This window comes from Pseudomonas sp. H1_G08 (genome assembly GCF_054681355.1).
Genome location: NZ_CP162822.1, coordinates 3999426 through 4111710 on the forward strand (window position 1 = coordinate 3999426; position 112285 = coordinate 4111710).

General features: G+C 60.7%; 110 protein-coding genes and 1 pseudogene (1 of these 111 running past the window's edge). 45 read left to right on the forward strand and 66 right to left on the reverse strand.

Annotated elements, in window-relative coordinates; translation table 11 throughout:
• The 13 genes and pseudogenes from AB4N85_RS18150 to AB4N85_RS18210 all read right to left on the reverse strand — a co-directional run.
• On the reverse strand, positions 1-525 hold the 5' portion of the coding sequence (locus tag AB4N85_RS18150; protein ID WP_252868343.1) for a S66 peptidase family protein. The gene continues 423 nt to the left of window position 1, outside the view; the window shows 525 of its 948 coding nt (coding positions 1-525); its start codon is at positions 523-525; the stop codon falls past the left edge of the window.
• 132 nt (positions 526-657) lie between these two features.
• Positions 658-1656, reverse strand: a complete 999-nt coding sequence (lipA, locus tag AB4N85_RS18155; RefSeq protein ID WP_160768663.1) for a lipoyl synthase — start codon at positions 1654-1656, stop codon at positions 658-660.
• Between the two features lie 25 nt (positions 1657-1681).
• On the reverse strand, positions 1682-2329 hold the full coding sequence (lipB, locus tag AB4N85_RS18160) for a lipoyl(octanoyl) transferase LipB (protein ID WP_076564273.1): 648 nt from the start codon (positions 2327-2329) through the stop codon (positions 1682-1684).
• Positions 2329-2604 carry a DUF493 domain-containing protein gene (locus AB4N85_RS18165; RefSeq protein WP_024014446.1) on the reverse strand — a complete coding sequence of 92 codons (276 nt, stop codon included), beginning with the start codon at positions 2602-2604 and terminating at the stop codon, positions 2329-2331. Before AB4N85_RS18165 ends, lipB begins: the two co-directional genes overlap by 1 nt.
• An 86-nt stretch (positions 2605-2690) precedes the next feature.
• Positions 2691-3848 (reverse strand): D-alanyl-D-alanine carboxypeptidase family protein, encoded by a 1158-nt coding sequence (locus AB4N85_RS18170; protein ID WP_016773028.1) that lies wholly within the window; start codon positions 3846-3848, stop codon positions 2691-2693.
• Positions 3849-4035: 187 nt separating this feature from the next.
• Positions 4036-5045, reverse strand: a pseudogene (locus AB4N85_RS18175) (septal ring lytic transglycosylase RlpA family protein).
• The gene (gene mltB, locus AB4N85_RS18180) at positions 5045-6055 is read right to left on the reverse strand and encodes a lytic murein transglycosylase B (protein ID WP_150638407.1); all 1011 of its coding nucleotides are present in this window, start codon (positions 6053-6055) and stop codon (positions 5045-5047) included. Before mltB ends, AB4N85_RS18175 begins: the two are co-directional and overlap by 1 nt.
• A gap of 17 nt (positions 6056-6072) precedes the next feature.
• Positions 6073-7176 carry a rod shape-determining protein RodA gene (gene rodA, locus AB4N85_RS18185; RefSeq protein ID WP_050977864.1) on the reverse strand — a complete coding sequence of 368 codons (1104 nt, stop codon included), beginning with the start codon at positions 7174-7176 and terminating at the stop codon, positions 6073-6075.
• A 31-nt stretch (positions 7177-7207) separates the two neighbouring features.
• Entirely contained in the window at positions 7208-9103 is a 1896-nt protein-coding gene (gene mrdA, locus AB4N85_RS18190) for a penicillin-binding protein 2 (protein ID WP_041477721.1), read from the reverse strand.
• A 10-nt stretch (positions 9104-9113) separates the two neighbouring features.
• On the reverse strand, positions 9114-9581 hold the full coding sequence (gene rlmH, locus AB4N85_RS18195) for a 23S rRNA (pseudouridine(1915)-N(3))-methyltransferase RlmH (RefSeq protein WP_011063671.1): 468 nt from the start codon (positions 9579-9581) through the stop codon (positions 9114-9116).
• A 9-nt stretch (positions 9582-9590) separates the two neighbouring features.
• On the reverse strand, positions 9591-10085 hold the full coding sequence (gene rsfS / locus AB4N85_RS18200) for a ribosome silencing factor (RefSeq protein ID WP_016773024.1): 495 nt from the start codon (positions 10083-10085) through the stop codon (positions 9591-9593).
• Between the two features lie 72 nt (positions 10086-10157).
• On the reverse strand, positions 10158-10880 hold the full coding sequence (gene nadD / locus AB4N85_RS18205) for a nicotinate-nucleotide adenylyltransferase (protein WP_024014451.1): 723 nt from the start codon (positions 10878-10880) through the stop codon (positions 10158-10160).
• Positions 10849-12120 carry a glutamate-5-semialdehyde dehydrogenase gene (locus AB4N85_RS18210; protein ID WP_056790655.1) on the reverse strand — a complete coding sequence of 424 codons (1272 nt, stop codon included), beginning with the start codon at positions 12118-12120 and terminating at the stop codon, positions 10849-10851. The genes nadD and AB4N85_RS18210 overlap by 32 nt, the downstream gene beginning before the upstream one ends.
• Before the next feature lie 177 nt (positions 12121-12297).
• On the opposite strand from AB4N85_RS18210, the gene AB4N85_RS18215 reads away from it, so the two are divergent.
• From AB4N85_RS18215 to AB4N85_RS18230, 4 genes are all read left to right on the forward strand, one after another.
• A complete protein-coding gene (locus tag AB4N85_RS18215) occupies positions 12298-13023 on the forward strand; it encodes a DNA-3-methyladenine glycosylase (protein WP_076564277.1) in 726 nt (241 codons plus the stop codon).
• Positions 13024-13175: 152 nt separating this feature from the next.
• A complete protein-coding gene (locus AB4N85_RS18220) occupies positions 13176-14492 on the forward strand; it encodes a bifunctional DedA family/phosphatase PAP2 family protein (RefSeq protein WP_041477718.1) in 1317 nt (438 codons plus the stop codon).
• Between the two features lie 321 nt (positions 14493-14813).
• Positions 14814-16766 (forward strand): hypothetical protein, encoded by a 1953-nt coding sequence (locus AB4N85_RS18225; RefSeq protein ID WP_460065346.1) that lies wholly within the window; start codon positions 14814-14816, stop codon positions 16764-16766.
• Between the two features lie 69 nt (positions 16767-16835).
• Positions 16836-20306, forward strand: a complete 3471-nt coding sequence (locus tag AB4N85_RS18230) for a calcium-binding protein (RefSeq protein ID WP_460065349.1) — start codon at positions 16836-16838, stop codon at positions 20304-20306.
• An 87-nt stretch (positions 20307-20393) separates the two neighbouring features.
• Here the strand turns inward: AB4N85_RS18230 and AB4N85_RS18235 are convergent, their stop codons facing one another.
• Genes AB4N85_RS18235 through AB4N85_RS18245 form a run of 3 tightly spaced genes read right to left on the reverse strand, consistent with a single transcriptional unit; the run spans position 20394 to position 22073 of the window.
• Entirely contained in the window at positions 20394-20984 is a 591-nt protein-coding gene (locus tag AB4N85_RS18235; RefSeq protein WP_056790666.1) for an LON peptidase substrate-binding domain-containing protein, read from the reverse strand.
• A gap of 10 nt (positions 20985-20994) precedes the next feature.
• On the reverse strand, positions 20995-21711 hold the full coding sequence (locus AB4N85_RS18240) for an LrgB family protein (protein WP_016773013.1): 717 nt from the start codon (positions 21709-21711) through the stop codon (positions 20995-20997).
• A complete protein-coding gene (locus AB4N85_RS18245; RefSeq protein WP_016773012.1) occupies positions 21711-22073 on the reverse strand; it encodes a CidA/LrgA family protein in 363 nt (120 codons plus the stop codon). Before AB4N85_RS18245 ends, AB4N85_RS18240 begins: the two co-directional genes overlap by 1 nt.
• Before the next feature lie 193 nt (positions 22074-22266).
• Between AB4N85_RS18245 and AB4N85_RS18250 the strand changes: the two genes are divergently transcribed.
• The 3 genes from AB4N85_RS18250 to AB4N85_RS18260 all read left to right on the forward strand — a co-directional run bounded on the left by AB4N85_RS18250 (position 22267) and on the right by AB4N85_RS18260 (position 25221).
• The gene (locus AB4N85_RS18250) at positions 22267-22722 is read left to right on the forward strand and encodes a MaoC family dehydratase (protein ID WP_016773011.1); all 456 of its coding nucleotides are present in this window, start codon (positions 22267-22269) and stop codon (positions 22720-22722) included.
• Positions 22723-22824: 102 nt separating this feature from the next.
• The gene (locus tag AB4N85_RS18255; RefSeq protein WP_460065354.1) at positions 22825-24552 is read left to right on the forward strand and encodes a C13 family peptidase; all 1728 of its coding nucleotides are present in this window, start codon (positions 22825-22827) and stop codon (positions 24550-24552) included.
• Between the two features lie 27 nt (positions 24553-24579).
• A complete protein-coding gene (locus AB4N85_RS18260; RefSeq protein WP_016773010.1) occupies positions 24580-25221 on the forward strand; it encodes an oxidoreductase in 642 nt (213 codons plus the stop codon).
• Between the two features lie 130 nt (positions 25222-25351).
• Here the strand turns inward: AB4N85_RS18260 and AB4N85_RS18265 are convergent, their stop codons facing one another.
• From AB4N85_RS18265 to AB4N85_RS18280, 4 genes are all read right to left on the reverse strand, one after another.
• Complete coding sequence (locus AB4N85_RS18265) at positions 25352-25636, reverse strand: YceK/YidQ family lipoprotein (RefSeq protein ID WP_095181909.1); 285 nt, start codon at positions 25634-25636, stop codon at positions 25352-25354.
• Positions 25629-26276, reverse strand: coding sequence for a flavin prenyltransferase UbiX (gene ubiX, locus AB4N85_RS18270; protein WP_150638397.1), 648 nt, complete (start codon positions 26274-26276; stop codon positions 25629-25631). Before ubiX ends, AB4N85_RS18265 begins: the two co-directional genes overlap by 8 nt.
• Positions 26273-27622 carry a UDP-N-acetylmuramate:L-alanyl-gamma-D-glutamyl-meso-diaminopimelate ligase gene (mpl, locus tag AB4N85_RS18275; protein WP_016773007.1) on the reverse strand — a complete coding sequence of 450 codons (1350 nt, stop codon included), beginning with the start codon at positions 27620-27622 and terminating at the stop codon, positions 26273-26275. The genes ubiX and mpl overlap by 4 nt, the downstream gene beginning before the upstream one ends.
• Positions 27623-27888: 266 nt before the next feature.
• Positions 27889-29802: a sigma-54-dependent Fis family transcriptional regulator gene (locus tag AB4N85_RS18280; protein ID WP_460065359.1), complete on the reverse strand. Its 1914-nt coding sequence runs from the start codon at positions 29800-29802 to the stop codon at positions 27889-27891.
• A gap of 302 nt (positions 29803-30104) precedes the next feature.
• Between AB4N85_RS18280 and exaC the strand changes: the two genes are divergently transcribed.
• The 10 genes from exaC (at position 30105) to AB4N85_RS18330 (ending at position 40094) form a co-directional block, all read left to right on the forward strand.
• Positions 30105-31625, forward strand: coding sequence for an acetaldehyde dehydrogenase ExaC (exaC, locus tag AB4N85_RS18285; protein ID WP_024014465.1), 1521 nt, complete (start codon positions 30105-30107; stop codon positions 31623-31625).
• Positions 31626-31797: 172 nt separating this feature from the next.
• Positions 31798-33249 carry an ethanolamine permease gene (gene eat / locus AB4N85_RS18290; protein ID WP_460065362.1) on the forward strand — a complete coding sequence of 484 codons (1452 nt, stop codon included), beginning with the start codon at positions 31798-31800 and terminating at the stop codon, positions 33247-33249.
• A gap of 52 nt (positions 33250-33301) precedes the next feature.
• Complete coding sequence (locus tag AB4N85_RS18295; RefSeq protein ID WP_024014467.1) at positions 33302-34696, forward strand: ethanolamine ammonia-lyase subunit EutB; 1395 nt, start codon at positions 33302-33304, stop codon at positions 34694-34696.
• A 5-nt stretch (positions 34697-34701) separates the two neighbouring features.
• A complete protein-coding gene (gene eutC, locus AB4N85_RS18300; protein ID WP_252886858.1) occupies positions 34702-35526 on the forward strand; it encodes an ethanolamine ammonia-lyase subunit EutC in 825 nt (274 codons plus the stop codon).
• 115 nt (positions 35527-35641) lie between these two features.
• Positions 35642-36103 (forward strand): GNAT family N-acetyltransferase, encoded by a 462-nt coding sequence (locus AB4N85_RS18305; RefSeq protein ID WP_016773002.1) that lies wholly within the window; start codon positions 35642-35644, stop codon positions 36101-36103.
• A gap of 228 nt (positions 36104-36331) precedes the next feature.
• Positions 36332-36982: a DedA family protein gene (locus AB4N85_RS18310; RefSeq protein WP_095181915.1), complete on the forward strand. Its 651-nt coding sequence runs from the start codon at positions 36332-36334 to the stop codon at positions 36980-36982.
• A gap of 4 nt (positions 36983-36986) precedes the next feature.
• The gene (locus tag AB4N85_RS18315; protein WP_252886859.1) at positions 36987-37799 is read left to right on the forward strand and encodes a M90 family metallopeptidase; all 813 of its coding nucleotides are present in this window, start codon (positions 36987-36989) and stop codon (positions 37797-37799) included.
• A 112-nt stretch (positions 37800-37911) separates the two neighbouring features.
• Positions 37912-38439: an inorganic diphosphatase gene (ppa, locus tag AB4N85_RS18320; RefSeq protein ID WP_003205933.1), complete on the forward strand. Its 528-nt coding sequence runs from the start codon at positions 37912-37914 to the stop codon at positions 38437-38439.
• Positions 38440-38758: 319 nt separating this feature from the next.
• Positions 38759-39505: a S24 family peptidase gene (locus tag AB4N85_RS18325; protein ID WP_041477707.1), complete on the forward strand. Its 747-nt coding sequence runs from the start codon at positions 38759-38761 to the stop codon at positions 39503-39505.
• Between the two features lie 418 nt (positions 39506-39923).
• Positions 39924-40094, forward strand: a complete 171-nt coding sequence (locus tag AB4N85_RS18330; protein ID WP_016772997.1) for a hypothetical protein — start codon at positions 39924-39926, stop codon at positions 40092-40094.
• 62 nt (positions 40095-40156) lie between these two features.
• Here the strand turns inward: AB4N85_RS18330 and AB4N85_RS18335 are convergent, their stop codons facing one another.
• Genes AB4N85_RS18335 through AB4N85_RS18360 form a run of 6 tightly spaced genes read right to left on the reverse strand, consistent with a single transcriptional unit; the run spans position 40157 to position 50339 of the window.
• The gene (locus tag AB4N85_RS18335; RefSeq protein ID WP_460065371.1) at positions 40157-40969 is read right to left on the reverse strand and encodes a YfaP family protein; all 813 of its coding nucleotides are present in this window, start codon (positions 40967-40969) and stop codon (positions 40157-40159) included.
• A gap of 3 nt (positions 40970-40972) precedes the next feature.
• Positions 40973-42592, reverse strand: coding sequence for a DUF2300 domain-containing protein (locus AB4N85_RS18340; protein ID WP_460065374.1), 1620 nt, complete (start codon positions 42590-42592; stop codon positions 40973-40975).
• 1 nt (position 42593) lies between these two features.
• Positions 42594-47168 carry an alpha-2-macroglobulin family protein gene (locus AB4N85_RS18345; RefSeq protein ID WP_460065377.1) on the reverse strand — a complete coding sequence of 1525 codons (4575 nt, stop codon included), beginning with the start codon at positions 47166-47168 and terminating at the stop codon, positions 42594-42596.
• Complete coding sequence (locus AB4N85_RS18350) at positions 47165-47815, reverse strand: DUF1175 domain-containing protein (RefSeq protein WP_095181920.1); 651 nt, start codon at positions 47813-47815, stop codon at positions 47165-47167. Before AB4N85_RS18350 ends, AB4N85_RS18345 begins: the two co-directional genes overlap by 4 nt.
• Positions 47800-49512, reverse strand: coding sequence for a DUF2138 domain-containing protein (locus tag AB4N85_RS18355; RefSeq protein WP_460065380.1), 1713 nt, complete (start codon positions 49510-49512; stop codon positions 47800-47802). The genes AB4N85_RS18350 and AB4N85_RS18355 overlap by 16 nt, the downstream gene beginning before the upstream one ends.
• Positions 49513-49547: 35 nt before the next feature.
• Complete coding sequence (locus AB4N85_RS18360; protein WP_252878968.1) at positions 49548-50339, reverse strand: YfaP family protein; 792 nt, start codon at positions 50337-50339, stop codon at positions 49548-49550.
• Between the two features lie 498 nt (positions 50340-50837).
• Between AB4N85_RS18360 and AB4N85_RS18365 the strand changes: the two genes are divergently transcribed.
• From AB4N85_RS18365 to AB4N85_RS18380, 4 genes are all read left to right on the forward strand, one after another.
• Positions 50838-51080, forward strand: coding sequence for an exodeoxyribonuclease VII small subunit (locus AB4N85_RS18365; RefSeq protein WP_016772991.1), 243 nt, complete (start codon positions 50838-50840; stop codon positions 51078-51080).
• Positions 51077-51964, forward strand: a complete 888-nt coding sequence (ispA, locus tag AB4N85_RS18370; protein WP_150742327.1) for a (2E,6E)-farnesyl diphosphate synthase — start codon at positions 51077-51079, stop codon at positions 51962-51964. Before AB4N85_RS18365 ends, ispA begins: the two co-directional genes overlap by 4 nt.
• A gap of 91 nt (positions 51965-52055) precedes the next feature.
• Positions 52056-53954 (forward strand): 1-deoxy-D-xylulose-5-phosphate synthase, encoded by a 1899-nt coding sequence (gene dxs, locus AB4N85_RS18375; RefSeq protein WP_460065385.1) that lies wholly within the window; start codon positions 52056-52058, stop codon positions 53952-53954.
• Between the two features lie 140 nt (positions 53955-54094).
• Entirely contained in the window at positions 54095-55978 is a 1884-nt protein-coding gene (locus AB4N85_RS18380) for a TonB-dependent receptor domain-containing protein (protein WP_460065388.1), read from the forward strand.
• A 136-nt stretch (positions 55979-56114) separates the two neighbouring features.
• Here AB4N85_RS18380 and AB4N85_RS18385 read toward each other — a convergent pair whose 3' ends face one another.
• The 12 genes from AB4N85_RS18385 to nrdR form a co-directional block, all read right to left on the reverse strand.
• On the reverse strand, positions 56115-56915 hold the full coding sequence (locus AB4N85_RS18385) for a cobalamin-binding protein (protein ID WP_460065390.1): 801 nt from the start codon (positions 56913-56915) through the stop codon (positions 56115-56117).
• Positions 56915-57334, reverse strand: a complete 420-nt coding sequence (locus AB4N85_RS18390) for a hypothetical protein (RefSeq protein ID WP_041477693.1) — start codon at positions 57332-57334, stop codon at positions 56915-56917. Before AB4N85_RS18390 ends, AB4N85_RS18385 begins: the two co-directional genes overlap by 1 nt.
• Positions 57331-57948, reverse strand: a complete 618-nt coding sequence (gene ribA, locus AB4N85_RS18395) for a GTP cyclohydrolase II (protein ID WP_041477692.1) — start codon at positions 57946-57948, stop codon at positions 57331-57333. The genes AB4N85_RS18390 and ribA overlap by 4 nt, the downstream gene beginning before the upstream one ends.
• Positions 57949-58192: 244 nt before the next feature.
• Complete coding sequence (locus AB4N85_RS18400) at positions 58193-58930, reverse strand: substrate-binding periplasmic protein (protein ID WP_353188145.1); 738 nt, start codon at positions 58928-58930, stop codon at positions 58193-58195.
• Between the two features lie 25 nt (positions 58931-58955).
• A complete protein-coding gene (locus AB4N85_RS18405) occupies positions 58956-59459 on the reverse strand; it encodes a phosphatidylglycerophosphatase A family protein (RefSeq protein ID WP_039761886.1) in 504 nt (167 codons plus the stop codon).
• Positions 59456-60421 carry a thiamine-phosphate kinase gene (thiL, locus tag AB4N85_RS18410; protein ID WP_256810207.1) on the reverse strand — a complete coding sequence of 322 codons (966 nt, stop codon included), beginning with the start codon at positions 60419-60421 and terminating at the stop codon, positions 59456-59458. The genes AB4N85_RS18405 and thiL overlap by 4 nt, the downstream gene beginning before the upstream one ends.
• Positions 60422-60448: 27 nt before the next feature.
• On the reverse strand, positions 60449-60949 hold the full coding sequence (gene nusB, locus AB4N85_RS18415) for a transcription antitermination factor NusB (protein ID WP_024014489.1): 501 nt from the start codon (positions 60947-60949) through the stop codon (positions 60449-60451).
• Positions 60946-61422: a 6,7-dimethyl-8-ribityllumazine synthase gene (ribH, locus tag AB4N85_RS18420; RefSeq protein ID WP_003228649.1), complete on the reverse strand. Its 477-nt coding sequence runs from the start codon at positions 61420-61422 to the stop codon at positions 60946-60948. Before ribH ends, nusB begins: the two co-directional genes overlap by 4 nt.
• Before the next feature lie 90 nt (positions 61423-61512).
• Complete coding sequence (gene ribBA / locus AB4N85_RS18425) at positions 61513-62604, reverse strand: bifunctional 3,4-dihydroxy-2-butanone-4-phosphate synthase/GTP cyclohydrolase II (RefSeq protein WP_039761895.1); 1092 nt, start codon at positions 62602-62604, stop codon at positions 61513-61515.
• 21 nt (positions 62605-62625) lie between these two features.
• Positions 62626-63288: a riboflavin synthase gene (locus AB4N85_RS18430; protein ID WP_016772981.1), complete on the reverse strand. Its 663-nt coding sequence runs from the start codon at positions 63286-63288 to the stop codon at positions 62626-62628.
• Between the two features lie 47 nt (positions 63289-63335).
• On the reverse strand, positions 63336-64469 hold the full coding sequence (gene ribD, locus AB4N85_RS18435) for a bifunctional diaminohydroxyphosphoribosylaminopyrimidine deaminase/5-amino-6-(5-phosphoribosylamino)uracil reductase RibD (protein WP_460065398.1): 1134 nt from the start codon (positions 64467-64469) through the stop codon (positions 63336-63338).
• Positions 64466-64930, reverse strand: coding sequence for a transcriptional regulator NrdR (nrdR, locus tag AB4N85_RS18440; protein ID WP_007910946.1), 465 nt, complete (start codon positions 64928-64930; stop codon positions 64466-64468). Before nrdR ends, ribD begins: the two co-directional genes overlap by 4 nt.
• Before the next feature lie 128 nt (positions 64931-65058).
• Here nrdR and AB4N85_RS18445 point away from each other — a divergent pair, with 128 nt between their 5' ends.
• From AB4N85_RS18445 to trxA, 3 genes are all read left to right on the forward strand, one after another.
• Positions 65059-65523, forward strand: coding sequence for a YbaY family lipoprotein (locus AB4N85_RS18445; RefSeq protein WP_024014493.1), 465 nt, complete (start codon positions 65059-65061; stop codon positions 65521-65523).
• The gene (locus AB4N85_RS18450; RefSeq protein ID WP_460065402.1) at positions 65520-66173 is read left to right on the forward strand and encodes a class I SAM-dependent methyltransferase; all 654 of its coding nucleotides are present in this window, start codon (positions 65520-65522) and stop codon (positions 66171-66173) included. The genes AB4N85_RS18445 and AB4N85_RS18450 overlap by 4 nt, the downstream gene beginning before the upstream one ends.
• A 182-nt stretch (positions 66174-66355) precedes the next feature.
• Positions 66356-67228: a thioredoxin gene (gene trxA / locus AB4N85_RS18455; RefSeq protein WP_056790736.1), complete on the forward strand. Its 873-nt coding sequence runs from the start codon at positions 66356-66358 to the stop codon at positions 67226-67228.
• Positions 67229-67232: 4 nt separating this feature from the next.
• On the opposite strand, the gene AB4N85_RS18460 is transcribed toward trxA, so the two are convergent.
• A complete protein-coding gene (locus tag AB4N85_RS18460; RefSeq protein WP_056790738.1) occupies positions 67233-67592 on the reverse strand; it encodes a hypothetical protein in 360 nt (119 codons plus the stop codon).
• A 135-nt stretch (positions 67593-67727) separates the two neighbouring features.
• Between AB4N85_RS18460 and AB4N85_RS18465 the strand changes: the two genes are divergently transcribed.
• From AB4N85_RS18465 to AB4N85_RS18500, 8 genes are all read left to right on the forward strand, one after another.
• Positions 67728-68309 carry a PAAR domain-containing protein gene (locus AB4N85_RS18465; protein ID WP_225930982.1) on the forward strand — a complete coding sequence of 194 codons (582 nt, stop codon included), beginning with the start codon at positions 67728-67730 and terminating at the stop codon, positions 68307-68309.
• Entirely contained in the window at positions 68306-69253 is a 948-nt protein-coding gene (locus AB4N85_RS18470; RefSeq protein WP_056790741.1) for a CHAP domain-containing protein, read from the forward strand. The genes AB4N85_RS18465 and AB4N85_RS18470 overlap by 4 nt, the downstream gene beginning before the upstream one ends.
• Complete coding sequence (locus AB4N85_RS18475; protein WP_024014498.1) at positions 69250-69816, forward strand: hypothetical protein; 567 nt, start codon at positions 69250-69252, stop codon at positions 69814-69816. The genes AB4N85_RS18470 and AB4N85_RS18475 overlap by 4 nt, the downstream gene beginning before the upstream one ends.
• A gap of 155 nt (positions 69817-69971) precedes the next feature.
• On the forward strand, positions 69972-70565 hold the full coding sequence (locus AB4N85_RS18480) for a DUF2796 domain-containing protein (protein WP_041477685.1): 594 nt from the start codon (positions 69972-69974) through the stop codon (positions 70563-70565).
• 139 nt (positions 70566-70704) lie between these two features.
• Positions 70705-71415, forward strand: coding sequence for an ABC transporter ATP-binding protein (locus tag AB4N85_RS18485; protein ID WP_076567723.1), 711 nt, complete (start codon positions 70705-70707; stop codon positions 71413-71415).
• A 1-nt stretch (position 71416) separates the two neighbouring features.
• Positions 71417-72682, forward strand: a complete 1266-nt coding sequence (locus tag AB4N85_RS18490) for an ABC transporter permease (RefSeq protein WP_252868364.1) — start codon at positions 71417-71419, stop codon at positions 72680-72682.
• Between the two features lie 11 nt (positions 72683-72693).
• A complete protein-coding gene (locus AB4N85_RS18495) occupies positions 72694-73212 on the forward strand; it encodes a DUF3299 domain-containing protein (protein WP_024014502.1) in 519 nt (172 codons plus the stop codon).
• Between the two features lie 246 nt (positions 73213-73458).
• Positions 73459-74157: an OmpW/AlkL family protein gene (locus tag AB4N85_RS18500; protein WP_042610632.1), complete on the forward strand. Its 699-nt coding sequence runs from the start codon at positions 73459-73461 to the stop codon at positions 74155-74157.
• Positions 74158-74514: 357 nt separating this feature from the next.
• On the opposite strand, the gene AB4N85_RS18505 is transcribed toward AB4N85_RS18500, so the two are convergent.
• Both AB4N85_RS18505 and AB4N85_RS18510 read right to left on the reverse strand, forming a co-directional pair.
• Entirely contained in the window at positions 74515-75447 is a 933-nt protein-coding gene (locus tag AB4N85_RS18505; protein ID WP_406227612.1) for an NAD-dependent epimerase/dehydratase family protein, read from the reverse strand.
• Positions 75440-76324: a sugar nucleotide-binding protein gene (locus tag AB4N85_RS18510; RefSeq protein WP_056790755.1), complete on the reverse strand. Its 885-nt coding sequence runs from the start codon at positions 76322-76324 to the stop codon at positions 75440-75442. The genes AB4N85_RS18505 and AB4N85_RS18510 overlap by 8 nt, the downstream gene beginning before the upstream one ends.
• A gap of 276 nt (positions 76325-76600) precedes the next feature.
• Between AB4N85_RS18510 and AB4N85_RS18515 the strand changes: the two genes are divergently transcribed.
• Positions 76601-80887 carry a DEAD/DEAH box helicase gene (locus AB4N85_RS18515; protein ID WP_460065410.1) on the forward strand — a complete coding sequence of 1429 codons (4287 nt, stop codon included), beginning with the start codon at positions 76601-76603 and terminating at the stop codon, positions 80885-80887.
• A gap of 116 nt (positions 80888-81003) precedes the next feature.
• On the opposite strand, the gene AB4N85_RS18520 is transcribed toward AB4N85_RS18515, so the two are convergent.
• Complete coding sequence (locus AB4N85_RS18520; RefSeq protein ID WP_460065413.1) at positions 81004-83106, reverse strand: mechanosensitive ion channel domain-containing protein; 2103 nt, start codon at positions 83104-83106, stop codon at positions 81004-81006.
• A gap of 386 nt (positions 83107-83492) precedes the next feature.
• On the opposite strand from AB4N85_RS18520, the gene AB4N85_RS18525 reads away from it, so the two are divergent.
• From AB4N85_RS18525 to AB4N85_RS18540, 4 genes are read left to right on the forward strand one after another with little or no spacing between them, the layout of a single operon-like run.
• The gene (locus AB4N85_RS18525; protein ID WP_056790764.1) at positions 83493-84419 is read left to right on the forward strand and encodes a DUF72 domain-containing protein; all 927 of its coding nucleotides are present in this window, start codon (positions 83493-83495) and stop codon (positions 84417-84419) included.
• Complete coding sequence (locus AB4N85_RS18530) at positions 84416-85213, forward strand: endonuclease/exonuclease/phosphatase family protein (protein WP_056790768.1); 798 nt, start codon at positions 84416-84418, stop codon at positions 85211-85213. Before AB4N85_RS18525 ends, AB4N85_RS18530 begins: the two co-directional genes overlap by 4 nt.
• Positions 85210-86484, forward strand: coding sequence for a cardiolipin synthase ClsB (gene clsB / locus AB4N85_RS18535; protein WP_016772961.1), 1275 nt, complete (start codon positions 85210-85212; stop codon positions 86482-86484). The genes AB4N85_RS18530 and clsB overlap by 4 nt, the downstream gene beginning before the upstream one ends.
• Positions 86481-87470 carry a lysylphosphatidylglycerol synthase domain-containing protein gene (locus AB4N85_RS18540; RefSeq protein ID WP_041477676.1) on the forward strand — a complete coding sequence of 330 codons (990 nt, stop codon included), beginning with the start codon at positions 86481-86483 and terminating at the stop codon, positions 87468-87470. The genes clsB and AB4N85_RS18540 overlap by 4 nt, the downstream gene beginning before the upstream one ends.
• A 103-nt stretch (positions 87471-87573) precedes the next feature.
• Here the strand turns inward: AB4N85_RS18540 and AB4N85_RS18545 are convergent, their stop codons facing one another.
• The 3 genes from AB4N85_RS18545 to AB4N85_RS18555 form a co-directional block, all read right to left on the reverse strand.
• Positions 87574-88332, reverse strand: a complete 759-nt coding sequence (locus AB4N85_RS18545) for an alpha/beta hydrolase family protein (RefSeq protein WP_016772959.1) — start codon at positions 88330-88332, stop codon at positions 87574-87576.
• A complete protein-coding gene (locus tag AB4N85_RS18550; protein WP_460065418.1) occupies positions 88322-89431 on the reverse strand; it encodes a DUF3182 family protein in 1110 nt (369 codons plus the stop codon). The genes AB4N85_RS18545 and AB4N85_RS18550 overlap by 11 nt, the downstream gene beginning before the upstream one ends.
• A gap of 279 nt (positions 89432-89710) precedes the next feature.
• Positions 89711-90712: a GlxA family transcriptional regulator gene (locus tag AB4N85_RS18555; RefSeq protein WP_252868370.1), complete on the reverse strand. Its 1002-nt coding sequence runs from the start codon at positions 90710-90712 to the stop codon at positions 89711-89713.
• Positions 90713-90813: 101 nt separating this feature from the next.
• On the opposite strand from AB4N85_RS18555, the gene AB4N85_RS18560 reads away from it, so the two are divergent.
• The 7 genes from AB4N85_RS18560 (at position 90814) to AB4N85_RS18590 (ending at position 96072) form a co-directional block, all read left to right on the forward strand.
• Positions 90814-91368: a cysteine hydrolase family protein gene (locus AB4N85_RS18560; protein WP_252868371.1), complete on the forward strand. Its 555-nt coding sequence runs from the start codon at positions 90814-90816 to the stop codon at positions 91366-91368.
• Positions 91369-91598: 230 nt separating this feature from the next.
• A complete protein-coding gene (locus AB4N85_RS18565) occupies positions 91599-92180 on the forward strand; it encodes a YjfI family protein (protein ID WP_225914461.1) in 582 nt (193 codons plus the stop codon).
• 17 nt (positions 92181-92197) lie between these two features.
• On the forward strand, positions 92198-92896 hold the full coding sequence (locus tag AB4N85_RS18570; protein ID WP_041477670.1) for a PspA/IM30 family protein: 699 nt from the start codon (positions 92198-92200) through the stop codon (positions 92894-92896).
• Between the two features lie 208 nt (positions 92897-93104).
• Positions 93105-93755: a DUF2491 family protein gene (locus AB4N85_RS18575; protein WP_024014515.1), complete on the forward strand. Its 651-nt coding sequence runs from the start codon at positions 93105-93107 to the stop codon at positions 93753-93755.
• Between the two features lie 15 nt (positions 93756-93770).
• Positions 93771-94196 carry a DUF350 domain-containing protein gene (locus tag AB4N85_RS18580; RefSeq protein ID WP_016772952.1) on the forward strand — a complete coding sequence of 142 codons (426 nt, stop codon included), beginning with the start codon at positions 93771-93773 and terminating at the stop codon, positions 94194-94196.
• Positions 94197-94214: 18 nt separating this feature from the next.
• A complete protein-coding gene (locus tag AB4N85_RS18585) occupies positions 94215-94913 on the forward strand; it encodes a DUF1190 domain-containing protein (protein WP_041477668.1) in 699 nt (232 codons plus the stop codon).
• A gap of 1 nt (position 94914) precedes the next feature.
• Positions 94915-96072 carry a glutathionylspermidine synthase family protein gene (locus tag AB4N85_RS18590; protein ID WP_460065424.1) on the forward strand — a complete coding sequence of 386 codons (1158 nt, stop codon included), beginning with the start codon at positions 94915-94917 and terminating at the stop codon, positions 96070-96072.
• 198 nt (positions 96073-96270) lie between these two features.
• Here the strand turns inward: AB4N85_RS18590 and AB4N85_RS18595 are convergent, their stop codons facing one another.
• Both AB4N85_RS18595 and AB4N85_RS18600 read right to left on the reverse strand, forming a co-directional pair.
• A complete protein-coding gene (locus AB4N85_RS18595; RefSeq protein WP_041477666.1) occupies positions 96271-96792 on the reverse strand; it encodes a single-stranded DNA-binding protein in 522 nt (173 codons plus the stop codon).
• 9 nt (positions 96793-96801) lie between these two features.
• Positions 96802-98199 (reverse strand): MFS transporter, encoded by a 1398-nt coding sequence (locus AB4N85_RS18600; RefSeq protein WP_041477665.1) that lies wholly within the window; start codon positions 98197-98199, stop codon positions 96802-96804.
• 191 nt (positions 98200-98390) lie between these two features.
• On the opposite strand from AB4N85_RS18600, the gene uvrA reads away from it, so the two are divergent.
• On the forward strand, positions 98391-101225 hold the full coding sequence (uvrA, locus tag AB4N85_RS18605) for an excinuclease ABC subunit UvrA (protein WP_041477664.1): 2835 nt from the start codon (positions 98391-98393) through the stop codon (positions 101223-101225).
• Positions 101226-101290: 65 nt separating this feature from the next.
• Here the strand turns inward: uvrA and bfr are convergent, their stop codons facing one another.
• The 19 genes from bfr to rplN all read right to left on the reverse strand — a co-directional run bounded on the left by bfr (position 101291) and on the right by rplN (position 112279).
• Positions 101291-101758: a bacterioferritin gene (gene bfr, locus AB4N85_RS18610; protein WP_130912285.1), complete on the reverse strand. Its 468-nt coding sequence runs from the start codon at positions 101756-101758 to the stop codon at positions 101291-101293.
• Between the two features lie 149 nt (positions 101759-101907).
• Positions 101908-103362: a catalase gene (locus AB4N85_RS18615; RefSeq protein WP_095181967.1), complete on the reverse strand. Its 1455-nt coding sequence runs from the start codon at positions 103360-103362 to the stop codon at positions 101908-101910.
• A 239-nt stretch (positions 103363-103601) separates the two neighbouring features.
• Positions 103602-103988, reverse strand: a complete 387-nt coding sequence (gene rplQ, locus AB4N85_RS18620; RefSeq protein ID WP_003176402.1) for a 50S ribosomal protein L17 — start codon at positions 103986-103988, stop codon at positions 103602-103604.
• Between the two features lie 42 nt (positions 103989-104030).
• Positions 104031-105032 carry a DNA-directed RNA polymerase subunit alpha gene (locus AB4N85_RS18625; RefSeq protein WP_016772946.1) on the reverse strand — a complete coding sequence of 334 codons (1002 nt, stop codon included), beginning with the start codon at positions 105030-105032 and terminating at the stop codon, positions 104031-104033.
• Between the two features lie 22 nt (positions 105033-105054).
• Positions 105055-105675, reverse strand: coding sequence for a 30S ribosomal protein S4 (rpsD, locus tag AB4N85_RS18630; RefSeq protein ID WP_003176404.1), 621 nt, complete (start codon positions 105673-105675; stop codon positions 105055-105057).
• 18 nt (positions 105676-105693) lie between these two features.
• On the reverse strand, positions 105694-106083 hold the full coding sequence (rpsK, locus tag AB4N85_RS18635) for a 30S ribosomal protein S11 (RefSeq protein ID WP_002555466.1): 390 nt from the start codon (positions 106081-106083) through the stop codon (positions 105694-105696).
• A 30-nt stretch (positions 106084-106113) separates the two neighbouring features.
• Positions 106114-106470, reverse strand: a complete 357-nt coding sequence (rpsM, locus tag AB4N85_RS18640) for a 30S ribosomal protein S13 (protein WP_003186020.1) — start codon at positions 106468-106470, stop codon at positions 106114-106116.
• Between the two features lie 130 nt (positions 106471-106600).
• Entirely contained in the window at positions 106601-106717 is a 117-nt protein-coding gene (gene rpmJ, locus AB4N85_RS18645) for a 50S ribosomal protein L36 (RefSeq protein ID WP_002555468.1), read from the reverse strand.
• Positions 106718-106744: 27 nt separating this feature from the next.
• Positions 106745-108073 carry a preprotein translocase subunit SecY gene (gene secY / locus AB4N85_RS18650; RefSeq protein ID WP_016772945.1) on the reverse strand — a complete coding sequence of 443 codons (1329 nt, stop codon included), beginning with the start codon at positions 108071-108073 and terminating at the stop codon, positions 106745-106747.
• Entirely contained in the window at positions 108074-108511 is a 438-nt protein-coding gene (gene rplO / locus AB4N85_RS18655) for a 50S ribosomal protein L15 (RefSeq protein WP_003228720.1), read from the reverse strand.
• A 3-nt stretch (positions 108512-108514) separates the two neighbouring features.
• Positions 108515-108691: a 50S ribosomal protein L30 gene (gene rpmD / locus AB4N85_RS18660; RefSeq protein WP_003176408.1), complete on the reverse strand. Its 177-nt coding sequence runs from the start codon at positions 108689-108691 to the stop codon at positions 108515-108517.
• Between the two features lie 2 nt (positions 108692-108693).
• Positions 108694-109194, reverse strand: coding sequence for a 30S ribosomal protein S5 (rpsE, locus tag AB4N85_RS18665; RefSeq protein ID WP_007955637.1), 501 nt, complete (start codon positions 109192-109194; stop codon positions 108694-108696).
• A 3-nt stretch (positions 109195-109197) separates the two neighbouring features.
• The gene (gene rplR, locus AB4N85_RS18670) at positions 109198-109548 is read right to left on the reverse strand and encodes a 50S ribosomal protein L18 (RefSeq protein WP_003186037.1); all 351 of its coding nucleotides are present in this window, start codon (positions 109546-109548) and stop codon (positions 109198-109200) included.
• 10 nt (positions 109549-109558) lie between these two features.
• Positions 109559-110092, reverse strand: coding sequence for a 50S ribosomal protein L6 (gene rplF / locus AB4N85_RS18675; RefSeq protein ID WP_003228722.1), 534 nt, complete (start codon positions 110090-110092; stop codon positions 109559-109561).
• A 12-nt stretch (positions 110093-110104) separates the two neighbouring features.
• Positions 110105-110497, reverse strand: coding sequence for a 30S ribosomal protein S8 (gene rpsH / locus AB4N85_RS18680; RefSeq protein WP_016772944.1), 393 nt, complete (start codon positions 110495-110497; stop codon positions 110105-110107).
• A 208-nt stretch (positions 110498-110705) separates the two neighbouring features.
• A complete protein-coding gene (gene rpsN / locus AB4N85_RS18685) occupies positions 110706-111011 on the reverse strand; it encodes a 30S ribosomal protein S14 (protein WP_003186042.1) in 306 nt (101 codons plus the stop codon).
• Between the two features lie 13 nt (positions 111012-111024).
• Complete coding sequence (gene rplE, locus AB4N85_RS18690; RefSeq protein WP_003210069.1) at positions 111025-111564, reverse strand: 50S ribosomal protein L5; 540 nt, start codon at positions 111562-111564, stop codon at positions 111025-111027.
• 20 nt (positions 111565-111584) lie between these two features.
• Complete coding sequence (gene rplX / locus AB4N85_RS18695; protein WP_003186046.1) at positions 111585-111899, reverse strand: 50S ribosomal protein L24; 315 nt, start codon at positions 111897-111899, stop codon at positions 111585-111587.
• Positions 111900-111910: 11 nt separating this feature from the next.
• On the reverse strand, positions 111911-112279 hold the full coding sequence (gene rplN / locus AB4N85_RS18700) for a 50S ribosomal protein L14 (protein WP_002555479.1): 369 nt from the start codon (positions 112277-112279) through the stop codon (positions 111911-111913).
• Positions 112280-112285: the final 6 nt, after the last annotated feature.

Genomic DNA, 112285 nt, shown 5'->3' on the forward strand with positions numbered 1-112285 from the left:
CGGATGGCTGAGCACACTCCCTGACTTCATTTGCCCGCGCAGCATGGCGAAGAATGAGGTGACGGTAGGCGGCTCTTTGGCGCCCAGCAGGTCGGCGTTGAGCAGCGGCCCGTGAAAGGTCACAAACCCGGCGTAGCGACTAATGGCCAGGTGCAGCGCGGTGATATCGCTGTAGCCGATAAAGGGTTTGGCGTGCCGGCTGAGCAGGTCGTAATCGATTCGGTCCAGCAGGCGCGGCGTGCCGTAGCCGCCGCGCAGGCAAATGATCGCGTCGACTTCAGGATCAGCGAATGCCGCGTGCAGATCGCGCAGGCGTACGTCGTCGGTGCCGGCCAGATAACCATCCTTCTCGTAGACACCGGAAAACACCTTCAGCCCATAGCCCCGCGCGCGCATCCATTGCAGCGCCTTCTCAGTGTCGAGAGTGCCGGGACCGGCAGGCGCGATGACACCGATCGTCCCCTCAGCGGGCAGTGCCGGTACGGGTCGGTGGGCAACGAGGGTGTGGCTTGGTCGAACGGTCATCCTTGGGCTCCAGCGGTAAAGTCATGCACACACAGTAGACAGCTGAAGAGGCAAACAAAAGCCCCTTGTCTCAGGCAAAAAAATGCCCGCCGAGGAACCGTCCTCGGCGGGCATTTTTACATCAGCAGTGAATCAGGAACCCAGCAGCTCGGCCTTGACCAGCTTCGCCTGCTCGTCGGCGTGGTACGAGGAACGTACCAGCGGGCCAGACGCAACGTTCTTGAAGCCCATCTTGTAACCTTCTTCGGCGAACCAGGCGAAGGTGTCCGGGTGCACGAAACGCTGCACCGGCAAGTGGCTGCGCGACGGTTGCAGGTATTGACCGAGGGTCAGCATGTCGATGTCGTGTTCGCGCATGCGCTTCATGACTTCGATGACTTCCTCGTCAGTCTCGCCCAGACCCAGCATCAGGCCGGATTTGGTCGGGATATGCGGCATCATCTGCTTGAAGCGTTGCAGCAGGGTCAGCGACCACTGATAGTCCGAACCCGGACGCGCAGCCTTGTACAGGCGTGGCACGGTTTCCAGGTTGTGGTTGAACACATCCGGCGGCTCGGCAGCGGTGATTTCCAGGGCGATGTCCATGCGGCCACGGTAGTCCGGGACCAGGGTCTCGAGCTGCACGTTCGGCGACAATTTGCGGATTTCGCGGATGCAGTCGGCGAAGTGCTGGGCACCGCCATCACGCAGGTCGTCGCGGTCCACCGAAGTGATCACCACGTACTTTAGCTTGAGGTCGGCGATGGCGATGGCCAGGCTTTCCGGCTCGTTGACGTCCAGTGGCTTCGGACGACCGTGGCCAACGTCGCAGAACGGGCAGCGACGGGTGCAGATGTCGCCCATGATCATGAAGGTCGCAGTACCGCCGGAGAAGCATTCGCCGAGGTTCGGGCAGGACGCTTCTTCGCAGACACTGTGCAGCTTGTGCTTGCGCAGCAGGCTCTTGATGCGGTCGACTTCCGGCGAAACCGGGATGCGCACGCGGATCCAGTCGGGTTTCTTCGGCAGTTCGGTAGTCGGGATGATCTTGACCGGGATGCGTGCAACCTTCTCGGCGCCGCGCAGCTTGACGCCGGCTTCAACCTTGGGACGCGGGGCCGGGCGCTCGGTCACGTCGAGCGTCGGGATCATGGTTTGCACTGCATCAGTAGTCATATCAGTCGATTCCGCCCGTGAGGGTCGTCTGCTCAGCATAGTCGAGGTGTTTGACGAGCTGCGCGCGCAGCCGGGCACTTACCTCGGCAAATTCAATCGATCCTGCGTGATCGCTCAGCTGGGTCATGGCCAGCCCGGCGTAGCCGCAGGGATTAATCCGTCGAAACGGTTCCAGGTTCATATCCACGTTCAGGGCCAGGCCATGAAAGGAACAACCGTGGCGAATGCGCAAACCCAGAGAAGCGATTTTCGCTCCATCGACGTACACGCCGGGAGCATCTGGCTTGGCGGCGGCGCTAACGCCGTAGCTGGCCAGCAGTTCGATGAGGCAGGCTTCCATGCGACTGACCAGATCGCGCACGCCGAAACCCAGCTTGCGCACATCCAGTAACAGATAGGCCACCAGTTGCCCGGGGCCATGATAAGTCACTTGGCCGCCACGATCGACCTGCACCACCGGAATATCTCCCGGCAGCAACAGATGCTCGGCCTTGCCGGCCTGGCCCTGGGTGAACACCGGCGGGTGTTCGACGAGCCAGATCTCGTCGGCTGCAGCATTGCCGCGTTCGTTGGTAAAGCGCTGCATGGCATGCCAGACCGGCTCGTAAGCCATCTGGCCCAGCTCGCGAAAGCCCAGCGTGCCGTGCATCACAACACCATGTGCACGATGCCGGAAGCCCGCAGTTCGCTGTTGATGTTGTACAGCTGATCCTGGTCGGTGGCGACGATGTGCAACTGGATGGTGGTGTACTTGCCGTTGCTGCTTTGACGCTCGTCGATGCGCTCATCATTGATGGTCGCGTGTTTCAGGACGATCGCGATGATCTTGTCCTTGTTGCCAACACCCGTATCACTGATCACCTTGATCGGATAATCGGTCTGGGGAAATTCGATCTTTGGCGCCTTTACTTCGGTATCGGTCATGGCGTAACGGCCTCTATAGCGCAAGCCGTGGTAACGCACATGGCCCCGCACCGGATCGGGGCGGGGCCATGCAGGTCAACACAAAATCAGTTGAACAAGCCGTAGAAGAATAGACGGATGCTATCCCACATGCGGCGGAAGATACCACCCTCCTCGACGCCATCCAGAGCGATCAGGTCGGCGCTGTGCACCACCTTGTCTTCCAGTTTGACTTCGACTTTACCGATCACGTCGCCCTTGGCGATTGGCGCAACCAGTTGCGGGTTCATGGTCATGCTGGCAGCGAGCTTCTTCAGCTGGCCTTTTGGCAGAGTCATGGTCAGGTCTTGCGCCAGACCGGCCTTGACCTGGCTGGTGGTGCCTTTCCATACCGGCGCCTGCGCCAGTTCAGTGCCCTTCTGGTAGAAGGTCTGGGTTTCGAAGAAGCGGAAACCATAGGTCAGCAACTTCTGGGTTTCAGCGGCGCGAGCCACTTCGCTGTTGGTGCCGAACACCACGGCGATCAGGCGCTGGCCGTCACGTACCGCCGAGGACACCATGCAGTAGCCGGCTTCATCGGTGTGGCCGGTTTTCAGACCGTCAACGGTCTTGTCGCGCCACAGCAGCAGGTTGCGGTTAGGCTGCTTGATGCCGTTCCAGAAGAACTCTTTCTGCGAGTAGATCGCATAGTGAGCCGGGTCTTCGTGGATGATCGCACGGGCCAGGATCGCCATGTCGTGCGCCGACGAGTAGTGCTCAGGGTTTGGCAGACCGGTCGGGTTCATGAAGTGGGTATTGGTCATGCCCAGTTCGGTGACGGTCTTGTTCATCAGATCGGCGAACGCGTCTTCGCTGCCGGCGATGTGCTCGGCCAGGGCGACGCTGGCGTCGTTACCGGACTGGATGATGATGCCGTGCAGCAGGTCGCTGACAGTCACCTGCGAACCGACCTTGATGAACATCCGCGAACCGCCGGTGCGCCAGGCGTTTTCGCTGACGGTCACCGGATCGTTTTCACCGATCTGGCCGCGACGGATTTCCAGGGTCGCGATGTACGCGGTCATCAGCTTGGTCAGGCTGGCCGGTGGCAGACGCTGGTCGCCGTTGTTTTCGACCAGCACGTTGCCGCTGCTGGCGTCCATCAGAACATAGGCCTTGGCGGCCAGTTGTGGTGGCGACGGCATCATCTCGGCCGCGAAGGCGGCTGGCGAGAGGAGCAGCGGGACTAGCAGACACAGGCGTTTGGCAAAGGTGGTGATGTTCATCCGTCTCTCGAAATCGCTAATGGAAACTTGCCCGAAGGCAAAACTTATTCAGACAGCCTTCTAACGGGCCATCGCGTGTTCAGTTGCTCACTCCAGTCACCCTTGCCGGGCTTTTGTTCTTCGACGAGCCAACAACCTGGTTCACCCCCCGAATACCGCAAGTGAACCGTCAATCAAGGTCTACGTGTTACTCGGTGACCACGCTGGGCGAACCCAGATTGGCCAGACGCACACTGTTCTGCACCTGGGCGATCTCACCCGGCGAGCCGATCGGCCCCAGACGTACCCGGTGCAGGGTCTGCTGATTGCGCACGATCGAGCTGATGAACACCGGCGCGCTCACCATCCCGCTGAGCTTCGACCTCAGCAGTTCGGCAGCGTCCGGGTTGGCGAACGCGCCCACCTGCAGATACTGGCCAGACGCTGGTGCAGAAGCGTTTTTTTTGCATCGATCTGCACGGGCACCACGGCCGCGGCGTGTTGCTGCGGCGGCGGCGTCCATTGCTCGACGGTACCGGCCGACGCCGTGATCACTGGCGCGCTATTCTGCGCCACTTGCGGCTCGTTGAGCATCAGCGGCGCCGGACGGCCCTTGGCCGCCCACCACTGCTGCGGATCGATGCCTTCGACCTTGACCCGTGCGGTGCCGGTTTCGGCATAGCCGAGCTTCTTCGCCGCAGCATAAGACAAGTCGATGATGCGATCGGAGTAGAACGGCCCACGGTCGTTGACGCGCAGGATCACGGTCTTGTTGTTGTCCAGGTTGGTCACCCGGACGTAACTTGGCAGCGGCAAGGTCTTGTGCGCGGCACTCATGCCGTACAGGTCATACACTTCGCCGTTGGCGGTGTTCTGGCCATGGAACTTGGTGCCGTACCAGGACGCCGTGCCCGAAGCCACGTAGGTCTTGGATTCCTGCAACGGAAAATAGGTCTTGCCCAGCACGGTGTACGGGTTGGCCTTGTACGGGCCGGTGTGCAGGGTCGGTGTCGCATCCGGGATGCGCGAAACATCGACATCCCACCACGGCGCGCCGTCTTTGTGCGCGCGGTTGATGTCCAGGCCCGGTTGGGCGCGGACAGCGGTGGACGGGGTTTTCTGCGTCGGCGTACGGCTGGTCGTGCAACTGGCGACCAGGACTGCCAACGCAGCGAAAGCCACCAGCTTCAGGGGTTTATTGTTAGGCAATGCCTGCATTACTTGACGCCCCGTGCTTGTACCAGCTGTTCAGACAGTTGATGTACGGCCATGGCGTACATCACGCTGCGGTTATAACGCGTGATCGCGTAGAAATTCTGCAGGCCCATCCAGTATTCAGGGCCGTTGTCGCCTTCGAGGCGAAATGCGGTAACCGGCATATCATCGCGCAGCGCATCATGACTTGACCAGCCCAGCGCCCGCAACTCTGCGACCGTTTTCACCGGTTCGATACCAGTAGTCAGGCCTTCATCAACCTGCTCGCCGCGTACATCGGCACGGCTGACCACCGGTTCGCCGGCGACCCAGCCGTGACGCTTGAAGTAGCTGGCGACGCTGCCAATGGCATCGTCCGGGTTGTTCCAGATATTGATGTGGCCGTCACCGTCGAAATCCACCGCGTAGGCGCGAAAGCTGCTTGGCATGAACTGCGGCAGGCCCATGGCCCCGGCGTACGAGCCTTTCAGGGTCAGCGGATCGACCTGCTCTTCGCGGGCCAGCAGCAGGAACTCACGCAGTTCCTTGCGGAAAAATTCGGCACGGGGAGGATAGTCGAAGCCGAGGGTCGATAATGCGTCGATCACCCGAAAATTACCGGTATTACGTCCGAAAAAGGTCTCGACGCCGATGATCGACACGATCACTTGTGCCGGCACGCCGTATTCCTGTTCGGCACGGGCCAGGGTCGCCTCGTGCTGACGCCAGAAGTCGACACCACGGGCGATACGCGCGTCAGTAATGAACATCGGGCGATATTCATTCCACTGCTTGACCCGTTCGGCGGGTTTGGAGATGGCGTCGAGAATCGACTGCTTGCGTTGCGCCTCGCGGAACACACCCATCAGTTGTTCACCGGCGAAACCGTAGTCGCGGGTCATTTCGCCGACGAATTCGGCCACCTGCGGCGAGCCTTCATAGTCGCCGGCCAGCGCTTCCTGCACGCTCCCCAGCAGGCCCACCAGGCCAACCAGCGGCGCGCATCGAGTCGCCCAGCCACGCATTACTTGCATTGCACTCTTCACCTTATTCAAACCTGTGCGATCCACTTGCGATGGGTATGGATCGACATCAAAACCCCAAACGCTGACAGCAGCGTCACCAGCGAAGTTCCTCCGTAGCTAATGAACGGCAACGGCACCCCCACGACCGGTAACAGGCCACTGACCATACCGATGTTGACGAAAACGTAAACAAAAAAAGTCATGGTCAACGCGCCGGCGAGCAATTTGCCGAACAGCGTTTGCGCCTGAGCGGTGATCACCAGCCCGCGACCGATCAACAACAGATAGATCAGCAGCAGCGCGCAAATCCCCACCAGACCGAACTCTTCGCCAAGCACAGCAATGATGAAGTCGGTGTGGCTTTCCGGGAGAAAGTCCAGGTGTGACTGGGTGCCGAGCAGCCAGCCTTTGCCAAATACGCCACCGGAGCCGATCGCGGCTTTCGACTGGATGATGTTCCAGCCGGTGCCGAGCGGATCGCTTTCCGGGTCGAGGAAAGTCAGGACACGCTGCTTCTGATAGTCGTGCATGACGAAGAACCACATCGCCACCGACACCGGCACCGCCGCCGCCAATACGCTGAGAATCCAGCGCCAGCGCAGGCCGCCCATGAACAGGACGAAGGCGCCACCGGCAAGAATCAGCAACGAGGTACCGAGATCCGGCTGGCGCACGATCAGAATGAACGGCACGCCGATCAGCATCAGGCTGATGCCGACGTGCTTGAGCTGCGGCGGCAAGGTGCGTTTGGACAGATACCAGGCGATGGTCGCCGGCATCAGGATCTTCATGAATTCCGAGGGCTGGAAGCGGATCACCCCGGGGATGTTGATCCAGCGCGTGGCGCCCATGGCGTTGTGGCCCATGATGTCGACGACGATCAGCAATATCACGCCGATCACGTAACCGAGCGGCACCCAGCGCGCCATGAAACGCGGTTCGAACTGGGCGATGACGATCATCGCCACCAGACCAATGCCGAACGACGTGGCCTGCTTGCCGAGCAGGTCCCAGCTCTTGCCGCTGGCCGAATACAGCACGAACAGGCTGCCGGCGGCGAGGATCAGCAACAGGATCAACAGCGGGCCATCGATATGCAGTCTTTGCAGCAACGTCGCGCGGCGACGCATCACATCCTCGCTGGAGAGCATGCGATCGAAGTTATTCATCACGGGCCGGGGCCTCCGCAGTGATAGGGCTGGCGTACTCGGCTTTCAGGTGGCCGTCCTGGTCGAGCAACCAGGCGTCCATGACCTGGCGCACCACGGGCGCGGCAACGCCGGAACCAGACTCACCGTTCTCGACCATCACCGACACGACGATTTTCGGATCATCGGCCGGGGCGAAGCCGACAAACAACGCGTGGTCGCGGTGGCGTTCCTGGACCTTGGAGCGGTCGTATTTCTCGCCCTGCTTGATCGCCACCACCTGCGCGGTACCGGACTTGCCGGCGATGCGGTATTGCGCGCCGATCGCCGCTTTGCGCGCGGTACCACGGGCACCGTGCATCACCTGCTGCATGCCGTGGTTGACCTTGTTCCAGTCGGACGGGTCGCGCAGGATGATGTTCGGCATCGGGTTTTCATCCACCGGTTTGACCCCGTCGAGGGACTTGGCCAGATGCGGACGGTTCCAGATGCCCTTGTTAGCCACCAGCGCCGTGGCCTGGGCCAGTTGCAGCGGCGTCGACTGCATGTAGCCCTGGCCGATCCCGAGAATCAGGGTTTCGCCGGGGAACCACGCCTGTTTGCGCGTCGCCCGTTTCCATTCGCGGGACGGCATCAGGCCCGGGGACTCTTCGAACATGTCCAGCGAGACCTTCTGGCCGATGCCGAACTTGTTCATGTAGGTCGACAGCCGATCGATGCCGAGCTTGTGCGCCAGGTCATAGAAGTAGGTGTCGTTGGAACGCATGATCGCCGTGTCGAGGTCGACGAAGCCGTCACCAGTGCGATTCCAGTTGCGATACTTGTGGTCGTAGTTGGGCAGCATGTAATAGCCCGGGTCGAACACCCGGCTCGAAGCCGTGACTACGCCGGCGTCGAGACCGGCAATTGCCACCGCCGGTTTGATCGTCGAGCCCGGCGGATACAGACCACGCAGCACGCGGTTGAACAACGGCCGGTCGATGGAATCGCGCAACTCGGCGTAGGCTTTGAAGCTGATGCCGGTGACGAACAGGTTGGGGTCGAAACTCGGCTGACTGACCATCGCCAGCACTTCGCCGGTTTTCGGATCGAGCGCCACCACCGCGCCACGTCGCCCGCCCAGCGCGGCCTCGGCGGCTTCCTGCAACTTGATGTCGAGGCTCAGGACGATGTCCTTGCCGGGAATCGGATCGGTGCGCTTGAGCACGCGCAATACGCGGCCACGGGCGTTGGTCTCGACTTCCTCGTAACCGACCTGACCGTGCAATTCCGGCTCGTAGAAACGCTCGATGCCGGTCTTGCCGATGTGGTGGGTGCCGCTGTAGTTGACCGGATCCAGCGACTTCAGCTCTTTCTCGTTGATCCGCCCCATGTAGCCCACCGAATGCGCAAAATGCGCGCCCTGCGGGTAATGCCGGACCAGTTGCGCGACCACTTCCACCCCGGGCAGGCGGAACTGGTTCACCGCAATGCGGGCGATCTGCTCTTCGGTCAGCTCGAACAGGATCGGCACCGGCTCGAACGGCCGACGGCCCTGACGCATGCGTTTCTCGAAGATCACCCGGTCCTCGGGCGTCAGCTCCAGCACCTCGACGATGACGTCGAGCACCTGTTGCCAGTCGCCGGAGCGCTCGCGGGTCATGCTCAGGCTGAAGCTCGGCCGGTTGTCGGCCACGACCACGCCGTTGCGATCGAAAATCAGCCCGCGCGTCGGCGGAATCGGCTGCACGTGGACGCGGTTGTTTTCCGACAGGGTCGAGTGGTACTCGTACTGGATCACCTGCAGGTAATACAGACGCGCGATCAGCACACAGATCAGCGCCACGATCACGATCGCACCGAACACGACACGGCTGCGCACCAGACGGGCGTCCTTTTCGTGGTCCTTGATGCGGATCGGCTGAGACATGAGGGCAGGCTTACTTGTGGTAAGGGTGGCCGGACAACACGGTCCAGGCACGGTACAACTGTTCGCCGATCAGGATCCGCACCAGCGGGTGCGGCAAGGTCAGCGGCGACAACGACCAGCGCTGGTCAGCGCGGGCACAGACTTCCGGTGCCAGCCCTTCCGGGCCGCCGACCATGAAGTTGACCGTGCGCGAATCCAGGCGCCAGCGATCGAGTTCGACCGCCAGTTGCTCGGTGCTCCACGGCTTGCCGTGAACCTCCAGCGTGACGATCCGCTCGTTGTGCCCGACCTTGGCCAGCATGGCTTCGCCTTCCTGGCGGATGAAACGGGCCACGTCGGCATTCTTGCCACGGGTGTTGAGCGGAATTTCCACCAGTTCCAGCGCCAGTTCGGACGGAAGACGCTTGGCATATTCATGCCAGCCTTCTTCCACCCACTTGGGCATGCGTGAACCGACGGCGATCAGGCGCAGTCGCACAGCAATCCCTTAGAACTGGTCTTTGTTGAGCTTGGTGAAATGCTCGTGGGTGTTTTCCGGGCTGTGGTGCTTGGCATCGGCCGCACGGCTTTGCTCGGCACCGGCCCACAGGCGCTCCAGGTCGTAGAACTGACGCGCCGAGGCAGTCATCATGTGCACGATCACCAGATCGAGGTCGAGCAGTACCCAGTCGCTGTCGCCCTTGCCTTCTTCGCCCAGCGGCTTGGCGCCCTGCTTTTTCACTTCCTCACGGACCTTGTCCAGCATCGCGTTGATCTGGCGATTGGAGGTACCGGTGGCGATGATCATGTAGTCAGTGATGCTCTGCTTGTCGCGCACATCGATGATCTGGATGTCCTGGGCCTTGACGTCTTCCAGCGCAGCGACGGCAATCTTGACCAGTTCGTCGCCCTTGAGCGGCTCGTTGGTGTTGACGGCTTCCGGCAGTGGTGCGCTCTTGAACGTGCCTTTGCGCTTTACTTTCGGTAGATCTTTATCAGTCATATGTAACTCGTTTTGCTCATGTATTCGGCGGCTTGGGGATACGGTGATCCGTATCGGTGAAGCGCGCCTTGTTCAGTTCGACGCACGGTACAGACCGTGCGCATCGATGTAGGCCAGGACCGCGTCGGGCACCAGGAAACGTACCGACTTACCGCTGGCCAGCAGTTGACGGATCTGGGTGGCGGAAACCGCGAGCGGTGTCTGCCAGACGAATGCAATCTGTCCGCTCGGCCCTTTCAGGGCCAGCGGGTCGCTCACCGAACGCGCTGCCAGCAGGTTGCGCAAGGCATCCGGCGGTTCGCTGTCGGCGTCCGGGCGCTGTAGCACCAGGATGTGGCAATGCTGGAGCAACTCTTCCCAGCGGTGCCAAGTGGGCAGGCCGCAAAATGCGTCCCAGCCCAAAAGCAGAAAAACCTGGGTCTCGGCGGGCATCTCTGCGCGCAGCGACTCCAGGGTATCGATGGTCCAGGACGGTTTGTCCCGCTGCAATTCGCGGGCGTCCACCACCAGCGGCGGCAATCCGGCCACCGCGCACTCGACCATCGCCAGCCGATCCTGCGCCGACACCTGGGGTGTACCGCGATGTGGCGGCCGCGCGTTCGGCATCAGGCGCAACTCATCCAGCGCCAGCGCTTCGACAACTTCCAGCGCGCCACGCAAATGACCGATGTGCACCGGGTCGAACGTACCGCCCAGCACGCCAATGCGTTGCGGGCGCGACTCGCTGCCGGTGTGCGGCGCTGTCAGGTCGAGGTCGGTCAAGTCAGACCGTCGCCTGGCCGCGCAACTGGCCATCGCCGACCACGATGTACTTCTCGCAGGTCAGCCCCTCGAGCCCTACCGGGCCGCGGGCGTGCAGCTTATCAGTAGAAATGCCGATCTCGGCACCCAATCCGTATTCAAATCCGTCGGCAAAGCAGGTCGGCGTGTTGATCATCACCGAGGCCGAGTCGACTTCCGCCACGAACCGGCGGGTGTCGGCGAGGTTTTCGCTGACGATCGAGTCGGTGTGATGGGAGCCATAATGGTTGATGTGTTCGATCGCCTGCTCCAGACCGTCGACCACGCGGATCGACAGAATCGGCGCCAGGTACTCGGTGTGCCAGTCGTCTTCGCAGGCCGCGACCGCTTCGATGATCGCCCGGGTACGCTCGCAACCACGCAGTTCGACGCCTTTGTCGCGGAACTGCGCGGCCATCGAAGGCAGGAAATCCCTGGCAACAGCCTGATCGACCAGCAGGGTTTCCATCGCGCCGCAGATGCCATAACGGTAGGTCTTGGCGTTGAAGGCGATGCTTTGGGCTTTGGCCAGATCGGCATGTTCACTGACGTAAACGTGGCAGATGCCGTCCAGGTGCTTGATCACCGGTACGCGAGCATCGCGGCTGATGCGTTCGATCAGGCCACGACCGCCACGGGGCACGATGACGTCGACGTATTCCGGCATGCTGATCAGCGCGCCGACGGCGGCACGGTCGGTGGTTTCGACCACTTGCACCACGGCGGCGGGCAGTTCGGCCTCGGCCAGACCGCGCTGAATGCACGCGGCAATCGCGCGATTGGAATGAATTGCCTCGGAGCCACCGCGCAGGATGGTCGCGTTGCCGGACTTCAGGCACAGACTGGCGGCATCGATGGTCACGTTCGGACGGGATTCGTAGATGATCCCGATCACGCCCAGCGGTACACGCATCTTGCCGACCTGAATACCCGACGGACGGAAGCTCATGTCGCGGATCGCACCGACCGGATCCGCCAGTGCAGCAACCTGACGCAAGCCGACGATCATGCCGTCGATGCGTGCCGGGGTCAGTTCCAGACGCTCCAGCAGCGCCGGCTCCAGACCGTTGGCGCGACCGGCAGCCAGATCCAGCTCATTGGCGGCGGCCAGCTCGGCGCGCGCAGCGTCCAGAGCATTGGCGGCAGCCTGCAAGGCGCGGTTTTTCTGCGCGGTGCTGGCGCGACCGATGACCTTGGAGGCAGCGCGGGCGGCGCGACCCAATCGGGTCATGTAGTCAAGAACGGACTCAGTCATGGTCTGCTGGGGTCTTGGCAAAGAGGAAAGCGGCAGATTATAGCTGTCGCGTCCCGGGACTAACAGCGGTGACGGGCGGATGGTCGAAATGAGCTGCGTTTGCCCGTCGTTCAGACGTAATTAAGCTCAGCGTTGTTATCATCACGACCTCTTGAGCCTGGATCAACCTTGCCCATCATGACCAACGTGCCCCTTTGCCCCGAGTCCGCGCGCCTGCCCGTGGGCCTGCCGGACAGTTTTTTCGACCGCGACGCCCAGGTGCTGGCGCAGGCGCTACTCGGCAAAGTCATCCGCCATCGCGTCGGCGATCTGTGGCTGAGTGCGCGAATCATCGAAACCGAAGCCTATTACTGCGCGGAAAAAGGCAGCCACGCCTCGCTCGGCTATACAGAAAAGCGTAAGGCTTTGTTTCTGGATGGCGGCCACATCTATATGTACTACGCACGCGGCGGTGATTCGCTGAACTTCAGTGCGCAGGGGCCGGGCAACGCCGTGCTGATCAAATCTGCCTATCCGTGGGTCGATGAAGTGAGCGGTCCGGCGAGTCTGGCGCAGATGCTGCTGAACAATCCCGATGCCCAGGGCCGACCGCGTCCGACACAGAAGCTCTGCGCCGGACAGACCCTGCTGTGCAAGGCGCTGGGTTTGAAAGTGCCGATGTGGGACGCCAAGCGTTTCGATCATGAACTGTTGCTGGTCGAGGACCCGGGACCGCCACCCGCGCAGATCATTCAAACCACTCGGCTGGGCATCCCGCTGGGCCGTGATGAACACTTGATGTATCGCTTCGTTGACGCTGCGTATGCGCAATGGTGCACGCGGAACCCGCTGCGACGGGGTCAGGTCGAAGGCCGGGATTATTGCCTGCTTCCCGGCGCTGAAGCCGAATCCGCAAATAAATGATGTCCCCCTGTGGGAGCGAGCCTGCTCGCGAAGGGGTCGTGCCAGCCAACGCTTCTATCGTCTGACACAGCGTATTCGCGAGCAGGCTCGCTCCCACAGGTCAGCAGTCAACCGCGTAACAATTACTTAAAGAATGAATGGAGTTTTTCTGTATGGGCCCATGGCTCGATAGCATCACTGGATGGCTCGGCGCCAATCCGCAGTGGTTGGCCGCAGCGGTGTTCATCGTTGCGTGCGTGGAATGTCTGGCGATCGCCGGGCTGATCGTGCCGGGCACGGTGCTGTTGTTCGGCGTGGCGGTACTGGCCGGCAGTGGCGCGCTGTCATTGAGCGAAACGCTGCTGCTGGGCTTTCTTGGCGGCATCCTCGGCGACTTGATTTCGTACTTCCTGGGGCGGCATTTCCATCAGAACATCCGCCGCTTGCCGGGCCTGCGCCATCACCCGGAATGGATGGCCGGCGCCGAGTCGTACTTCCAGCGCTATGGCATCGCCAGCTTGCTGGTCGGGCGTTTCATCGGCCCGCTACGACCAATGCTGCCGATGGTCGCCGGGATGTGCGACATGCCCTTCCCGCGTTTTTTCGCCGTCAGCCTGCTGGCCGCTGCTGGCTGGAGCCTGGCTTATCTGTTGCCGGGCTGGGCCACGGGCGCGGCGTTCCGCCTGCCATTGCCTGAAGGTTTCTGGCTGGAGGCCGGGATCGTGGCTGCCAGCATCGCGGTAATGGTCGGCCTGAGCGTCAACAGCAGCGTGCGCCGCCATCGTCGCGCGACGATCTGGATCGGCGGCATGAGCCTGCTGATCCTGATCGGTCTGTTCATCGGCTATCCATACCTCACCGCGCTCGACAACGGCGTGATGACCCTGGTGCAGGAGCACCGCCAGCCAGCGCTGGACGAAATCGCCGTGACGCTGACCCTGATCGGCGAATTCCGCAACATGCTGCTGTTCAGTGCACTGCTCGTCATTCTGCTGGTGCTGTGCAAGCAGTGGCGCCAGGCAATGTTCGCGGGCGCCACCATGTTGGTCACCGCAATGGCCAATACCGGAACCAAGTATTTTTTCGCCCGGGTGCGCCCGGAAGTGCTCAGCGATCCATTGACCACCTACAGCATGCCCAGCGGCCACGCTTCTGGCGCATTCGCCCTGTTCCTGACGCTGGGCGTGCTGGCCGGACGCGGTCAGCCGCCGCGCATGCGCCTGACCTGGCTGCTGATTGCCTGCATCCCGGCACTCTCTATCGCCCTGTCGCGGGTGTATCTGGGCGCGCACTGGCCAACCGACATATTGGCCGGGGCGATGCTCGCCAGTTGCGTGTGTGCTGCAATGCTGTGGTTGAGCCAACGGCAGGCGTCCCTTAATGCGATGCCGTTCAAGATCTGGTGGCTGATCCTGCCATCGATGGTTGCTCTGTTCGGCTTCTTCGTACTGCGCCACTTGCCACATACATTGTTGCGTTACGCCTACTAAACCAGACAACTCACAAGCCAGATTTTTTATACGCCGCTCTTTCGGAATATTCCGACAAGAGCGGCGTTGATAACCTACGCAAACTTCCCCTCCTGCGGTTAACTTTCCTGGTTATAAAACCGACGTTTCCGCATTCCCAATCGACGCCAAACTAGCGTTACATAGTCCAGCCGGAACACGGTGGCGAAGTATTTCGCGCAACAGAAAATCCGTGAGTTCAATCCGCCCGGCTTGAGCACTTGCCAACAATCAATATTTATCCGGACCCGGCATTGAAGTTCTGCCGAGGCATTTATCAATTCATTCTTTGTCGAGTTATTCATGAGTCCAAAGATACCCCGCAAGACGCCTGTTACAACGCCGCATCAAACTGATCCGCACGCACCGGCACCACATCGCCCCTTGATCGATGCCAGCGCCGTTGAAATATCGAGAAGGACCGGTAGTCACGATCAGACGCTGCCCCCAACAACTTCCGGCAGCCCCCTCGCCGATGCAAACCCGAGACTTCCGGCGATCGAAATCTTCCAGTTACCGGCACATGGCGCTTATCGTTCTGAACATTCCACTTCAATAACCGATTACTGGTTGTCAGAGGCTTTTCTGCGTGGGATGAAGCCCGCTGACCCCGATGGATTTCGCTGGGTCGTTGGCAGAAAGTTCGTCGACGTCGAATATCAGGGCGCTTTGCAAACCACTCACGTCGGCGTGGATGAAACCGGCGCATGGCGCAGCAAGTTGCTGACCGAGCGCGTGCCCTCCGGACCGCTTTTGTATAAAAACGCAGACAGCCCCACCTGGCGCCTGACCGAACAACCCGCGCCGAAGCGAGCACGGCTCGCCCCCGCGACAACGCCCATCAATCAAAGCCGTTACAGTCCATCGGGGCGTTCGCCGGATGCTCAGGGTTACTACGAAATGCATCCGCTTTTTGCAGCGCGCACAGACGCCCCCCTGTTCGCCTTCAGGGATTCATTTGGCAATTTCATTCCGGTAGATCCTCCGTCGGGCGGATTCGCGGCGTCGCCGACCCACCTCAAACAGTGGACCGATCATGAGATCTGGCAGCTATATGGCTTGCAGGGCCAGGACATCGCGCGCTTTCGTGTCGAAGCTCAGGCCAGCGGCATGCCGCCACAGTGGGCACATCCCACAACCACCGGAAATCCGCTGACCGATCTGCTGCGCGACTCACTGCGCTGGCTGCATCCGCAGATGAGCCGTGCAGAGCGCGAAGCCTTTCTGCAATCGTTCAATCTGCTGCCCAGGCAATTGACCCGCTTGCAGCAGGAGATGAGCGACCATCTGGCGATTCCAGCCTGGGCACTGGCGCACAAGCGCCTGTTGGATGACATCACCCACCCGCAACGCTTTGAGCAATTGGCCACAGATGCGGTCGAGCAGCTCAACCTCAAGCACAATGCCCGCCACGACTGGTACGACGCCGAACAAGGCCTGACCCCCGAAGTCCGCGAGGCGCTGTTGAAACAGCTCGGTTACCTGCGTAACAAGCACAATTGCCTGTATCGCACGGACGTCCCGGCGCTGTTTCGCGGTGACGAGCGCACGCCGTTCGAGCTGGCGAATGACGGCACCATGCTGCCCCGCTACCACCACAAACCCGGCGCCACCACGCACAAGCCGATCAGCGCGACGTTCAGTCTCGAGCAGGGCCAGATGTATGCCAGCGCCCCCGATCCCGCATACCTGCGTTTCAACAGCCAGACCCATAAATATCCGGGACGCGACGCGGGTGACAGCAGCTCAGACAGCGGCGCAAGCGACGCCGATGATTCAAGCAGTTCCTCATCCGACTGGTCTGATCCTGAGAGTCCCGTCGCCTGGGATCACGAGCGGGGTTATCGGTCCTCACGCACGCGGCAGACAGAAATGTTCATGTACGCCCTCGACACGCGCAATCTGGAAGTCGTCCCGCACGAAGAGAACATGGCGTTCAATTCCGCTGCGCGTGAGAACCCGCCGACCTGGTTTCCCTCCGACGATTTCGAGGGGCTGATTTCAGTCACCCGCAGCGGAGTTCCAGCCGAGCGTATCTGGTTACTGAACACAGACCTGAGCAAAGGCGCCAGGATCGCAGACATCAAGGAACAGGCCGGCGCGGACGCTGAGCGTATCGAGGCGGCGACCCATGCCGGGCATGCCAACAAATTCCAATACGACCGACTGATCGACAAAGTGGAAGCGGCGGGACTGCCAATCCTCAAGCTGTCGGGCAATAAGAACGAGTTTGCATACGACATCGCCTGGCCCTGAACCGGGCACGCCCATACAACGCCGGAGAGGAGACCGGCCCCCTCATGCACACCATTAAAGGATTAATACGTGTCGAAACTCATCGTCCCTGCGACCCATATCGCCCACGTTCGCGCACTTGAAGTTACCCCCATCGACGTCTCGGCGAATCCCCATGCGCCGCCCACCCATATGCGCAATCAGACGCAGGCGCCTGACATTGATCCGTCGCTTCGCAAAACCCTCAAAGCCCTGGACAAGCATCTGGGCCTGCTACGCATCGGTGAGATCATGATCAGTCGGGTCGAATTGCAAGCGCTGGGGGCGACCATTGACGGTCAACCGGTCAGTGCGGCGAACGCCCACATCAAGAGCGTGGATCAGGCATTTCTCGACGGACTCAATTTTCAATCGGCGCAGGTGCAGTCGCGCTTGCAGGCCGTGGATTTCCCCGCCAATGACATAGCGGCAATGCTGTTCTACGAAATTGCCTGCAAGCGCTCGATTGATGCCGGCCCACTGTTCATCAGTGATACACCACTGGTTTCCGGCAGCGCCATGGATCGCCTCAACAAGCTGGGCAAGGCTGCGCAAAAGCTGGAAATCCACCGTGCGGACGCGTTTGAAAACGCACCGGGCTGGATCAACAAGAGCAAAAGCTATTTGATGAGCGGCGCGGGAGTCGGCATGCAAGCCTTCGGCATCTACAGCAGCTACATGGCGCTGACCGATGCGATCAAGAAAGGCGAGGCACTGGAAATGCTGTACTACGGCGGATCCATCGCTGCAGAACTCGGCTCGCTGATCATCGAGCAGGGCCTGACCAGAACAGGCCAGGCGATGCTGACTCAGGGCAGCAACGTGCTGAGGGGTTTTGCGCTGACCTCAATCGGCAAATACATGAGCCGTGGTGCGGGACTGTTCGCCAGCGCGATTACCTTGCCGTTCGACATCGTTGACGCGATCAAATCCTTCAACGCCGCCGCCGCGACATCGGGCAAACAAGCTCAGGATCATTATTTCAGCGGTGCCCTGAGTGTAGCGGGCGCGGGTATCAGCCTGGTGCTGGGCGTCGCCGCGCTGGCCGGCTTCGGCAGCGTTGCCGGCCCGCTCGGCCTTGCGGCCGCTGCGCTGCTCATCGGCGGATCGATGGTTTATCAGGCCGCCAGGGTCGTCGACGATATCGACGACTACATCGAACTGACGACACTCGAGCGTCTGCGCTCGGGATGGTTCGCCTTCACCGGCAAGGAACTGGACACCGAGGTGATGGATCGCTTCAAACTGTCCAGGCTTTACAGTGACTATGGAAAACAGCTCGAACTGTCGGCGAAAGACATGCTGGCCGGTGCTTACAAGGACTCCATCGCACAGGTAGTCAATGGCGCGTTTCGCGCTGAACTGCGCCCTGTCGAACTGTGGCGTTACCAGTGGGACGAAAGCGCCGGGCAGTTGCCGTTCAGACTCGACAGCCAAGCGGTGATCGTCGGCGGCGACGATGCAGTCGACGCAAGCCTCGGATTACCCGACAACCTCAAAGGCATGGTCAGCGGCAGCCCAGGCGAAGGCAAAGGCGTGTTCTGGCGTCTGGGTGATGGCAACGACCGCGTGGTTGGCGTCAAGGCGCGGCCCAACCTCTTCACCTACCGCGACGGCCATAAGGCACTGACGGGCGGCGACACAAATGATGCGTTCTACCAGGAAGTCTCTGATCAGGAACTGGATCGATCGAGCAAACCGCCGCACATCAATGTGCTGGATGGCGGCTCGGGCAACGACCTGGTTGCGTTCGAAGGCGTCCGCCCGATTACCGACACGCGTTACATCGGTCACGACGTCAACCTGCAAACCGGCAAGGTCTCACTTCGCAGCCCGGACTCTGCGAACGACACCCTCGAAGTCGCCCACCTGACCTCCATTGAAAACGTTGCGACCTTGCGCAAAGGCACGAGCACTATCACGGGCAATGAACAGCCCAACCAGATTTCCGCCAACGGTTACGACCGCATCAGCGCCGGCGACGGCAACGACACGATCGCAATCACTGGTACCGAGTGCACGGTTGAGGGCGGCGGCGGCGAAGATCGCTATTACATCGCCGACACCAATGCACGTACAACGATCATCGAATGTGGCGACCATTCGAGCCTGATCGAACTCGGCTGGCCGATGGCGGTCATTCAACGCTGGCAAATCATCGGCACCTCACTGGTGGTCAACTCCTTGCGCGGCAGGGACGGCAGCGACCCCGACCATGTGCTGACCCTTGAAAACGTCTATCGGACAGTCAACGGTCAGCGCCAATTGAACAATGCTCGGTGGGTGTTCCGCACTCTCGATGGCTATGAACTGCGCGCGCAACTGCCCACTCGACCTGGAGAAGCGTTGAGTCAGGACATCGAGGTTGCCGTCACTGTCAGCGGACGGCCGGCACCCGCCCCGGCAATCGTCAACGGTGGCACGGTGGCGCTGGACGGTCAGGGCGTGCGGCGCCACTTCGTCGCACGTACCGAGCACAGGGTCGAATTCGTCGCCACAGGCAACGCTACCGGCGCCCGCACCATTTACCTGGATTACCAGGACAGCGAGATTGTCGACGTGGTGGTCAGCTATGGCCTGGAAGTGCGCCAGGGTGTTTCGGGCAATACGCACCTGACCTACAACAACATCAGCCTGTCGATTCTGCTGCCATCCAAGGTGCTGGCCTTCAAAGGCGTGATCCAGACGATTGCCGCCGCGACGGGCTACAGTGGCCAAAACAGCCTGAAGGTCACGACACCGCTTCTGGCCCGGGACATCATGCTGGTCATGCAGGATGACGTTTCATACCGCGTGCAGGTGCCCGCGTTCGATTACCGGGACGACGCCAGAAACCCCGGAATCCGTGTGCTCAGCTCGCGGAGCTGGTTGAAGCGGCGCAACGGAAAATATCCATTCATCCGTCCGCTGGTCAGCGAGAAACCATCACTGGGCACCCAGAACAGCAAAGTGGTCATCGAATCGCGGCCGCACACCGGGATTTATCTGCTCGAAGGCAAAAGCGCGACCTACGACGTTTATCTCGCCAGCAACAGCATCCTGCGTCTGGCCACACCGGGCGCTGCGGCAAAAACGGCCAATGCATCGAGATGGAATCTGTTCACCCGTGCCCTGACAGAAACCGTCACGCGCGCCGACATTCAGCTCCAGGGCAACCGCCTGCGCATTGCCAGCGTCACGGTGGAGTTGCCGGACATCTTGGATGACACTCCGGTGGAGTCCATTTGTGTGGTGACGTCAGCCGGCAACATTTATGAAGTCTCGCTGCTGTTTGAGGTGTTGCAGCTGTATGTGATCGATGCGCGTGGCTACGCCAGTGTCGAGGCATTGCTGACGGATATCGACAAGCACAAACAGCGCCACGAAATGGCCGCGCGGGTCTACGTCACCCACATCGGTTACAAACCCGAGACAGCGGGCACGCTGGTTTACAACTCGGTGAGCAATCAATGGCGCCTGCTCAATGATCTGCAAGAGCGCGTCGACCGCGAAGGTCTGTTCATCCCGGTCAACATGAGCTGACGGTGCGCTGCCGGTTTCAACATCGTGTCAGGGTGGGCCTGCGCTGATCTTCGTTTGCGCCTTGAGTCATGCGTTTTGCAAGTGAAACTAGGCGAACAGTTCGCCCTGCAACTCGTCGAGTAATGCCTGGATCGCATCCAGCCGTTGCTGAGGGTCGTCGAGTTGCAGCAGATCGATCTTGTCTTCTTCGGCGAACGGCAACAGGTAGGCAAGCTGATTGGCCAGTGACTGTTGACCGGCGGCTTCAGTGCCCATGTCCAACGCTTCGACCATCGGGTGTTCGGCCAGCGCCTTGAGCAGCGCGACCAGATCGGCGTCCTCGTCCTGCAACGGTTGCTCGGGCTCATCGTCCAGCCATTCGACGTCGGCGACGATCAACTGATCGCGCTGCACTTCGGTGCGCAACACCGTGAAACGCCGCCCGCCCTGGATACGAATGCCGAGCAGGCCGTTGTCCTGTTGCTGGAAATCGGTGATCCGCGCTTCGCAGCCAACCAGCGCAAAACCTTCCGGCGCGACGCCGACTTCGCTGCCCTCAAGGATGCACACCACCCCGAAGCCGACGCCCTGTTTCATGCAGCGGCCGATCATGTCGAGGTAGCGCGCCTCGAAGATCTGCAGATCGAGGTTGCAGCCGGGGAACAGCACCGTGTTCAGCGGAAAAAGCGGCAGACTCATAGACATTTCCTTACACCACCATCGACACCGCCAACGGCAGGAACACCGCCGTGGCCACACCCATCAGACTCATTGCCAGCGCGGCGAACGCGCCGCACTCATCGTTTTCCTGCATCGCCACCGCCGTGCCGACCGCATGAGCGGTCATGCCCAGCGCCATGCCGCGCGCTTCGGGGCTATGCACGCCGAGGCGGGTCAGCAGCGCCGGGCCGAAGATCGCGCCGATGACCCCGGTGATCAATACAAACACCGCTGCCAGCGCCGCCACACCGCCGATCTGCTCGGCAACCAGCATGGCGATCGGCGACGTCACCGATTTAGGCGCCATGGTCATCAGGATCATGTGATCGGCACCGAACCACCAGCCCAGCGCCACGCCCATGCCCGTTGCGACCACCCCGCCTATCACCAGCGTAGTAAAAATCGGCCAGAACAATTGCCGGATGCGCCGCAGATTCAAATAGAGCGGCACCGCCAGCGCCACCGTGGCCGGCCCCAGCAGAATGCTGAGGATTTCGGTGCTCTTGCGATACTCCGCGTAGGTCAGGCCGCAGCCGACCAGCACACCGATCACCAACAACATGGAGACCAGCACCGGTTGCAGAAAGATCCAGCGGGTTTTCTCGAACGCCGCCAGCACCAGTTGATAGGCACCGAGGGTGATGCCAATGCCGAACAGCGGATGGTGAATCACCGACGCCCACGCGCCTTGCCAGTCGAACAGCATCAGGATTCCTCCGCCGGCGGCGCGTGACGTTTGACCAGCCGCTGCATGAGCACGCCGGCAAACGCCATCGACAGGATCAGCGAGACCACCAGCGCGCCGACGATCGCCCAGAAATCGGCGGCAATCGCCGTGGCATACACCATCACGCCCACCGCCGGCGGCACCAGCAGCAACGGCAGATAACGCAGCAGGCTGCCCGCTGCCTGATTCAGCGGCTCGCCGACTTCACCGCGAATGATCAGGAACACCAGCAACAGCAGCAGCCCGATGATCGGCCCCGGCAATATCGGCAACAGCAAATGATTGAGCGCCGTGCCGAGCAGTTGGAACAGCACCAGCAGGGTCAGGCCACGTAACAACATCTGACATCTCCGTCTTCTATTTCACCCAGCAGGGGCTCGGCATTATAAGCATGCCGGCGCTATGGACCGGCATTCGCCAAAAGCATGGTCGGTTGACCTGAGCAAATCGCCATGATGATCTACAGTGGTTCGCAGGCCGGTCAAATCCGCCCCCTGAAAAACTATAAAACCGATGAACCCAAGGAGAGTCTCAATGCCCTATGTTCCCGTTGCAGAGCTCAAAGATTATGTCGGCAAGGAACTTGGACGTTCCGAATGGCTCACCATCGATCAGGAGCGCATCAACCTGTTCGCCGAAGCCACTGGTGATTTTCAGTTCATTCACGTCGATCCGGTCAAGGCTGCGCAAACGCCGTTTGGCAGCACGATTGCCCATGGTTTCCTGTCGCTGTCGCTGATGCCGAAACTGATGGAAGACATCCTCGTGCTGCCCGAAGGCGTGAAGATGGTCGTCAACTATGGCCTGGACAGCGTGCGTTTCATCCAGCCGGTCAAGGTCAATTCGAAAGTCCGACTGAAGGTCGACATGGTCGAAGTGACCGAGAAAAAACCCGGCCAGTGGCTGCTCAAGGCCACCGCGACACTGGAGATAGAAGGCTCGGACAAACCGGCCTACATCGCCGAGCCGCTGTCACTCTGCTTCGTCTGATCATCCCGGATGCGAAGCAGCGCACGCTGTTTCGCGTCACGTCTGTATATATGCGACGCATAGCTGCGGCATACTCGGTCGCCTAATTGCCCGGATCCCGCTATGCGCTCAATCGCTCGACTTGCACCCCTTGCCCTGACCCTGATGCTCACCGCTTGCGGCGACGGCGAATCGCTGTTGCCGCCGGATGCGCGCCTGCCCGATGGCGGTCGCTATCGCGGTGAACTGGTCGACGGCTTGCTGCAAGGTCAGGGCCGCGTCGACTACCCCAACGGCAGTTGGTACGCCGGAGAGTTCGACAAGGGGCAGTGGCACGGGCAGGGCGAATGGCATGGCAGCAATGGCGAGGTCTATCGCGGCCAGTTCCAGCAAGGTCTGTTTGATGGACAGGGCAGCCTGAGCACCAATGCCAGCAGTTATACCGGTGGTTTCAAGCAGGGCCGGCGCGATGGCGAAGGTACGCTGAAAGAAAACGGCATGACCTATCGCGGCGAGTTCAAGGCTGACCAGTATTCCGGCCTCGGCCGTCTGGAAATGGACGACGGCAGCTCCTATCAAGGCCAGTTCGCCCACGGCAAACCCAACGGCGAAGGCCAGCGCGGCGATGCCAGCGGCAATTCGTTCACGGGCCATTTCGTCAACGGTCAACTGGAAGGCAACGGCACTTACAACAGCGCCGACGGCGATATCTACTTCGGCGGCTTCAAGAACAATCAATTGCACGGCAAAGGCCGCTACGAGAACGCCGACGGCGACGTCTGGCTCGGCCAGTTCAAGGAAGGCGCGCTGACCGGCAAGGGCGAACTGATCGGCGCTGATGGCAGCCATTACATCGGTGTGTTCAATGACTGGCGCTTCACCGGCCAGGGCCGTTTGAACCTCGCCGATGGCAGCTTCTACATCGGCGGCTTCGACAACGACAGCTATTCAGGACGCGGTACTCTGGTGCTGACCGATGGCAGCGTGCTCAGCGGCACCTGGATCAACGGCCAACGCGTACGTGACGCCGACGGCAAGTTGCTGCCCGACACTCTCGAACTCGGTCTGCTCGCCCAGGGTCGTCTGCTCGACGAGGCACTGGCGGCGATCCCCGCTTCGACTCCGGCAGTCGAGTTGTACACCCTGACCCTCGGTGGCGACGGCAAGCAAAGCGTGTTCCTGCGTGAATCCGATTACGTCGCCAACATGCTCAGTACGCGCTTCGGCGCCTACGGCCAGATCCGCCTGGTCAATCATCGCGATCATCTCGGCGACCGGCCGATGGCCACCCGCGAAAACCTGCGCCGCGCCGCGCAAGCCCTTGCCGAACGCAGCGGGCCGGAAGACCTGCTGTTCATTTATCTGACCAGCCACGGCACCGCCGAACATGAACTGGTGCTCGATCAGCCGCGCATGGAGCTGGCCGACCTGCCCGCCGATGAACTCGCCGCCGTGCTCGCGCCGCTGAAGCATCGCGACAAGGTCATCGTGATTTCCTCGTGCTATTCCGGTGGATTTATCCCGGCGCTGAAGGACGAACGCACGCTGATCATGACTGCCTCGCGCGCCGATCGGGTGTCGTTCGGTTGCTCGGAAGAAGCCAACTTCACTTATTTCGGCGATGCGCTGTTTGCCCAGGCACTGAACCAGACCGACGACCTTGAGCAGGCATTCAAACTGGCCAAGGCCACCGTCGCCGAACGTGAGCTGGCCGACGGCTTCGAAGCCTCGGAGCCGCAGATCTGGGCGCCGAAAACCGTGCTGTCGCATTGGCAGCTGCTGCGAAAACAGCAGGCGCGCAAAGCGTTGCAAAGCAGCGCATTGAACGACGCGGCGAAAAAAGGCAACTAAGCTGAACAGTATCAAGGGAGAGACACTATGTACTTGACGCCTCAGCACGTATTGCTTGCCGGAGCCACCGGACTGACCGGTGAACATCTGCTCGACCGTTTGCTCAACGAACCAACCATTACCCGTGTCCTCGCCCCTTCGCGCCGGCCGCTGGCCGAGCATCCGCATCTGGAAAACCCGGTCGGTGACCCGCAGGCGTTTCTGCCGCAGCTCAGTGGCCGGGTCGATATCGCCTACTGCTGCCTCGGCACCACTATCAAGCAGGCCGGCTCCGAAGAAGCCTTTCGCGCAGTCGATCTGGACATGGTCGTGGCGTTTGCCAAGCGCGCGCGGGAAATGGGCGCGCGGCACCTGATCGTGATCAGTGCGATTGGCGCCGATCCGAATTCCTCGGTGTTCTACAACCGGGTCAAAGGTGAAATGGAACAGGCCCTGCGCGCGCAGAACTGGCCGCAGCTGACCATTTGCCGACCCTCGCTGTTGCTTGGCGAACGCACCGAACCACGCCTGGTCGAGCAACTGGCCGGGCCGTTATCGAAGCTGATTCCGGGGAAATATCACGGCATCGAAGCGTGCCAGTTGGCGCGAGCGATGTGGCGCCTGGCGCTGGAAGAACAGGATGGGGTGCGGGTGATCGAATCGGATGAACTGAGGAAGCTCGGCAAATAATCCATCCACCCATGATGATCGTTCCCACGCTCTGCGTGGGAATGCAGCCATGGACGCTCTGCGTCCTAAAAAGCGTGACGCGGAGCGTCACAGGATGCGTTACCACGCAGAGCGTGGGAACGATCAGTCGCTACAATCCACCAGTCGCTTGAAAACCTACTCCAATCACCGTCAGCAACGACAACGGTAACAACAGCGTATCGAGCAACGCGCTGGCCGGCAGGTCCACTCCCGGATAGCTCGGCGCCTCGGCACCGAACCGGTCCATCGCACAACACCCGCCGTTCAACGCATACAAATCCAGCCGCGTCCCGGCATACACCACCGGCGCGCCGGGTTTGGCCGCATCCAGCGTGCGCACGGTAGCGCATCCACCCAATTGCAGGGCCAGCACAAGCACCAGCAGCTTATTCATCGCTGCTCAAGTGATGCTCGCCCCAACGCGGCAGCATGTCCTGCGGGATGCCGAGCAGATTGAGGATCCGCGCCACAACGAAGTCGATCAGATCATCGATGGTCTGCGGCTGGTGATAGAAGCCCGGCGAGGCCGGCAGTATCGTCACGCCCAGATTCGACAGCTTGAGCATGTGCTCCAGATGAATGCTCGAGTACGGCGCCTCGCGCGGCACCAGAATCAACTGGCGGCGCTCTTTCAGCGTAACGTCCGCCGCGCGTTCGATCAGGTTGTTGCAGGCGCCGGTGGCAATCGCCGACAGCGTGCCGGTCGAACACGGCACCACCACCATGGCTGCCGGCGAGCCGGAGCCCGAAGCCACCGGCGACATCCAGTCTTCCTTGCCATACACGCGAATCTGCCCGGCAGCGGCGCCGGTGTATTCGGTCAGAAAGGCCTGCATCATCTGCGGCTTGTTCGGCAGGGACACATCGGTCTCGGTGGCCATTACCAGTTGCGCCGCCTTGGAGATCAGGAAGTGCACTTCGCGATCTTCGCGCACCAGGCAATCGAGCAGGCGCAAGCCGTACTGCGCGCCCGATGCGCCGGTCATCGCCAGGGTGATGCGTTCCGGGCCGCCGGCCTGGGAAAAACTGTTCATTGCAGTGCCTCGGCAAGCTTGCCGTGCAGGCCGCCGAAGCCGCCGTTGCTCATGATCACCACGTGAGTACCGGGCTGCGCCTGGCTCTTCACGCGCTCGATGATGCCTTCCAGCGAATCGCTGACGATGGACGGCACGGTGCATAACGCTGCGGTGGCGCCGAGATCCCAACCGAGATTGGCCGGGGCATACCAGATCACTTGATCGGCATCGACCACACTGTCCGGCAAACCGTCACGGTGGGCGCCGAGCTTCATCGAATTGGAGCGCGGCTCGATGATCGCAATCAGTGGCGCGTCGCCGATGCGTTTGCGCAGGCCATCAAGCGTGGTGGCGATGGCGGTCGGGTGGTGAGCGAAGTCGTCGTAAATGGTGATGCCGCGCACCTCGGCGACTTTCTCCATGCGTCGTTTGACGTTCTTGAACGCGCTCAACCCGGCGATGCCCATCGATGGCACCACGCCAACGTGACGCGCCGCAGCCAGCGCGGCCAAGGCATTGGCGACGTTGTGTTGACCGGTCAATTCCCACTCGACGGTGCCCTGGGACACGCCTTCGAACATCACTTCGAACGCCGAACCGTCCTCGCTCAGTAGTTTTACCTGCCACTGACCGCCGGCGCCGGTGGTTTGCACCGGGGTCCAGCAACCCATCTCGATCACGCGCTGCAAGGCCGGCTCGGTGGTCGGGTGGATGACCAGCCCTTCGCTCGGAATGGTGCGCACCAAGTGATGAAACTGACGCTCGATTGCTGGTAGATCAGGGAAGATGTCGGCGTGATCGAACTCAAGATTGTTGAGGATCGCAGTGCGCGGACGGTAGTGAACGAATTTCGAACGCTTGTCGAAAAAGGCGCTGTCGTATTCGTCAGCCTCGATCACAAAGAACGGCGTACCGCCCAGGCGCGCCGACACCGAGAAATTCTGCGGCACGCCGCCGATGAGGAAACCCGGGCTCATCCCGGCATGTTCCAGCACCCAGGCAAGCATGCTGCTCGTGGTGGTTTTGCCATGCGTACCGGCCACGGCCAATACCCAGCGACCTTGCAGCACGTGGTCAGCCAGCCACTGCGGGCCGGAGACGTACGGCAGGCCTTTGTTCAGCACATATTCCACCGCCGGGTTGCCACGGGACATGGCATTGCCGATTACCACCAGATCCGGCGCCGGATCGAGCTGTGCCGGGTCATAACCCTGCGTCAGCTGAATGCCCTGGGCCTCGAGCTGCGTGCTCATCGGCGGATAGACGTTGGCGTCGGAGCCGGTGACGTGATGACCCAGCTCTTTGGCCAACACCGCCATCGAGCCCATGAAAGTCCCGCAGATACCCAGAATATGAATGTGCATAGTCGACCTCGTAAAACATGGCCGCAGGTTAGCGTAGGGAGGGGGAAATGGCACTCTTTAGCTGAAGGATGGAGACGGGTTGGCGGCTACATCTGCGCACGGCTTCAGACCGCAGCCCCTCACCCCAGCCCTCTCCGGAGGGAGAGGGAGCCGATCTCGGTCGCTTTCAAATTTTTAGTTCGGCTCGATATTTCAGGTCGGCGTAAATCGCCAAAACACCTCGGTCAGTCCCCTCTCCCTCTGGGAGAGGGTTAGGGTGAGGGCTTTCAGCTGACACGCCGCTCAATTCCGTGTTTACGCAGTTTTCTATAAAGGGTGTTGCGGCTTACGCCCAGTTGCTGCGCTGTATGGGTCATGTGCCAGCGCGTCTGCTCCAGCGCATTGAGCAATGCAAGACGCTCGGCGTCGTCCAGTGGCTGGGCGGCGATCTGCGCCGCCACAACCGCCGGCCGCGCCTGCCGAATCATCACCGGTAAATCCTCAACGCCGACCCGCCCGCCATCACACAACGCCGCCAGGGTGCGCAGGACATTGCGCAACTGCCGCACATTGCCCGGCCAGTTGAATGCCAACAACGCCTGCCGCGCCGGTTCGTCGATCAGAATCGTTTCGCCCCCTGCCTCCTCGGCCAGCAGAAAATCCAGCAACTGCGATTTATCACTGCGCTCGCGCAATGCCGGCAACGCCACTTCCAGCCCGTTCAAGCGGTAATACAGGTCTTCACGGAAACTGCCGTCCTCGACTCGTTCGAGCAAATTGCGGTGCGTCGCACTGATGATGCGCACGTCCACCGCTTGCGGTTCACCGCCAATCGGCACCACTTGCCGATCTTCCAGCACCCGCAGCAAACGCGTCTGCAACGCCAGTGGCATGTCGCCGATTTCGTCGAGGAACAAGGTGCCGCCATCTGCCTGTTGCAGCTTGCCGCGCATGCCGTCCTTGCGTGCGCCGGTGAAGCTGCCGCCGCGATAACCGAACAATTCGCTCTCGATCAGGCTTTCCGGAATGGCCGCGCAATTGAGTGCGACAAAAGCGTTGCCGCAGCGCTGGCTGGCCTGATGCACTGCCTTGGCGAACGCTTCCTTGCCCGAGCCGGTTTCGCCGTTGATCAACAGCGGCACGTCGCGCTCGAACACGCGCAGGGCTTTGCGAAATTCCGCCTGCAACGCTTCATCGCCGAGGCAGATGCCGGACAGGCGTGGCGCTGGAGCAGCGATTGGCGTTGGAACGATGGCCATCGGCTTGCGCGATTCGCCGCGCAACACGGCAAACAGATGCCGGCCATCACGGGTGCGCAGCGGCCAACTGGCGCTGGCGTTGGCACTCGCCCGCCCTAGCAGGTCATCCAGCGAACAATCGAAAAACGCTTCCACCGGTTTACCGAGCAAACCACCGCGAATATGCCCGAGCAGGTTCAGCGCACTCTGGTTGACTGCGCTGATCCGCCCTTCGCCGTCAAACGCCAGCAGCCCTTCGCTGAACAGGCCGACGGACTCGGCCTGCAGATGAAAACGCAGCAACCATTGATTATCGAAACAGCGCAGGAAGTAGCAGCTCTCGATCATCTTCGCCGACAGATTGACCAGCGCCATGGTGTGGAACTGACTTTGCCGTGAAACGTCTGGCCTTGCCGAGGACACATCGAGTACCGCCAGCAATTCACCATGGGGATCGAACACCGGGCTCGCCGAACAGGTCAGCCCGGTATGGCGGCCGCGAAAATGCTCGTCCTGGTGAATGGTCAGCGCCTGACGCTCGACCAGACAGGTGCCGATGCCGTTGGTGCCTTCGCAGGCTTCGCTCCAGTCGGCGCCGAGCCAGAGCCCGGCGCGCTCGAAAATCTTCCGTTCGGCCGGCGCGGTGACGCAATTGAGGATCACACCGCGCGCGTCAGTCAGCAGCACCGCATGGCCGGCACCGGAGAGTTGCTGATGCAGGCTAGTCATCTCGGTGCCGGCGATTTGCAGCACTTGTTGCAGACGTTCGCGACTTTCCAGTACTCGGCCATGCTCGAGCACGGTCGGCGCCATGGTCACAGAAGGATCGAGGTGATAGTCCTCAAGGCAACGCAGCCACGAACGGGCGATCGATGGATCGGCGCCGGGGCCGTGCAGGTGCGGTTTGCCCTGGGTGACGGTGAGAACCTGGCGGGCATGGCGACTCAAATGGTTGTCGTGCATTTCTTATTGTTCTCCCCGGGGCGCGATGGCCCAAAGCATGAGGTGACGCCCAGCATCCTCCAGCGGCTCCGGCATTGCAATGCCGGCAAGACCGTCCGGTCAAGGGCTGTGCCGCAAGCGGTACAAACTGTCACTCGCGCTGTACCGAAACCGTCACAGCGCCACTCCATTCGTCCGAGACAAACCGGCCAAGCCCTTGATTTGCCTGACCTGCACGGCAGTGGCCCGAGCCTTGCTCTACGCTTATAGCAAGCGCACTTGCGCGTTTCTCTAATAAGTACAAAGCCAAGGAGAACATCATCATGCGTTACGCCCATCCCGGTACCGACGGCGCCAAAGTCTCGTTCAAGAGCAAGTACGGTAACTACATCGGCGGCGAATTCGTCGCGCCGGTCAAAGGTCAGTACTTCACCAATACCTCGCCAGTCAATGGCCAGCCAATCGCCGAATTCCCCCGCTCCACCGCCGAGGACATCGACAAGGCGCTGGACGCTGCCCACGCCGCCGCCGATGCGTGGGGCGCCACTTCCGTGCAGGCGCGATCGCTGATCCTGCTGAAAATCGCCGATCGCATCGAAGAGAATCTCGAACTGCTGGCGATCACCGAAACCTGGGACAACGGTAAAGCCATCCGCGAAACCCTCAACGCCGACATCCCGCTCGCCGCTGACCATTTCCGTTATTTCGCCGGTTGCCTGCGCGCCCAGGAAGGCAGCGCTGCGGAAATCGACGGCAACACTGTGGCCTATCACATTCATGAACCGCTGGGCGTGGTCGGCCAGATCATCCCGTGGAACTTCCCGCTGCTGATGGCCGCGTGGAAACTCGCGCCAGCGCTGGCCGCCGGTAACTGCGTGGTGCTCAAGCCTGCCGAGCAAACCCCGCTGGGCATCTGCGTGCTGATGGAACTGATCGGCGACCTGCTGCCGCCGGGCGTGCTCAATGTCGTGCAAGGTTTCGGTAAAGAGGCAGGCGAAGCGCTGGCGACCAGCAAGCGCATCGCCAAAATTGCTTTCACCGGCTCGACCCCGGTCGGCTCGCACATCATGAAATGCGCAGCGGAAAACATCATTCCGTCGACCGTGGAACTGGGCGGCAAGTCGCCGAACATCTTCTTCGAAGACATCATGCAGGCCGAGCCGAGCTTCATCGAAAAGGCTGCCGAAGGCCTGGTGCTGGCGTTCTTCAACCAGGGCGAAGTGTGCACCTGCCCTTCCCGCGCGCTGGTGCAGGAATCGATCTACGACGAATTCATGCAGGCAGTGATGAAGAAAGTCAGCCAGATCAAACGTGGCGACCCGCTGGACACCGACACCATGGTCGGCGCCCAGGCATCGGAGCAGCAATTCGACAAGATCCTCTCGTACCTGGAAATCGCCAAGGGCGAAGGTGCGGAACTGCTGACCGGCGGTAAGGTGGAAAAACTCGAGGGCAGCCTGGCCACCGGTTATTACATCCAGCCGACCCTGCTCAAGGGCACCAACAAGATGCGCGTGTTCCAGGAAGAAATCTTCGGCCCGGTGGTGAGCATCACCACCTTCAAGGACGAAGCCGAAGCCCTGGCGATTGCCAACGACACCGAGTTCGGCCTCGGCGCCGGCCTGTGGACCCGCGACATCAACCGCGCCTACCGGATGGGCCGGGCGATCAAGGCCGGTCGCGTGTGGACCAACTGCTACCACCTGTACCCGGCGCATGCCGCGTTCGGCGGTTACAAGAAGTCCGGCGTCGGGCGTGAAACCCACAAAATGATGCTCGACCATTATCAGCAGACCAAGAACCTGCTGGTGAGCTACGACATCAATCCGTTGGGATTCTTCTGATCCTGCGATGCTGATCGTTCCCACGCTCTGCGTGGGAATCCAGCCCGGGACGCTCCGCGTTCCTTCAAAGCCGAACGCGGAGCGTCCGTTGATACATTCCTATGCTGCGCGTGGGAACGATCAGGTTCCTGGCTGTAGCCGGGCCAATAAAACAATAAAAATGGTGAACCCTATGCCAAGCGAATCCCCGGCCGGCGCTCCGGCGACCGGCTCCTCCGTCGACTTCGAAAAAGTCGGCACCGATTATTTCCAACAACGCGAACTGAAAAAAGGCGCCGCCGGCTGGGTCCTGCTGGTGGGCCTCGGCGTCGCTTATGTGATTTCCGGCGACTACGCCGGCTGGAATTTCGGCCTCGCCCAGGGTGGCTGGGGCGGGATGTTTCTCGCCACGCTGCTGATGGCGACCATGTACCTGTGCATGTGTTTTTCCCTGGCCGAATTGTCGTCGATGATTCCCACCGCTGGCGGCGGCTACGGTTTCGCCCGCAGTGCGTTCGGGCCGTGGGGCGGGTTTCTCACCGGCACCGCGATCCTCATCGAATACGCCATCGCCCCCGCCGCCATCGCGGTGTTCATCGGTGCCTACTGCGAGTCGCTGTTCGGTATTGGCGGCTGGATGATCTATCTGGCGTTCTACATCATCTTCATCGCCATCCACATTTTCGGGGTCGGCGAAGCGCTCAAGCTGATGTTCATCATTACCGCCGTCGCCGCGCTGGCGCTGGGGGTGTTTCTGGTGGCGATGGTGCCGCACTTCGACGTTGCCAACCTGCTCGACATCCCGGTGACCACTGCGGTCGGTGCCAGCCCGTTTCTGCCGTTCGGCTACGTCGGCGTGTGGGCGGCGATTCCCTATGCGATCTGGTTTTTCCTCGCCGTCGAAGGCGTGCCATTGGCCGCAGAAGAAACCAAAAACCCCAAGCGCGATCTGCCGCGTGGCCTGATAGGGGCAATGCTGGTGCTGCTGATGTTTGCCCTGCTGATTCTGATCGTCGGTCCCGGCGGCGCTGGTGCGAATTCGCTGCTGACCTCCGGTAATCCACTGGTCGAAGCACTGAGCAAAGCCTACGGTGGCTCGACCTGGATGGGCAGCTTCGTCAACCTTGTCGGTCTGGCTGGGCTGATTGCCAGTTTCTTCTCGATCATCTACGCCTACTCGCGGCAGATCTTCGCGCTGTCGCGGGCCGGTTATCTGCCGCGCAAACTGTCGCAGACCAACAAGAGCAAGGCACCGGTGCTGGCTCTGGTGATTCCCGGCATCATCGGCTTTGGTCTGTCGCTGACCGGCCAGGGCGATTTGCTGATTCTGGTCGCGGTGTTCGGCGCGACCATTTCCTATGTGCTGATGATGGCCGCGCACATCACCCTGCGTATCCGGCGCCCCAAAATGGACCGGCCGTATCGCACGCCGGGCGGCATTTTCACCTCGGCTGTGGCGCTGGTATTGGCGTGCATCGCCGTGGTGGCGGGTTTCCTCGTCGATCCACGGGTGGTGATCGGCGCCGCGATCATCTATGGAGTGTTAATTGCTTACTTTGCTTTCTACAGTCGGCATCACTTGGTAGCAGGCACGCCGGAAGAAGAATTCGCGGCGATTCAAAAAGCTGAACAAGCCTTGCACTGATTGTCGAAAACCACGGCGCAGACGCATTCTGCGCCGTCACGGAGAACGCTTAATGGCCAGTTTTGCTCACACGGTCGGCGCGCAGACTTACCGCTTCGACAGCCTCAAAGACGTCATGGCCAAGGCCAGCCCCGCCCGCTCGGGGGACTTTCTCGCCGAGATCGCCGCGCTCAACGACGGCGAACGGGTGGCCGCGCAAATGGCCCTGGCGGACATCCCGCTCACGCACTTCCTGCAGGAAGCGCTGATTCCCTACGAAGCCGATGAAGTCACTCGACTGATCATCGACACCCACGACAAACAAGCCTTCGCCGTGGTCAGTCACCTCACCGTTGGCGGCTTTCGCGACTGGCTGCTGAGTGACGCGGCGGACGAAACCAGCCTGCGCGCCCTCGCCCCCGGCCTGACCCCGGAAATGGTCGCCGCCGTGTCGAAAATCATGCGTGTACAGGATCTGGTGCTGGTCGCGCAGAAAATCCGCGTGGTCACCCAATTTCGCGGCACCCTCGGTTTGCGCGGGCGCCTGTCGACCCGCCTGCAACCCAACCACCCGACTGACGAGCCGTCCGGCATCGCCGCGAGCATTCTCGACGGCCTGCTCTACGGCAACGGCGATGCGATGATCGGCGTCAACCCGGCCACTGACAGCATCGCTTCGATCTGCGCGATGCTAGAGATGCTCGACGCAATCATCCAGCGCTACGACATCCCGACTCAAGCCTGCGTGCTGACCCACGTCACCACCTCGATCGAGGCGATCAACCGTGGCGTGCCGCTGGATCTGGTGTTCCAGTCGATTGCCGGCACTGAGGCGGCCAACGCCAGTTTCGGCATCAACCTCAACGTGTTGCAGGAAGGCTACGACGCCGGCCTGAGTCTCAAGCGCGGCACCCTCGGGCAGAACCTGATGTATTTCGAAACCGGTCAAGGCAGCGCGCTGTCGGCCAACGCCCACCACGGCATAGATCAACAGACTTGCGAGACAAGGGCCTACGCCGTGGCGCGACATTTCAAGCCGTTCCTGGTGAACACCGTCGTAGGATTTATCGGCCCGGAATACCTCTACAACGGCAAGCAGATCATCCGCGCCGGCCTTGAAGATCACTTCTGCGGCAAGCTGCTCGGCGTGCCGATGGGCTGCGACATCTGCTACACCAACCACGCCGAAGCCGACCAGGACGACATGGATACCCTGCTGACGTTGCTCGGCGTCGCCGGGATCAACTTCATCATGGGCATCCCCGGCTCCGACGACATCATGCTCAATTACCAGACCACTTCGTTTCACGACGCCTTGTACGCCCGCCAGACCCTGGGCCTGAAACCGGCGCCGGAGTTCGAGCAATGGCTGGCCAACATGGGCATCTTCACTCAGGCGGACGGCAAGGTTCGCTTCGGTAACAACCTGCCGCCGGCCTTCCGCCAGGCCTTGGCGCACTTGGGATAAGTCTTATGGAAAAACCACCGGTCGATCCGCAAAACCCCTGGCTGGAACTGCGCCGTCTGACCCCGGCGCGGATTGCCCTGGGCCGCACCGGCACCAGCCTGCCGACGCGGGCGCAGCTGGATTTTCAGTTTGCCCACGCCCAGGCCCGTGATGCCGTGCATCTGGCCTTCGATCACAGCGAAATCAGCGCACAACTGAGCGAGCGCGGGCGGGAAACCCTGGCGCTGCAAAGCGCCGCGCCGGACCGACACACCTATCTGCAACGCCCGGACCTGGGGCGCAAGCTCAGCGATGAATCGGCGCAGACCTTGCGCGATTACGCCAGCCAACACCCGGGCGGGGTCGATCTGGTGATGGTCGTCGCGGATGGCCTGTCGGCGCTGGCGGTGCATCGGCACACGCTGCCGTTCCTGACACGCCTGGAAGAACAGATGAGCGGCGACGGCTGGTCCGTGGCGCCGGTGGTGCTGGTGAAACAGGGTCGCGTCGCCATCGGTGACGAGATCGGCCAACTGCTCGGGGCGAAAATGGTGGTGATGCTGATCGGCGAGCGCCCGGGCTTGAGTTCACCGGACAGCCTCGGGCTGTATTTCACCTACGCGCCGAAGGTCGGCCTCACCGACGCGTATCGCAACTGCATTTCCAATGTTCGGCTTGAAGGTTTGAGCTACGGCATGGCGGCGCATCGCTTGCTGTATCTGATGCGCGAGGCCTGTCGGCGCCAGCTGTCGGGGGTCAACCTGAAGGATGAAGCTCAGCTGCACACATTGGAGGCGGACGACGCTGTCGACATGAAAGGCAACTTCCTGCTCGATCCACCGCCAGCCTGAACCGTTTCCGCATTGCCTTTCTGCGCTGCTTTCAGGCAGGATCGACGCACGGCCGCCCGGGTTTCCCATCGCCGTCAGAGCAGTTGAAGACAGCCACTTGAAGACGAGACCTATCATGCGGATTATTCAAGCGACCCTCGAACATCTGGATTTGCTGACTCCTTTGTTCGTCAAATATCGCGAGTTCTACGGCTCCCTGCCTTACCCGGATTCCTCCCGCGCGTTCCTCGAAAAGCGCTTGCGCCGCAAAGAGTCGGTAATCTATCTGGCCCTGGCCGACGATGACGACAAGAAACTCATGGGTTTCTGCCAGCTCTATCCGAGCTTCTCTTCGTTGTCGCTCAAACGCGTGTGGATTCTCAACGATATCTACGTTGCTGAAGACGCGCGCCGGCAACTGGTCGCCGACAATCTGATCCGTACCGCGAAGAAAATGGCCAAGGAAACCCAGGCCGTGCGCATGCGCGTCTCGACCAGCGCGAACAACGAAGTGGCGCAGAAAACCTACGAATCGATCGGCTTCAAGGAAGACACCGAGTTCAAGAACTACGTACTGCCGATCAGCGACGAGCTCTGACTCCAACGGCTTCGGTGATGAGGGAGTTCGCTCCCTCGCCACGGCCACCTTTTCCCTGACAATTGCTCACTTCGCGACACTCCCCGCTACAAAACCGACGCGCTTTTCATCGCTCAGACCGTATAATCCCGATCTTTCCGGCTTGTAAGAAAAACTACACCCCGCTGTAGGCTTACACGAAGTCATCCGCACAGGCCTGCCGAGTCGGGCCGTCATACAGGTGCCCCCATGGATTTCAACCCGCTCGACCTTATCCTGCATCTCGATGTGTATCTCGATTTGCTGGTGAACAACTATGGGCCATGGATCTACGCCATCCTGTTTATGGTGATCTTCTGTGAAACCGGGCTCGTGGTGATGCCGTTCCTGCCGGGTGACTCGCTGCTGTTCATCGCTGGCGCGGTGGCGGCCGGCGGCGGCATGGATCCGGTGCTGCTCGGTGGCCTGCTGATGCTGGCGGCGATCATGGGCGACAGTACCAACTACGTGATAGGACGCACGGCCGGGGAGAAGCTGTTCAGCAACCCGAACTCGAAAATCTTCCGTCGCGATTACCTGCAAAAAACCCACGACTTCTACGACAAGCACGGCGGCAAGACCGTGACCATGGCGCGCTTCCTGCCGATCATCCGCACCTTCGCGCCGTTCGTCGCGGGCGTGGCGCGGATGCCGTACCCGCGTTTCTTCGGCTTCAGCGTGCTCGGCACCATCCTCTGGGTCGGCGGTCTGGTCACTCTGGGTTACTTCTTCGGCAACGTGCCGTTCATCAAGAAAAACCTCTCGCTGCTGGTGGTGGCAATCATTCTGCTGTCGCTGGTGCCGATGATCATCGGCGTGGTGCGCAGCCGGTTCGGCGGCACCAAAGTGCAATCGCACTGATCCGATGTGGTCACTGAGCGCCTGGCGACGCCGGCGCCTCCTGGCCAGGCACCCGATTGCCGACGACCTGTGGCAACGGGTGCGCCATCAACTCTCCTTCCTCGATGGCATCAGCGCTGCTGAAGACCAGTGGTTGCGCGAAGCCTGCGTGCTGTTTCTCGACGACAAACACCTGACCGCCCTGCCCGGTGTCGAACTGCATCAGGAGCAACGCCTGCTGCTCGCCGCGCAAGCACAGTTGCCGCTGATGCATCTCGGTGATCTCAACTGGTACCAGGGTTTCCACGAGATCGTGCTGTACCCGGACGACTTCCTCAGCCCGCAACGCCATCGCGATGCCAGCGGCGTCGAGCATGAGTGGGACGGTGAACACAGCGGTGAAGCCTGGCAGCAGGGGCCGGTGATTCTCGCCTGGCCCGGCGTACAGGCCAGCGGTGGCTGGGAAGGCTACAACCTGGTGATCCACGAGCTGGCGCACAAGCTCGATATGCTCAACGGCGACGCCAACGGCCTGCCGCCACTGCACACCGACATGCGCGTCAGCGACTGGGCCAAAGTGATGCAGGCCGCTTACGACGACCTCAACCGCCAACTCGACCACGATCCCGACACCGAAACCGCCATCGATCCCTATGCCGCCGAGAACCCGGCGGAGTTCTTCGCCGTCACCAGCGAATACTTCTTCAGCGCCCCGGATCTGCTGCATGAGGCTTATCCACAGGTCTACTTGCAACTGCAGCTTTTCTACCGGCAGGATCCGTTGGGCAGACTGCGGCAACTTCAGGCCACAGACCCGGTCTATCAGGCGCACGACTGAGCTCTGCACGACTTCTGGTACGTGGCGTCGGCGTAGGAATGTGCCTATAATCGCCGCCACTTTTTGGTCAATCCGGCCAAGTGTTTTTGGTCAACTACGGGGGCAACGCCCAATGAGCTACAGCAAGATTCCGGCTGGCAAAGACCTGCCGAACGACATCTACGTCGCGATCGAGATCCCGGCCAACCACGCGCCGATCAAATACGAAATCGACAAAGACAGCGATTGCCTGTTCGTTGACCGTTTCATGGCCACCCCAATGTTCTACCCGGCCAACTACGGTTACATCCCGAACACCCTGGCTGACGACGGTGATCCCCTCGACGTGCTGGTCGTAACCCCTTACCCGGTTGCTCCAGGCTCGGTGATCCGCGCGCGTCCAGTCGGCATCCTGAACATGACCGACGACGGCGGCGGCGATGCCAAAGTCATCGCCGTGCCACATGACAAGCTGTCGCAGCTGTACGTCGACGTGAAGGAATACACCGACCTGCCACCCCTGCTGATCCAGCAGATCGAGCACTTCTTCGCGAACTACAAGGATCTCGAGAAGGGCAAGTGGGTCAAGATCGAAGGCTGGGCCGGCGCAGACGCCGCCCGCGAAGCGATCACCAAGTCGGTTGCCGCCTACAAGGGCTAAGCAATTGCGCCTTGCGTGACGCTTGAAAAAACCCCGGATTTCCGGGGTTTTTTGTTATTGGCGTCTGCATAATCGACTCGGTTGTTCAGGTCTATGTAACTCGAAATACACCTTGGTCGGCCCCCTCTCCCTCCGGGAGAGGGTTGGGGTGAGGGGCTCTTGAAAAAGCCCGACTAAACAAACCGTTTAAATTCCTACATGCAGTTTTAATCTGTTTAATTTCCCACAAGTACGTCTTACATCCCGTCGCAAAATACAGGCTTTTTTTGAACGCCCGGTTTATTCAAACCGCTCTAGTCCGGCCGTAGACTCCGTGTTTATGAGAAAGAACACTAGCGGTCCACGATTCAAGGCACTCCTGGAAGCAGCGAACATCAGCACCACGGATTTCGCAAGGTTCTGGGGCACGGAAGCCCAAAACGTTCATAACTGGTACACCCGGGGCGTCCCGGCGTATCGCATGGAAGAAGTCTCACGCCTGTTGTCGGTCAATAGTGAATGGCTGAAAACCGGGGAAGGCGTCAAGGAGGTCGCGCGCCTGCACCCACCCGCCAGCAATGGCGACACGTTCGATGCCCAGGCCATCTGCGGCGTCTACACCGTCATCAACCCCAGCGACATCGACCTGGCATTTTTCAAGGAAACCCCGATCGCCAACGGCGACGGTAAAACCCACGTCATCCTCGACCCCGACCAATCCCTGCGCCTGCCCCGCGCCCACCTCGATCAACTCGACATCCAGCACGCCAACGCCATCTGCGCGCACATGATCGGCAACAGCATGGCCGATCGCATCGAAGACGGCTCCATCGTCGCCATCGACCGCGGCCTGACCCAGGTCGTCGACGGCGAAATCTACGCCGTAGAGCACGACGGCATGCTGCGCATCAAATACCTGCACCGCATGCCCGGCAACGGCCTGCGCATGCGCAGCCACAACAGCGCCGAATACCCCGACGAGGTCTTCCGGCCAGCGCAGATCGAAGAGCAGCGGATTCATATTCTTGGCTGGGTGTTCTGGTGGTCGACACTGGGCAAGCGCCGGCCGGTGGTGCCGTTTCTGTGATTGTTTGCCAGAACCTGTGGGAGCGGGCTTGCCCGCGAAAAGGCCCTGACAACCGGTACAAATCCGGAGTTTGTAGCGCTTCAGTCGCTCTAAACCGCACTTGAGACTGGGAATCCAAAGCAAAACTCAGTATCCTGCGCCCCACATTCGCGCATCGACCCGCCCAGCGGCTCGGATGACGCCCGACGCGGCAGACCAACGTCTGACCAAGTCCCACAGCCGGACGCAGATCCGGATGTACGTTTTGAAGGCTGGCGCGGTTTACCAAAAATAAACCAAGCCAGTCCCCGAGAAGCCGGCCACAAGCCGGCTTTTTAATGCCTGCAACAAACCATATCCATTGCTGAAATTGCATTCCAGCTTGTATAGCGCCCAATGCACTGGTTACCGTCCCGCCAAATATCGCAGGAAACACCAAATGCCCAAAACCTCATTCCCCATTGAGGACGCGCTGAAGCGCGCCGCCGAACGAGGCGAGCCGCCTGCAGAAGATAAGTTGGCCAGTGAAGAAGATGACGAACTTGCCGCCATCGTTCACGAGCGCCTCGCCGCTCCTCAGCGAATGCAGGTCAGTCTGGCTGATCTGTAAGCTGTTCGAGCGCCCAGCTACAGTTGCTGAATTTGTCCAACAACCCGTTGGACAAATTCCCCTCACGGATAACTGAACGACTTCACCAGCGTCAATTCCCCCGCCGTCCGCATCGGCACTACAAACGTCTCCATCTTCTCGCTCGGCGTGCCTTCTTCAGTAATCACCGTCACCTGCGCGGTCGTCAGCGCCTGCACCGCTGCATCTCCACCTTCGTCATCCGCGCGATACCCGCCGCCGTAATAATTCACATACACCAGATACTGCCCCTTGATCGGCGCGGGCATGGCGGCGATTTCCGGGCCGTAGCCGGTGGTGACGTCGACGTCGAGGGCGGCGCCGTTGGCGGCGCTGCGGTTGCCGTACCAGATGTGGGCGCCGTCGGGGGTTATCAGATGGAGATCGAGGTCGGTGCCGTCGCTGTCCCAGGCCAGCAACACGCGCAGTTTGGCCGGGGTGGCGCCGCCGCGGGCGTTGAGGAATTGCGTGCGGTGGCGTTGCTGGCCGTCGGCGCTGCGGACTTCGACGCTGTTGCTGCCATTGGGGAAGGAGAACGGGCGATCGAAGCCGCCGGCGGGGTCGATTTTCAGCGGCATGCTGACGCCGTTGACGATCAGGCGCCCGGGTTCATTGTTTTTCGGCACGGCTTTGATCTGGCCGCTGATTCTCGCGGTATTGGCCTGGCCAAGCGGTGTGTTGACCGACGAGGCCGGGTAGTTGACGGTCTGGCGAAAGCTCTCGCCCTCGCCTTGCGGTGCGCCGCTGCGCCAGCCGCCGACCGGGGTGTCGAGTTTGACGCCATCGGCGGCGTGAGCCTGCGGCAGTACGTTGAGGGCACAGAGCAGCAGCAAGACCTGTGGATAACGGAGTGTCATGGTCTATTCCAGCAAAAGGTGATGGGCGAGCCCTTCGATGTAGGTTTCATCCTGGCCGTTGGGGTGTGCTTCGAAGGCCAGGTGCAGATATTCGTGGGTCAGATCGAGGCGATCCTGCAGGCTCAGCACGCCGCGCACGTATATGCGCTGGCGTTCGCGGTCGACGAAGGGCCGGCCGAAGGCAAGTTTGCATACGGCGAAAGTGCTGACTTCGTTGTAGCCGGTTTCGCTTTCGAGCCTCGGACGCCAGCCGCGTCGCTGCTTTTGCAGCCAGTCTTGCGCGGCGGGTAATGCTTCGCAGGAGGCGACCGGGTTGTCCCAGCGGCTGAGGCTGGCGCGTGGATAGGCGTGCAGCAGAATCGCGTCGTAGCGCTGGCCGGCGTTCGCTTGCTCGACGGCTTGCTGCCAGGCGAGTTTGTCCGGGCCGGGCTGGTCGGAGTGATAGGTGACGGTGCTGCCGGCCAGTACCAGATCCGCCGTCCACGCCGCGATGTTGCGTGACTCGGCCGAGGCTGGACGCGGGGCGACGCGCTGGCGATTGCTGCTGTCGTCGATGCTCAGGCAATCGCCGTTGCGTGTGGCGTTTTGCAGCAGATAAGTGCGGATCGCTACGGCTAGCGCCTTGGCGGCTTCGGCGGGTTGCGGTTTGGCTTCGCGCTCAAGAACGCGGGCGACATATTCTTCGCGATCAAGCCTTGCGACGAGTTTGTCGTTGAGCAGAAACAATTCGCCGTCGCTGTGGATGTCCAGCGTGTTGCCGTTGGCGAATTCGACGCGATAGTCGCCGCGCAATGGCCCGGACGTGGCAACACGATCGCCGGCCAGAACTTTCGAAACCGGGTATTTCGAGAACAGCCCGACTTCCACACAACGCCCTGCGTCCGCTGGCCACGCCGTCGGCAACACGCTGGCCAGCGCCTGAGCGTAGTGCCGCAGAACCATTTGACTGGTACCGCGTCCACCCGCCCAGATCGGTGTGCCGTCGGCGGTCCAACCGGCGAATCCACCTTGCCGCGATTGTGCATCCTGGTCGCCGAGCCAACTCCAGGTTTTCACCCGCAGGCGCCCGCCCAACTCGCCGACGACATTGCCGTCCGCCGCGTTCAGCACGACATCGAGCAGCACGCGGCGCGTCTGATCCTGCGCTGGCAGCAATGCCAGAACGCTCAATAACTCGGCAACCGAAACCCTTGTTGCCGGTTGCACGGCTGGCAAATCCAGCAACCACGACGGTGCCTGCCGCGCCTGCCAATACGCTCGCCAATCCGTCTCTGCAATGCCCAACCGCGCGGGGTCGAAATACAGACCGCAGGATTTCACCAGTGCCTGATCCCGCTCGATCTTGCCGCCCGCCGAGCAGCAATAAACTTCTTCTTTGGACTGCCCGCGACATTCATAAGCCGGCTCCCGCGCACCGGTATCCACCAGCCAGGCGTAGACGAACAACTTCCACAGACTGCCCAGCGGCGCATCCAGCGACGCTGGCAACGGTTCGCGCTTCATCAGTTGCGTCTGATTCAACGACAACAACTCGCCCTGATAGGCCACGCGCAACGGCTCGTCCTGCGCTGTCGCCAGCGCAGGCATCATCCACATCAGCAGCCACAACAGCGGCCGGCGCATGTCAGTTGACCGTGACCTGACCGAGGGCAGCTTTAGCCTCCTGGGCCTGATGCTGCGGCGCATACACCTGCTTGAAGCGTACCGGCGGCAGGTTGAACTGGCCCTTCTGCGAGAAGCGCACCAGATGGCGCAGGCGCAATTCGCCACTCAGCGCATCAACCGGCACCGCGTAAGCCAACTGACCCGGTTCGAAGCGCGCCTTCTCCAGCGCGGTCGGTTCGGTGCCGTCCTTGCCCTGCAATTTGATGCCCCACGTGGTGCGCTCGACATCTGCGCCCGGTGGCAGCGGCACTTCGAGCATGCCGTAGCGCAGCGGTTTCGGCGCTTTGCTGGTGAGGATCACCTCGTCCAGGTACAGGTTGTCGCTGGACAACGGTTTAGTACCGACCGGCTCGAGTTTGAAGGTAAACGCTTCGTCGCCCGGCACCAGTCGCGACAGGCGCCGAGTGACGCTCACGGCGATCGGATCGACCTGCGGCTGTTGAGTCTGGAAGCTCAGCGCCGCACGCAACGGCCGCTCTTGAGTGCCGGACACGCTCAGTACGTTCGGCAACGGCGTCGCGCCTTGCCATGTCCAGTACATCTCGCCGCTGGCGCCGTAGTTTTTCTTCCAGCCCTCACCCGGCATCAGCGCGATGGTCGGCGAGGCCTGAGCGATGCTGCGTTGCAGCCAAGTCAGCGCCAGTGCACGTTCCAGTGTCGTTTGCTGCGGCAACAGACGTTGCAACAACGCCGTCGCGCGAGCCTGATCGAACGGTTGCAGCGACAGGTTCAGTGCTTCAACGAAGGGCTGCGAGCTGACGGCCAGACGTTGTTGCGCTACGCCCAGTTGCCGATTGAACGCCTCCGGCAAAGCAACTTTCGCCTGCGTGGCCAACGATGCAGTGAGTACCCGCGCCGTCGCCAGACCAAGTGCCGAATCCGGGTCGTTCATCACCAGACTGTCCTGGCCGTCGTCGAGCAAGGTTTCGGCAGCGCCTTCACCGGCCTTGGCCAGATCGTCGATCAAACCGCTGAGCAGCGTGTTCACTGGCAGCTGCATCTGTTTGGCGAACGACAGAATCAGCGCCCTTTGCAGCAATGGCGTGTTCGGCGCTTGCTTGGCATAAACCTCCAGCACTCGCTGCCAGTGCTCCGGCGGCAGGGTCAGCTCGAGTACGCGGCTGGCATTCCAGTCGGCGTAATAGGCATAGGCGGTGAGAAATGCATCCGGCTCGCCGTCGTAGCCCCACCAGGTGAAACTCGCCGACGGCCCGGCCATTTGCACCAGACGCAGGCGGCTGTTCTGCATGATCAGGCGCAAGCGATCGCGAATCTGCGGGTTCGACGCCAGCGATGGATAAGCGATGCTCAGCGGCAGCAAGCGACTGGCCGTCTGCTCGACGCCGCCGTACGGGTAGCCGAGCAGATCATCGAGGGCGGAACGGAACAGCGCTTGCGGACTGTCATCCAGACGCAGGCGGATATCCGTGGCATCCGCCGGCAAACTCAAGGGTGTGTCGCCGCTGACCACATCGAGACTTTGCGTTTGCGTGACTTGCCAGCCTTCACCGGTGGCACTCAAGCGCACAGCCAGGGCATCGGCGACTTTGCCGTCCTGCACCAACTCCGCCGTCCACTCGCCAGAGGCCAAAGCGAACGCCGGCAGTGGCAGGTAATTGATGCCGCTGTTCAGGGTCACCGGCAGACGTTGTTCGGTACCGGCATAGTGAGTCACCAGTTCCGCCTTGACCGGTTTCTCTGCCTGACTGAAAGCGAACACACCCAGCTGCGGCTGATCGCCCTTGCGGAATTTGCTCGGCCCGCTCCACTTCAGGTAAAGCGGTTTTTCCGAACGGACAAACTGCTTCTTCTGCCCGACCTGACCGTCATCGGCAATCGCTCGAGCGGTGATGCGCCAGCGGGTCAGCGAGTCCGGCATCTTGAAGGTGAAGCGGGTTTTGCCGTCGGCGCCGGTCAACAGCTCCGGCTGCCACGCAGCGGTGTCGACGTCTTCACGGCGCGGACGCTCAAGCACCTTCACGCCGCGTTCGCTGCGATTGGCTTTACCCGGGGCGCCGGGGCTACCCGGCAATGCCACGTCGTAGCTGATGAACGACAGGCTGGCACTGGTGCGCACGTTGTTGCGCCGTGGGTGGTAGAAGAACTGGTCAATGCTCGGCGCGACTTCCGGTTGCAGCGCGTAGACCATTTCGTCGACCACGCTGACCGTCAAGTGTGCCGGAACCGCTTTGCCGGCGAACTGCGTGGTGAGGTCGACCGTGACCGTATCGCCCGGCAGGTACACCGCTTTGTCGGTGCTGATCGCCACGTCGATTTGCGGCGCGACCACTTTGATCCCGGCGTTCTGAAAGCTGTACTGACCGCCCTTGGTGTAGAGCACGGAGAAGGTCAGGTTCGGCGCGAAGCTGTCTTTCACCGCAATGCGCGCGCGGTATTGGGTGTCGCTGAGTTTTTCCAGTTTCAGCCAGTCGCCGCCCTTGGCCAGCAGCGCAGTGGCCTCGACCTTGTCGCGCTCCAGCGACAGCAGTGCGTCGCTGACCGGCTCAGGGAAGGTGATCAGCGCCAGCGCTTCTTCGCCCGCCTTGTACTCGGGCTTGTCGAGGACGATTTCCACTGTGCCCGGCACCGCTTTCACACCGTCGCCGGTGACCGAGTGGCCGGTGGCGCCGAGGACGCGACCGTGTTGATCCTTCAGCGTCAGGTTGTAGGTGCCCGGACGTTCGAAGGCGAGGCTGAAGCCTTTGTCCGTTGCGGCGAGTTTGCCTTCGCCGGTGCTCTGATCTTCCAGGCGCACCCAGGCGTAGCTGCTCGGCGTTACGGCTTTGCTTTGTTCGGTGCCGCCCTCGTTGGCGTAGCTGAAGGCAACCTTGTCACCGACTGCACTGAAACGCTGCGGCGCACTCAAGCGAAAACTCGCCGCGCCACGGTCGATGAGGATTTCCTTGGTGGTCTTGACCCGATACGCCGCGCCATCGCTGGCGAACACGGTGAGCATGTAGCGGCTCGGTTTTTCCGCCGCTGGCAGATCCAGTGTCGCGTTGCCTTTGCTGTCGGTAGTCAGTTCGGTGCTGGTCAATTCCACCGGGAATTGCCCGAGGTATTGCAGCTCGTTGTCGACCATCGACAGTTGCTGGGCGCGCAGGCTCAGGCTCAATTTGGCGTTGGCCACCGGTTTGCCGTCCGGATAGAGCAGCACCAGATTGCCTTTCACCGGCTCACCGGTGCGGTAATCCTGCTTGGCCAGATTCAGCGAGATTTCGAAGTGCGGCTTGATGTATTCGGCGACGCGGAAAGCACTGCTGTAGGCCTGATCCTTGTAGTTGAAACGGATCTCGTAACCACCGGCCACGGCGTTATCCGGCAACTGGAAGCGACCCTGGGTACCTGCTTTCGAATCAAGCTTCAGATTGAGGGTTTGCAGTTCGGTCCCCGTGGCATCGAGCACGCTGACACTGACATCCGCCGCACCCGGCAGCACCGAATCACGGGCATTCTTGAACTCGCGCCCGACGATTTTCAGCGACACCCAATCGCCCGGGCGATACAGCGGCCGATCGGTGAAGGCATACAGTTTGGTGTCGTAGATTTCGCTGTCGTAGTAGAAGTTTTCCGAGACGAATACGCCGCCCTCTTCGTCCTCGCCGATGACGAACGAACGCTCCGGGCTGACGTGTTTCAGACGCAGCAGACCGTCGGCATCGGTAGCACCGCTGCTCATCACGCCGAGGCCATCGGTCCACAGCACATTGACCTTCGGCACCGAGCTGCCTTCGTGTTTGCGCGCGGCCCAGACCAGCAATTCATCACCGGCAATCTTGCTCACCGCGACGGTGTTGGAGACGAAAACCATGGTGGTCGCGCGGTACTTGCCGATCAGCGCTTCGACCAGATACAGCCCCGGCTTCAGGTTGCCCAGCGGGATGTACACGTTGCCCGGTGCGACGCTGACAAAGTCGCTGGACGAGCCGGCCAGATTGACCCCGGCCGGCGGCTGAATCGGCTTGGCCTGCCACAGTGGATAACGGAACTGGCTGACCACCGGAAGACCCGGGATCAGGGCAAATTGCGGCTGCGCCTCGTACGGCGTCGGCGCGGCCATGGCCTCGCCCATTTTCAGTTCCGGCACTTCTTCGGTGACCTGCTTGCGCGATTCGTAAGAGAACGCACGCTGCATCACCCGCCGGGATTTGCGATACCAGTTGTCCCATAGATACGCGAGAGTGTTGGACAAACCTTCGCCCTTGAACTGGCCGTCACTGACGACGCGGTGCACGTTCTTCTGGCGCTTGAGGAAATCCAGCGGCTTGTCGATGCGATATACGCGAATGTCGGCGCCGCCGTACGGCTCCATGCGAAAGCGCCGGTAGTCACGACCCGGGGCTTCGAGGCGGACCATCGCCGGCTCGTCGCTGGCAAAACTGCTGTCGGCGAGCAGGAAGAAACTCTCACCGGCCACCGGCGTGTAATTGCTCGGCTCCACCGAGTCTTCGGCGTTGACCCAGGTAAACGGCAGCAACAACGCTAACAGCAAAGAAATTCGCGAACAGATACGCAACATGCGGGCACCGGTCATTGGGAGAGAAAGTTCAGTCGATAGACGCCGATGAAGTTGGGGTTGGCTGCGTCGGGTATCCATCGGGTGTCCTTCCATGTCATGAGTTGCTGCAGGCTTGCCGAACGCATGCCGTTGTCAGTTGGGGTGGTGGTGCCGGTGTGATAGGCGATGTAGCGGCCCATCCAGATCATCAGGTGCTGATCGTCGCCCTGATCGAAAAACATCAGGTCACCGGGCCGCGCCTGCGCCACATCGCGGCCGACCAGGTGGCTGTTGAACTGAATCAGTTTGATCGCGTTGACGTACGGCCCGACCTTGCCGCCGCCCTGCTGCCACTGTTGCGCGAGCTTGCGTTGCTCGTTGCTCAGCGTCAGTTCCGGCGGCAGGTAGCGATTGGACAGACCATTGCTGCGCAGCCATTTGTCGTCGTGGACTTTCAGCGCTTCGTTGGCGGCAAAGCGCACCAGGCCGGCGCAGTCCTGCTGATACCAGCGCGGGCTTGGGCCTTGGCTCAATTGCTCTTGAGCAATACGCACAAACCAGGCGCGAAACACTTGTGATTGCGCCGGATCGAGTGCCGGCGCCTCAACTGCGCGGGCACCTGCGCTCAGCAACAGCGCGAGCAGGCCAAGGCTGCGGATCAGTGCGCTCACAGCGCTTTCCATTCCAGTGGCAGCCATTGCCAGTGGCCGTCAGGCTCGCTGCCTTCGGGCAGGGTCAGGGCATATTTGCCGTAGCCGCCAAGGGTGCGCAGTTTTGGTATCAGGTAGGTTTGTGCGGCGTTGTAGAACACCGGCTCCATGTCCTGCGGCAGGCTGTCGAGGGTTTCGCGCTGCATCAGTTGCGCCATCGCGTCCGGGCCGAGGTAGATCGGCATCAGTACGTCTTTTGGTAAAACGTCGGCCATCGGCGGGAAACGCTTGTCGAGGGTGCCGAGGGCTTTGTCGACGAGTTTGTCGTCGAGGGAAAACAGCAGCGTCGAGCCGTGACGGGCGAGGCTGACTTTCATGAACGCCTTGCCGGAAATCGCCTCCGGGTTTTCGGCGGTCTTCGCCGCGTACGGCCCGAAACTGGAACTGACCTGACGCTGCCAGACGTGGCTCTGGCCTTCCTGCTTGTCGATCACCGGGAATACGCTTTCGGCGACGTTGGCTTCGAACGCGCCGACCATCGAACCGAACAACTTGCCCAGATCACCGTCAAGCTTGCTGCTGTCTTCGTCTTTGAGGCTGGCGACCAGCAACGGCGTGTACAACCGCGAATCGGCGTACCAGCACAGGCCGGCCGCGCCGGCGACATGTTCGGTGAGGGTCTGCGCCACCGCTTCTTCGGCGCCGAGTTTGATCAATATCGGCTTCTGCGGTTCGGCCGCCACTGGCAGGGTCACGCAAGCGCTCGCCCCCAGCGGCATCGCTTGCCAGACCGGTTTGAAATCGAAGTCCGGCTGGTTTTCCAGTTCATCCATGGCCAGATAGCTGTGCCAGCCCTTGTCGTCCATGTCGAAACGCAGTCCGGCGAAATTCGGGATGAAGCGCTGATAGCCCATGGCGAGCACGCTGGAATTGACCGACAGACGCTGCTTGGTTTCCGGGCTTTTCGCCGGCAAGCCGAACGCTTCGGGGAAAAGTTTTTCACCGTTGAGCAACGCCGCCAGCGCTTGCGCGGAGACGCGACCCGATTCTTCCGAGACGCCGCTTTCCGGGTCGTAGTACTTGGCTGGATTGGACAGCACCACCAGTTTGTCGCCGCGCGACGCAAACAGCAGCGATTTGCTGGCGTTGTAGCTGAGTTGATACAGCGGCACTTCGTCGCTGCCGACTTTGAGAGTGCCGAAGATGCTGAGCTGGGTGTCATCCAGCGCCACTTTCGCCAATGGCTCGAGCAGCTTGGCCAACCCGCCGCGATCCATCACCAGCAGGAAATCCTTCAAACGACCATCGGCGCCACGCCACAGCGCAACATCGGCCGGTTGATCGAAAAGCTGCTCGATCAGGCTGTCCTGCAACTTCAGGTCATGCTCGTAGATGATCCGCCGCAGGCTGCCGATCAGGCCGAGGCGATCGGCGTGGGTTTCGTAATAGAAGACGAAATCCTCGGTGAGCGTGGCCTTGAGAAACGGCACCGTCAGCAGGTCCTTGGGCAACTGGCTCAGCGAACGAGTTTCGAGCAAGGCGTCCGGACGACCGAGGCCGAGCCTGTCACTGGCAAGTGCCGCCGGCGGCGCTTTGGGCTTGAGCAGCAGCCAGCCGAAACCGCCCGCCACACCGGCCACCAGGCACAGGCCGAGCACGACCAGCGGCCAGCGCCGCGAAGGTTTGGCCGCCGGTGTCGCGGCAGCTGGAGTCACAGTGTTATCGCTCATGTTCACAACATCCGAGTTCATCCGTGGCGGGATGCTTAATAGTTGAAAGTCTTGACCAGCAACAGATCACCGATCGCCCGCAGGGGCACGATGAAGGTTTCGCGTTTTTCGTCGACGGTGTTTTCGTTGAGCACCAGGGTGATCTGCGAGGTGATCACCTCGTTCTGATTACTGGTTTCCTCGAAGTTATAGCCACCATCGCCGTAGTTGCCCCAATAGTTGACGTAGACCAGATACGTGCCGTGCAGCGGCGCGGTCATGGTGAACATTTCCGGGCCGGGGCCGTCGACACCATCCGGGTCGAGGCCGCCGCCATTGCTCAGCGCCGGCCGTGCCCAAAAGGCATGCTGACCGTCGGGGGTGACAATATGCAGATCCAGCTCGGCTTTCGGGTCGTCCCATCCCAAGACAAGACGAATCTGCGCCGGCGTGCGCAGATTATTTGCTTCATAAAATTGCACGCGCTTGAGCGACTGGCCCTCGGCGCTGATCACTTCGACGCTGTTGGAACCGGCGCCAAATGCGTAGGGCCGGGCAAAACGTCCCTGATCATCGGTGTACAGATTCAATGGATTGCCGTTGACGGCGAGGCTGTGCGGCGGACGCATGTGGCCGAGGGCTTTGAGCTGGCCCTGGATCATCGTGCGATTGCGCTGAATGCCGCGATCGATCGGCGGCGTCGGGTAGGCGACCTGCGAATTTTCCGAGCGATCGAGCAGGCCGTGATAACGCCAGCCGCCGACCGGCTCGGACAATTGCGCAGCCGGCGCGGCCCACAGCACAGGCGCGCAGGCGAAGCCGATCAGCAGCAAAAGAAATGAACGCATGTGACGCCTCCTGCCATGCCTTGAACGAAACCTTGCACCCGATCCTCGGTACTTCACAGCGGTGAACTGCGTTTCGTCTGAATGCCCCGCAACTGTCGGGGCCGTAGAAGCCGCGAAGATTAGCGATTTGGCAGTTTTTTAACAATCGGATACATGTGTGATTGCTGTAGGAATCTCGCTTTCGAGAGGGCGTGAGCCGAATAGCGAAGTTATTCGGCTCACAAAATGAGCCGAATAAGCCTCAGCCCCGAAACTTCACATTAACTTTGTGACGAGGGGATTTATCCCAGCTCGGCTGCGCAGCAGTCGTAAAACCGGCGACTTCGATTTTCCTGAGAGTATCGGTTGTCTGGTTTTAGGGTTGCTACGCAACCCAGCGGGGATAAATCCCCTCGCCACGGGGTCATGTGCGCGGCTTTGGGTGGGGCGCCTCATTTGCCCATACCCCCCCTATCTGCTAGTGTCGCGCCGGTTTAACGTCTACCGGAAGTTGCCGCCATGGCCCGCAAAAAAGCTGCACTGGATTTCGAACAATCCCTCGCCGACCTGCAAACACTGGTCGAGCGTCTGGAGAACGGTGAATTGTCGCTGGAAGACTCGCTGACCGCTTTCGAGCAGGGCATCGGCCTGACCCGTGACTGCCAGGCGGCGCTGGCCCAGGCCGAGCAAAAAGTGCAGGTGCTGCTGGAGCGCGATGGCGAGCTCGCCGAGGAACCCTTCGACGCGGATGAGCCAGAATGATCGCGGCGTATTCGGCGAGCAGTCAGGCCCGGGTCAACGCGGCGCTGGAAACGCTGTTCAACGCGCCGCTGCCGGAACTGGCGCGGCTCTACGAAGCGATGCGCTACAGCGTGATGAACGGCGGCAAGCGCGTGCGCCCGTTGCTGGCTTACGCGGCGTGCGAAGCCCTCGGCGCAAAGGCTGAACAGGCCAGTGGCGCGGCCTGTGCGGTCGAGTTGATCCACGCCTACTCGCTGGTGCATGACGATTTGCCGGCGATGGACGACGACGATCTGCGTCGCGGCCAGCCGACGACCCACAAGAAATTCGACGAAGCCTGCGCGATCCTCGCCGGTGACGGCTTGCAGAGCCTGGCCTTCAGCGCCCTGCTCGACCCGCGCCTGAGCGATTGCAGCAGCGAAATCCGTCTGCAGATGGTCACGGCGCTGGCCCACGCAGCCGGTCCGGCGGGCATGGTCGGTGGCCAGGCCATCGACCTCGGCTCGGTCGGTCTCAAGCTCGATCAAACGGCCCTCGAGCAGATGCACCGACACAAGACCGGCGCGCTGATTGAAGTCAGCGTCAAGCTTGGTGCCCTGGCCAGCGGCCGCGCCCAGCCTGATCAGCTGCAGGCATTGCAGACTTATGCACAGGCCATCGGCCTGGCCTTTCAGGTGCAGGACGACATCCTCGACGTGGAAAGCGATACCGCGACCCTCGGCAAACGTCAGGGCGCCGACATTGCCCGGGACAAACCGACCTACCCGGCCCTGCTCGGCCTCGACGCTGCCAAGGCCTACGCTCTGGAACTGCGCGATCAGGCCCTGCAGGCGCTGCGACCGTTTGACGCGGCCGCCGAGCCGCTGCGCGAGCTGGCGCGGTATATCGTCGAGCGGCGCAACTGACGGCGTATCGGCCAAAAAAGACCAACGCGTGGGCAGGGGCCGATGCATCAGGTAAACTGCCGCATCTTTTATACCTATAACGATTCGCCTGATGCCCACGACGTTTCATGAGATTCCCCGCAAGCGCCCGACCACGCCCCTGCTCGACCGCGCGAACACGCCGGACGGCCTGCGCCGGTTAGGCGAAGCCGAGCTGGAAACCCTGGCCGATGAGTTGCGCCTGGAATTGCTCTACACGGTCGGCCAGACCGGTGGGCATTTCGGTGCCGGCCTGGGCGTGATCGAGCTGACCATCGCGCTGCATTACGTCTTCGACACCCCGGACGACCGTCTGCTGTGGGACGTCGGGCATCAGGCGTATCCGCACAAGATCCTCACCGGTCGCCGCGAGCGCATGGCCAGCCTGCGTCAGAAGGACGGCATTGCCGCATTCCCGCGCCGCTCCGAGAGCGAGTACGACACCTTTGGCGTCGGCCACTCCAGCACCTCGATCAGCGCTGCGCTGGGCATGGCCATTGCTGCCCGCCTGCAGGACAGCGATCGCAAGGCCATTGCCGTGATCGGCGACGGCGCGCTGACCGCCGGCATGGCCTTCGAGGCGCTCAACCATGCGCCGGAAGTGAACGCCAACATGCTGGTGATTCTCAACGACAACGATATGTCGATCTCGCGCAACGTCGGCGGGCTGTCGAATTATCTGGCGAAGATCCTTTCCAGCCGCACCTACGCAAGCATGCGCGAGGGCAGCAAGAAAGTCCTTTCGCGCCTGCCCGGCGCCTGGGAAATCGCCCGTCGTACCGAAGAATATGCCAAAGGCATGCTGGTCCCCGGCACCCTGTTCGAAGAGCTGGGCTGGAATTACATCGGCCCGATCGACGGCCACGATCTGCCAACCTTGATCGCCACCCTGCGCAACATGCGCGATCTCAAAGGCCCGCAGTTCCTGCACATCGTCACCAAAAAAGGCAAAGGCTTCGCCCCGGCGGAAGTTGACCCGATCGGCTACCACGCCATCACCAAACTCGAACCACTGGACGCCCCGGCCGCCGCGCCGAAAGCCGCCAGCGGGCCGAAGTATTCGGCGGTGTTCGGCGAGTGGCTGTGCGACATGGCGGCGGCTGACGCTCGCCTGGTCGGGATCACCCCGGCGATGAAGGAAGGCTCGGATCTTGTGGCGTTCAGCGAGCGCTTCCCCGAGCGTTATTTCGACGTGGCGATTGCCGAGCAGCACGCGGTCACTTTCGCCGCCGGCATGGCCTGCGAAGGCGCGAAACCGGTAGTGGCGATCTACTCGACATTCCTGCAACGCGGTTACGACCAATTGGTACACGACGTCGCCGTGCAGAACCTCGACGTGCTGTTCGCCATTGACCGCGCTGGCCTGGTCGGCGAAGACGGCCCGACCCACGCTGGCAGCTATGACCTGTCCTACCTGCGCTGCATCCCGGGCATGGTCATCATGACCCCGAGCGATGAAAACGAATTGCGCAAAATGCTCACCACCGGCCACCTCTACAACGGCCCGGCGGCAGTGCGTTACCCGCGTGGCAGCGGGCCGAATGCAGTCATTGAAAAAGATCTCGAAGCGATCGAAATCGGCAAGGGCATCGTCCGTCGTCAGGGCAGCAAGGTCGCCATGCTGGTGTTCGGCGTGCAACTGAGCGAAGCCTTGAAAGTCGCCGAGAAGCTCGACGCCACCGTGGTCGACATGCGTTTCGTCAAACCGCTGGATGAAGCGCTGGTGCGCGAGATCGCCGGCAACCACGAGTTGCTGGTGACTATCGAAGAGAACGCAATCATGGGCGGCGCCGGTGGCGCGGTCAGCGAATTCCTCGCCCGCGAGAACATCCTCAAGTCGATGCTGCATCTGGGCTTGCCGGACATTTACGTCGAGCATGCGAAACCGGCCCAGATGCTTGCCGAGTGCGGGCTGGATGAGGCTGGGATCGAAGCGTCGATTCGCCAGCGGCTGGCATTGCTCAACAGCTGACGCAATCCCTTGTAGGAGCTGCCGAAGGCTGCGATCTTTTGATCTTGCTCTTCGGCAGCTCCGGAACCTTTAAAAAGCAAAATCAAAAGATCGCAGCCTTCGGCAGCTCCTACATGGTTTTGCAAAGACCATAGATTGCCATGAACCTCTCCCGCCTCGCCCTGCCCTTCCTCCTGCTGCCAACCGCAAGCGCTGTCGCCGACACCTTCGAGCGCGATCAGGCGCTGAAGCTGCCGGACACGCTGATCAGCGCCAATCGTCAGGTCGAGGCGCGCAACGACAGCAGCGCCGCCAACACCGTGTTCACCCGCGAAGACATTGATCGCCTGCAACCAAGCGACGTGCCCGATCTGCTGCGTCGCGTGCCCGGCGTGCAAGTGGCGCAGACTGGCGGGCGCGGCAGTCTGCCGGGGATCTACATTCGCGGCACGCAATCGGCGCAGAGCCTGGTGCTGGTCGATGGCCAGCGCATCGGCAATTCGACTTCCGGCGACAGCAATCTGCAACATCTGAACATCGAGCAGATCGAGCGCGTCGAAGTGCTGCGTGGTTCACGCTCGGTGATTTACGGCAGCGACGCGATTGGCGGGGTGATCCAGATCTTCACCCGACGCGGCACTGGGCAAGGCTTGCAGCCACGCCTGCATCTGGGCTTCGGCAGTCAGCAGACATGGGAGCGCAGCCTCGGCTTGTCCGGCGGCGACGAGAAAACCCGCTTCAACCTCGGCGCCAGTCTCGACGAAACGGCCGGGATCGACCGTACCCATGAGTCGTATCCAAGCGACAGCGACCATGACGCCTACCGCAACAAATCCCTCAGCCTGAGCCTCAGCCACGCGCTGAACGAGGACATCGAAATCGGCGCCAATCTGCTGGATAACCGTGGCAGGAGCGAATTCGACAATCCGTTCGGCCGCTTCGACATGGACACGTTTGAGTCGGTGCAACAGCAGCCGTACAGCGACTTCAATATCAGTAGCGTGAGCAGTTACGTCGATGCGCGGGTCAACGAAACCTGGAAAACCCGCATCGAATTCGGCCACAGCGAAAACCGCGAAAAGACCTTCGACAAGCTCAGCGACGAGCGCACGGTGTTCAACACCTATCGCGACTCGATGAACTGGCAGAACGACCTGACGCTGGACGCGCGCAACAGCCTGATTCTGGGCGGCGACTGGTACGAAGACCGGGTCAACAGCAGCACTGCGTTTGACGAGGACAGCCGCTGGAATCGCGCCGCGTTCATCCAGCATCGCTATCAGGCCGACAGCTTCTCCACCGAGATCGGCGTGCGCCACGACGACAACCAGCAGTTCGGCAGCCAGAACACTTGGAGCGACACTTTCACCCTGCCGCTCAATCCGGATAACGACGTGCTGCTGAGCTACAGCGAAGGTTTCCGCGCGCCGACCTTCAACGACCTGTACTACCCGGATTTCAGCAATCCCGACCTGAAACCGGAAACCTCAAAAAGCTACGAACTGCAATGGCGCAGCCAATTGAGCGACAGCGCGCGGCTGGAGGCCTCGATTTACCGCACCGATCTGCAAGACGCGATCATCTTCGGTAGCAACTCACGCCCGCAGAACGTTGCGTCAGCGCGCATCAACGGTTTTGAAGCAGCGCTGAAGCAGGAGCTGTTTGGCTGGCAGAGCAATCTCGGCGTGGCGATCATTGACCCGCGAGATCGCGATACCGGGCATACGCTGGCCCGACGGGCGCGGCGCACGGCCAGTTGGGATCTGGATCGGCAGTTTGATCGCTTGGGTGTGGGCGCCAGTTGGCAATTGGTCAGTGGCAGTTACGACGACTTGAACAACACCCAGTCGCTGGGCGGCTACGGCACGCTCGGGCTGCGCAGCAGTTGGGCGCTTACTCGTGAGATCAAGCTGGATCTGAAGGTGGATAACCTGCTGGACAAGGGTTACAGCCGGGCGAACTACAGCTATGACGGCGCGCAGTATGGCTATCGCGAAGAAGGTCGGGCGTGGATGTTCGGGGTGACCTGGACCCCTGAACTCTGAGCTGAGATTTTTTTGGCGGGCTGGCCTCTTCGCGAGCAGGCTCGCTCCCACAGTTGACGGAGTGCGGCCACACCTTTTGTTTTCACCGCAAGTCCAGTGTGGGAGCGAGCCTGCTCGCGAATACAGGCGATACGATCTACCGATCCGGCGCGATCAATTGGCAAAGCTTGGCAGTCGCGCTGATCATCTGCCCGCTCGGTCGCTCAAGGCCTTTGTCAGTGACCAATAGCAGTCTCCCCTGCCTGACTGCTGCCACCTGCGGCCAGGTCTTCCACGCCCCTAGCTGGACCTGATCACCGGCGACAATAACCTCGGGATCACGCTGCAATACCGCCTCGATACTCACTTGTGGTGCCGGCAGATTCAGCTCGGCGAAAATATTGCGCGCGCCGCACACCTCAAGCGCATCGCTGATGATCTGCCCGCCACCGACGGTGTACAGCGGCTTGTCCCAGACCTGATAAAACACCCGCAGCGGCACATCACGACGATAACGCTGGCGCAGATCATTCAGCTGCTCGCGCAATTTGGCCGCTCGTTTCGCCCCACGCTCAGGGCGCCCGAGCTGTTCGGCAATGGCTTCGATCTGCGTCGCCAGTTGCGTCAACGTGTGCGGCTCGGCGACGAAGGTTGGAATGTTCAGACGTTTGAGCTGATCACGCTGCCCGGCGCCGACGCTGCCGGGCCAGAGCAGCAGCAAATCCGGTTTCAGGCTGAGCAAGCGCTCCATGTCGAGCTGACCGTAGCGCCCCACAGACGCAACATCGGCAATTGCCGGCGGCCGCTCGCCCGCATCCAGCACGCCGACCAACAGGTCGGCAGAGTCCAGTTCAATGACGATTTCGGAAAGCGACGGCGCGAGGCTGACCACCCGCAATGCGGCCGGCACCTGACTGCTCAGGGCGAGCAGCAGAACCGCCAGCCACAGGCGAGGCATCAACCGAGTTGACGCGGAATACGGTAGAGGTAGAACAGCACGGCGGTGGACAGCGCCAGCAGCATCAACGGCACGGCTTCGAGGCCGACGAACACCGCCAGTGCGCCAATCCAGGCCGGCAAGGACGCTACTAGCAACGCCGTACGCCGACGCGCCGCAAGGGCAATCCAGGCGGCGGGTTCTTCGGCGGTATCGAGGGCTTTTTGCGTGGCGATCAGGGCGTGTTTGTAGCGGGCGAAATACTTCAGGCTGACAAACATCGAGGCGACGCCGGCGATGAACAACGGCATTGCCAGCACTGGCAACAGGCCCTGGCCTTCACCGAACAGCGCGTTGAGCACGAACAGCGGCAACAGCGCCAGCGCCAGGTATTGCCACCAGGCCACCGCCAACCGCCGCCGCACCTGGCCGCGGGTCACGCGCGGTCGGCCTCGCCCTGATGCTCGTTGCCCATCATGTGGTCGAGCTTGCTGGCCTTGGTGGCCAGGTAGAGTTTGTTGTGCGGATTGTGGCCGGTGTGCAGCGGCACGCGTTCGGCGACGACGATGCCCATGTCCGTCAGCGCTTTGACCTTGCGCGGGTTGTTGGTCATCAGACGCAGGGATTTCACGCCCAAGTGTTCGAGCATCGGCAGGCACATGGCGTAGTCGCGCTGATCGGCAGCAAAGCCCAGACGCTCGTTGGCTTCCACGGTGTCGGCGCCGCCGTCCTGCAATTCGTAGGCGCGAATCTTGTTCAGCAGACCGATGCCACGCCCTTCCTGACGCAGATACAGCAGCACGCCCCGGCCTTCGCGGGCGATCGCCTGCAACGCGGCTTCCAGTTGCGAGCCGCAGTCGCAACGCTGGCTGAACAAGGCATCGCCGGTCAGGCATTCGGAATGCAGGCGACCGAGTACCGGGGCGCCATCGGCAATTTCACCGAGGCTCAGCACGACGTGCTCACGCCCGGTGCTCTCATCGAGAAAGCCGTGCATGGTGAATTGCGCAAAAGGCGTTGGCAGCTTGGAAGCGGCGACGAAGACGACAGGCACCGATGTGCTCCTGATCTAGAAGACTGAAAATTCGCAGGCGGGCATTGTAACAGCAGGTTCCTGTAGACGCTTAGGCTGAATTATCGGGCATAAACATCAAAAAGTTTGATGACAGCTGCCGCCAGCACCGCCGGTCCCTGTAGGAGCTGTCGAGTGCAACGAGGCTGCGATCTTTTGATCTGGCTTGATATCAAGATCAAAAGATCGCAGCGTGCCACAGCTCCTACAGAGATTTGAGTCGGCTTCAGTTCGGGTTGAACGGATACGGCTGCTGCCACTTTTCGAAGACCGGCTTCAACTCTCCGCTCTTGACCAGTTCCACCATGCGCCGGTCATACAGCGCCATTAAGGCGCGAGCCTGTGGGGTATCGGCGAAACCGAGAAACAGCGGCAACTCAGCCAGATGCGAATAGCGGTACTGCGCGGGATCCGCGGCATCGCGCACGACCGCTTCAATTTCGGTCAGCGCATCGATGTAGTAATCCGCCCGCCCCTGCTTGAGCATCAGCAGAATGCCGGTGCGCCTTTCGATCTGGTTGAAGCGCTGGATGTTCGGCAAGTAGTTTTCGTAACGGTAGCCGCGCACCCAGGCCAAACGGTATCTGCCCAGGGTCGCCAGGGTCGGCGGCGGGCTGCTGGCCAGGCCCAGCGCGTAGATGTGATCGGAATCGAACTTCCACTGCGGGTACAGCACCTGCGTGGCTTCGTCGCGGTAGGAGCCGACCAGCGCGTCGACTTCCTTCAACTGCACCAGCCCGATCGAACGGGTGTACGGCACCGTGCGGATATCCAGCTTGACCCCGGCCGGCTCGAACACTTTGCGCAACACGTCCCACGCCAGACCATGGCCATCGGCGGCGGTGTAATCCTCCCAGTCTTCGCTGGCCAGGTGGATGACCGCAGGCACAGGCGCGGCGGCCTGCGCGTGGGCGAACGTGCCCAGCAGAGCCAGAAGCAGCAGCGCCAACCCGCGTCGCAGCATTGCGTGGTTCCTCACGTGAGTCGAATCAGGCGAATACCCATACCAGCCCTTGCATCGCCAGCCAGGCGAACACACCGGCCAGCACGTCGTCGAGCATGATGCCGACGCCGCCATGCACATGCTTGTCGATCCAGCGGATCGGCCACGGCTTGAGAATATCGAAGAAGCGGAACACCAGAAAACCCGCAAGCAACCAGTACCAGCCTTCCGGCACCAGCCACAGGGTGATCCACATGCCGACCATTTCATCCCAGACGATGCCTTCGTGGTCGTGAACGCGCAAATCGTCAGCGACTTTGCCGCACAGCCAGAAGCCGAACAGCATGGTGATGCCGAGCATCAGCCAGTAGCCCCAGTCGGGCAGCATCTGCCACAGCGGAATGAACGGCAGCGCCACCAGCGAGCCCCACGTGCCCGGGGCTTTTGGCAACGTGCCGGAGCCGAAGCCGAACGCGAGGAAATGCCACGGATTGCGCCAGACCGAAGGAGGCACGAATTCGGCAGGAACCTGTTTCGGGTGATCTGTCACGGTGTCTCCTGAAAATGTTGGTAGCCGCGAATCTGCGGAGTGATGTCGCGTCGGTCGCGGTCCAGCAGCACCACGCCCTGGCCCGGCAGCACTCGCCCGATCACATGGATCGGCCAGCCGTCGGCCAGCAGTGCCGGCAACTCGGCGGACGGCAAGGTGAAGGCCAGTATGTAGTCATCACCACCGCTCAATGCCGCGCGCTCGGCACCGCGCTGGCCGAGAAACGCGACTAAAGCATCCGACAACGGTACACGCTCGCGTTCAATCTCAAGTCGCACCTTCGACGCCAGCGCGATATGCCCGCAATCGGCGAGCAGGCCGTCGGAGATGTCCAGTGCCGCCGTGGCCTTGCCGCGCAGGGCCTGACCGAGCGCCAGTTGCGGTTGTGGCGACCAGTAATGCTCGAGCAGCGGCTGGGCGATATGCGCTTCGGCATCACGTTGAGCCAATACCAGCGGCAAGGCGCCGGCCGCATTGCCCAGTTCGCCGCCGACGCAGAGCAGATCACCGGCCTGCGCACCGCTGCGGGTCAAGGCCTGGCCAGCGGGTACACGGCCGAACACGGTGACCGTCAGGCTCAACGGCCCGCGCGTGGTGTCACCGCCGACCAGGGCCACGCCGCAGCTTTGCGCCATGCGGTTCAAACCAAGGGCATAGGCTTGCAGCCAATCGGCGGTTACCGTCGGTAAGGTCAGGGCAAGGGTGAAGGCAACGGGCGCGGCGCCCATGGCGGCCAGGTCACTGACCGCGACGGCCAGCGAGCGCTGACCGAGCAGAAACGGATCGCAGGGGTCGGCGAAATGCACACCGGCCACCAGCGTATCGGTGGAAACCGCCAGCTGTTCCCCAACGGGAACTGCCAGCAAGGCGCAGTCGTCGCCGATCCCCAGAGCAACGCCTTCGCCGCCCTGCGCACAAGGCGCGGCGGCGAAGAAATTGCGGATCAGCTCAAACTCGCCCATGGCCGAGAAAAAGTATTCAAGCGCCGATCAGCGCTTGAACGCCTTCACTTCAGCTTCACGCAGGCGCGGGGCCAGCTTGTCGAGCACACCGTTGACGAACTTGTGGCCGTCGGTCGAACCGAACACCTTGGCCAGTTCGATACCTTCGTTGATCACAACGCGGTAAGGCACGTCGACGCGCTTGAGCAGTTCCCAGGTCGACAGGCGCAGAACCGCCAGTTCAACCGGGTCGAGCTCTTCGATCGCCAGATCCAGGCAAGGCGTCAGGGCAGTGTCGATTTCGGTCTTGAACTGCGGAACCCCGTGAAGGATTTCACGGAAGTAGGCGCCGTCGACATCGGTGAAATCGTTATCAACGCGAAACTGCGCTTCGATCTCGTTCAGCGATTGCCGGGCCATGTGCCACTGGTACAGCGCCTGGGTCGCGAGCTGACGGGCTTCGCGACGCTTGGCGCTCTTCGACGGCTTGCCGGCATCCGCAGGTTTCGGATCGCGCGGGTTGAAACGATCGCTTTCGTCGCTAATCACTTGGCCTCCAACTGTGCCAGCAGGCTGACCATTTCCAGAGCGGACAGGGCAGCTTCGGCACCTTTGTTACCGGCCTTGGTGCCGGAACGTTCGATGGCTTGCTCGATGGAATCGACGGTCAGCACGCCGAACGCGACCGGTACGCCGAACTCCATGGAGACCTGGGCCAGGCCTTTGGTGCACTCGCCAGCCACGTATTCGAAGTGCGGAGTACCGCCACGAATGACCGCGCCGAGGGCGATGATCGCTGCGAACTCGCCTTTCTGGGCGACTTTCTGCGCAACCAGCGGGATTTCGAAGGCGCCCGGTGCGCGGATGATGGTGATGTCGCTTTCGCTCACGCCGTGGCGAACCAGGGCATCAACGGCACCGCTGACCAGGCTTTCAACCACGAAGCTGTTGAAGCGGCCCACTACCAGAGCGTAGCGGCCTTTGGGGGCGATGAAGGTACCTTCGATGGTCTTCAGGGTCATTCGTCAGTTCTCTTAAAGAGCCGGGACGCGTCTGCTACGCGCCCCTCAGTGATTATTTGCCGCGAATCGGAGTCCGGAAACAGCCGGTCATTATTCGGAGGGCACGTATTCTACAACTTCCAGATCGAAACCGGATATCGCATTGAACTTCATTGGTGCCGACATCAAGCGCATTTTGCGCACGCCGAGGTCACGCAGGATCTGCGAACCGGCACCGACAATGCTGTAAGTGGTCGGTTTTTTCGGCGCTGCCTGCTCACCGGTTTCACGGATATGCGCCAGCAGCACGTCACCATCAAGCGGGTGACCGAGCAGCAGCACCACACCGCTGCCGGCCTCGGCGACCGCAGCCATGGCGGCGCGCAGGCTCCAGCGGCCCGGTTGCTTGACCATCAGCAGATCGCGCAGCGGATCCATGTTGTGCACGCGAACCAGCGTCGGCTCCTCAGCGCAGACAGTGCCCAGCGTCAGGGCCATGTGCACGTCGCCTTCCACCGAATCACGATAAGTCACCAGGTTGAATTGGCCCAGTTCGCTGTCCAGCGGCTGCTCGGCAATCCGCTGAACGGTACGTTCGTGGATCATCCGGTAGTGGATCAGGTCGGCGATGGTGCCGATCTTGATGTTGTGTTCGGCGGCAAATGCTTCGAGTTCAGCGCGACGGGACATGGTGCCGTCGTCGTTCATCACTTCGCAGATCACCCCGCTCGGCTCGAAACCGGCCATGCGCGCCAGGTCGCAAGCGGCTTCGGTGTGGCCGGCGCGAGCTAGGGTGCCGCCGGCCTGGGCCATCAGCGGGAAAATGTGACCCGGGCTGACGATGTCTTCAGCCTTGGCGTCTTTGGCGGCTGCCGCTTGCACAGTGCGCGCGCGATCGGCGGCGGAGATGCCGGTGGTCACGCCTTCGGCAGCTTCGATCGAAACGGTGAACTTGGTGCCGAAACCGGAACCGTTGCGTGGCGCCATCAGCGGCAGCTTCAACAGTTCGCAGCGCTCGCGGCTCATCGGCATGCAGATGAGGCCACGGGCGTGCTTGGCCATGAAGTTGATGTGTTCGGCCTGGCAGCATTCGGCGGCCATGATCAGGTCGCCTTCGTTCTCGCGGTCTTCGTCATCCATGAGGATGACCATCTTGCCTTGGCGGATGTCTTCAACCAGTTCTTCGATGCTATTGAGCGCCACAAGGCACCCCCTTCTTTTGAATTATTTGAGGTAGCCGTTTTGGGCCAGAAAGCTTTCGGTGATGGTGCTGCCGGCGGTCTTTTCCGCAGCCTTGTCACCCAGCAGCAGACGCTCCAGATAACGCGCCAGCAGGTCGACTTCCAGATTCACCCGGCGGCCCGGCTTGTATGAAGCCATGATGGTTTCGCTGAGGGTGTGCGGAATGATCGTCAGCATGAATTCGGCGCCATCGACTTCGTTCACGGTCAGGCTGGTGCCGTCGACGGTGATCGAGCCTTTATGGGCGATGTACTTGGCCAGCTCTTTCGGCGCGCGGATGCGAAATTCCACGGCGCGGGCATTGTCGCTGCGCGAGACCACTTCGCCGACACCATCGACGTGACCGCTGACCAAGTGCCCGCCGAGGCGGGTGGTCGGGGTCAGGGCTTTTTCCAGATTGACCGGGCTGCCGCTTTTCAGGTCATTCATGGCGGTGCAATCAAGGGTTTCGCGGCTGACGTCGGCGGCAAAGCCGTCGCCCGGCAACTCGACGGCGGTCAGGCAAACGCCGTTGACCGCGATGCTGTCGCCGAGTTTGACGTCGCTCAGATCGAGCTTGCCGGTTGCGACGTGCACCCGCACATCACCGCCCTTTGGGGTCAGTGCGCGGATACTGCCGATGGATTCGATGATGCCGGTGAACATGGGGTTCTCCTTGAGAACGAGGCCAGCGCTAACGCAATGGCCGGGAATTATACGCGGGCTGAAGGGACAGGGATCGCAGTGACTCGCCAGTCATCGCCCACCGCGCGGATTTCAGTGATTTTCAGTTCCGGCGCTTCTTTCATCTGCGCCAGCGGCCAGTCGAGCAGCGGACGCGCCGTGGAGCCGAGGAATTTGCCGGCAATGAAGATCACGAATTCGTCGACCAGACCCAATTGCGCAAAGGCACCGGCCAGACGCGGCCCGGCCTCGACCAGCACCTCGTTGGTGCCTCGATTGGCCAGTTCGATAAGCAATTGATGCAGATCGACCTGGCCGTCGGCACCCGGCACGATCAGGCATTCCGGGCCATTGGCATATTGCTCTTCCACCGCGACACAAGTGGCGACCAGTGCCGGCCCGGCCTTGAAGAACGGCGCATCCAGCGGCACTCGCAGGCGGCCATCGATCAATACGCGCAATGGCGGGCGGCTCATGGCCAGCTCGGTTTGCTCACTGTCGAGACCGAGTTCGTCCGCGCGCACGGTCAAGCGTGCGCCATCGGCCAGCACCGTGTCGGCGCCGGTCAGCACTACCGCCGCCTCAGCGCGCAAACGCTGCACCGCCGAACGCGCCGCCGGGCCGGTGATCCATTGGCTCTCGCCGCTTTCCATCGCCGTGCGCCCGTCGAGGCTCATGGCCAACTTGACCCGCACGAATGGCAAGCCGAACTCCATGCGTTTCAGAAAACCTTGATTGAGCTTGCGTGCTTCCGCTTCCAGCACCCCACTTTCAGTGGCGATACCGGCCTCGGCCAGGCGCTGCAAACCGCGCCCGGCAACTTGTGGATTGGGATCACGCATCGCCGCCACGACCCGGGCAACGCCAGCGGTCACCAAGGCGTCGGCGCACGGCGGCGTGCGTCCGTGATGGCTGCAAGGTTCGAGGGTCACATACGCCGTCGCGCCCCGGGCCTGCTCGCCAGCGGCGCGCAGGGCGTGGACTTCGGCGTGAGGTTCGCCGGCGCGCTCATGCCAGCCTTCGCCGACAATCTGCCCGTCACGCACCACCACGCAACCGACCCGCGGATTGGGGTGGGTGGTGTAGTGGCCCTTGCGCGCCAGTTCCAGCGCGCGGGCCATGAAATGGGCGTCGAGGATCGCCTGCTCGGCGGCGGTGGTCATTCTTTCACCGGTTCGCGGGCGAGGCGGTCGATCTCTTCGCGGAATTCATTGAGGTCCTGGAAGCGTTTGTACACCGAAGCGAAACGGATGTAGGCGACTTCATCGAGCTTTTGCAGCTCGGCCATGACCAGTTCGCCGACCACGAGGGACTTGACCTCGCGTTCGCCGGTGGCGCGCAGCTTGTGCTTGATGTGGACCAGAGAGGATTCGAGGCGCTCGACGCTGACCGGACGTTTCTCCAGCGCGCGCTGCATGCCGGCGCGGAGTTTTTCTTCGTCGAACGGTTGGCGGCTGCCGTCGGTTTTGATCAGGCGCGGCAACACCAGCTCGGCCGTCTCGAACGTCGTGAATCGTTCGCCGCAGGCCAGGCATTCACGCCGGCGGCGCACCTGTTCGCCCTCGGCGACCAGACGCGAGTCGATGACCTTGGTGTCGTTGGCACCGCAGAAGGGACAGTGCATGGTGGCTGGCAACAAAAAATGGGAGGGCCATGGTAGCGCATCCCCGTGGCAAGACAAGCCATAGGCTTTGCGGTATACAGAACGGCATGATCGTCTGATCCATGGAATTCATTCTGCCGGAGCCTCCAATGCCGTTACGTCCGCTCGTTCTGCTCAGTCTTTTCAGCCTGCTGGTGGCCTGTGGCAGCGACGCGCCCAAGCCGCAACCGCCGACCCCAGGCCCCGCGCCGCAGCAGGCGCAGAAAAAAGCCAAAGAAGCTGCCGAACTCGGCCCGCTGCCGGCGCATCAGCGCGAATTGAGCGGCAGCCTGCAAGGGGTGCCGGCCGGCGCCGAAGTCGAACTGGCGCTGCTGGTAATCGATGAAAAGGACCGCCCACAGCAACTGCTCGCCAGTTCCAGCCTGATCGGCAACAACCAGATCCTGCCGTTTCACCTGCGCTTCAACCCCGAGGCATTTCCGGCCGGCGCGCGGGTTGAGCTGCGCGGTCGCGCGAGCCAGTCCGGACAACTGATTCTGCACCTGCCATCGCAGACCATCACTCAACCGACCACTCAGGCTTTGGGCCAGCTGCAATTCGTCAAAGCGCCATGACAGCACCGCTCGACCTGCAACAGGCCTTGGGCGAATTGCTCGGCGACGCCAGACTGAAAGCCTGCGCGTTACCGGGAACTGATTTGCAGCTGTGGTTGATCGACGGCGACAACATGGCCCGCGAATTCAGCCAGGAAGAAACCCAGCGCATCCTGCATGAACCGCCCTATTGGAGCTTTTGCTGGGCCAGCGGCTTGGCCGTGGCGCGTTATCTGGCACAGTTTCCAGAGTGGGTGCGCGGCAAGCGCGTGATGGATTTCGGCGCCGGCTCCGGGATTGCCGGTATCGCGGCGGTGAAGGCCGGGGCGCTGGAAGTGGTGGCCTGCTATCTCGATCCGTTGGCGATCGCCGCTTGCCGGGCAAATGCCGAGCTCAATGCTGTGCAGATGAGCTACTCGACGGATTTCTTTGCTGAAGCCGATCGCTTCGATCTGATCCTGGTCGCCGACGTGTTGTACGACCGGGCGAACTTGCCGCTGCTCGACGCGTTTCTCAGTCGCGGACGCGAGGCGCTGGTGGCGGATTCACGGGTGCGGGATTTTCGGCATCCGTTGTATGAACGGATCGAGATGCTGGAGGCGATGACCCTCCCCGATCTGGCCGAGCCCGAAGAATTCAGACATGTCAGCCTCTACCATGCACGGCGCTAGCTAAAAGCTTCGCGAGCAGGCTCGCTCCCACACTGGATCTGTGCCGTTCATAAATCCCCTGTGGGAGCGAGCCTGCTCGCGAAGGCGTCCGCCCATGCAACACACCTCTCGACCCGCCCCGCTTCCGGCCACCCCCCACCAAGCCTTATAGTTGCCCCATCCACGCTTTGACGAGATCCCCCATGAGTGAGCAAACGCCGTACATCTTCGACGCCACGACTGCCGATTTCGACCAGTCGGTGATCGAAGCCTCCTTCAACAAACCGGTGCTGGTGGATTTCTGGGCCGAATGGTGTGCGCCGTGCAAGGCGTTGATGCCGATGCTGCAAGGCATTGCCGAGAGCTATCAGGGCGAGTTGCTGCTGGCCAAGGTCAACTGCGACATCGAGCAGGACATCGTCGCCCGCTTCGGCATCCGCAGCCTGCCGACCGTGGTGCTGTTCAAGGACGGTCAGCCGGTCGATGGCTTTGCCGGGGCACAACCGGAATCCGCCGTGCGCGCCCTGCTCGAACCGCATGTGCAGATGCCGCCACCGGCCGCTGCCGACCCGTTCGAACAGGCTCAGGCGATGTTCGACGAAGGTCACTTCGCCGAGGCGGAAGCGGCGCTGGTGACCCTGCTCAATGAAGACAATACCAACGCCAGGGCGCTGATCCTTTACGCACGCTGCCTGACCGAACGCGGTGAGCTGGGCGAAGCGCAAACCGTGCTCGACGCGGTCAAGAGCGATGAGCACAAAGCCGCACTCGCTGGGGCCAAGGCGCAGATCCAGTTCCTCGGCCTCGCCCGCGACCTGCCGGACGCCGCCGACCTGAAAAGCCGCCTGGCGCAAAATCCGCAGGATGATGAAGCGGTGTACCAACTGGCGATCCAGCAACTGGCGCGCCAGCAATACGAAGCGGCGCTGGACGCCTTGCTCAAACTGTTCATCCGCAACCGCAGCTACGGCGAAGGCTTGCCGCACAAGACCTTGCTGCAGGTGTTCGAACTGCTGGGCAATGATCATCCGTTGGTGACGGCTTACCGTCGCAAAGTGTTTGCGGCGCTGTATTAAGGCCTTACCCGATCCAGCTATAGAGCGGCGTATCCCCGCCGCTCGCCACTTTCACATCGGAACTGTGGCGCAAGCGCACGAGCAAACGCTTGCCCGCCACCGCACTGCCGGTCAGCGCTTCCAGTTGATCGAGCAGATCCGGTCCACTGAGTTGCCCGGCCTTACGCAGCAAGTCTTTGGCCACCTGCCACAGCGCATCGTCCTGATTCACCGGCTTCGCCGCCGGGGCCGACGCCACTGCCTCGGACTGCGCGACCGGCGCCTGCCCGCTCAGCGCCGAACCCAGCCTGGCCCAATCGCTGTCATCCAGCTCCACCGTCAAATCCACCGGCACCTCGCCGACCGTTCCGCGTATCCGCAACATCAAGTTCGCTCCTGCACTTTTCTGACCTGCATGCTCCCACGGGACTTGTGCAACGCCAAGTAAAGGGCGCCAAACACATCTGGTAATTCCCGGTTGATCGGCTAAATTAATCTCTTTTTGCGGGAAGGATTCCCAATGTCTTCAGGACGAAAACTGGCCTCTAAAGGAGGCCCGACCTCTACAGGTGGCGTGATACTTGAAGGAAATGAGAACCTCAATATCGAAGGAAGAATAATCGCTTCCATTGGACAACTCGCCAGTTGTCCGGTCTGTGGGCCTGGCAAAGGCCCCATCGTAGCAGTGGGTGAAAGAACGCTGATTTTACCTGCCGGACCAGCTGCGCTAGAGGGTGACTACGTCGCCTGCGGTTGTCCGCCCATGACCAATAAGCTGCTCACTCAGCAACACAGTGGTTTCGCAGGAATTGGCCGGCCCGCTCCAATTGACATGGGGCCACCGATTGCTGCCCTGACCTCTTATCGCTACTTGCAGGTCATCATCGAACGCCTTGATGACACGGAAAAGCCAGGTTTGGCTTACAAACTCAAGGACAAGGCGAAGGTTGCCGTTTTACAAGACAGCACTTGCAACCTCACAGGCGAAGGCTGCGAACACCCGGTAAAAAACGCTTCGGATTACGACACCCTGTTGGTAGGGGAAGATTCCGAATGGACTTTCTATGCCTATGAAGAGCCCCTGACACAGGATTTGTCATGAAATCGGAAATCAAACTCATCTTTAAAGACTTTCTGATGCAGCCACCGCCAGGCGTAAAATTTCAGCTGCTTATCGACGGTCAGGTCGTAGATGACAACATCGTTCAAAACGATGACAGGCCTCGCATTTATTCATTGATATCCAAAAACGGCCAGATCGCTATAACGCTCGCGGGCAAGGAACTACCGTCGATCAAAACCCGAGACACCCACGAAGTGACGGTTCAGATTGTGGGGAACTCCGGTACAAAAAAAGGTATGCACACTGCTACGTTGAATCCAGGGAAGTCTCTTTCGATCGTAGCGATATCACCGTGGGTAAAAGTCCCGCTAACGACCAGCGGCGCTGTCTCGAACGACGCGTTCTACGAAGTCGAATATGGTGTGAAACGTACAAATGAAACCCGAACGGTGAAAGTCGTCATTCAGGACATGCCGCGCAGGATACTGATGGAGGCGCTGTCACACCGGGGATCAACACAGTGGGCAGGGAATAAAAGCAAAAAGTCGCTGCCACACCCTACGCTCAGGCAGAGCGTGGAATTTCCACCAAACACAAATAAATGCAATCTGTTCGTCTACGACGTGCTGACCGCAATTGGGGTCAACGTGGCGTTGATTGAACATGGCAAATCGAAATACCTGCCATATTTCTCCAAGGTTAGTCCTCCGCTCGCGGGTGAATGGGCGAATGGACAACGATTGCTCAACAGCTGGAAAGTCGAGCGCACGCCGTTGCCCGGGGACGTCGGCGCTTACGCAATGAATTATTCCGACGCCAGCGGCCATGTCGGCTTCGTTCTAACGAAGGGCGTATGCATTTCTGCAGGGTGGGAAAAAGTTGAAGTTAACGACGCAGGTTTTCGCCATGCGACCGGTAATGCAAATCCCAGTGACCATGACTTCACTATTTTCCGACGCTACAAACACAGCACGCCACAATGAAACGCCCTTATTCGCTCCTCCTCATAATTCCGTTTTTGCTCATCGTGGCATGGCGCATCTGGTTGCCTGCCGATCTTTCGGCTTGTCCCGCTGACGGGGAAACTGCAGGTCCACTGACCCTTGTTATTCGTGATTACTTTGAGCGCAATAGCCGGACCGACTGGCGAGACATGGATGATCGTTTCGACATACTTTCAACCCCCGAAGGCCAGAGCATAGCGAGTCAACCGAATTCACACACTTGCGAAGCATTGCGGGTACTGCAGAGTCCGGCGTTCAGTCAGAGTGAAAAAATCTTCACCATGGCACTTATGTTCAGACTGCCAATCGACCAGTACATGGCCCTGATGGATCGCAGTCATCAACTCTACACGCAGGGCAAAATGGATAAGGAGGTGCTGACTCTGGTGGTATTTCCGCGCGGAACAGCCATCAACTACTGGTGGCTTCCGGCTTGGCGACAGCGTTTCAGTCGCGATGCCCCGAGCGTGCTCGACGCAAATCTGATCAACGATGTCCTTTCGGGACACTATTGGTTCGACTATCCCGGCGCAGGCTTCTGATTCTGCAAGCATGACATTCAATCCCAGCACCGCCCGCGACCTCATCCCGGGCGGTGCTTAGCCATGTCTTGCGCAATCTCAAGCGCACGGGCACACTCTGCGCACTTTCGTTATAAGATTACATAACAAACTTTTCATTTTTCTCGGAGTCCGTCATGCGTCGTCTGTTGCTCGCTTTGCCGTTTGCCCTGTTGCCGCTGGCCGCTGCCCATGCGGTTGATGAGCACGATCACGATCATGAGCACGGCAGCCTCGGCGCTCACGAACATGGCGTGGGCCGGCTGAACGCCGCGCTCGATGGTCAGACCCTGGAGCTGGAGCTGGAAAGCCCGGCGATGAATCTGGTCGGTTTTGAACACGCCGCGACGTCGGATGCCGACAAGGCCAAAGTGGCCGCCGCTCGGGCGCAGCTGGAAAAACCATTGGCCCTGTTCAGTCTGCCCGCTGCGGCCGGTTGCAAGGTAGTGAGCCAGGAACTGGAAAGCCCGCTGTTCGGCGACAAGCCGGACGCCGATGATCACGACGAAGATGAAGCGGACAAGGACGGTCACGAGCATCACCACGACCACAGCGAAATCCACGCGCATTACCAATTCAGCTGCGCCACACCGGGCGCGCTGAACACGCTGAATCTGGCCAACATCTTCAAAACCTTCCCGGCAACGCAGAAGATTCAGGTACAACTAATCAGCGCGACCGGCCAGCAAGGTACCGAAGTGACGGCGAAATCGGCTGCGCTGAAATTCTAGGATCCACCGAAATCCCCTGTGGGAGCGAGCCTGCTCGCGAAGGCGGCGTGTCAGTTGACAGGTGGGTGTCTGACCCAGCGCTTTCGCGAGCAGGCTCGCTCCCACAGGGTTATGTGTTCACTTCATGAAAATCGGTGCCATGACCCAAGCACTCATCGAACTTTCCGACCTTGGCTTCAACTGGCCCGGTCACCCGCCGCTGCTGGACATCCCGGCGTTTCGTCTGGAAGCCGGCGAAACCCTGTTTCTCAAAGGCCCCAGCGGCAGTGGCAAGACCACCCTGCTCGGCCTGCTTGGCGGGGTGCAGAAGCCCAATCGGGGCAGCATTCGCCTGCTCGGCCAGGAGCTGACCGAGCTTTCTGCCGGCAAGCGCGATACGTTTCGTGTCGATCACACTGGCTACATTTTCCAGCAATTCAACCTGCTGCCGTTTCTCTCGGTGCGCGAGAACGTTGAGTTGCCGTGTCATTTTTCAAAACTGCGTGCGCAACGGGCGAAACAGCGCCACGGCAGCGTCGATCAAGCCGCCGCCACGTTGCTCGCCCACCTGGGTCTGAAAGACGAAAGCATCCTCAGCCGCCGCGCCGACTCGCTGTCGATCGGCCAGCAACAACGGGTCGCCGCCGCACGCGCATTGATCGGCCAACCGGAGCTGGTGATCGCCGACGAACCGACCTCGGCGCTGGATTACGACGCCCGCGAAAATTTCATTCGCCTGCTGTTTGCCGAGTGCCGCGAGGCCGGATCGAGTCTGTTGTTCGTCAGCCATGACCAGAGCCTGGCGCCGCTGTTCGACCGTCATCTGTCCCTGGCCGAACTCAATCGCGCCGCCACGTCCGCCGAGGTCTGAGATGTATCTGTTTCGTCTGGCCATGGCCAGCCTGGCCAACCGCCGTTTCACCGCATTGCTCACTGCTTTCGCCATTGCTCTTTCGGTGTGCCTGCTGCTCGCCGTCGAGCGCGTGCGCACCGAAGCCAAGGCCAGTTTCGCCAGCACCATCAGCGGTACTGACCTGATCGTCGGCGCTCGTTCGGGGTCGGTGAACCTGCTGCTGTATTCGGTGTTCCGCATCGGCAACGCTACCAACAACATTCGCTGGGACAGCTTTGAACACTTCGCTAACAACCCGAAAGTGAAGTGGGCAATCCCCATGTCCCTGGGCGATTCCCATCGCGGCTATCGCGTGATGGGCACCACCGAAGCCTATTTCGAGCACTACCAGTATGGGCGCCAGCAACACCTGGCGCTGGCCGACGGTCGCGCGTTTGCCACCGATCCTTTCGAAGTGGTGCTCGGTGCCGAAGTCGCCGAAGCGCTGCACTACAAGCTCGGCGACAAACTGGTACTGGCCCACGGCGTGGCGGCGATCAGCCTGGTCAAACACGACGACAAACCGTTCACCGTGGTCGGCATCCTCCAGCGCACCGGCACCCCGGTGGACCGCACGTTGCACATCAGCCTCGGCGGCATGGAGGCGATCCACATCGACTGGCACAACGGCGTGCCGGCGCGCGGCAACGGCAGGATCAGCGCTGATCAGGCGCGCAATATGGACCTGACGCCACAAGCGATCACCGCGTTCATGCTCGGCCTCAACAGCAAGATTTCCACCTTCGCCTTGCAGCGCGAGATCAACGAATACCGTGGCGAACCGATGCTGGCGATCCTGCCGGGCGTGGCCTTGCAGGAATTGTGGAGCCTGATGAGTACGGCCGAGAAAGCCTTGTTCGTGGTCTCGCTGTTCGTTGTGCTGACCGGGTTGATCGGCATGCTCACGGCGATTCTCACCAGCCTCAACGAACGTCGCCGCGAGATGGCGATTCTGCGTTCGGTGGGGGCGCGGCCGTGGCACATCGCAAGCCTGCTGGTGCTGGAAGCCTTTGCGTTGGCGCTGACTGGAGTCATCGCCGGACTGGCATTGCTGTACGTCGGCATCGCCGCTGCGCAAGGGTACGTGCAGGCCAATTACGGTTTATACCTGCCGCTGGCATGGCCGAGCGAGTATGAATGGACGCTGCTCGGTGGCATTCTGGCGGCCGCGCTGCTGATGGGCAGCGTGCCGGCCTGGCGCGCGTATCGCCAATCATTGTCCGATGGCCTGTCGATCCGTTTATGAGGATGTTCACCATGCCCCGCGCCCTGCTTGCGCTGCTGATGCTGGTCGCCCTGCCCGTGTGGGCGGCGGCGCCGAAAGACCTGACCTGGTCGGAAATGATCCCGCCGGACGCCGCGCCGGAAGTGCCGAACATGACCCCGCTGCACGACCTGTCGAAGATGGGCGACGCACTCTCTGCCGAGTCCGCGCCGGCGGCCAAGCAGGACATGCCCAACGCTCCGGTAGTGAAAAGCCTCGACGGGCAGAACATTCGCCTGCCGGGTTACATCGTGCCGCTGGAAGTCAGCGAAGAGGGGCGCACCACGGACTTCTTGCTGGTGCCGTATTTCGGCGCCTGCATCCACGTCCCGCCACCGCCGTCGAACCAGATCGTCCACGTGAAAAGCGAACTGGGCGTGAAGCTTGATGAGCTGTATCAGCCGTACTGGGTCGAAGGACCGTTGCAGGTGAAAGCCTCAAGCAGTGAGTTGGCCGATGCCGGGTATCAGATGGAGGCGGAGAAGATTTATGCGTATGAACTGCCGGAGTAATTCCCGGTAGTATTGTATTGTCCGCAGAGACCCCATCGCGGGCAAGCCCGCTCCCACAGGTTATGTGGGTGAGCAAAAAACTGACAAACAACGGGATCATTGTGGGAGCTGGCTTGCCAGCGATGGGGCCGAGATGAACGCCACAAAAAAACGGGCCTTCACTGTTTCATTGAGCTGAGTCAAAACACCGTATCAGACGGCTTCGTACCCTAGGACATCGAATTTTTATGTCCTTTCGGAGCCCCCATGAACAAGTCCTTGCTCAGCGCCTCGCTGTTTGCCCTCGCGCTCGCAGCCCCGCTCGCCCACGCCCACGAAGCCGGTGACATTCTCGTGCGCGCCGGCGCGATCACCGTCAACCCGAAGGCCGACAGCTCCAGCGTCAAGGTCGATCAGGGTCCGCTGAGCGGCACCAATCTGGGCGGCAAGGCGACCATGAGCAGCGACACCCAACTGGGTCTGAACTTCGCCTATATGCTCACCAACAACATCGGTATCGAGCTGCTGGCAGCCACGCCGTTCGAGCATGACGTCAAGCTCAAGGGCACCGCCCTGCCCGCCGCCAACGGCAAGCTCGGCACCCTGAAACACCTGCCGCCGACCCTCAGCGTCGTCTACTACCCGCTGGATTCGAAATCGCCTTTCCAGCCGTATGTCGGCGGTGGCATCAACTACACCTGGATCTACGACGAACACGTCGGCAGCGAAGCCAGCGCCAACGGCTTCAGCAACTTCAAGGCGAAAAACTCCTGGGGCCTGGCCTGGCAGGTCGGCGCCGACTACATGATCACCGACAACATCATGCTCAACGCCCAGGTGCGCTACATCGATATCGATACCCGCGCGACCGTCGAGAACAACGCCGTCGCGCCGGGCACCCGCGCACGAGTAAATGTGGATGTCGATCCGTTCATCTACATGGTCGGTTTGGGCTATAAGTTCTAAGCTGACTTTGACCGAACGTTCACGTGGTGGTGAATGAGGCTTGGTGGCGGGCAGGCACAGACCTGACGACGACCGTACGCAGTCGATCGGGGAATAACATTCCCTCGCCACAGGAATAGGGATATTCCGGCCGTGAAAAAGGCGCCTGTTGCAGGGCGCCTTTTTCATTTGGTGCTGAGTCATGTGGGGCGTTGGAGGCCCGGGCCCCTCACCCCAGCCCTCTCCCGGGGGAGAGGGAGCCGATTTGTGTGTTGTTCAAAACCTGAGTTCGACTGGGTATCGCAAGTCGGCGTACTTCTCACAAACACCTCAGTCAGTTCCCTCTCCCCCTGGGAGAGGGCTAGGGTGAGGGGCTTCTCAGGAGCGCCCGAGCAAGCGCGCCAAGCCCACACTCATCGGCGTCTGCGGCGGCATTTCGAAGCGCTGCAGCAAGCGTCGGTTATCCGCTCGCGAATGGCGGATATCACCCGAACGCGCCGGCCCGTAACTCACGGGCGGCAGTTCACCGACCACTGATTTCAACGCTTCGAGCATCTGCTTCAGGCTCATCGCCTGATTCCAGCCAACATTGACCGCGCCCTCCTGCACTTCAGGCTTTTCCAGCGCCTGCACCAGCAAATCGACCAGATCACCGACATAAAGAAAATCGCGGGTCTGCTCGCCATCGCCAAACACGGTGATCGGCAAACCTTTCGACGCACGTTCGCTGAAGATGCTGATCACCCCGGAATACGGCGAGGACGGATCCTGGCGGGGGCCGAAGATGTTGAAGAAGCGGAAAATCGCCGGCTCCAGGCCATGCTGGCGACGGTAGAAATCGAAGTACTGCTCACCGGCCAGTTTGTCCGAGGCATAGGGTGTCAGCGGCGCCTTCGGCGTGTCTTCATTAATCGACTCGCCCTCGCCATTGTTGCCGTACACCGCCGCGCTGGAGGCATACACCACGCGCTTGACCCCGGCCAGACGCATGGCTTCGCAGACATTCAGGGTGCCGATGAAATTGCTCTGGTGGGTTTTCACCGGATCGTCCACCGAGGCTTGCACCGAGGCCACGGCCGCCAGATGCGCGACAGCGTTGCAACCTTGCATGGCGCGGGCGACCAGGGCGGCATCGGCGACATCGCCGACCACCAGTTCGACCTTGGGATTGTCCAGCGGCAGATTGCTGCGCTTGCCGGTCGACAGGTCGTCGAGCACGCGTACCGCATAGCCCTTGGCGAGCAAGGCATCGGTCAGGTGCGAGCCGATGAATCCGGCTCCGCCGGTGATTAAAACTGTTTCTTTAGCCATGTCGGTAGAACCTGTTCAGTAGACCCGGGAGTGCGGCACGCCAGGCACGCGGTTTGATCCCGAAAGTGTGGAGAATTTTCTTGCAGGCCAGCACTGCATGTTGCGGCTCTTCGGCGGCGTCCGGGCGCGCGGCGTGTGCCTGCGCAGTCGGTGCTTCGATCGCCAGCGGATGCAGGCTGCGTGCTTCGGTGAGAATCGCCTGGCCCAGCGCCAGCGGTGTGGTCGCTTCGTGGCCGGCGTAATGGTAAGTGCCCCACAGCGGCGCGGCGCAGTCGAGTTGCTTGAGCACGGAGATGATCACTCGCGCGGCGTCATCGACTGGAGTCGGATTGCCGCGCCGATCATCGGCCAGCAGCAACTCTTCGGGTTTTTCCGCGCGGGCGAGGAAGCGTCCGAGGGTGCCGTCCGGGCTGTCGTCGAGCAGCCAGCCGAAACGCAGCAGTACATGTTGCGGGCAGGTCGCGCGCACGCTTTGCTCGATGCGCCACAAGGCCTGACCGCGCAGGCCCAGCGGCACCGGCTCGTCTTTTTCGCTGTAGGCCGTGGCCCGCGAGCCGTCGAACACGCGATAGCTCGACGGCTGCACGAGGACAATGTTGTGGTGCTGGCACAGTTCGGCCAGACGCTCGATGGCGCGTTCCTGGCCGGTCATGCGGCTTTCGCTGACGCTCTCGGCCTGGAACCAGTCGAAATAGTAGGCGAGGTTGATCAACGCATCGGGACGGGTGTCGTCGAGCAGTTGGGTGAGGCTCGCGGCATCCCAGCCGTTTTCGGGCGGGCGGGGGGCGAGGAAACCGATGTCTTCTTCCGCACCGAGGCGAATCAGCGCCTGCCCAAGGGCATTTCCGCCGCCCAGTAACATAAGGCGCATTCGCATAGAGTCAGCAGGCCCAGTCTGATTGGAACGATGGCTTTAGCGACGGTTCTTGTGGAACCGTCGTCGATAATTGCCGGAATCGTTGCATTTTGCGGGTTTAGTGCGCAACCGTCATCCGTAAAGTGTAGATCCGCGAATTTGCGCCGTCCTGGCCGGCCCCTTCGCGAGCAGGCTCGCTCCCACAGGGGACCGCATTCCAGGGTGGGAGCGAGCCTGCTCGCGAAGGGCTCCGAACGGTACTTGCATCTTCCCGCCCCCGCCCGCATAACTCCAGTCATGAATCTGCCCCTCCCCGCCAACAGCGCGCTGGCCGGTTTTCACCCCGCCGTCAGCGCCTGGTTCAACAAGACTTTCCCGGCGGTCACCGCCGCTCAGGCCCGTGCGTGGCCGTTGATTCGCCAGCGCCGGTCGACGCTGATCGCCGCGCCCACTGGCTCGGGGAAAACCCTGACCGCGTTCCTCGCCGTGCTCGATGAGCTCGTCCACCGAGGGCTGGAGCATCCTGACGGTCTGCCCGCCGAAACCCTGGTGGTCTATGTCTCGCCGTTGAAGGCACTGTCCAACGACATCCAGATCAACCTGCAGAATCCGCTCGCCGGCATTACCGCGCAATTGCACGAGATGGGCCTGCCGGAGCTGACCATCACTACCGCCGTACGCACTGGCGACACGCCGCAAAAAGACCGCGCCGCCATGCGCAAGAGCGCGCCGCATATTCTGGTCACCACCCCGGAATCGCTGTACGTGCTGCTTGGCTCGGAATCCGGGCGCAAGATGCTCGGCACCACGCGCACGGTGATCATTGACGAAATCCACGCCATGGCCGCGGGCAAGCGCGGCAGTCATCTGTCCTTGAGCCTTGAACGGCTGCAAGCGTTGTGCGCCGAACCGCTGACCCGCATCGGCCTGTCCGCCACGCAGAAGCCGGTAGAAGCCGTGGCGCGGTTTCTGGTCGGTCACGATTGCCCCTGCGAAATCGTCGACATTGGCCACGCCCGCCCACGAGACCTGGGTATCGAAGTGCCGCCGGTGCCGTTGTCTGCAGTGATGGCCAACGATGTCTGGGAACTGGTGTACGAGCGCCTCGCCGAACTCGCCCGCGAGCATCGCACCACGCTGATTTTCGTCAACACCCGACGCCTTGCCGAACGCCTTAGCCGGCATCTGAGCGAGCGCCTCGGCAAGCAGGCCGTGGCGGCGCACCACGGCAGCCTGGCCAAAGAGTTTCGCCTCGATGCGGAACAGCGCCTCAAACGCGGCGAGCTGCAAGTGCTGATCGCCACTGCATCACTGGAGCTGGGCATCGATATCGGTGAAGTCGACCTGGTCTGCCAGATCAGTTCACCGCGTTCGATTGCTGCGTTTCTGCAACGAGTCGGTCGCTCCGGACACCAGGTCGGCGGCACGCCCAAGGGCCGTTTGTTCGCCACCACCCGCGACGACCTGATCGAGTGCGCCGCCCTGCTCGACTGCGTGCGCCGGGGCGAGCTCGATACGCTGCACATTCCGGAAAAACCGCTGGATGTGCTGGCGCAGCAGATCATTGCCGAGGTCAGTTGCCAGGAATGGTCGGAGGACGCGTTGCTTGCGATGTTCCGCCGAGCCTGGCCCTATCGCGATCTCGACGAAAAACACTATCAGGCCCTGCTGAGCATGCTCGCCGAGGGCTACAACGGTCGCCAGGGCATCCGCAGCGCCTACCTGCACCGCGACGCCGTCAGTCGCACCTTGCGTGGCCGGCGGGGCGCGCAACTGACCGCCGTGACCAGTGGCGGCACCATCCCGGACAACGCCGACTACAGCGTATTGCTAGAACCCCAGGGCTTGAACATCGGCAGCGTCAACGAAGATTTCGCCGTGGAAAGTATCGCCGGCGACGTGTTCCAGCTCGGCAATACCTCGTACCGCATCCTGCGGGTAGAAAGCGGCAAGGTGCGGGTCGAGGATGCGCAGGGCATGCCGCCGACCATTCCGTTCTGGCTCGGCGAAGCGCCGGGGCGCAGTGATGAACTGTCGGCGGCCGTCGCGCGCCTGCAAGCGCAGTTGGACGAATTGCTCAGCGCCAGCCCCGGGATTCTGCAACCGGCGCTCGATTGGCTGACCGCCACACTCGGCCTCAACCTCGCCAGCGCCGAGCAACTGGTCGAATATCTGGCGCGCGCACGGCAAACCCTCGGCGCCCTGCCCTCGCAGGACACGCTGTTGATGGAACGGTTTTTCGACGAGTCCGGCGGCACCCAACTGATCATTCACACGCCGTTCGGCAGCCGCATCAACCGCGCCTGGGGCCTGGCCCTGCGCAAGCGTTTCTGCCGCACCTTCAACTTCGAGTTGCAGGCCGCCGCCAGCGAAGACGCGATCGTGCTGTCGCTGTCCACCAGTCACAGCTTCGAGCTCGACGAAGTCTGGCGTTACCTGCACAGCAACAGCGCCGAACACACCCTTATTCAAGCCGTGCTCGATGCGCCCTTGTTTGGCGTGCGCTGGCGCTGGAATGCCGGGGTGGCGCTGGCGTTGCCGCGCTTCACCGGCGGGCGCAAAGTCGCTCCGCAACTGCAACGGATGAAAAGCGAAGACCTGATCGCCAGTGTGTTTCCCGACCAGATCGCCTGCCTGGAAAACCTCGCCGGCGAGCGTGAAGTCCCCGAACATCCGCTGGTGGAACAGACCCTCGACGATTGCCTGCACGAAGCGATGGACAGCGAAGGCTGGCTGACCCTGCTGCGGCGCATGGAGCGTGGCGAGGTGCGCCTGATCGCCCGGGATTTACCTGCGCCGTCGCCGCTGGCGGCAGAAATTCTCAGCGCCCGACCCTACACGTTTCTCGACGACGCGCCGCTGGAGGAACGCCGCACGCAAGCGGTGATTAATCGACGCTGGAGCGATCCGCAATCGACCGATGATCTCGGCGCGCTCGATGCCGATGCGATCACCGCAGTGCGCGAAGAAGCCTGGCCGTCGCCCAATTCCATGGATGAAATGCACGAAGCGCTGATGAGCCTTGCCTGCATCAGTGACGCCGAAGCGCGCGCCAACGCGGGTTGGCCGGACTGGCTGCAAACGCTGATGGCCAGCGGCCGCGCCTGCCGGTTGCAGATCGACGCCGAGCATCAGTTGTGGCTGGCTCGCGAACGCTTGAGTTGCCTGCAGGCACTTTATCCACAAGCCACGCTGCTGACTGAAGCAGTCGCGCTGCCCGGGTTCGACGAAGCATGGACATTCGATGAGGCGCTGGTCGAAGTGATCCGCGCCCGCCTCGGTGCCTTTGGGCCGATCCCGTTGCCGGCCATCGCCGAGCCGCTGGCCCTGCCCGCCGCGCAAGTGAGTCAGGCCCTCGCCCGACTGGAGCGTGAAGGCTACGTCTTGCGCGGCCAGTTCACGCCGAACAGCGCGATTGAAGAATGGTGCGAACGCCATCTGCTGGCGCGCATCCATCGCTACACGGTCAAGCGCCTGCGCCGGGAAATCGAACCGGTGGCATTGCAGGACTTCATGCGTTTTCTGTTCGACTGGCAGCATCTGACGCCGGCCACCCAAGGTCAGGGCAGTGCGGTGCTGCCGGCGATTGTCGGCCAGTTCGAAGGCTACCCGGCGGCAGCTTCGGCGTGGGACAGCGACATCCTGCCGGCACGCCTCAAGGACTATTCGCCGAGCTGGCTGGATGAGCTGTGCCGCAACGGCAAACTGGTGTGGACGCGCATCAGCGCGCGGCAGAAAGTCAGCGGCTCGGCATTGCGCAGTACACCGATTGTGCTGCTGCCGCGTAGCCAGGTGGGTTTGTGGAGTGCGTTGGCTGAACAGACGCCAGTGAGTGAGTTATCGCCGAAAACACAGAAAGTCTTCGAGGCGCTGAGTCTGCATGGCGCGCTGTTTTTCGATGAGTTGATTCATGAAGCGCGCCTGTTGCGCAGCGAACTGGAAATCGCCTTGCAGGAACTGGTTGCCGCAGGTTTGGTGAACGCCGACAGCTTCGCCGGCCTGCGCGCGCTGATCACGCCGGCAAGCAAGCGCCAGCAGCGCAGTAGCCGACGCGGGCGCGGCGCGTTTATCGGCGGCATGGACGATGCCGGGCGCTGGGCATTGCTGCGCCGGGGTTCGTCAGCCGATGCCGCCGAGACGCTCGAACATGTCGCCATGACCCTGCTGCGCCGCTACGGCGTGGTGTTCTGGCGCTTGCTCGAACGCGAAGCGGACTGGCTGCCGAGTTGGCGGGAATTGCTGCGCACCTTTCATCGTCTGGAGGCGCGGGGCGAGATTCGTGGCGGGCGGTTTGTCAGTGGTCTGGCTGGCGAGCAGTTTGCCTTGCCCGAAGCCATTCCCTTGCTGCGCGAAGTACGCCGCCGCCCGCAGGACGGCAGCCTGGTGGCGGTGTGCGGAGTTGATCCATTGAATCTGGCCGGAACCTTGTTGCCGGGGGCGAAGGTGCCGGCGCTGGTGAGCAATCGGCTGGTTTATCGCGATGGAGTGTCCGTGGCCGCGGTGATTGCCGGCAAGCAGCAGGTTTGGGTAGAGCTGGATCCGATAGCCATGGGACAACTGCATGCCAAGCTGATCCGGCATTGAGAGTGTTCGCACCGGCGTCTTCGCGAGCAGGCTCGCTCCCACAGTCCAATCCCATTGCCCCTGTGGGAGCGAGCCTGCTCGCGAAAGCGCCGGCCCTGTCTCTACACAAACAGGCGTCAGGTCCGCGACTCCTGCGGTACCTCATCCGCAACCACCGCCCCCTCCTCCTGCCGCTTCGGCAACAGCACCTGCTGTGGATAAGTCTGCGCAAAATGCACATTCGGCGTGTTATCCACAAGCTTCTTCAAACGTTGGTTGAACGCCCGGCTCACCGCATATTGGCCACCTGACACCGTGCGGAATTGCGCCGTCAGCACCACGCCGTTGAGGTCCATCTTGTCCACGCCAAACACATCCAGCGGCCCTTGCAGGTTGTACTTGAGGAACGGGTCTTCGCGGATCGAATCGCCGGCCTCGCGGATCAGCTCGATGGCCTTGTCGACGTCGGTGTCGTAGGTGAACTGCACCGAGAAAAATGCGAAGGCGAACTGGCGGGATTGGTTGGTCACAGCCTTGATCTGGCCGAACGGCACCGAGTGCACAAAACCCTTGCCGTCGCGCAGGCGCAAGGTGCGAATGGTCAAACCTTCCACCGTGCCAGCGTGGCCGGAATCGAGCACCACCCAGTCGCCGATCGACAGGGTGTCTTCGATGATGATGAACAGCCCGGTGATGACGTCCTGCACCAATTGCTGCGAACCGAAACCGATCGCCAGGCCGACCACGCCGGCACCGGCCAATAGCGGCGCGACATTGATGCCGAGGTTGGCCATGGTGGTAATCGCGCAGATCACCACGAGGATGATTTTGATCGCGTTGCGCAGCAGCGGCAGGATGGTTTTCACCCGCGTGCTCGGCTGGCGTGCCGCGCGTTTGCTCAGCGGCGGTTTCAGCGCTTCCTGAATCGCCGTGTCGAGCACCACCCACAGCAGCCACGTCACCAGGAAGATCAGGCCGATGCTGCTCAAGGCGTTGCTGATCGCTCGACCGACGGTGCTGCTCTGGGCGAAATCGAGCAACGACACGCCCCAGATCCGCCCGAGAATATCGATGAACACAATCGCCATGACGATGCGCAGCAACGCATGCAACAGGCTGAGAAAACGTTCCTTGTAGGCACTGCTGCGCTGGATCGCCTCAGCCTTGCGTGATTTGAACAAATGCTGCAACACGGTGCTGAGAAACACTGTGGCGATCAGCAGCACGGTGGTGAACAAGGCACAGCGCAGGGCTTTCTGATTGTCCTCGCCGATGCCGATCAGGCTCACTGCCGAGACCAGCACCATCAGCACGATCGGCCAATACCACAGCCCGGAAAATATCCGCAGCGACTCCTGCAGCGACGGTTGTTTCAAACGCTGACTGAGCGGGCGATTGCGGATCAGATGCGCCACGGGCCGGCGCAGGCGAATCACCAGCAAACCGAAAATCACCGAGGCGATCAGCCCGGTGAACACGGCGATGCTGCTGGTGATATTGCCGCCCAATTGTCGGGCGATCTGCGGGCTGGTCAGGGCATCGCTGAGAGCGGCGAGAAAGCCGATCAGGAACAGCGGTCGCGGGCAGTATTCACGGATGATTCGCGCGGCGGCGCGCTTGTGCCCGACGTTGAACATCACCACCACGCACAACAACATCGACGTGGAGAAAATGCCACTGCTGGTGGCGTAGGCCAGACACAGCGCCAGCGCACGGCCCACCGAAGCTTGCAGAAAATGGCTGACATACAGCGTCAGCGGCAGGCAGATCAGCGCCGGCACGGTGAAAGGCAGCACGTAGCCGAGCAGATCCTGACTGCGCTGGCGGGTGCGCAACCAGCGGCCCTCACGCAGACGCTTTGCCAGCAGACTGCCGAGCACGGTGAGCAGGGCGAAACTGCCCAGCCACACTCCCGACAACGTGAGGAAATCCCCTGCCACGCTCCAGCCCGAGCGATTCGACGGTTGCTTGACCAGCCGATCGACCTCATCCGCCGCGCGGTCAGCACGCAGCCGCCAGGCATCGACCAGGTGTTCGTTGAGATCGAGTTTTTCCTGCACATCGTCGATGCTCGTACTGATCGCCCCGAGCAGACCGCCCTGCACCAACGGTTCCGGTTCGGCGGGTTTCTCTGCCGTGTCGGCGGCAGCCGGAACGCCCGGTAGCGCGACGGCTTGCGATGTGTTGACGCCCAAGCACAGCAGCGCTCCCAGCAGAATGGCGATCCTGAAATTGCGCAAAGCTCCGATCTCCCGTGGCTGACCCTGGTAAGGAACTGATCGGTAATTGCGCGGCAAGTTCAAGAGCCCCCTCACCCCAGCCCTCTCCCCCAGGAGAGGGAGCCGACCGAGTTGCAGACCAAAATCATCAACTGCACGTCTTGAGTCGAACTCAAGTCCTGAAGACCATGAAGATCTGCTCCCTTCACAGTCGTACGCGATTTCAGGAGGCATGAAGATCTGCTCCCTTCCCCCTCGCCCCCTTGGGGGAGAGGGTTGGGGTGAGGGGGTAAGCTCTTGATCTTCGCTTCACCCGCGACCGTCCGTAACGCCACCGAAACTTTCCCGCCCCCGCCGCAGTCATCACAGAACATCGGCAACACGAGGACTTTCTACGGGAGGATGGGATGGCGACGATTCACATCGGTATTTCAGGCTGGCGCTACGCCCCGTGGCGCGGGGATTTCTACCCGAAGGGACTGGCGCAGAAGCGCGAATTGCAGTTCGCCTCCCGCGCGGTCAACAGCATCGAAATCAATGGATCGTTCTACGCCCTGCAACGCCCCGAACGTTACGCCCAGTGGTACGCCGAAACGCCCGATGACTTCGTGTTCAGCGTCAAGGCGCCGCGCTTCATCACCCACGTGCGCCGCTTGCGCGAAATCGAAAAGCCGCTGGCGAATTTCTTTGCCTCGGGCGTGCTGGAGCTGAAGGAAAAACTCGGGCCGATCCTCTGGCAGTTTCCGCCGAATTTCAAATTCGACGCCGAGCGCTTCGATCACTTTCTCGCGCAACTGCCCCACGATACCCAAGCCGCAGCCGCCCTCGCCCGCCAGCACGACTCGCATCTGCCCGGCCACGCCAGCGTCAAAGCCTGGCGCAAGAAACCGCTGCGCCATGCGGTGGAAATCCGTCATGAAAGTTTCATCGATCCGGAATTCGTGCGCCTGCTCAAACGCCACAACACCGCGCTGGTCATTGCCGACACCGCCGGCAAATGGCCGTACCGCGAAGACCTCACCAGCGACTTCGTCTATCTGCGCCTGCACGGCGCCGAAGAGCTCTACGCCAGCGGTTATTCCGAACAAGCGCTCAAGCGCTGGGCCGAGCGCATCGACGCCTGGCATCACGGTAAACAGCCAGAGGACGCCCACCTGATAGCGCCACGCCTGAAACCCCGCGCGCGCAAATCCCGCGAAGTGTTCTGCTACTTCGACAACGACATCAAAGTCCGCGCGCCCTACGACGCACGCAACTTGTTGCAGCGCTTGGACCTCGACAAAGACCTCGCCACGACTCCCGGGCAAGTTGCCGCAGAAGGAGTTCTGTCATGAGCATTCCCGAACCGGTCGGTTTTACCGACGAAGGCTCTGTGGTTGCGCCCTCGGTGCGCACCTTCACCGTACTGACTGTCAACACCCACAAGGGCTTCACCGCGCTGAACCGGCGTTTCATTCTGCCGGAGCTGCGTGAAGCAGTGCGCAGCGTCGCCGCCGACGTGGTGTTTCTGCAGGAAGTCCACGGCACGCACGAGCAGCATCCGAAACGCTACGACAACTGGCCGACGATGCCGCAATACGAATTCCTCGCCGACAGCCTCTGGCCGCAATTCGCCTACGGGCGCAATGCCGTGTACCCGGCGGGCGATCACGGCAATGCGCTGTTGTCGAAATTCCAGATCATCCGCCACGACAACCTCGACGTGTCGATCAGCGGCCATGAAAACCGTGGTCTGCTGCATTGCGTGCTGCGCCTGCCTGGCGACGGCACCGAAGTGCACGCGATCTGCGTGCATCTGGGCCTGCGCGAGAGCCACCGCAACGCGCAACTGGATCTGCTGATGCAACGCCTCGCCGAATTGCCCGCCGACGCCCCGGTGATTGTCGCTGGCGATTTCAACGACTGGCGCCAGCGCGCCGATGCGCAGCTCAAGCCCTGTGGCCTGCGCGAAGTGTTCGCCGAGCAGTACGGCAAGCCGGCGCGCAGCTTTCCCGCGCGGCTGCCAGCGCTACGACTCGACCGCATCTACGTACGCAACCTCAAGGCCAGCCGCCCAAAAGTATTGACGAACCGGCCCTGGTCCCACCTTTCCGACCACGCACCGTTATCGGTGGAGATTGAACTATGAACAGTGCGCCACTGGAAAAATCTGCCGTCGACCCGGTCCCGCTAAACCCGCCGGTGCGCGAGCCCGGCCACGTTGACGTCGAGTATCAATGGCATAGCAATAACCGCGTAGAGCTGCTGGAGAACGGCGAGGAATATTTCCCCCGGGTATTCGAAGCGATGCGCGCAGCCAAGAGCGAGATCCTGCTGGAGACCTTCATCGTCTTCGAAGACAAGGTCGGCGCCGAGTTGCAGCAAATCCTCATCGAAGCCGCCCAGCGCGGCGTGCGCACCACGGTCAGCCTCGACGGCTTCGGCTGTGGCGAGCTGAGCACCGGCTATCTGTCGGCCTTGAGCGATGCCGGCGTGCATCTGCAAATCTTCGATCCGGCGCCGAAGCATTTGGGCATCCGCACCAACTGGTTCCGCCGCTTGCACCGCAAGATCGTGGTGGTCGACGGCTTGATCGCGTTCATTGGCGGGATCAATTTTTCCGGCGATCACCTGGCCGATTTCGGCCCTGAAGCCAAGCAGGATTATTCGGTGGAGATCCAGGGCCCGGTGGTCGCCGATATCCATCACTTCGCCCTGCTGCAAAGCGGTCGTCCCGGACGCGCGCGGTTCTGGTGGCAGCGCCGGCGCCAGCGCCTGGAGGAAATGGCCTTCACCGACCACGACGGCCAGGTACGCCTGGTGTTCCGCGATAACGATCAACACAACACCGATATCGAAGACGTGTATTTGCAGGTGCTGCGCAAGGCCAAGCGCCGGGTAATCATCGCCAACGCCTACTTCTTTCCCGGCTACCGTTTGCTGCGCGAAATCCGCAACGCCGCCCGCCGTGGCGTCGAGGTGCGGCTGATCCTGCAAGGCCAGCCCGACATGCTCGTAGCCAAACTGGCGGCGCGCATGACCTACGATTATCTGCTGCGTGCCGGCGTGCAGATTCACGAATACTGCCAGCGCCCGCTGCACGGCAAGGTCGCGCTGGTCGACGATGACTGGAGCACCGTGGGCTCGAGCAATCTCGACCCGCTGAGCCTGTCGCTGAATCTGGAAGCCAACGTGCTGATCCGCGACCGCGCGTTCAATCAGCACCTGTACGAACGCCTCGAAGATCTCAGCCAGAACCACTGCAAAGCCATGGACGCCAAGCTGTTGCCGCGCGGGCGTATCTGGCACATGACCGTGGGCTTTCTCGTGTTCCACTTCCTGCGGCACTTCCCGGCCATGGCCGGTTGGCTGCCGGCGCATAAACCGCGTCTGAAGCCTTTCCGAGGTGCGCGTCCATGAGTCATTCCGAAGTCCATTCCGATAGCCATTCGACACAAGCGGCGCCGTCGAAATGGAGCCGCTGGAAACGTCCGCTGACCATCCTGTTTTTCCTCGCGCTCATCGTCCTGTTGACGATGTTCGCTACGCGCATCGAATGGGCCGAGGTGCTGGAGACTCTCGCCGATTTCAAGGTGCGCACACTGATCATCGCCGCCAGCCTGACCCTGCTGAGTTTTCTGGTGTACGCCAGTTTCGACCTGATTGGCCGCACCTACATTCGTCAGGACCTGACCTGGAAGCAGATCCTGCCGGTGGGCATCATCAGTTACGCCTTCAACCTCAATCTCAGCGCCTGGGTCGGCGGCATCGCCATGCGCTATCGCCTGTATTCGCGGCTGGGGGTGAGCAAAGGCAACATCGCCAAGATTCTCGGCCTGAGCCTGGCGACCAACTGGTTCGGCTACATGACCATCGCTGGCGTAGTGTTCAGCAGCGGTCTGGTGACGATGCCGCCGGGCTGGAAACTCAGCAGTTCGGCCTTGCAACTGGTTGGTGTGTTACTGCTGCTGGTCAGCGCCGGCTATCTGGCGGCGTGTCAGTTTTCCAAGCGCCGCGAGTGGTCGATTCGCGGCGTGGAAATCAACCTGCCGTCGCTGCGCATGGCGGTGCTGCAATTGTTGCTGGGGGCGTTGAACTGGTCGCTGATGGCGGCGGTGATCTTCACTCTGCTGCCGAGCAAACTGGATTATCCGCTGGTGCTTGGCGTGCTGTTGATCAGCGCGATTGCCGGGGTCATCACGCATATTCCGGCGGGACTGGGTGTGCTTGAGGCGGTGTTCGTGGCGTTGCTGCAGCACGAGGCGTCGCGCGGCAGTCTGGTCGCGGGATTGCTGGCATATCGGGCGATTTATTTTCTGCTGCCGCTGTTGATCACGGTGGTGATGTATCTGGTGGTCGAGGCCAAGGCCAAGGCGCTGCGGATCGAGAAGAAACCCACACATTAGAATCAAGATCAAAAGATCGCAGCCTTCGGCAGCTCCTACATTTGAAATGCGTTCAACCTGTGGGAGCGAGCCTGCTCGCGAAGGGGCCGGTACATGCGAAACATCATCTGGATTGGATAATGCTCAACCGCTCCCCCACCACCATCTCGGTAATCCAGTCCACCAGGATCGAGGTGTAGGCCTGCTGCGAAACCGGATCACTCAATGCATGATCGGCGCCATCAATAATCCGATGGGTCAATGAGTGAGTCTGCTGACAGGCGGCGCGGTAACTCATGATCGTCGCGTGGGGCACGAAGTCGTCGGTTTCCGATTCCACCAACAGCACGTCGCCCGTGAATTGCGAACAGGCATGCAGGGCGCGATTGCTGTCGGCGCGCACCAGCGTGCCGCGATAATCGCGCAGGTCGGCCTTGTCCAGATCGCGTTTGGGCGTGTGCCATTGCTCGTCGCGGTACAGCGCCGGCACGCGCAGCGCCAGCCAGCGCACCGGGCGCAATGACGTCAGGATCGAGGCCAGATAACCGCCATAACTGGTGCCGACCACGGCGATTGCCGAGGTATCCAGCGCCGGGTGCGCCAGCAGACGATCGTAGGCCGCCAGCAAATCACGCAGATTGTCTTCACGGGTCACCCGGGTCAGCGGGATTCCGGTGCCGCCGGTATGCCCGCGCAGGTCGAAGGTCAGGCAAACGCAACCCAGGCCGGCGATGCCTTTGGCCCGCTCCAGATCACGCTCCTGACTGCCGCCCCAACCGTGAACAAACAATACCCCCGGGACTTTCGATTTGGGACTGAGAAAAGTCCCGCTCATCTGTTCGTCATCAATGTCGATTTGAATGCTTTCGCTTCTAGCCGTCATAGGATTGGACCGTCACATATTTGAGAAGAAACGCGCTGTTTTCCGCCGGGCCGCGATAGACCTCAATGGCGTCCGCCGGCAGCGCCTGATCGGTATAGGTTTCCACCGACGACACGCGAATCGCGCGCATCAGTGGATCGTTGACGAAGCTCTGCAACGCGGCCACTTCAGCGCTGCTGGCACCGCCCATGCGCCAGGATTGTTCGAGCACGCCGCTGCGCGGGTTGCCGCTGGCGTCGAGGCCTTGGGCGATATCGTAATTGCGCCGCGAGGCGAAGAAGTGCGGGTAGGCTTCGTTGGCGGCGCTGTCGAAGACCTGTGCCTGTTCGATGGCCAGACGCACATCATCAGGCAGATCCAGCGCGAGCAACTCGTCATAGCCGCCCTGCACCACCAGCAGATTCGAACCGCCGTAGACCTCGTCGCCCTGACCGTCCTCAGTCAAGTATTGATCACCGCAGTAGCTCAACACTTTGCCGCCGATGAACGACTGGCCGACGCTGTGGGTGACGACGTTGCTCAAGTCCTGCTCCAGCACTACGCCGTCCTTGAACAGATTTTGCGCCTCGGGCCGCGCGAGGATTTCATCGAACGCGTCGAGGCTTTTGATCACTTCCTGGCCGCGACCGGCGCAAGCGTGAATCGGCTTCAAGCGAATCGGCCCGGCGTACAACAGATGCTCGGCGGCGGGCCGCGCATCTTCCAGGGCGAATACGCTGAGACCGTCGAGCACAACGTTGCGCACCCGCTCCGAAAACAGCGGCGACCAGCCTTGCGGCGCGTGCGCCAGATGGCTGCGCAAGCCGTGGCTGATGGCTTTGGTGCAGATGAAATCGTATTCGACGTAACCGCCCCACAAGTCATCGGGGCCTTTGATGCCCAGCGCTTGAGCGTGGGCGGCGCCAACGATGGTTTGCGTTGGCAGCAGATACAGCTCGCGGCCCTGATGTTTGGCCGGATCGAAACTGCCGCCGAATTTGCAGCCGAGAATCTGCGCCAGCCAACGCGCCAGTGCCTTGTTGGTCTCGACTTCATGTTGCGGCGCCTCGGCACGCACCGAATGGGCCACGACGATTTTGTTGCTGGGTGTCGGGGTCATGCGTTCCCCTTTTATCAGTCGATGGGTTCTCAAAGGAAATTGCAGAGATCAGGCCAATCAGCGATCCCCACGAACCGCCCGATAATCGGGAGCTTGCCGTGACTGTGCTGGCATCACGCCTGTTTCAAACTGCACGACAGCGCGCAAAACTCCGGCAAATTGCACGATCTCTCACCCTCGCCGCGATCATTGTGGGAGCGAGCCTGCTCGCGAAAGCGTAGTGTCAGCCGACTACAATTCTGTAGATCCAGCGCCTTCGCGAGCAGGCTCGCTCCCACATTAGTTCATCGTCGTTCTGGGAGCGGGATTCACACCAAACCGCCCCCGGTACTCACTCGGCCCAAGCCCGGTAATCTTCTTGAAGATCGCACGAAACGCGCCCGGATCCTGATAGCCCACCGTCCAGGCAATGTGGTCGATCGTGCCATTGGTGAACTCGAGCATTTCCCGCGCCTTGCCGACCCGCAAGTGCTGGCAATACTCGGTCGGTTTCAAGCCTGTCGCGGCGCGGAATCGGCGCAGGAAAGTACGCTCTTCAAGTCCCGCACGCTCAGCCATCGCCGTCAGCGAAACATCCGTCGCCCCGGTGCTTTGCAGCCAGTGCTGGACCTTGAGAATCGCCGCGTCGCCATGGCTGAGGATCGGTGCGAAATTGCTTCCGCATTCACTGGCGCTGTCGCTGTGTTCCATCACCAGAAAACGCGCGGTCGCGGTGGCGATGCTCGGGCCGAGCAAGCGATCGACCAGGCGCAACCCCAATTCCGACCAGGCCATCAGCCCGGCCGTGGTGATCAGGTCGCCGTCGTCGACAATCGGCGTGTCGGCCTTCAGCTTGATCTTCGGGTAACGCTCGGCGAAAGCCTGGGCCGAGGTCCAGTGGGTGGTGGCGCTGCGACCGTCGAGCAAGCCGCTTTCGGCGAGCATCAACGAGCCCACACAGACACCACCAAGGGTTGCGCCGCGCGCATGCTGATCGCGCAGCCATTGCGCAAGACTCACGGTCATCTGCGCCGCATCGAACCCGCCGAGGGACGGCGGAATCAGCACGGCGAGCAAACCGTCCTCGTCGCCCGGATGACTGTCATAGACCCGCGCCGGCAACTGCTCGCCATCGACCTGCCAGTGACTGACTCGCAGCACGGGCAATTGCACAGCCCGATACTCGGCAGCGATGCGATTGGCCACGGCGAACAGATCTGTCAGACCGTGCACCGCCGCCAGTTGCGCGCCGGGGTAAATCAGCACGCCCAGTTCAGCGGTGGCGGCTCTTTGTGCAGCCATTGTCAGTTTTCCCCCGTCTATTGTCGGTGCGGCCAATCCTCGAATCCTCGGCCAGCGTCAATACTGAGGCCACACCCAATCACCGTCTCGAGGACAATCCCATGGCCAAGCAAGCGCTCATCGTAGTCGATATCCAGAACGACTACTTCCCCCAAGGCAAGTGGCCGCTGGTCGGCGCCGACGCCGCTGCCGATAACGCCGCACGGCTGATCGCAGCCTTTCGCGAAACGGGCGATCCGGTGGTGCACATTCGGCATGAATTCACCTCCGAAGACGCGCCGTTTTTCACTCCCGGCTCCGAGGGCGCGAAACTGCATCCGAAAGTGCTCAACCGCGCCGACGAGCCGGTGGTGCTCAAGCACTTCGTCAACTCGTTCCGCGAAACCGAACTGAAAGCGGTGCTCGACGAACACGGGATCAACGGCCTGGTGGTGGTCGGCAGCATGAGCCATATGTGCGTCGATGGCATCGCCCGCGCGGCGGCAGACATGGGTTACAGCGTGACCGTGATTCACGATGCCTGCGCCAGCCGTGACCTGGAATTCAACGGCCTGACGGTGCCGGCCGCTCATGTGCACGCAGCATTCATGGCGGCGCTGGGTTTCGCTTATGCCAGCGTGGTATCGACTGACGAGTTCCTGAGCAGCAACGCCTAGCAACAACTGCGCAATCTACTGGCCCGCCACGTTGCGGGCCTTTTTGCGTCTGTCATGAAAATCTCACGCGTGAGTCATTGATGGCACTTTGCATTGGTTGTAGTGTGGCCCACGCGTGAGACGCTCATAACCGGATTCCAGCCATGACAAGCCGCACTCCGACGCCTGCCGCAGCCAGCCCCAAGGGCGAACGTGGCAAGACGTCAGCGAAAAAACCGTCGAGCTTCTACATGAAGCAGATGCGCGCAGGCCTGGCCGCCGCCGGTTATGTGAAACACGAAACTTGGGTGCTTCCGGAAAACCGAAGCTTGCTCAAGCAAATGGAGCAACAGCTACGCCAACCGATTCTGGCTGGCTCTTTCATGTCGGAGAAATACATGAGCGCAGGCAACAACTGGACCATCGACAGCCTCTTCAATGCCCTCAAGGCGCTGGACGAGGTGGCTTCCCAAGAGATTTCGCTGTCCCTGATCCAGAGCTCCGAGCCGAGCATCAAGCTGGAAATGAACGAATTCGGTGGTCTGCCGATTCACATCGCCCTGGCCGGCCAGCAGATCATCGTCGACACCGTGCTGGTGGACATCGATTCGATCAGCAATGTCCAGGCGTTCAACGATGCCGTACTGCGCAGCCGCGAGATGTTCCCGCTGTCTTCGATCGGGATCGAATCGATGCCGAACGGGCAGACCGTCTACAACATGTTCGGCGCCCTCAGTGCTGATTCGAGCCTGACCAACGTCGTCACCGAGGTGAAAACCCTGGTCGACAACGTGCAGCGCGCCAGCGAAGCCTTCGAACACTTCTTCAAGTAATCAACAGGGAATATCCAATGACTCAGTCCATCTGGAGCAAGTTGTTCACCGCACTGCGCGGCGGCGCCAATGAAGTTGGCGAAGCCATCGCCGACCAGCAGGCCCTGCGCATCCTCGATCAGGAAATCCGCGACGCCGACACCGCGCTGTCCAATGCCCGCCGCGAACTGGTGACGATCATGGCCAAGCACAAACTGGCCGCCGACCGCGTCAGCGAATACGACGCCAAGATCAAGGACCTCGAAGCCAAGGCTGTGGCCGCGTTGAATGCCGGCCGTGAAGACCTGGCGCTGGAAGTGGCCGAAGCGATTTCGACCCTGACCAACGACCTTGCTGCCGAGAAGAAACTCAGCGATGAATTCGGCGCCTACGCCGACAACATGCGCAAAGACATCAGCAAAGCCGAATCGCGGATCAAGAGCCTGCGCCAGCAAGTGGACATGGCCAAGGCCCGCGACAGCGTGCAGAAAGCCCAGGTCAGCGCCTCGATTGCCAGCGGCGGCGCCAACGGCAAACTGGAAACTGCGGTCGGCACCCTGAACCGCCTGCAAGCCAAGCAGCAGCAACGCGCTGCCGAACTGAGCGCAGCGGACGAACTGGCCGACGCCTCCACCGGCAACGACCTGGAACGCAAACTGCGCGACGCCGGCATCACGCCGAACGAAGGCAGCGCCAATGCGATCCTTGAGCGGCTGAAGCAGAAGTCCGCGCAGTAAGGACTGAACGGTAACTTGTGGGAGCGAGCCTGCTCGCGAAAGCGTCGTGACAGTCAAATAATCGAGTGACTGACACAACCCATTCGCGAGCAGGCTCGCTCCCACATGGTTTTGCGGCGTAATTGCCCCTGCTCGTTCACCGCTTCGCCCGTTACACTACCGCCACTTTTTCACCCGAACACCTCCACCCGCTTCAAGGAACGTACCCATGGGATGGTTTAAAGACTTGCTCGGCACCAGCAATTGGCAGACCGCTGCGCCAACGAGCACCGGCGCCAGCGGCCCGCTGGGCATGGCTCAAGGCAAAGGCGTGCGCTTCGACACGACCCTGGCGTTGCTGCTGGAAGGCTCGACTTCGGTGCGGGTGCCATTCGATCAAGCGGTGTGGAGCGCCGGCTGGGTCGATCTCGGCCAGTCCAACAAACTGCACCGCTATTACATGAACGACGAGGATTTCTGGGTGCAGATCCACGTCACCGGCGATGATCAGGTCGAGTCGGTCACCCTGTTCAATTACCTCAGCTACGTGACGGTCAACAGTGACGCCGAACTGCAGCGTCTGGCCGGCCCCAACAGCCTGATCGGTCTGCCGACCTACCACCACGACGGTGTTGAATACACCCGCGAATGGGGCACCGAACTGCATCAGACCGAACTGGTGCCAATGACCGAACACGTGGTCAATCCGGACGAGTCCTACACCATCAAGCACCACGCCATGCTGTATGCCCGCGACACCGGCCTGACCGATCGCCGCGAACTGCTGCTGTTCTCCGTCGAACAGGACGAAGAAGGCACCGTCAGCCTGAGCACTTCGCTGGGCATCTCGCTGTACACGACTGATTTGAGCGCCATCTAAAAAAGGAAGTTTTTCATGCTGGAAGTCTTGGCCGTTTCTCTGAACAAAACCGCGCTGGTCGGTTTCGTCGTCTACCTGATCGGCGCCGTGTTGCTGTTCATGCTGTTTCAATTCGTCTACACGCGCATCACCGCGCACAAGGAATTCGAGCTGATCCGCGCCGGCAACACTGCCGCCGCCATTGCCCTGTCCGGGGCGATCATCGGTTTCGCGATTCCGGCGAGCAACGTGATCGCCTACTCGGTCAACGTGCTCGACTTTGTCCTCTGGGCGGTCATCGCCGCCGTTGTGCAATTGCTGGCGTTTGTCGCTACCGGGCTGGTGCTCAAGGGCACTTCCCAGCGCATCGCCAACGGCGAAGTGGCGGCCGGCATCTATGTGGCTGCCGTGGCGATCAGCGTCGGCATGCTCAATGCCGCGTGCATGACCCCGTCCCACTGACCGGCAGGAAGCCTCTCGATGAAACGCAGCAAATACGTGCAATTGTCCCTCGCCGCATCGGTGGCGATGGCGATTTCCGGTGAAGCAGCGGCGCTGGATCAGCCGCGCAATTTCCAGAGCGTTGAACAGTGTGTCGACGCCGAATTGGCCGCCGATCTCTGCTCCAGCGCCTACGTCGCCGCCCTGAACGAGCACCGTCGCATCGCCCCGGCTTACACCGACAAGGCCAAGTGCGACGCAGACTTTGCCGCTGGCTGGTGTCAGAAAAATTCCGATGGCCGTTTCGTGCCGAAACTCGGCGGCTTCAAAGTGCCGGGCAATGCCGAGACGCCGCAAGATCTCGATGCCATCGCCAATTCGCAAATGCCGGCGGGAGACACCACCAGCAGCAGTGCCAGCCACGGCGGCTCGCACTATTCCGGTGGCTCAGGTGGCGGCGGCAATGGCTGGCTGACCGGCTGGCTGATCGGCAACGCAATGAGCAACAACGCCGAACGCACCGTTTACCGTGATCGCGAAACGCGCCAGCCGTACAACACCTCAACGCAGTACCGCCGAGCTGACACAACCTCGCGCAGCCAGTCGGATTACGAGAGCAGCAAGAGCAAACCGGTGAACGTTGCGTCGTCGACTTCGCGCGGCGGTTTCGGCAGCCAGTCCAGCGCCCGCAGCGGTTGGGGTGGCTGGGGCAGCAGTTCCGGACGCTCGAGCAGCTGACATGAAAAAGATCCACTGCGCCGAGCGCCCCGACTGGAAACACACCGCCGAAAGCCTCGGTTTCATGTTCCACACCATCGACGACGAACCGTACTGGGACGAAAGCGCCTACTACCAGTTCAGCCTGGCGCAGATCGAAAACGATCTCGAAGACCCGACCACCGAACTGCACGAGATGTGCATGGACCTGGTGGATCGCGTCGTCAACAGCGAGGAGTTGCTCGATCGCCTGAGTATCCCGGCGGCGTACTACGACATGATCCGCACCTCCTGGCGCGAGGGTCATCCGCATCTGTACGGTCGCATGGACTTTTCGTACAGCGGCAACGGGCCGGCGAAACTGCTGGAGCTCAACTACGACACGCCGACCAGCCTCTATGAGGCGGCGGCGTTTCAGTGGGGCTGGCTGGAACAGTGCATCGAGCGTGGCACGCTGCCGCCACATGCTGACCAGTTCAACAGCATCGACACCAAGCTGCATCAGGCCTTCGCGGAATTGCAGTTGAAGCGGCCGTTTTATTTCGCCTCGATGAAAGACTCGGTCGAAGACAAAGGCACCACCGATTACCTGCGGCTGATCGCGGAAAAGGTCGGCATCGAATCACGCCACATCGATATCGAAGACATTGGCCTGACGGCTGAAGGTCGTTTCGTCGATCTGCAGGATCGCTGGATCCCGCACCTGTTCAAGCTGCACGCCTGGGAATTCATCTTCCACGAGCCGTTCGGCGCAGCGATCGCCGAATGCGATACGCAGTTTTTCGAACCGGCGTGGAAGGCGATTCTGTCGAACAAAGGTGCCCTGCCGCTGCTGTGGGAATTGCACAAGGGACATCCGAATCTGCTCGCTGCGCACCTTGATCCGAATCCGCAGAGTGCGGTGCCGAAGGGCTGGGTGCGCAAGCCGTACTTTTCCCGCGAAGGTGCCAACATCGAACTGCAAACAGTGGAAGGTCTGATCGTCAAAGAGGACGGGCCTTACACCGATGCGCCATTCATCCTGCAGGAGTTCGCACCGCTGCCGAAGTTTGGCGACAGCTACACGCTGATTGGCTCGTGGGTGATTGGCGATGAGGCAGCGGGGATTGGTGTGCGTGAAGACAATAGTCTGATCACCAAGGATTCAAGTCGATTTTTGCCGCACCTGATCCTCGACTGAAACAATTCCTCATGTAGGAGCTGACGAGTGCAACGAGGCTGCGATCTTTTGATCTTCAGAAGCAACGTCAAAAGATCGCAGCCTCGTTGCACTCGTCAGCTCCTACAGGTGATAAGGGTCGCGCTGAAATAGCCTCACAAAAAAAACCCGTCGTTTAAGCGACGGGCCTTTTTCATTCAAGACGGTTACAGCGGCAAATCAGAACGGAATATCGTCATCGAAGCTGTCGAAATCCGGAGCCGGTTGCGGTGCGGCCTGCTGCGGTGCTTGCGGAGCCGAACGCTGCTGTGGAGCCGACTGCTGCGGGCGCGGTGCCTGCTGACGTGGCGCCTGCTGCTGGTAGTTGTTGCCGCCGCCTTGCTGGTCGCCCTGTTGTGGACGGCCGCCCAGCAGTTGCATGGTGCCTTGCATGTCGACCACGATTTCAGTGGTGTAACGCTTGATGCCGTCCTTTTCCCACTCGCGGGTCTGCAACTTGCCTTCGATGTAGACCTGCGAACCCTTGCGCAGGTATTCGCCAGCGATCTCGGCAACCTTGCCGAACATCGACACACGGTGCCACTCGGTTTTCTCGACCTTCTGACCGGTCTGCTTGTCGGTCCATTGTTCGCTGGTGGCCAGACTCAGGTTGGTCACGGCATTACCGTTAGGCAGGTAGCGAACTTCGGGATCCTGGCCGCAAGTGCCGACCAATATGACTTTGTTAACCCCACGGGCCATAACGTTCTCCTAAGCGTCGCACGCAGCCCCGGCCGGGTTGTTGACCAGGCGTTCGAGGGTGGTGCGATCCACTAATTCTTTGTCCAGTTTGATGTAAACAGCCGCCTCTTCGGCGACTATCACTGCATCTGTTACCCCTACCAGGGCCTTGAGGCGCTCGACCAGACCCGCTTCGCGGATCGCTTCGGGCGACAACGGCAAGCGCAGGCTCGTCACGTAGGGAGGTTCGCGCATGGTAACAGCAAAGGCCAGCCAAAGTGCAGCCAGCGCGGCGCATCCGAGGAACACAACCGACAGACCGCCATGCTGGAACAACCAGCCGCCGAGTATCCCGCCGAGTGCCGAACCGAGGAACTGGCTGGTGGAGTACACGCCCATGGCCGTGCCCTTGCCGCCTGCCGGTGAAACCTTGCTGATCAGCGACGGCAACGATGCCTCGAGCAGATTGAACGCGGTGAAAAACACCACCGTACCGATCACCAGAGCACGCAGGCTGTCGCCGAACTGCCAGAAGAATAGTTCAGTCAGCATCAATGTCATGACGGCGCCGAGCAAAACTCGTTTCATTTTGCGTTTCTTCTCGCCGTAGATAATGAACGGGATCATGGCGAAGAACGAAATCAGCAGCGCGGTGAGGTAGACCCACCAGTGCTGTTCCTTGGGCAAACCGGCTTTTTCCACCAGTGCCAGCGGCAAGGCGACGAAGCTCGACATCAACATGGCATGTAACACAAAGATGCCCAGATCCAGGCGCAGCAGGTCGGGGTGCTTGAGCGTCGGCATCAGTGCCTGCCGGGCGACGCCGGACTCACGGTGCTGCAACGGCCCGGTGGATTGCGGCACCATGAACATGATGATCAGGATGCCGACCAGCGCCATGGCGCCAGTGGCGAGGAACAGCCCGGACAGCCCGAACGCACTGGTCAGTAACGGCCCGACCACCATGGCCACGGCGAACGACAGGCCGATGGTCATGCCGATCATCGCCATGGCTTTGGTGCGATGCTGCTCGCGGGTCAGGTCGGAAAGCAGCGCCATCACCGCTGCGGAAATCGCCCCGGCGCCCTGCAGGATTCGCCCGGCGATCACGCCCCAGATCGAATCGGCCTGGGAAGCCAGAACACTGCCGAGAGCGAAGACGATCAGGCCGAGGTAGATCACCGGCCGGCGACCGATGCGGTCGGAAATGATCCCGAACGGAATCTGGAAAATTGCCTGGGTCAGACCGTAAGCGCCAATCGCCAGCCCGATCAGGGCCGGGGTCGCTCCCGCCAGATCCATGCCATAGGTCGCCAGCACCGGCAACACCATGAACATGCCAAGCATACGGAAGGCGAACACCAGGGCCAGACCGCTCGCCGCGCGGGTCTCGCTGCCACTCATGCGTTCGCTGTGGGGATCGTGCATGGAAAAACCTCGTGTGAACCGGCGGCGATTCTACCAGTCCCATCGGAAGACGGGGTATATCGCGACGCTATGACGCGTATAGATGAAACTCTCTTCATGAACGGCAAAACGCCCTTCGTTTGATAGTGTGCATCCATCCAGTATTTGCCCGTATACTCCTACGTTTTCGACGCCCGCCAAGCGAGGCCACTTTGGACAAGATCCTGATACGTGGGGCCCGTACCCACAACCTGAAGAACATCGACCTGACCCTGCCACGGGACAAGCTGATCGTCATCACCGGCCTGTCCGGATCCGGCAAGTCGTCCCTGGCGTTCGACACGCTGTATGCCGAAGGTCAGCGCCGCTATGTCGAATCGCTGTCGGCTTACGCTCGGCAGTTCCTGTCGATGATGGAAAAACCCGACGTCGACACCATCGAAGGCCTGTCGCCGGCGATCTCCATCGAACAGAAGTCGACCTCGCACAACCCGCGTTCCACGGTCGGCACCATCACCGAAATCTACGACTACCTGCGCTTGCTCTATGCCCGCGTGGGTACGCCGCGTTGCCCGGATCACGACATTCCACTGGAGGCGCAGACCGTCAGCCAGATGGTCGATCTGGTGCTGGCGCAGCCGGAAGGCAGCAAACTCATGCTGCTGGCGCCGGTGATCCGCGAACGCAAGGGCGAACACCTGTCGGTCTTCGAGGAATTGCGTGCGCAAGGTTTCGTCCGCGCCCGGGTCAACGGACGCATTTGCGAGCTCGACGAGCTGCCGAAGCTGGATAAACAGAAGAAGCATTCGATCGATGTGATCGTTGACCGCTTCAAGGTCCGCGCCGATCTGCAGCAGCGCCTCGCCGAGTCTTTCGAGACTGCGCTGAAACTCGCCGACGGCATTGCCCTGGTCGCGCCGATGGACGACGAGCCCGGCGAAGAAATGATCTTCTCCGCACGCTTCGCCTGCCCGATCTGCGGCCATGCGATCAGCGAGCTGGAACCCAAGCTGTTTTCCTTCAACAACCCGGCCGGCGCCTGCCCGACCTGTGATGGCCTGGGTGTGAAGCAGTTCTTCGACATCAAGCGTCTGGTCAATGGCGAGCTGACCCTGGCCGAGGGCGCGATCCGTGGCTGGGACCGGCGCAACGTCTATTACTTCCAGATGCTTGGCTCGCTCGCCTCGCACTACAAATTCAGTCTGGACAAGCCCTTCAACGAGCTGAGCGCCGAGCAGCAGAAGTTCATCCTGCATGGCAGCGGCTCGCAGAACGTCGACTTCAAATACCTGAACGACCGTGGCGACATCGTCAAACGCTCGCACCCGTTCGAAGGCATCGTGCCGAATCTTGAGCGCCGCTATCGCGAAACCGAATCGGCGAGCGTGCGCGAAGAGCTGGCCAAGTTCCTCAGCCATCAGGCCTGCCCGGATTGCCGTGGCACGCGTTTGCGCCGCGAAGCGCGGCACGTCTGGGTCGGCGAGAAAACCCTGCCGGCAGTGACCAATCTGCCGATCGGCGATGCCTGTGAATACTTCGGTGCGCTGAAGATGACAGGGCGACGCGGCGAGATCGCCGACAAGATCCTCAAGGAAATCCGCGAGCGTCTGCAATTTCTGGTCAACGTCGGCCTCGACTATCTGTCGCTGGATCGCAGTGCCGACACATTGTCCGGTGGCGAGGCGCAACGGATTCGTCTGGCAAGCCAGATTGGCGCCGGCCTGGTCGGCGTTCTGTATATCCTCGATGAACCATCCATTGGCTTGCATCAGCGCGACAACGACCGGCTGCTCGGTACGCTCAAGCATTTGCGCGATATCGGCAACACGGTGATCGTGGTCGAGCATGATGAAGACGCGATTCGTCTGGCTGACTATGTCGTCGATATCGGCCCGGGCGCCGGTGTGCACGGCGGGCAGATCGTTGCCGAGGGCACGCCGGACGAAGTCATGGCACACCCTGATTCGCTGACCGGCAAATACCTGTCCGGCCGGGTGAAGATCGAAGTGCCGGCCAAACGCACCCCACGCAACAAGAAGCTCAACCTGTCGCTCAAGGGTGCGCGCGGCAACAATCTGCGCAATGTCGATCTGGACATCCCGATCGGCTTGCTGACGTGCGTGACTGGCGTATCCGGTTCGGGTAAATCGACACTGATCAACAACACGCTGTTCCCGCTGAGCGCCACGGCGCTCAATGGCGCGACCACGCTGGAAGCGGCTGCACATGACAGCATCAAAGGTCTGGAACATCTCGACAAAGTCGTCGATATCGACCAGAGCCCGATCGGCCGCACGCCGCGCTCCAACCCAGCGACCTATACCGGGCTGTTCACGCCGATCCGCGAACTGTTTGCCGGCGTGCCCGAGTCGCGCTCCCGGGGTTACGGCCCGGGGCGTTTCTCGTTCAACGTCAAGGGCGGTCGCTGCGAAGCGTGCCAGGGCGACGGCCTGATCAAGGTGGAAATGCACTTTCTGCCGGACATCTACGTGCCCTGCGATGTGTGCAAGAGCAAGCGCTACAACCGCGAAACCCTTGAAATCAAGTACAAGGGCAAGAGCATCCACGAGACCCTCGAAATGACCATCGAGGAAGCTCGGGAGTTCTTCGATGCAGTGCCGGCACTGGCGCGCAAGCTGCAAACGCTGATGGATGTCGGCCTGTCCTACATCAAGCTCGGGCAGTCGGCGACGACCCTGTCCGGCGGTGAAGCACAGCGGGTCAAGTTGTCGCGCGAGCTGTCCAAACGCGATACCGGCAAGACCCTGTACATCCTCGACGAGCCGACCACCGGCCTGCACTTCGCCGATATCCAGCAGTTACTCGATGTTCTGCATCGTCTGCGCGATCACGGCAACACCGTGGTGGTGATCGAGCATAACCTCGATGTGATCAAGACCGCTGACTGGCTGGTGGACCTCGGTCCTGAAGGCGGTTCCAAGGGCGGGCAGATCATTGCCACCGGTACGCCGGAGGAAGTTGCCGAGATGAAGCAATCTCACACCGGCCATTACCTCAAGCCGCTGCTGATCCGCGATCGGGCGTAACTGCCAGGCATGAAAAAGCCCCTGTCACCGTTGAGGTGCCAGGGGCTTTTTTGTACCCGGTGCAATCAGGACGCGTGGGATTGCAGGTAGTTCTCGAGACCGATCAGCTTGATCAGGCCCAGCTGCTTTTCCAGCCAGTAGGTGTGATCTTCTTCGGTGTCATTGAGTTGAACCCGCAGAATCTCACGGCTGACGTAATCCTGATGCTGCTCGCAAAGCTCGATGCCTTTGCACAGCGCAGCGCGGACTTTGTATTCGAGGCGCAGATCAGCTTCGAGCATCGTAGGCACGGTGGTACCGACGTCCAGATCATCCGGACGCATGCGCGGCGTGCCTTCAAGCATCAGAATCCGCCGCATCAATGCATCGGCGTGGCCGGCTTCTTCTTCCATCTCGTGGTTGATGCGCTCGTAGAGCTTGGTGAACCCCCAGTCCTCATACATCCGCGAATGAACGAAATATTGGTCACGCGCGGCCAGCTCGCCGGTCAGCAACGTATTGAGGTAATCGATTACATCTGGGTGGCCTTGCATCGCCCTACATCTCCCTTCCTGAAAGTCTGTAGTTTGAACCAACCTGACTGGAAGGTCACTCACCGCACGCAATAAAAGCGAAGATATTCTGAGAAAACCAGGCCAAATAACGCAAAAACCGCCCAAATGAGGGCGGTTCTGCTTCTCGTTTAGACTTCGTTAAGCTGTAGGCTGAGCAGCTTTGCGATTGCTTCTCCATACGCTGGATCGGCTTTGTAGAAATGCTGCAACTGGCGATCGACGACGTCGCTGGAAACACCCGCCATCGCACCGGCAATGTTGCTGACCAGCAGCGCTTTTTGCTCTTCGCTCATCAAGCGGAACAAGGCACCGGCATGGCTGTAGTAGTCGGTGTCTTCGCGGTGATCATAGCGATCAGCGGCACCGCTCAAGGCCAGCGCTGGCTCAGCGTAATGTGGCGCTTGCTTCGGCGACTCAACGTAGCTGTTCGGTTCATAGTTCGGCGCCGCGCCGCCATTGCTGCCGAACGCCATAGAGCCGTCACGCTGATAAGTATTCACCGGGCTGCGCGGAGCGTTCACCGGCAATTGCTGGTGGTTGGTGCCCACACGGTAGCGGTGCGCGTCAGCGTAGGCGAATACGCGACCCTGCAGCATACGGTCCGGCGACAGACCCACGCCTGGCACCATGTTGCTCGGGCCAAACGCAGCCTGTTCAACTTCAGCGAAGTAGTTCAGCGGGTTGCGGTTCAACTCCAGCTCACCAACTTCGATCAACGGAAACTCCTTCTGCGACCAGGTCTTGGTCACGTCGAATGGGTTCTCGTAATGAGCCGCCGCTTGCGCTTCGGTCATGATCTGAATGCACACGCGCCATTTCGGGAATTCACCGCGCTCGATGGCCTCGAACAGGTCACGCTGCGCATAGTCCGGGTCGGTACCGGCCAAACGGGCGGCCTCGGCTGGTGCCAGGTTCTTGATGCCTTGCTGAGTCTTGTAGTGCCACTTCACCCAGTGACGCTCGCCCTTGGCGTTGATCAGGCTGTAAGTGTGACTGCCGAAGCCATGCATATGGCGATAGCCGTCAGGGATGCCACGATCAGAAAACAGGATAGTGACCTGGTGCAGCGCCTCAGGCGAATGCGACCAGAAATCCCACATCATCTGCGCGCTTTTCAAGTTGCTTTGCGGCAGACGCTTTTGCGTGTGGATAAAGTCCGGAAACTTCAGCGGATCACGGATGAAGAACACTGGCGTGTTGTTGCCAACGATGTCCCAGTTGCCTTCCTCGGTGTAGAACTTCAAGGCGAAGCCGCGCGGATCGCGCTCAGTGTCGGCCGAACCACGCTCGCCACCTACGGTAGAAAAGCGCAGAAAGGTTGGCGTTTGCTTGCCTACCGATTCAAACAGCTTGGCACTGGTGTATTCCGTGATGTCACGGGTGACGGTGAACGTACCGTAAGCGCCCGAACCTTTAGCGTGGACACGGCGCTCGGGAATGTTTTCACGGTTGAAGTGCGCGAGTTTTTCGATGAGATGGAAATCGTCGAGAAGCAGCGGACCGCGTGGGCCGGCGGAACGGGAATTCTGGTTATCAGCGACTGGCGCGCCACTGGCGGTTGTAAGCGTCTTGGTCTGGCTCATGCGGTCTTCTTCCTCTGTCAGTCTTGAACTGCCGGCTAATGGGCTTGGAGGGAAGTATTGATCATCGACGTTACAGCTACAAATTCATTAACCTGCAAGCATCGATAGATAATTACTAATTATGTTTTCCCGGCACATAGTGGCAGTTCAACCATGTCAGAAACTTGTATGGACGGCGCATTTCTTACAGACACAAAAAACCGGGCACTAGGCCCGGTTCTTTGTTTCAGACTGACGTCTTACTCGGCGGATACAGCTTCGCCAGCAGTAGCACGATCAACCAACTCGACGTACGCCATAGGCGCGTTGTCGCCAGCGCGGAAACCGCACTTGAGGATGCGCAGGTAGCCACCCTCACGGGTAGCGTAACGCTTGCCCAGGTCGTTGAAGAGCTTACCAACGATAGCTTTCGAACGAGTACGGTCGAAAGCCAGACGGCGGTTAGCCAGGCTGTCTGTCTTGGCCAGAGTGATCAGCGGCTCGGCAACGCGGCGCAGTTCTTTGGCTTTTGGCAGAGTAGTTTTGATCAGCTCGTGCTCGAACAGCGACACCGCCATGTTTTGGAACATGGCCTTGCGGTGCGAGCTGGTGCGGCTCAGGTGACGACCACTTTTACGATGACGCATGGTTCATTCCTTACCAAACACTACGTTCGGTGATTACGACGATCAGGCAGTCGCCTTGTCGTCCTTCTTAAGACTTGCAGGCGGCCAGTTGTCGAGGCGCATGCCGAGGGACAGACCGCGGGAGGCCAGAACGTCCTTGATTTCAGTCAAGGATTTCTTGCCCAGGTTCGGAGTCTTCAACAGCTCTACTTCGGTACGCTGAATCAGGTCGCCGATGTAGTAGATGTTTTCCGCCTTAAGGCAGTTAGCCGAACGTACAGTCAGTTCCAGATCGTCAACCGGGCGAAGCAGGATCGGATCGATCTCGTCTTCCTGCTCGACAACCAGCGGCTCACTTTCACCTTTGAGGTCGACGAACGCAGCCAGCTGCTGTTGCAGGATGGTTGCAGCGCGACGGATAGCCTCTTCAGGATCCAGGGTACCGTTGGTTTCCAGATCAATAACCAGCTTGTCCAGGTTGGTACGCTGTTCGACACGGGCGTTTTCCACCACGTAAGCGATACGGCGAACCGGGCTGAACGAAGAGTCGAGCTGCAAGCGACCGATGCTGCGGCTTTCGTCTTCATCGCTCTGACGCGAGTCGGCTGGTTCATAACCACGACCACGAGCTACGGTGAGCTTCATGTTCAGGGCGCCGTTAGACGCCAGGTTAGCGATTACGTGATCGGGATTAACGATCTCGACATCATGATCCAGCTGAATATCGGCAGCGGTAACCACCCCCGAACCCTTCTTCGACAAGGTCAGCGTAACTTCGTCACGACCGTGCAGCTTGATGGCCAGACCTTTAAGGTTCAACAGGATTTCAATTACGTCTTCCTGTACACCTTCGATGGCGCTGTACTCGTGGAGCACACCGTCAATCTCGGCCTCGACTACTGCGCAGCCGGGCATTGAGGACAACAGGATGCGGCGCAGCGCGTTGCCCAGGGTGTGGCCAAAACCACGCTCGAGAGGCTCGAGAGTGATCTTGGCGCGGGTTGGACTGACAACCTGCACATCAATGTGGCGGGGTGTCAGGAACTCATTTACCGAAATCTGCATGGATGCACCTATTTTCTAGCCCTTACTTGGAGTAGAGCTCGACAATCAGGCTTTCGTTGATGTCGGCGGACAGATCACTGCGAGCAGGAACGTTCTTGAAAACGCCCGACTTCTTCTCAGTGTCTACTTCTACCCATTCTACGCGGCCACGTTGGGCACACAGATCGAGAGCTTGGACAATGCGAAGCTGGTTTTTTGCTTTCTCGCGAACTGCAACCACGTCACCAGCACGAACCTGATACGACGGAACGTTTACGGTCTGACCGTTAACGCTGATCGACTTGTGCGATACCAGTTGACGGGATTCGGCACGAGTCGAACCAAAGCCCATACGGTATACAACGTTGTCCAGACGGCATTCGAGCAGTTGCAGCAGGTTTTCACCGGTTGCACCTTTCTTGCCAGCAGCTTCTTTGTAGTAGCCGCTGAACTGACGCTCGAGAACGCCGTAGATACGACGGACCTTCTGCTTTTCACGCAGTTGGGTGCCGTAGTCGGATTGGCGACCGCGGCGCTGGCCGTGGATACCAGGTGCTGCTTCAATGTTGCACTTCGATTCGATCGCGCGCACGCCGCTCTTCAGGAAGAGATCGGTGCCTTCGCGACGAGCGAGTTTGCATTTTGGACCAATGTAACGAGCCATTCTTTACAATCTCCTGGATTACACGCGGCGCTTCTTCGGCGGACGGCACCCGTTGTGCGGGATTGGCGTCACGTCGGTGATGCTGGCGATCTTGTAGCCACAGCCGTTCAAAGCGCGGACTGCGGATTCACGACCTGGACCTGGACCCTTGACGTTGACGTCGAGGTTTTTCAGGCCGTATTCCAGCGCAGCTTGACCAGCACGTTCAGCAGCTACTTGAGCAGCGAACGGGGTGGACTTGCGGGAACCGCGGAAACCCGAACCACCGGAGGTAGCCCAGGAAAGAGCGTTACCTTGACGGTCGGTAATGGTCACGATGGTGTTGTTAAAAGATGCATGGATGTGGGCGATGCCATCAACCACTGTCTTTTTAACTTTTTTACGAGGACGAGCAGCAGGTTTTGCCATGATTAAATTCCTGTCGATTCGCTGGGGCGATTACTTGCGGATCGGCTTACGCGGACCTTTACGGGTACGCGCGTTGGTCTTGGTACGCTGACCGCGTACTGGCAGACCACGACGATGACGCAGACCGCGATAGCAACCGAGGTCCATCAAGCGCTTGATTTTCATGTTGATTTCGCGACGCAGGTCACCTTCAGTGGTGAACTTCGCCACTTCGCCACGCAGCTGTTCAATTTGCTCGTCGCTCAGATCTTTGATCTTTGCTGCTGGGTTTACCCCAGTCACTGCACAGATCTTCTGCGCAGTAGTGCGACCAACACCATAGATGTAGGTCAGCGAGATAACAGTATGCTTGTTATCTGGAATGTTAACGCCTGCAATACGGGCCATTCAGTGGGACTCCAATTGACAGCTACCTACGCCCCGGAAGCCAAGAAATAGGGCGCGAGATAATATCGCTGTAATAACAAATAATCAACCCGGTAGCGCACTAGCTACCGGGCTTGAAGCACAATCACACTCAGCCTTGGCGCTGTTTGTGACGCGGTTCCGCGCTGCAAATTACTCGAACAACACCTTCGCGGCGAATAATCTTGCAGTTACGGCACAGCTTTTTCACCGATGCACGAACTTTCATCACCAACTCCTCGAACCTTATGGGTACTCAGCGCAACATGCCGCTGCCGTAACCCTTCAGGTTGGCTTTCTTCATCAGGGATTCGTACTGGTGCGAAACGAGGTGCGATTGTACTTGGGACATGAAGTCCATCACAACCACGACCACGATCAGCAACGAGGTCCCGCCAAGGTAGAACGGAACGTTTGCTGCAACCACCAGGAATTGGGGCAACAGGCACACGGCCGTCATGTAAAGAGCACCGAACAGGGTCAAGCGGGTCAGAACGCCATCAATATAGCGCGCAGACTGCTCACCTGGACGAATGCCCGGAATAAAGGCACCGGACTTCTTCAGGTTTTCCGCTACGTCTTTCGGATTGAACATCAACGCCGTATAGAAGAAGCAGAAGAAAATAATCCCTGCACTAAACAGCAGAATATTCAACGGCTGACCAGGAGCGATCGACTGCGAGATGTCCTGCAACCAGCCCATACCTTCAGACTGACCGAACCAGGCACCCAACGAAGCCGGGAACAGCAAAATGCTGCTCGCGAAAATAGCCGGAATAACACCGGCCATGTTCACCTTCAGCGGCAAGTGGCTTGTCTGCGCAGCAAAAACCTTGCGGCCCTGCTGACGCTTGGCGTAATGAACAGCGATACGACGCTGACCACGCTCAATGAACACCACGAAACCGATAATCGCTACTGCCAGCAAACCGATGGCAACCAGGGCGAAGATGTTGATATCGCCCTGACGCGCAGACTCGAAAGACTGCCCGATTGCTCTCGGAAGACCGGCGACGATACCCGAAAAAATCAACATCGAGATACCGTTGCCAACACCACGCTCAGTAATCTGCTCACCCAGCCACATCATGAACATCGCACCAGCCACAAATGTGGTTACCGCGACGAAATGGAAGCCAAAGTCACCAGTGAACGCGACGCCCTGCCCCGCCAGACCAATGGACATGCCAATAGCCTGGACCAGAGCGAGAGCGACGGTGAGGTAGCGGGTGTACTGGCTAATCTTGCGACGGCCAGCTTCACCTTCCTTCTTCAACTGCTCCAGCTGCGGGCTGACGGCGGTCATCAATTGCATGATGATCGATGCCGAAATGTACGGCATGATCCCCAGTGCAAAGATGCTCATCCGTTCCAGCGCGCCGCCGGAGAACATGTTGAACAAGCTAAGAATGGTCCCCTCATTCTGTCGAAACAGGTCTGCGAGTCGGTCCGGGTTGATACCTGGAACCGGGATGTGTGCGCCTATTCGGTAGACGATAATCGCCAGGAACAGAAAACGCAGACGAGCCCAGAGTTCAGACATACCGCCTTTGCCGAGCGCAGAGAGAGCACCTTGCTTAGCCATTTATTCCTCGAACTTGCCGCCAGCTGCTTCGATAGCCGCACGCGCACCTTTGGTGGCGCCGATTCCCTTGCCGATAGTGACAGCGCGAGTCACTTCACCGGACAGCATGATTTTCACACGCTGTACGTTGACGTTGATCACGTTGGCATCTTTCAGGGACTGCACAGTAACGATGTCGCCTTCCACTTTAGCCAGCTCGGACAAACGCACTTCTGCGCGATCCATGGCTTTCAGGGAAACGAAACCGAACTTAGGCAGACGACGATGCAGCGGCTGTTGACCGCCTTCAAAGCCTGGAGCGATGGTGCCACCGGAGCGGGAGGTCTGACCTTTGTGACCACGGCCACCAGTCTTGCCCAAACCACTACCGATACCACGGCCCGGACGATGCTTTTCGCGACGGGAACCCGGCGCTGGACTCAGATCATTGAGTTTCATCGATTAACCCTCGACACGCAGCATGTAGTAAGCCTTGTTGATCATCCCGCGATTCTCGGGAGTATCCTGGACTTCTACAGTGTGACCGATGCGACGCAGACCCAGACCCTTAACGCACAGTTTGTGGTTAGGGATGCGGCCGGTCATGCTTTTGATCAGCGTAACTTTAACGGTAGCCATGATTACTTGATCTCCTCAACACGCAGGCCACGCTTGGCAGCGATGGACTCAGGAGACTGCATAGCCTTCAGACCCTTGAAAGTGGCGTGAACCACGTTTACCGGGTTAGTCGAGCCGTAGCACTTGGCCAGAACGTTCTGAACGCCAGCAACTTCGAGGACAGCACGCATAGCGCCGCCAGCGATGATACCGGTACCTTCAGAAGCAGGCTGCATGTACACCTTCGAAGCGCCGTGAGCGGACTTCATCGCGTACTGCAGAGTGGTGCCGTTCAGGTCAACTTGAATCATGTTACGGCGAGCAGCTTCCATTGCCTTCTGGATCGCAGCAGGCACTTCACGCGACTTGCCACGGCCGAAGCCAACACGCCCTTTACCATCACCAACCACGGTCAACGCGGTGAAAGTGAAGATACGGCCGCCTTTAACGGTTTTGGCTACGCGGTTAACTTGAACCAGCTTCTCGATGTAGCCTTCGTCGCGCTTTTGGTCGTTATTTGACATAACTTAGAACTCCAGCCCAGCTTCACGAGCAGCATCAGCCAGCGCTTTAACGCGGCCATGGTACTTGAAGCCAGAGCGGTCGAAAGCCACTTGCGATACGCCAGCGGCCTTAGCACGCGTAGCGACCAGCTGGCCAACCTTTGTGGCCGCGTCGATGTTGCCAGTGGCACCATCACGCAGTTCTTTATCCAAAGTCGAGGCACTTGCCAGGACTTTGTTGCCGTCGGCCGAGATGACCTGGGCGTAGATGTGCTGCGACGAGCGGAACACGCAGAGACGCACGACTTCGAGTTCGTGCATTTTCAGGCGTGCTTTGCGAGCGCGACGCAGTCGAGTAACTTTTTTGTCGGTCATTTGCTATGCCCTACTTCTTCTTGGCTTCTTTACGACGGACGACTTCGTCCGCGTAGCGCACACCTTTGCCTTTATACGGCTCTGGTGGACGGAAGTCGCGGATCTCGGCGGCCACTTGACCTACCAGCTGCTTGTCGATGCCCTTGATCAGGATATCGGTCTGGCTAGGAGTCTCAGCGGTGATGCCTTCCGGCAGTTCGTAATCCACTGGGTGCGAGAAGCCAAGAGCCAGGTTCAGAACCTGACCTTTTGCTTGCGCTTTGTAACCAACACCGACCAGCTGGAGCTTGCGCTCGAAGCCTTGGCTTACGCCCTGGACCATGTTGTTTACCAACGCACGCGTGGTACCGGCCATTGCGCGAGTTTGTTGATCGCCATTGCGAGCAGCGAAACGCAGCTCACCAGCTTCTTCAACGATCTCAACGGACGAATGGATGTTCAGTTCAAGAGTGCCCTTGGCACCCTTCACCGAAAGCTGTTGGCCTGCGAATTTGACTTCGACACCGGCTGGCAGCTTAACGGGGTTCTTAGCGACGCGAGACATGCTTATCCCCCCTTAGAACACAGTGCAAAGAACTTCGCCGCCGACACCGGCAGCGCGCGCAGCACGATCAGTCATCACACCTTTGTTGGTGGAGACGATAGACACGCCAAGACCGCCACGAACTTTCGGCAGATCTTCAACGGACTTGTACTGACGCAGGCCTGGACGACTAACGCGCTTCACTTCTTCGATAACCGGACGGCCTTCGAAGTACTTCAGCGAGATGGACAGCGACGGCTTGGCGTCGGTGGTGATCTGAAAATCCGCGATGTAACCTTCGTCCTTCAGGACTTTTGCTACAGCAGCCTTCAACGTGGAAGACGGCATGCTTACGACAGACTTTTCAGCCATCTGGGCATTACGGATTCGAGTTAGCATGTCCGCTAACGGGTCCTGCATACTCATGGGCTAGACGCTCCTAATACAAAAAAATTAGCCTTGCGGCTACTACTTGTCGCCGAGAACTTCCGGGCAGAAAAACACGGGCTCAGGCGAGCCGGTCATTCTAGACACACCCCAGAAATGAATCAAGCCCCAAAAGGGGCTTGATTCAGATTCAAGGCCACCGATGGTCAGGTTCTTGCGAACCCGAACATCGAGACTTTGACAACAATTACCAGCTGGCTTTAACCAGACCTGGCACGTCACCACGCATTGCAGCTTGACGCAGCATGTTACGGCCGAGGCCGAACTTGCGGTACACGCCGTGCGGACGACCAGTCAGGCGGCAACGGTTACGCATGCGCGAAGCGCTTGCGTCACGTGGTTGCTTCTGCAGAGCTACGGTAGCTTCCCAACGCGCTTCTGGACTTGCGTTCAGATCGACGATGATAGCTTTCAGCGCTGCACGCTTGGTGGCGTACTTGGCAACGGTGAGCTGACGCTTCAGCTCACGGTTCTTCATGCTCTTCTTGGCCATTTTCCTACTCCAATCAGTTGCGGAACGGGAATTTGAAAGCACGCAGCAGAGCGCGGCCTTCATCATCGTTCTTGGCAGTGGTGGTCAGGGTAATGTCCAGACCGCGGAGAGCATCGATCTTGTCGTAGTCGATTTCCGGGAAAATGATCTGCTCTTTCACGCCCATGCTGTAGTTGCCGCGACCATCGAAGGACTTGGCATTCAGGCCGCGGAAGTCGCGAACCCGAGGCAGGGAGATCGACAGCAGACGATCCAGGAACTCGTACATACGCTCACGGCGCAGGGTCACTTTGACGCCGATCGGCCATCCTTCGCGGACTTTAAAGCCAGCAATGGATTTACGAGCGTAGGTCACAACGACTTTCTGGCCGGTGATCTTTTCCAGGTCAGCAACAGCGTGCTCGATGACTTTTTTGTCGCCGATCGCTTCGCCCAGACCCATGTTCAGGGTGATTTTGGTAACGCGCGGAACTTCCATCACGTTCGAAAGCTTAAGTTCTTCCTTAAGTTTCGGAGCGATTTCCTTCCGGTAAATCTCTTTTAGTCGTGCCATGGTCTTCTACCTAGCAGTGTTCAAGCATCAACCGCTTTTTGGGTCGACTTGAAGACACGAATTTTCTTACCGTCTTCTACTTTGAAACCAACGCGGTCAGCCTTGTTGGTTTCGCCGTTGAAGATGGCGACGTTGGAAGCGTGCAGTGGCGCTTCTTTCTCGACGATACCGCCCTGTACGCCCGACATCGGGTTAGGCTTGGTATGACGCTTGACCAGGTTCAGACCACCAACAACCAGACGGTTGTCAGCAAGAACCTTCAGCACCTTACCGCGCTTACCTTTGTCTTTGCCGGCGATCACGATGATCTCGTCGTCACGACGAATCTTTTGCATGTCGGATCTCCTTACAGCACTTCTGGGGCGAGCGAGACGATCTTCATGAACTTCTCAGTACGAAGTTCACGGGTCACTGGCCCAAAGATACGGGTGCCGATCGGCTCTTGCTTGTTGTTCAGAAGAACAGCAGCGTTGCCATCAAAGCGGATAATGGAGCCATCAGCACGACGTACGCCGTGACGAGTGCGGACTACAACAGCAGTCATCACTTGGCCTTTTTTCACTTTACCGCGAGGAATTGCTTCCTTCACGGTAACTTTGATGATGTCACCGATACCAGCGTAACGACGATGGGAGCCACCCAGCACCTTGATGCACATAACACGGCGAGCGCCGCTGTTATCGGCCACATCGAGCATGGATTGAGTCTGAATCATATAATT

Coding starts and splice junctions, on each gene's coding strand:
- eutC (WP_252886858.1), top strand. CDS start 34,702: ATGGAAAAACCACCGGTCGATCCGCAAAACCCCTGGCTGGAACTGCGC.
- AB4N85_RS18555 (WP_252868370.1), bottom strand. CDS start 90,712: ATGGCTGCACAAAGAGCCGCCACCGCTGAACTGGGCGTGCTGATTTAC.
- AB4N85_RS18515 (WP_460065410.1), top strand. CDS start 76,601: ATGAATCTGCCCCTCCCCGCCAACAGCGCGCTGGCCGGTTTTCACCCC.
- AB4N85_RS18570 (WP_041477670.1), top strand. CDS start 92,198: ATGACTCAGTCCATCTGGAGCAAGTTGTTCACCGCACTGCGCGGCGGC.
- AB4N85_RS18365 (WP_016772991.1), top strand. CDS start 50,838: ATGGCCCGCAAAAAAGCTGCACTGGATTTCGAACAATCCCTCGCCGAC.
- mltB (WP_150638407.1), bottom strand. CDS start 6,055: ATGCAAGTAATGCGTGGCTGGGCGACTCGATGCGCGCCGCTGGTTGGC.
- nadD (WP_024014451.1), bottom strand. CDS start 10,880: ATGGCCAGTTGCGCGGCCAGGCGACGGTCTGACTTGACCGACCTCGAC.
- rpmD (WP_003176408.1), bottom strand. CDS start 108,691: ATGGCTACCGTTAAAGTTACGCTGATCAAAAGCATGACCGGCCGCATC.
- AB4N85_RS18340 (WP_460065374.1), bottom strand. CDS start 42,592: ATGCGCCGGCCGCTGTTGTGGCTGCTGATGTGGATGATGCCTGCGCTG.
- rpsE (WP_007955637.1), bottom strand. CDS start 109,194: ATGTCAAATAACGACCAAAAGCGCGACGAAGGCTACATCGAGAAGCTG.
- AB4N85_RS18460 (WP_056790738.1), bottom strand. CDS start 67,592: ATGTTGCGGATACGCGGAACGGTCGGCGAGGTGCCGGTGGATTTGACG.
- rpsM (WP_003186020.1), bottom strand. CDS start 106,470: ATGGCCCGTATTGCAGGCGTTAACATTCCAGATAACAAGCATACTGTT.
- AB4N85_RS18575 (WP_024014515.1), top strand. CDS start 93,105: ATGGGATGGTTTAAAGACTTGCTCGGCACCAGCAATTGGCAGACCGCT.
- AB4N85_RS18305 (WP_016773002.1), top strand. CDS start 35,642: ATGCGGATTATTCAAGCGACCCTCGAACATCTGGATTTGCTGACTCCT.
- AB4N85_RS18295 (WP_024014467.1), top strand. CDS start 33,302: ATGGCCAGTTTTGCTCACACGGTCGGCGCGCAGACTTACCGCTTCGAC.
- AB4N85_RS18215 (WP_076564277.1), top strand. CDS start 12,298: ATGACCAACGTGCCCCTTTGCCCCGAGTCCGCGCGCCTGCCCGTGGGC.
- AB4N85_RS18480 (WP_041477685.1), top strand. CDS start 69,972: ATGCGTCGTCTGTTGCTCGCTTTGCCGTTTGCCCTGTTGCCGCTGGCC.
- bfr (WP_130912285.1), bottom strand. CDS start 101,758: ATGCAAGGCCACCCAGATGTAATCGATTACCTCAATACGTTGCTGACC.
- AB4N85_RS18240 (WP_016773013.1), bottom strand. CDS start 21,711: ATGCTGTTCGACTGGCAAGGCGCGTGGGCGTCGGTGATTCACCATCCG.
- AB4N85_RS18385 (WP_460065390.1), bottom strand. CDS start 56,915: ATGCCTCGCCTGTGGCTGGCGGTTCTGCTGCTCGCCCTGAGCAGTCAG.
- AB4N85_RS18580 (WP_016772952.1), top strand. CDS start 93,771: ATGCTGGAAGTCTTGGCCGTTTCTCTGAACAAAACCGCGCTGGTCGGT.
- AB4N85_RS18590 (WP_460065424.1), top strand. CDS start 94,915: ATGAAAAAGATCCACTGCGCCGAGCGCCCCGACTGGAAACACACCGCC.
- AB4N85_RS18235 (WP_056790666.1), bottom strand. CDS start 20,984: ATGAGTCTGCCGCTTTTTCCGCTGAACACGGTGCTGTTCCCCGGCTGC.
- AB4N85_RS18505 (WP_406227612.1), bottom strand. CDS start 75,447: ATGGCTAAAGAAACAGTTTTAATCACCGGCGGAGCCGGATTCATCGGC.
- AB4N85_RS18560 (WP_252868371.1), top strand. CDS start 90,814: ATGGCCAAGCAAGCGCTCATCGTAGTCGATATCCAGAACGACTACTTC.
- rplR (WP_003186037.1), bottom strand. CDS start 109,548: ATGACCGACAAAAAAGTTACTCGACTGCGTCGCGCTCGCAAAGCACGC.
- rplX (WP_003186046.1), bottom strand. CDS start 111,899: ATGCAAAAGATTCGTCGTGACGACGAGATCATCGTGATCGCCGGCAAA.
- rpsN (WP_003186042.1), bottom strand. CDS start 111,011: ATGGCCAAGAAGAGCATGAAGAACCGTGAGCTGAAGCGTCAGCTCACC.
- AB4N85_RS18510 (WP_056790755.1), bottom strand. CDS start 76,324: ATGCGAATGCGCCTTATGTTACTGGGCGGCGGAAATGCCCTTGGGCAG.
- AB4N85_RS18330 (WP_016772997.1), top strand. CDS start 39,924: ATGCCCAAAACCTCATTCCCCATTGAGGACGCGCTGAAGCGCGCCGCC.
- AB4N85_RS18485 (WP_076567723.1), top strand. CDS start 70,705: ATGACCCAAGCACTCATCGAACTTTCCGACCTTGGCTTCAACTGGCCC.
- ribH (WP_003228649.1), bottom strand. CDS start 61,422: ATGACCCTGAAGACCATCGAAGGTACCTTCATCGCCCCCAAAGGCCGC.
- AB4N85_RS18310 (WP_095181915.1), top strand. CDS start 36,332: ATGGATTTCAACCCGCTCGACCTTATCCTGCATCTCGATGTGTATCTC.
- AB4N85_RS18325 (WP_041477707.1), top strand. CDS start 38,759: ATGAGAAAGAACACTAGCGGTCCACGATTCAAGGCACTCCTGGAAGCA.
- ribD (WP_460065398.1), bottom strand. CDS start 64,469: ATGACCACCGCCGCCGAGCAGGCGATCCTCGACGCCCATTTCATGGCC.
- exaC (WP_024014465.1), top strand. CDS start 30,105: ATGCGTTACGCCCATCCCGGTACCGACGGCGCCAAAGTCTCGTTCAAG.
- AB4N85_RS18595 (WP_041477666.1), bottom strand. CDS start 96,792: ATGGCCCGTGGGGTTAACAAAGTCATATTGGTCGGCACTTGCGGCCAG.
- AB4N85_RS18265 (WP_095181909.1), bottom strand. CDS start 25,636: ATGAATAAGCTGCTGGTGCTTGTGCTGGCCCTGCAATTGGGTGGATGC.
- eat (WP_460065362.1), top strand. CDS start 31,798: ATGCCAAGCGAATCCCCGGCCGGCGCTCCGGCGACCGGCTCCTCCGTC.
- rplF (WP_003228722.1), bottom strand. CDS start 110,092: ATGTCTCGCGTCGCTAAGAACCCCGTTAAGCTGCCAGCCGGTGTCGAA.
- rpsD (WP_003176404.1), bottom strand. CDS start 105,675: ATGGCTCGTTACATTGGTCCAAAATGCAAACTCGCTCGTCGCGAAGGC.
- thiL (WP_256810207.1), bottom strand. CDS start 60,421: ATGGGCGAGTTTGAGCTGATCCGCAATTTCTTCGCCGCCGCGCCTTGT.
- rpsH (WP_016772944.1), bottom strand. CDS start 110,497: ATGAGTATGCAGGACCCGTTAGCGGACATGCTAACTCGAATCCGTAAT.
- AB4N85_RS18165 (WP_024014446.1), bottom strand. CDS start 2,604: ATGACCGATACCGAAGTAAAGGCGCCAAAGATCGAATTTCCCCAGACC.
- AB4N85_RS18225 (WP_460065346.1), top strand. CDS start 14,814: ATGAGTCCAAAGATACCCCGCAAGACGCCTGTTACAACGCCGCATCAA.
- AB4N85_RS18170 (WP_016773028.1), bottom strand. CDS start 3,848: ATGAACATCACCACCTTTGCCAAACGCCTGTGTCTGCTAGTCCCGCTG.
- AB4N85_RS18470 (WP_056790741.1), top strand. CDS start 68,306: ATGAAATCGGAAATCAAACTCATCTTTAAAGACTTTCTGATGCAGCCA.
- AB4N85_RS18530 (WP_056790768.1), top strand. CDS start 84,416: ATGAGCATTCCCGAACCGGTCGGTTTTACCGACGAAGGCTCTGTGGTT.
- AB4N85_RS18625 (WP_016772946.1), bottom strand. CDS start 105,032: ATGCAGATTTCGGTAAATGAGTTCCTGACACCCCGCCACATTGATGTG.
- rplO (WP_003228720.1), bottom strand. CDS start 108,511: ATGAAACTCAATGATCTGAGTCCAGCGCCGGGTTCCCGTCGCGAAAAG.
- lipA (WP_160768663.1), bottom strand. CDS start 1,656: ATGATCCCGACGCTCGACGTGACCGAGCGCCCGGCCCCGCGTCCCAAG.
- AB4N85_RS18280 (WP_460065359.1), bottom strand. CDS start 29,802: ATGCACGACAACCATTTGAGTCGCCATGCCCGCCAGGTTCTCACCGTC.
- AB4N85_RS18615 (WP_095181967.1), bottom strand. CDS start 103,362: ATGAGCCAGACCAAGACGCTTACAACCGCCAGTGGCGCGCCAGTCGCT.
- AB4N85_RS18430 (WP_016772981.1), bottom strand. CDS start 63,288: ATGTTCACCGGCATCATCGAATCCATCGGCAGTATCCGCGCACTGACC.
- AB4N85_RS18450 (WP_460065402.1), top strand. CDS start 65,520: ATGACAGCACCGCTCGACCTGCAACAGGCCTTGGGCGAATTGCTCGGC.
- dxs (WP_460065385.1), top strand. CDS start 52,056: ATGCCCACGACGTTTCATGAGATTCCCCGCAAGCGCCCGACCACGCCC.
- mpl (WP_016773007.1), bottom strand. CDS start 27,622: ATGCACATTCATATTCTGGGTATCTGCGGGACTTTCATGGGCTCGATG.
- ppa (WP_003205933.1), top strand. CDS start 37,912: ATGAGCTACAGCAAGATTCCGGCTGGCAAAGACCTGCCGAACGACATC.
- secY (WP_016772945.1), bottom strand. CDS start 108,073: ATGGCTAAGCAAGGTGCTCTCTCTGCGCTCGGCAAAGGCGGTATGTCT.
- AB4N85_RS18250 (WP_016773011.1), top strand. CDS start 22,267: ATGCCCTATGTTCCCGTTGCAGAGCTCAAAGATTATGTCGGCAAGGAA.
- AB4N85_RS18400 (WP_353188145.1), bottom strand. CDS start 58,930: ATGCTGCGACGCGGGTTGGCGCTGCTGCTTCTGGCTCTGCTGGGCACG.
- ispA (WP_150742327.1), top strand. CDS start 51,077: ATGATCGCGGCGTATTCGGCGAGCAGTCAGGCCCGGGTCAACGCGGCG.
- rsfS (WP_016773024.1), bottom strand. CDS start 10,085: ATGACTGATAAAGATCTACCGAAAGTAAAGCGCAAAGGCACGTTCAAG.
- AB4N85_RS18585 (WP_041477668.1), top strand. CDS start 94,215: ATGAAACGCAGCAAATACGTGCAATTGTCCCTCGCCGCATCGGTGGCG.
- ubiX (WP_150638397.1), bottom strand. CDS start 26,276: ATGAACAGTTTTTCCCAGGCCGGCGGCCCGGAACGCATCACCCTGGCG.
- AB4N85_RS18490 (WP_252868364.1), top strand. CDS start 71,417: ATGTATCTGTTTCGTCTGGCCATGGCCAGCCTGGCCAACCGCCGTTTC.
- AB4N85_RS18565 (WP_225914461.1), top strand. CDS start 91,599: ATGAAGCAGATGCGCGCAGGCCTGGCCGCCGCCGGTTATGTGAAACAC.
- clsB (WP_016772961.1), top strand. CDS start 85,210: ATGAACAGTGCGCCACTGGAAAAATCTGCCGTCGACCCGGTCCCGCTA.
- rpmJ (WP_002555468.1), bottom strand. CDS start 106,717: ATGAAAGTTCGTGCATCGGTGAAAAAGCTGTGCCGTAACTGCAAGATT.
- AB4N85_RS18210 (WP_056790655.1), bottom strand. CDS start 12,120: ATGACTGAGTCCGTTCTTGACTACATGACCCGATTGGGTCGCGCCGCC.
- rpsK (WP_002555466.1), bottom strand. CDS start 106,083: ATGGCAAAACCTGCTGCTCGTCCTCGTAAAAAAGTTAAAAAGACAGTG.
- rplN (WP_002555479.1), bottom strand. CDS start 112,279: ATGATTCAGACTCAATCCATGCTCGATGTGGCCGATAACAGCGGCGCT.
- AB4N85_RS18335 (WP_460065371.1), bottom strand. CDS start 40,969: ATGACACTCCGTTATCCACAGGTCTTGCTGCTGCTCTGTGCCCTCAAC.
- AB4N85_RS18600 (WP_041477665.1), bottom strand. CDS start 98,199: ATGCACGATCCCCACAGCGAACGCATGAGTGGCAGCGAGACCCGCGCG.
- AB4N85_RS18540 (WP_041477676.1), top strand. CDS start 86,481: ATGAGTCATTCCGAAGTCCATTCCGATAGCCATTCGACACAAGCGGCG.
- AB4N85_RS18445 (WP_024014493.1), top strand. CDS start 65,059: ATGCCGTTACGTCCGCTCGTTCTGCTCAGTCTTTTCAGCCTGCTGGTG.
- AB4N85_RS18380 (WP_460065388.1), top strand. CDS start 54,095: ATGAACCTCTCCCGCCTCGCCCTGCCCTTCCTCCTGCTGCCAACCGCA.
- trxA (WP_056790736.1), top strand. CDS start 66,356: ATGAGTGAGCAAACGCCGTACATCTTCGACGCCACGACTGCCGATTTC.
- AB4N85_RS18345 (WP_460065377.1), bottom strand. CDS start 47,168: ATGACCGGTGCCCGCATGTTGCGTATCTGTTCGCGAATTTCTTTGCTG.
- AB4N85_RS18355 (WP_460065380.1), bottom strand. CDS start 49,512: ATGAGCGATAACACTGTGACTCCAGCTGCCGCGACACCGGCGGCCAAA.
- AB4N85_RS18495 (WP_024014502.1), top strand. CDS start 72,694: ATGCCCCGCGCCCTGCTTGCGCTGCTGATGCTGGTCGCCCTGCCCGTG.
- lipB (WP_076564273.1), bottom strand. CDS start 2,329: ATGCACGGCACGCTGGGCTTTCGCGAGCTGGGCCAGATGGCTTACGAG.
- AB4N85_RS18545 (WP_016772959.1), bottom strand. CDS start 88,332: ATGACGGCTAGAAGCGAAAGCATTCAAATCGACATTGATGACGAACAG.
- rodA (WP_050977864.1), bottom strand. CDS start 7,176: ATGCGTCGCCGCGCGACGTTGCTGCAAAGACTGCATATCGATGGCCCG.
- mrdA (WP_041477721.1), bottom strand. CDS start 9,103: ATGTCTCAGCCGATCCGCATCAAGGACCACGAAAAGGACGCCCGTCTG.
- nrdR (WP_007910946.1), bottom strand. CDS start 64,930: ATGCACTGTCCCTTCTGCGGTGCCAACGACACCAAGGTCATCGACTCG.
- AB4N85_RS18220 (WP_041477718.1), top strand. CDS start 13,176: ATGGGCCCATGGCTCGATAGCATCACTGGATGGCTCGGCGCCAATCCG.
- AB4N85_RS18315 (WP_252886859.1), top strand. CDS start 36,987: ATGTGGTCACTGAGCGCCTGGCGACGCCGGCGCCTCCTGGCCAGGCAC.
- AB4N85_RS18550 (WP_460065418.1), bottom strand. CDS start 89,431: ATGACCCCGACACCCAGCAACAAAATCGTCGTGGCCCATTCGGTGCGT.
- AB4N85_RS18475 (WP_024014498.1), top strand. CDS start 69,250: ATGAAACGCCCTTATTCGCTCCTCCTCATAATTCCGTTTTTGCTCATC.
- AB4N85_RS18525 (WP_056790764.1), top strand. CDS start 83,493: ATGGCGACGATTCACATCGGTATTTCAGGCTGGCGCTACGCCCCGTGG.
- AB4N85_RS18350 (WP_095181920.1), bottom strand. CDS start 47,815: ATGGAAAGCGCTGTGAGCGCACTGATCCGCAGCCTTGGCCTGCTCGCG.
- AB4N85_RS18255 (WP_460065354.1), top strand. CDS start 22,825: ATGCGCTCAATCGCTCGACTTGCACCCCTTGCCCTGACCCTGATGCTC.
- AB4N85_RS18500 (WP_042610632.1), top strand. CDS start 73,459: ATGAACAAGTCCTTGCTCAGCGCCTCGCTGTTTGCCCTCGCGCTCGCA.
- AB4N85_RS18260 (WP_016773010.1), top strand. CDS start 24,580: ATGTACTTGACGCCTCAGCACGTATTGCTTGCCGGAGCCACCGGACTG.
- AB4N85_RS18360 (WP_252878968.1), bottom strand. CDS start 50,339: ATGCGTTCATTTCTTTTGCTGCTGATCGGCTTCGCCTGCGCGCCTGTG.
- rplQ (WP_003176402.1), bottom strand. CDS start 103,988: ATGCGTCATCGTAAAAGTGGTCGTCACCTGAGCCGCACCAGCTCGCAC.
- AB4N85_RS18245 (WP_016773012.1), bottom strand. CDS start 22,073: ATGTTGTTACGTGGCCTGACCCTGCTGGTGCTGTTCCAACTGCTCGGC.
- AB4N85_RS18465 (WP_225930982.1), top strand. CDS start 67,728: ATGTCTTCAGGACGAAAACTGGCCTCTAAAGGAGGCCCGACCTCTACA.
- rplE (WP_003210069.1), bottom strand. CDS start 111,564: ATGGCACGACTAAAAGAGATTTACCGGAAGGAAATCGCTCCGAAACTT.